At 51.3% G+C, this 89,769-nt stretch carries 78 protein-coding genes and 1 tRNA gene (1 of these 79 cut by a window edge); 45 read left to right on the top strand and 34 right to left on the bottom strand.

The window, feature by feature from the left end:
- Positions 1-257 precede the first annotated feature (257 nt).
- The gene (locus tag NDA02_RS14585; protein ID WP_190792960.1) at positions 258-995 is read left to right on the top strand and encodes a DUF3386 family protein; all 738 of its coding nucleotides are present in this window, start codon (positions 258-260) and stop codon (positions 993-995) included.
- A 92-nt stretch (positions 996-1,087) separates the two neighbouring features.
- Here the strand turns inward: NDA02_RS14585 and NDA02_RS14580 are convergent, their stop codons facing one another.
- On the bottom strand, positions 1,088-1,357 hold the full coding sequence (locus NDA02_RS14580) for a hypothetical protein (protein ID WP_190792961.1): 270 nt from the start codon (positions 1,355-1,357) through the stop codon (positions 1,088-1,090).
- Positions 1,358-1,553: 196 nt separating this feature from the next.
- On the opposite strand from NDA02_RS14580, the gene NDA02_RS14575 reads away from it, so the two are divergent.
- Positions 1,554-3,152: an Hsp70 family protein gene (locus tag NDA02_RS14575; RefSeq protein ID WP_190792962.1), complete on the top strand. Its 1,599-nt coding sequence runs from the start codon at positions 1,554-1,556 to the stop codon at positions 3,150-3,152.
- 43 nt (positions 3,153-3,195) lie between these two features.
- Here the strand turns inward: NDA02_RS14575 and NDA02_RS14570 are convergent, their stop codons facing one another.
- Positions 3,196-3,648: a L,D-transpeptidase gene (locus NDA02_RS14570; protein WP_347277897.1), complete on the bottom strand. Its 453-nt coding sequence runs from the start codon at positions 3,646-3,648 to the stop codon at positions 3,196-3,198.
- A 1,450-nt stretch (positions 3,649-5,098) separates the two neighbouring features.
- Between NDA02_RS14570 and NDA02_RS14565 the strand changes: the two genes are divergently transcribed.
- Complete coding sequence (locus tag NDA02_RS14565; RefSeq protein ID WP_190792060.1) at positions 5,099-7,828, top strand: calcium-binding protein; 2,730 nt, start codon at positions 5,099-5,101, stop codon at positions 7,826-7,828.
- Positions 7,829-8,044: 216 nt separating this feature from the next.
- On the opposite strand, the gene NDA02_RS14560 is transcribed toward NDA02_RS14565, so the two are convergent.
- The 4 genes from NDA02_RS14560 to NDA02_RS14545 form a co-directional block, all read right to left on the bottom strand.
- The gene (locus NDA02_RS14560) at positions 8,045-9,052 is read right to left on the bottom strand and encodes an RNA polymerase sigma factor, RpoD/SigA family (protein ID WP_190792059.1); all 1,008 of its coding nucleotides are present in this window, start codon (positions 9,050-9,052) and stop codon (positions 8,045-8,047) included.
- 727 nt (positions 9,053-9,779) lie between these two features.
- Complete coding sequence (locus NDA02_RS14555; protein ID WP_190792058.1) at positions 9,780-11,492, bottom strand: ATP-binding protein; 1,713 nt, start codon at positions 11,490-11,492, stop codon at positions 9,780-9,782.
- Between the two features lie 248 nt (positions 11,493-11,740).
- Positions 11,741-12,439, bottom strand: coding sequence for a sucrose-phosphate phosphatase (locus tag NDA02_RS14550; protein WP_347277875.1), 699 nt, complete (start codon positions 12,437-12,439; stop codon positions 11,741-11,743).
- Positions 12,440-12,487: 48 nt separating this feature from the next.
- The gene (locus NDA02_RS14545) at positions 12,488-13,435 is read right to left on the bottom strand and encodes an RluA family pseudouridine synthase (RefSeq protein WP_190792057.1); all 948 of its coding nucleotides are present in this window, start codon (positions 13,433-13,435) and stop codon (positions 12,488-12,490) included.
- 837 nt (positions 13,436-14,272) lie between these two features.
- Between NDA02_RS14545 and psaA the strand changes: the two genes are divergently transcribed.
- Both psaA and psaB read left to right on the top strand, forming a co-directional pair.
- Positions 14,273-16,540, top strand: coding sequence for a photosystem I core protein PsaA (gene psaA / locus NDA02_RS14540; protein ID WP_190792056.1), 2,268 nt, complete (start codon positions 14,273-14,275; stop codon positions 16,538-16,540).
- Between the two features lie 207 nt (positions 16,541-16,747).
- Positions 16,748-18,976: a photosystem I core protein PsaB gene (gene psaB, locus NDA02_RS14535; protein WP_190792055.1), complete on the top strand. Its 2,229-nt coding sequence runs from the start codon at positions 16,748-16,750 to the stop codon at positions 18,974-18,976.
- Positions 18,977-19,341: 365 nt separating this feature from the next.
- Here the strand turns inward: psaB and NDA02_RS14530 are convergent, their stop codons facing one another.
- The 4 genes from NDA02_RS14530 to NDA02_RS14515 form a co-directional block, all read right to left on the bottom strand.
- Positions 19,342-20,010: a hypothetical protein gene (locus NDA02_RS14530; protein WP_190792054.1), complete on the bottom strand. Its 669-nt coding sequence runs from the start codon at positions 20,008-20,010 to the stop codon at positions 19,342-19,344.
- A gap of 2 nt (positions 20,011-20,012) precedes the next feature.
- Positions 20,013-20,876 (bottom strand): hypothetical protein, encoded by an 864-nt coding sequence (locus tag NDA02_RS14525; protein ID WP_348255172.1) that lies wholly within the window; start codon positions 20,874-20,876, stop codon positions 20,013-20,015.
- Between the two features lie 350 nt (positions 20,877-21,226).
- Positions 21,227-21,505 carry a (2Fe-2S) ferredoxin domain-containing protein gene (locus tag NDA02_RS14520; RefSeq protein WP_190792052.1) on the bottom strand — a complete coding sequence of 93 codons (279 nt, stop codon included), beginning with the start codon at positions 21,503-21,505 and terminating at the stop codon, positions 21,227-21,229.
- A gap of 171 nt (positions 21,506-21,676) precedes the next feature.
- Positions 21,677-22,225: a YraN family protein gene (locus NDA02_RS14515; RefSeq protein ID WP_190792051.1), complete on the bottom strand. Its 549-nt coding sequence runs from the start codon at positions 22,223-22,225 to the stop codon at positions 21,677-21,679.
- Positions 22,226-22,346: 121 nt separating this feature from the next.
- Here NDA02_RS14515 and NDA02_RS14510 point away from each other — a divergent pair, with 121 nt between their 5' ends.
- A complete protein-coding gene (locus NDA02_RS14510) occupies positions 22,347-22,874 on the top strand; it encodes a pentapeptide repeat-containing protein (RefSeq protein WP_190792050.1) in 528 nt (175 codons plus the stop codon).
- Positions 22,875-23,043: 169 nt separating this feature from the next.
- Here the strand turns inward: NDA02_RS14510 and dnaG are convergent, their stop codons facing one another.
- On the bottom strand, positions 23,044-25,038 hold the full coding sequence (gene dnaG / locus NDA02_RS14505; RefSeq protein WP_348255170.1) for a DNA primase: 1,995 nt from the start codon (positions 25,036-25,038) through the stop codon (positions 23,044-23,046).
- A 236-nt stretch (positions 25,039-25,274) separates the two neighbouring features.
- On the opposite strand from dnaG, the gene NDA02_RS14500 reads away from it, so the two are divergent.
- From NDA02_RS14500 to NDA02_RS14465, 8 genes are all read left to right on the top strand, one after another.
- Complete coding sequence (locus NDA02_RS14500; protein ID WP_190792045.1) at positions 25,275-26,612, top strand: N-acetylmuramoyl-L-alanine amidase; 1,338 nt, start codon at positions 25,275-25,277, stop codon at positions 26,610-26,612.
- Between the two features lie 118 nt (positions 26,613-26,730).
- On the top strand, positions 26,731-28,314 hold the full coding sequence (locus NDA02_RS14495) for an NAD(P)H-hydrate dehydratase (RefSeq protein WP_348246663.1): 1,584 nt from the start codon (positions 26,731-26,733) through the stop codon (positions 28,312-28,314).
- 136 nt (positions 28,315-28,450) lie between these two features.
- A complete protein-coding gene (locus NDA02_RS14490) occupies positions 28,451-29,212 on the top strand; it encodes a response regulator transcription factor (RefSeq protein WP_190792047.1) in 762 nt (253 codons plus the stop codon).
- 149 nt (positions 29,213-29,361) lie between these two features.
- Positions 29,362-30,792 carry an ATP-binding protein gene (locus NDA02_RS14485; protein ID WP_190792048.1) on the top strand — a complete coding sequence of 477 codons (1,431 nt, stop codon included), beginning with the start codon at positions 29,362-29,364 and terminating at the stop codon, positions 30,790-30,792.
- Between the two features lie 303 nt (positions 30,793-31,095).
- A complete protein-coding gene (locus NDA02_RS14480) occupies positions 31,096-31,899 on the top strand; it encodes a pseudouridine synthase (RefSeq protein WP_348246664.1) in 804 nt (267 codons plus the stop codon).
- A gap of 39 nt (positions 31,900-31,938) precedes the next feature.
- Complete coding sequence (locus NDA02_RS14475; RefSeq protein ID WP_190791829.1) at positions 31,939-32,778, top strand: RodZ domain-containing protein; 840 nt, start codon at positions 31,939-31,941, stop codon at positions 32,776-32,778.
- A gap of 238 nt (positions 32,779-33,016) precedes the next feature.
- The gene (locus NDA02_RS14470; RefSeq protein WP_190791830.1) at positions 33,017-34,636 is read left to right on the top strand and encodes a 2-isopropylmalate synthase; all 1,620 of its coding nucleotides are present in this window, start codon (positions 33,017-33,019) and stop codon (positions 34,634-34,636) included.
- A 210-nt stretch (positions 34,637-34,846) separates the two neighbouring features.
- Positions 34,847-35,611: a carbohydrate ABC transporter permease gene (locus tag NDA02_RS14465; RefSeq protein WP_242067313.1), complete on the top strand. Its 765-nt coding sequence runs from the start codon at positions 34,847-34,849 to the stop codon at positions 35,609-35,611.
- A 2-nt stretch (positions 35,612-35,613) separates the two neighbouring features.
- On the opposite strand, the gene NDA02_RS14460 is transcribed toward NDA02_RS14465, so the two are convergent.
- The 6 genes from NDA02_RS14460 to NDA02_RS14435 all read right to left on the bottom strand — a co-directional run bounded on the left by NDA02_RS14460 (position 35,614) and on the right by NDA02_RS14435 (position 42,793).
- The gene (locus NDA02_RS14460; protein ID WP_190791832.1) at positions 35,614-36,516 is read right to left on the bottom strand and encodes a permease-like cell division protein FtsX; all 903 of its coding nucleotides are present in this window, start codon (positions 36,514-36,516) and stop codon (positions 35,614-35,616) included.
- A gap of 82 nt (positions 36,517-36,598) precedes the next feature.
- Entirely contained in the window at positions 36,599-37,330 is a 732-nt protein-coding gene (locus tag NDA02_RS14455) for a type II CAAX endopeptidase family protein (RefSeq protein ID WP_190791833.1), read from the bottom strand.
- A 35-nt stretch (positions 37,331-37,365) separates the two neighbouring features.
- Positions 37,366-39,600 carry a glycoside hydrolase gene (locus NDA02_RS14450; protein ID WP_190791834.1) on the bottom strand — a complete coding sequence of 745 codons (2,235 nt, stop codon included), beginning with the start codon at positions 39,598-39,600 and terminating at the stop codon, positions 37,366-37,368.
- Between the two features lie 163 nt (positions 39,601-39,763).
- Positions 39,764-39,994: a NifU family protein gene (locus NDA02_RS14445; RefSeq protein ID WP_190791839.1), complete on the bottom strand. Its 231-nt coding sequence runs from the start codon at positions 39,992-39,994 to the stop codon at positions 39,764-39,766.
- Positions 39,995-40,079: 85 nt separating this feature from the next.
- Entirely contained in the window at positions 40,080-40,736 is a 657-nt protein-coding gene (locus NDA02_RS14440) for a DUF3386 domain-containing protein (RefSeq protein ID WP_190791835.1), read from the bottom strand.
- Positions 40,737-40,843: 107 nt separating this feature from the next.
- Complete coding sequence (locus NDA02_RS14435; protein ID WP_190791836.1) at positions 40,844-42,793, bottom strand: serine/threonine-protein kinase; 1,950 nt, start codon at positions 42,791-42,793, stop codon at positions 40,844-40,846.
- Positions 42,794-43,336: 543 nt separating this feature from the next.
- Between NDA02_RS14435 and NDA02_RS14430 the strand changes: the two genes are divergently transcribed.
- Positions 43,337-45,295: a primary-amine oxidase gene (locus NDA02_RS14430; RefSeq protein WP_190791837.1), complete on the top strand. Its 1,959-nt coding sequence runs from the start codon at positions 43,337-43,339 to the stop codon at positions 45,293-45,295.
- A gap of 63 nt (positions 45,296-45,358) precedes the next feature.
- Here the strand turns inward: NDA02_RS14430 and NDA02_RS14425 are convergent, their stop codons facing one another.
- From NDA02_RS14425 to mnmG, 4 genes are all read right to left on the bottom strand, one after another.
- Entirely contained in the window at positions 45,359-46,177 is an 819-nt protein-coding gene (locus NDA02_RS14425) for a hypothetical protein (RefSeq protein ID WP_190791838.1), read from the bottom strand.
- Between the two features lie 175 nt (positions 46,178-46,352).
- The gene (locus NDA02_RS14420) at positions 46,353-48,293 is read right to left on the bottom strand and encodes a hypothetical protein (RefSeq protein ID WP_348246672.1); all 1,941 of its coding nucleotides are present in this window, start codon (positions 48,291-48,293) and stop codon (positions 46,353-46,355) included.
- Positions 48,294-48,410: 117 nt separating this feature from the next.
- Positions 48,411-49,481, bottom strand: coding sequence for a hypothetical protein (locus tag NDA02_RS14415; protein ID WP_190793097.1), 1,071 nt, complete (start codon positions 49,479-49,481; stop codon positions 48,411-48,413).
- Between the two features lie 397 nt (positions 49,482-49,878).
- On the bottom strand, positions 49,879-51,789 hold the full coding sequence (mnmG, locus tag NDA02_RS14410; protein WP_190793098.1) for a tRNA uridine-5-carboxymethylaminomethyl(34) synthesis enzyme MnmG: 1,911 nt from the start codon (positions 51,787-51,789) through the stop codon (positions 49,879-49,881).
- Between the two features lie 206 nt (positions 51,790-51,995).
- Here mnmG and NDA02_RS14405 point away from each other — a divergent pair, with 206 nt between their 5' ends.
- Positions 51,996-52,937, top strand: coding sequence for an alpha/beta fold hydrolase (locus NDA02_RS14405; RefSeq protein WP_348255167.1), 942 nt, complete (start codon positions 51,996-51,998; stop codon positions 52,935-52,937).
- An 86-nt stretch (positions 52,938-53,023) separates the two neighbouring features.
- Here NDA02_RS14405 and NDA02_RS14400 read toward each other — a convergent pair whose 3' ends face one another.
- Entirely contained in the window at positions 53,024-54,211 is a 1,188-nt protein-coding gene (locus NDA02_RS14400; protein WP_190793099.1) for an HhoA/HhoB/HtrA family serine endopeptidase, read from the bottom strand.
- Here NDA02_RS14400 and NDA02_RS14395 point away from each other — a divergent pair, their 5' ends adjacent.
- Positions 54,212-54,367 carry a hypothetical protein gene (locus NDA02_RS14395; protein ID WP_190793100.1) on the top strand — a complete coding sequence of 52 codons (156 nt, stop codon included), beginning with the start codon at positions 54,212-54,214 and terminating at the stop codon, positions 54,365-54,367.
- A gap of 411 nt (positions 54,368-54,778) precedes the next feature.
- Here NDA02_RS14395 and NDA02_RS14390 read toward each other — a convergent pair whose 3' ends face one another.
- Positions 54,779-55,249: a tetratricopeptide repeat protein gene (locus tag NDA02_RS14390; RefSeq protein ID WP_190793109.1), complete on the bottom strand. Its 471-nt coding sequence runs from the start codon at positions 55,247-55,249 to the stop codon at positions 54,779-54,781.
- Positions 55,250-55,707: 458 nt separating this feature from the next.
- On the opposite strand from NDA02_RS14390, the gene NDA02_RS14385 reads away from it, so the two are divergent.
- On the top strand, positions 55,708-56,028 hold the full coding sequence (locus NDA02_RS14385) for a hypothetical protein (protein ID WP_190793101.1): 321 nt from the start codon (positions 55,708-55,710) through the stop codon (positions 56,026-56,028).
- A gap of 56 nt (positions 56,029-56,084) precedes the next feature.
- Here NDA02_RS14385 and NDA02_RS14380 read toward each other — a convergent pair whose 3' ends face one another.
- On the bottom strand, positions 56,085-56,462 hold the full coding sequence (locus NDA02_RS14380; protein WP_190793102.1) for a hypothetical protein: 378 nt from the start codon (positions 56,460-56,462) through the stop codon (positions 56,085-56,087).
- Positions 56,463-56,635: 173 nt separating this feature from the next.
- The gene (locus tag NDA02_RS14375; RefSeq protein ID WP_190793103.1) at positions 56,636-56,953 is read right to left on the bottom strand and encodes a DUF4090 family protein; all 318 of its coding nucleotides are present in this window, start codon (positions 56,951-56,953) and stop codon (positions 56,636-56,638) included.
- A gap of 403 nt (positions 56,954-57,356) precedes the next feature.
- Between NDA02_RS14375 and gndA the strand changes: the two genes are divergently transcribed.
- On the top strand, positions 57,357-58,763 hold the full coding sequence (gene gndA / locus NDA02_RS14370; RefSeq protein WP_190793104.1) for an NADP-dependent phosphogluconate dehydrogenase: 1,407 nt from the start codon (positions 57,357-57,359) through the stop codon (positions 58,761-58,763).
- Between the two features lie 418 nt (positions 58,764-59,181).
- The gene (locus tag NDA02_RS14365; protein WP_190793105.1) at positions 59,182-60,684 is read left to right on the top strand and encodes an ATP-dependent DNA helicase RecQ; all 1,503 of its coding nucleotides are present in this window, start codon (positions 59,182-59,184) and stop codon (positions 60,682-60,684) included.
- A gap of 154 nt (positions 60,685-60,838) precedes the next feature.
- Here the strand turns inward: NDA02_RS14365 and NDA02_RS14360 are convergent, their stop codons facing one another.
- On the bottom strand, positions 60,839-62,074 hold the full coding sequence (locus tag NDA02_RS14360; protein WP_190793106.1) for a SpoIID/LytB domain-containing protein: 1,236 nt from the start codon (positions 62,072-62,074) through the stop codon (positions 60,839-60,841).
- Positions 62,075-62,489: 415 nt separating this feature from the next.
- On the opposite strand from NDA02_RS14360, the gene NDA02_RS14355 reads away from it, so the two are divergent.
- The 12 genes from NDA02_RS14355 to NDA02_RS14300 all read left to right on the top strand — a co-directional run bounded on the left by NDA02_RS14355 (position 62,490) and on the right by NDA02_RS14300 (position 70,877).
- On the top strand, positions 62,490-63,566 hold the full coding sequence (locus NDA02_RS14355) for a ribonuclease Z (RefSeq protein ID WP_348255165.1): 1,077 nt from the start codon (positions 62,490-62,492) through the stop codon (positions 63,564-63,566).
- A gap of 101 nt (positions 63,567-63,667) precedes the next feature.
- On the top strand, positions 63,668-64,255 hold the full coding sequence (locus NDA02_RS14350; RefSeq protein ID WP_190794045.1) for a biotin transporter BioY: 588 nt from the start codon (positions 63,668-63,670) through the stop codon (positions 64,253-64,255).
- Positions 64,256-64,259: 4 nt separating this feature from the next.
- Entirely contained in the window at positions 64,260-64,748 is a 489-nt protein-coding gene (lspA, locus tag NDA02_RS14345) for a signal peptidase II (protein WP_190794044.1), read from the top strand.
- A 121-nt stretch (positions 64,749-64,869) separates the two neighbouring features.
- On the top strand, positions 64,870-65,205 hold the full coding sequence (locus NDA02_RS14340) for a rubredoxin (RefSeq protein WP_190794043.1): 336 nt from the start codon (positions 64,870-64,872) through the stop codon (positions 65,203-65,205).
- Positions 65,206-65,418: 213 nt separating this feature from the next.
- Complete coding sequence (locus tag NDA02_RS14335) at positions 65,419-66,423, top strand: photosynthesis system II assembly factor Ycf48 (RefSeq protein ID WP_190794042.1); 1,005 nt, start codon at positions 65,419-65,421, stop codon at positions 66,421-66,423.
- Positions 66,424-66,684: 261 nt separating this feature from the next.
- Complete coding sequence (gene psbE / locus NDA02_RS14330; protein ID WP_190794041.1) at positions 66,685-66,936, top strand: cytochrome b559 subunit alpha; 252 nt, start codon at positions 66,685-66,687, stop codon at positions 66,934-66,936.
- Positions 66,937-66,969: 33 nt separating this feature from the next.
- The gene (psbF, locus tag NDA02_RS14325; protein WP_088893281.1) at positions 66,970-67,104 is read left to right on the top strand and encodes a cytochrome b559 subunit beta; all 135 of its coding nucleotides are present in this window, start codon (positions 66,970-66,972) and stop codon (positions 67,102-67,104) included.
- Between the two features lie 10 nt (positions 67,105-67,114).
- The gene (locus NDA02_RS14320) at positions 67,115-67,243 is read left to right on the top strand and encodes a photosystem II reaction center protein L (protein ID WP_088893282.1); all 129 of its coding nucleotides are present in this window, start codon (positions 67,115-67,117) and stop codon (positions 67,241-67,243) included.
- A 122-nt stretch (positions 67,244-67,365) separates the two neighbouring features.
- Positions 67,366-67,485 carry a photosystem II reaction center protein J gene (locus tag NDA02_RS14315; RefSeq protein WP_088893283.1) on the top strand — a complete coding sequence of 40 codons (120 nt, stop codon included), beginning with the start codon at positions 67,366-67,368 and terminating at the stop codon, positions 67,483-67,485.
- Between the two features lie 508 nt (positions 67,486-67,993).
- Positions 67,994-69,127: an ABC transporter substrate-binding protein gene (locus tag NDA02_RS14310; RefSeq protein WP_348255163.1), complete on the top strand. Its 1,134-nt coding sequence runs from the start codon at positions 67,994-67,996 to the stop codon at positions 69,125-69,127.
- Between the two features lie 112 nt (positions 69,128-69,239).
- The gene (locus tag NDA02_RS14305) at positions 69,240-70,067 is read left to right on the top strand and encodes an ABC transporter ATP-binding protein (protein WP_190794039.1); all 828 of its coding nucleotides are present in this window, start codon (positions 69,240-69,242) and stop codon (positions 70,065-70,067) included.
- A gap of 48 nt (positions 70,068-70,115) precedes the next feature.
- Positions 70,116-70,877 carry an ABC transporter permease gene (locus tag NDA02_RS14300; protein ID WP_190794038.1) on the top strand — a complete coding sequence of 254 codons (762 nt, stop codon included), beginning with the start codon at positions 70,116-70,118 and terminating at the stop codon, positions 70,875-70,877.
- A 25-nt stretch (positions 70,878-70,902) separates the two neighbouring features.
- Here NDA02_RS14300 and NDA02_RS14295 read toward each other — a convergent pair whose 3' ends face one another.
- Positions 70,903-71,343 carry a DUF1824 family protein gene (locus NDA02_RS14295; RefSeq protein ID WP_190794037.1) on the bottom strand — a complete coding sequence of 147 codons (441 nt, stop codon included), beginning with the start codon at positions 71,341-71,343 and terminating at the stop codon, positions 70,903-70,905.
- 431 nt (positions 71,344-71,774) lie between these two features.
- Between NDA02_RS14295 and NDA02_RS14290 the strand changes: the two genes are divergently transcribed.
- On the top strand, positions 71,775-72,083 hold the full coding sequence (locus tag NDA02_RS14290) for a hypothetical protein (protein WP_190794036.1): 309 nt from the start codon (positions 71,775-71,777) through the stop codon (positions 72,081-72,083).
- A 315-nt stretch (positions 72,084-72,398) separates the two neighbouring features.
- On the opposite strand, the gene NDA02_RS14285 is transcribed toward NDA02_RS14290, so the two are convergent.
- Positions 72,399-72,485, bottom strand: a tRNA-Ser gene (locus tag NDA02_RS14285).
- Between the two features lie 286 nt (positions 72,486-72,771).
- Here NDA02_RS14285 and NDA02_RS14280 point away from each other — a divergent pair.
- The 6 genes from NDA02_RS14280 (at position 72,772) to NDA02_RS14255 (ending at position 77,581) form a co-directional block, all read left to right on the top strand.
- A complete protein-coding gene (locus NDA02_RS14280; RefSeq protein WP_190794035.1) occupies positions 72,772-73,140 on the top strand; it encodes a 2Fe-2S iron-sulfur cluster-binding protein in 369 nt (122 codons plus the stop codon).
- A gap of 47 nt (positions 73,141-73,187) precedes the next feature.
- The gene (locus tag NDA02_RS14275; RefSeq protein ID WP_190794047.1) at positions 73,188-74,030 is read left to right on the top strand and encodes an inositol monophosphatase family protein; all 843 of its coding nucleotides are present in this window, start codon (positions 73,188-73,190) and stop codon (positions 74,028-74,030) included.
- Between the two features lie 118 nt (positions 74,031-74,148).
- On the top strand, positions 74,149-75,093 hold the full coding sequence (locus tag NDA02_RS14270; RefSeq protein WP_190794034.1) for a J domain-containing protein: 945 nt from the start codon (positions 74,149-74,151) through the stop codon (positions 75,091-75,093).
- Between the two features lie 5 nt (positions 75,094-75,098).
- Positions 75,099-76,322, top strand: a complete 1,224-nt coding sequence (locus tag NDA02_RS14265) for an ATP phosphoribosyltransferase regulatory subunit (RefSeq protein WP_190794033.1) — start codon at positions 75,099-75,101, stop codon at positions 76,320-76,322.
- A 205-nt stretch (positions 76,323-76,527) separates the two neighbouring features.
- A complete protein-coding gene (locus NDA02_RS14260; RefSeq protein WP_206755109.1) occupies positions 76,528-76,974 on the top strand; it encodes a hypothetical protein in 447 nt (148 codons plus the stop codon).
- Positions 76,975-77,047: 73 nt separating this feature from the next.
- Complete coding sequence (locus NDA02_RS14255; RefSeq protein ID WP_190794031.1) at positions 77,048-77,581, top strand: queuosine precursor transporter; 534 nt, start codon at positions 77,048-77,050, stop codon at positions 77,579-77,581.
- Here the strand turns inward: NDA02_RS14255 and NDA02_RS14250 are convergent.
- Positions 77,578-78,186: a CPP1-like family protein gene (locus tag NDA02_RS14250; protein ID WP_190794030.1), complete on the bottom strand. Its 609-nt coding sequence runs from the start codon at positions 78,184-78,186 to the stop codon at positions 77,578-77,580. The two genes, NDA02_RS14255 and NDA02_RS14250, sit on opposite strands and share 4 nt — an antisense overlap.
- Before the next feature lie 418 nt (positions 78,187-78,604).
- On the opposite strand from NDA02_RS14250, the gene NDA02_RS14245 reads away from it, so the two are divergent.
- Positions 78,605-79,321, top strand: a complete 717-nt coding sequence (locus NDA02_RS14245; RefSeq protein WP_190794029.1) for a response regulator transcription factor — start codon at positions 78,605-78,607, stop codon at positions 79,319-79,321.
- A gap of 206 nt (positions 79,322-79,527) precedes the next feature.
- Here the strand turns inward: NDA02_RS14245 and NDA02_RS14240 are convergent, their stop codons facing one another.
- Positions 79,528-80,541 carry a type I glyceraldehyde-3-phosphate dehydrogenase gene (locus NDA02_RS14240; protein ID WP_190794028.1) on the bottom strand — a complete coding sequence of 338 codons (1,014 nt, stop codon included), beginning with the start codon at positions 80,539-80,541 and terminating at the stop codon, positions 79,528-79,530.
- 424 nt (positions 80,542-80,965) lie between these two features.
- Positions 80,966-81,640, bottom strand: coding sequence for a nicotinate (nicotinamide) nucleotide adenylyltransferase (gene nadD / locus NDA02_RS14235; RefSeq protein ID WP_190794027.1), 675 nt, complete (start codon positions 81,638-81,640; stop codon positions 80,966-80,968).
- A gap of 375 nt (positions 81,641-82,015) precedes the next feature.
- On the opposite strand from nadD, the gene murC reads away from it, so the two are divergent.
- From murC to NDA02_RS14210, 5 genes are all read left to right on the top strand, one after another.
- Entirely contained in the window at positions 82,016-83,509 is a 1,494-nt protein-coding gene (gene murC, locus NDA02_RS14230; RefSeq protein WP_190794026.1) for a UDP-N-acetylmuramate--L-alanine ligase, read from the top strand.
- A gap of 142 nt (positions 83,510-83,651) precedes the next feature.
- On the top strand, positions 83,652-84,620 hold the full coding sequence (gene murB / locus NDA02_RS14225) for a UDP-N-acetylmuramate dehydrogenase (RefSeq protein WP_190794046.1): 969 nt from the start codon (positions 83,652-83,654) through the stop codon (positions 84,618-84,620).
- 173 nt (positions 84,621-84,793) lie between these two features.
- Positions 84,794-85,138 carry a YbaB/EbfC family nucleoid-associated protein gene (locus tag NDA02_RS14220; RefSeq protein ID WP_190794025.1) on the top strand — a complete coding sequence of 115 codons (345 nt, stop codon included), beginning with the start codon at positions 84,794-84,796 and terminating at the stop codon, positions 85,136-85,138.
- Between the two features lie 291 nt (positions 85,139-85,429).
- Complete coding sequence (locus NDA02_RS14215; protein ID WP_190794024.1) at positions 85,430-85,843, top strand: VOC family protein; 414 nt, start codon at positions 85,430-85,432, stop codon at positions 85,841-85,843.
- A gap of 28 nt (positions 85,844-85,871) precedes the next feature.
- Complete coding sequence (locus NDA02_RS14210) at positions 85,872-87,464, top strand: hypothetical protein (RefSeq protein ID WP_348255161.1); 1,593 nt, start codon at positions 85,872-85,874, stop codon at positions 87,462-87,464.
- Between the two features lie 87 nt (positions 87,465-87,551).
- On the opposite strand, the gene NDA02_RS14205 is transcribed toward NDA02_RS14210, so the two are convergent.
- The 3 genes from NDA02_RS14205 to NDA02_RS14195 form a co-directional block, all read right to left on the bottom strand.
- Positions 87,552-88,241, bottom strand: coding sequence for a glycosyltransferase family 2 protein (locus NDA02_RS14205; RefSeq protein WP_190791041.1), 690 nt, complete (start codon positions 88,239-88,241; stop codon positions 87,552-87,554).
- Between the two features lie 279 nt (positions 88,242-88,520).
- The gene (locus NDA02_RS14200; protein ID WP_190791042.1) at positions 88,521-89,270 is read right to left on the bottom strand and encodes a class I SAM-dependent methyltransferase; all 750 of its coding nucleotides are present in this window, start codon (positions 89,268-89,270) and stop codon (positions 88,521-88,523) included.
- 349 nt (positions 89,271-89,619) lie between these two features.
- Positions 89,620-89,769, bottom strand: partial view of a hypothetical protein gene (locus NDA02_RS14195; protein ID WP_190791043.1) — the 3' portion only. It continues 114 nt past the right edge of the window; 150 of the gene's 264 nt are visible here — the last part of the coding sequence; its start codon lies off the right edge, out of view; it ends in the stop codon at positions 89,620-89,622.

The raw sequence follows: 89,769 nt of genomic DNA, 5'->3' as shown, positions 1-89,769 counted from the left end.
AAAGCCAGGGTCAATTGGAGATTTTCCAGTGCAGGTGCGCGCATTCGGTTAGGGCATCTCTATCCTAAATTAAAGCATGCTAACTAGGCAAAGTTTATTTGGTGAACTACTAGTAGCACAAGGACGATCGCCCCACTCTGCTATGAACCAATCCCTAAACCAGAAACTCTATAAAAGGATAAGTGTTTGACTCAGACGATTAGGCTAAATTAGCTAGATATTTATTGCAAAAGAGATTTTCCAGGAGTCGATCGCCTATGAATCTGCAATCTTTCACTCGGCAAGTCCTGGTCTGGAGCGTTGGGTTTTTGTGGGTGCTGCTGGGCTGGAGCTTGCCCGCTTTTGCAGATGGAGCTTCTGCCGAAGCCATTTTTCGAGAAGCTTATGGACATCGCTATACCTGGAATGAGACGTTTCCCGGCTATTCGGCACAGGTGAAAATGCGGGACGGCGAGGAGCAGTTTGAGGGAGAAGCACATTTACTGCCCAACTATGCTGTAACGGTGCAGAATTCTGGCAGTGATAATCTGCGGCAAATTGTCGCCGCCCAACTTCAAATGACTGCCACGCACTTGACCCGATCGCCCTTCGAGCAGTTTCATGCACACAGCCAGTTTGAGCAAACCGGACAGGACGAAACCGGAGCCGTCAGAATCGAAGAACTGGGCGACCAGACCGACTCTTACTACAAAGTGAAGGATCAGCAGATTGTTCAGGTGAACCGTACGCTGGGCGATCTAAAGGTTGAGGTGAATACGATCGACTCGATGCAAACTACCGAAGGCTATCTTCCCACTCACTTTCAGGTAGTTTTTCGCGATGCCGAATCCGGATCAGTCATCGAGCGAGACGATATTCGCGACAGCTATCAAAAAGTGGGCGACTACTATCTGCTGAGCAAGCGAGAAATTCGATCGGGCATAGAGGAGCGATCGGTGAATAAGCTGCTGCCGGATACGGTGGTAGAGTTTAACCAGCTCAAACTCGATACCTGAAATCTAGCTGCCTGAAATCTAGCTGCCTGAAATCAAGCTGATGTTTGACCACCGATCACCGTCACTCGACTAACGATCCAATTACTGATCAATTACTGATCAGGAGTGCCGCCCTGGTCAGGCGGGTCTGGAATGTCCAGGGCTTTTTTGCTCTGCTTAAGCTGCTTGTACAGCTTCCTGATTTCTTCATACGCTTCACCCGGAGAAATTTTGCCATTGGTTTCCAGGTTGCATAGATACTCAATGCGCTGGGCAAACTCCTGAAGATTGGCGTTAAAGACAAGATGCTGCGGCGTAAATTCTCCCCGGTAGCGGCTGCGGGAGTAGAGAAACCTGTTTTTTGGATCTGCATCATCCGGCATTGCGCTTGCTCCTGTTTGTAATGCTCTTAACAATTCTTTGACGATCGCAGAGAAATTCCTCTCCTAATCTATCGAAAGAAACCCATTCAGGGTAAATAAGATCAAGTTCAATAAAACCGACAATTCCCTCGTCTGCCTCTTTTCTCGATCGCCCTTTTCCCTTAAAGAATAGAGAAGGAACTAACGCCCGGAAAGTATGGTTTACGCGATCGATTTTGGCACAAGTAATACGGTGGTCGTGCGCTGGAACCCGGTGACGCAGCAGCCTGAAACGCTGACCCTGCCGGAACGCTCCCAGCGTCTAGCAAATAATCCGCCTTTGATTCCCAGTCTGCTTTATGTCGAAGATGCCAGTCAAAGCAAGCTGATTGCAGGACAGGCAGTGCGCGATCGGGGTTTAGATTTGAGCAGCGATTCGCGGTTTTTTCGCAACTTCAAGCGCGGCATCGGCGCAGACATTCAGGGATTTCTACCAGAGCTCGACGGGCGCATTGTCACCTTTGAGCAGGTGGGGCAATGGTTTCTGAGCGATGTAATTCAGCACTTGCAGCAGGTCGATCCTAATCTGGATTCGATCGTGTTTACGGTTCCGGTGGATAGCTTTGAGACATATCGGCTATGGCTGACGCAGGTGTGTCATACCCTCAAGGTCGAGCAGGTTCGCATTCTCGATGAGCCAACAGCGGCAGCGCTGGGCTACGGTTTGCAAAATCAGGGCACGGTTCTGGTCATCGACTTTGGCGGCGGCACGCTCGATCTTTCCCTGGTGCGGCTCGAAGGCGACAAGCGCAACCCCGACAAGAAGCCGCTCGGTTTTCTGCTGAAGTGGGGACAAAAGGTGCTCGAAGAGTCGGCGCAGCGTCCGAAACTGGCGCGGGTTTTAGCGAAAGCAGGGCAGAGTCTGGGCGGGGCAGATCTGGATAACTGGATTGTTGATTATTTCACGCAGACTCAGGAAATTGCCGCTAGTCCTTTAACGCTGCGATTGGCGGAGCGACTCAAGATTCAGCTTTCTCAGCAGCCCGAGGCAACCGAGGTTTACTTCAATGATGAAACGTTCGACAGCTACGAGCTGCACCTGAGCCGCGATCGATTCGAGCAAATTTTGCAAGAGCAGGGCTTTTTCGATCGCCTCGACCAGTCGATGAACCAGGTTTTGCAGCAGGCACAGCGACAGGGTTTGATCCTCGAAGAAATTGACGCAGTTTTGCTAGTGGGCGGCACAGCCCAAATTCCCGCCGTAAAAGCCTGGGTCGAGCAGTACTTTCCGCCAGAAAAAATTCGATCGGATAAACCGTTTGAGGCGATCGCCCTGGGCGCGCTTCAGCTTCAGCAGGGCATGGAGGTGAAGGACTACCTTTATCACAGCTATGGCATCCGCTTTTGGGATCGGCGCAACAACTGCCACGGCTGGCATCCTTTAATCAAACAGGGACAACCCTACCCCATGGAGCAGCCCGTTGAACTTTTTCTGGGAGCCTCGATCGAAAATCAGCCCAGCATTGAGCTGGTGATCGGCGAACTGGGACAGGAAACAGGCGCAACCGAAGTCTTTTTTGATGGCGATCGACTTGTCACTCGCGCCGTCAGCGGCGGCAAACCAACCGTGAAACCCCTTAACGATCAAGACAGTGCCCGCACGATCGCCCAACTAGCTCCTCCCGGATATCCGGGAAGCGATCGGGTCAAGGTGCTGTTTCGCGTAGACGAGGCGCGATTTTTGCGAATTACAGTTGAGGATATTCTGACGACTCAGACTTTGGTGGATGATCGTCCGGTGGTGCAGTTGAGTTAGGGGTGAGGGAATGAGGGGATGAAAGGAAGACGAGGTGAGGGGGTTAGCGATGCACGACTACAGGGGTTCCTATCCTTGCCCAGTGAAATAGCCATTGAGCATGATTGACCGCGACGTTGACGCAGCCGTGGCTGACCGGAGTGCCAAAGCGACGATGCCAGTATGCGCCGTGAATGGCATAGCTGCCGTCGTAGTACAGGGTGTAGGGCACATCGGGAATGTCGTAGTCGTCGCCCTGCATCCGGGTTTGCCGATGTCTGGATTGAATTGCAAACACTCCCGGTAATGTGGGATGCGCTGCGGTTCCGGTGGAAACAACTACGGCATAAACGGGCGTGCGTCCTTCCCAGGCAATGAGCCGCTGACGCGATAGATTAACTTCGATCCAGCCCACATTCGATCGCTTGAGGGCAGCAATTTCCTGGGCGATCGGCGTGTGTGCCTGTGCGGGAAGAGGAGCGATACCCGGCAGTTTTTCGATCGGGGAAATCGGCATCAGGGCAATCGCACCGCTCACCATCAGAATGCTGGCTGCGATGCTAACAGTTTTTTGCCCTTGAGCTAACGATCGAACCCAGGGATGCACCTTGACCGACGAAGCAATCCAAACCTGCAACGGTCTGCCATTCTGCCAAATCATGACAAAACGCCTCCTGAGATGATGCCTATGGTTTAAGAATAAACTCTGTTTACTGAAAATTTGCAAACTTGTAAACCAGGACTGCCATGATCGGGGGAATGACCTGATAATGCAAAGAATTTGTGAAGCGAAGAAGGATTTGTCCTGTCAATCCCTGGTAGATCCGCTGAACAGATAGATGCCCTTTTGAGCGATCGTCGCACTTCAGGATCACTACAAGGGCTGTGACCTGGATTCCAGATTGGTTGCTGCAACCTACAAAAAGAGCAATGACTTCAATAAATCAACTGCGAGGTTACGGACATTAACGAGGAAATCATTGGAATTTTCAATCTGAAATCATTAGTTTGTTTGTTTTCCTAAATCCCTATCTCGACAGGTACACTTCTGCAGGGGACGATGAACAAGCTCAACAAATTTGGTTGAATTTACGGATTATCTTCATCGCAACTTCATCCTAAAGTTAGTGTGTTCCGTTGAATCCTGTCCTAATCCCAGGTAAGCCATAGATGAACTAACGCAAGACCAAAGTTAGACCATCTTTGTAAACTACAAAAACCTAAACGCAAAACCGCGGAAGTTGCCCAGTTCCGGATTTGAGGAGTGCCTGTTGTTTTGTTGAGCGAAATGAGTGCATCAGTGCGTGTCGAGTGAGTGTAAGCGAGTGCATAGTCGGTAAGTGCATTAAGCACAGTGGCAGATCTGTTGAATTTGCTCAGTTCATCTACCCTGAGCGATGCTGCCTAAAATCAGAATATTTCAGCTTTTTCTAAAGCTTATGTTTCGCAGTTGATTGCATTGCCGCAGTTCGCAATGAGCCGAGAGCTGATTCTTGTCTGTCTCATGTATTCAATTGGTGAGTTCAAAGTGTTTTTCAAACAGTTTGATCGTGTCCAGGCAACACCATTTCTCGGTTCGTTGTTTTGTTGAGAAAGCCTGCCTAAATACAACTCACTACCGCTGTTTTGAAATTTTTTCTGCACCTTTGCTGTAACAGAGTAGTTCTAAGAATGGCTACTTTTTGACGCGCTGACTTGTCTTTACGCGCTGATCTGTCTGGTTAAATTTCTGGTTAAATTTGCCGAAGTTTGCACAGAAGGCATTCCTGCTTGACTTAGCAAGGGCAGGGTGCTAATCAGCCATGTGCTTGGCTTTTCAAATCTACCGATTTGATCGCTCATTCAGGCTGAGTTTAACCTGAGGGCTTTACCCCAAATAAAAACTGAGGCTGGCACACCTGTAGCAGCAGGTTTTACCGTGTCGAACCTCAGTCGATCTTTGCTTACTACTTGGAACGAATTTTACCATGTCTACATCAATTACAGAGGCGCGCTCTCTGGGAATTGGGCTAAGTGGAATTGCTGATTTTTCAACGCAGATTCCTTTTCTAGATGCGTTTAAATCTGCTCGCGCCTGGATTCCGCAAAGCTCCACTCAATGGGACACCGGAGAAGCGGCTCAGCTAAATCTTGATCCTCAAGGCTGGGTGCAATCAGTTCCGGCAACGAATGCTCCGGCAGCTTACGATCGCGTCAGTACCCTGATGCTTTGGGATGTGCCTTATGAGTCAGGGCAGTATCGTGTGCTGTATGACGGTACTGGAACGATGCAGTACGGCTTGGATGCCAGCAAGCTAAGTTCGAGTCCAGGAATGGATCTGATTCAGGCAGATAGCCTCAAGGCAGGCGGCATTCATCTGCAAATTATGGCAACAGACCCCAATCAAACGGGCGACTATCTTCGCAATATTCGTGTTTATAGCGAGAAAGATCTGCCGCTGGTTGAGCTGGGAATGCGCTTTAATCCTGAATTTCTCGATCGCATCAAGAATTTCGGCACGCTCCGCTACATGGATTGGATGTCCACAAACAACTCGCGGCAGCAGGACTGGTCAAATCGCCCCCTGATGAGCGATGCAACTTGGTCGCGCAAGGGAGTTCCGATCGAGCTAATGGTGCAGCTTGCCAACGAAACGGGAACCAATCCCTGGTTCAATATGCCCCACAGCGCAACAGATGACTATATTCGCCGTTTTGCAGCTTATGTGCGCGATCATCTTGATCCAAAGCTCAAGGCATACGTGGAATACTCCAACGAAGTTTGGAATTGGCAGTTTTCTCAGGCGGGCTATGCTGAAGCCCAGGCAAAACAGCGATGGGGCGAAAGTCCAGCAGGCTGGGGCGGCTGGATGCAGTGGTACGGAATGCGGGCAGCGCAAACTGCAGATATCTGGAAGTCGGTTTATGGCAGCGAAAGTCCGAGTCGGCTGGTCAGGGTGATTGCTACACACACAGGCTGGAAAGGGCTAGAGGCTGCCATTCTCAATCCGCCTGCTTGGATCGCAGAGGGACAGCACCCTGTTTATCAATCATTTGATGCCTACGCAGTGACAGGCTACTTCGGTGGTTCTCTGGGGCAACCCGACCATGCAAGTACGGTGCGATCGTGGCTTAGTGATCCCGACGGTGGATTTAGCAAGGCCTTTCAGCAGTTGCGCCAGGGTAATTTACTTCCTAGCAAAGACTCGATTCAACAAACGATCGACAGCTTTCGCTATCAGGCAGATGTGGCAAAGCAACACGGGCTACAGCTTGTTGCCTACGAGGGTGGACAGCACATTGTCGGCATCAATGGGGTACAAAATGACGCGCAGCTTACCAACTTCTTTATTGAGCTGAATCGTCATCCAGAGATGCAGGCGATTTATCAAGATCTTTTAAATGGCTGGAGGGCTGCCGGGGGCACACAATTTAACCAGTACAGCGACATCGGCGCACCCAACCGATGGGGAAGCTGGGGTGCTCTGGAGAATCTGGATCAAGCCAGTTCGCCCAAGTACAAAGCGCTAGAAACCTTTATGGCAAACAACGCGCCCTGGTGGAACACAGGAGGTTCTTCAACGCGAATTGGACTTTATGAGTGTAGTACCGCAGCCGACAACTCGCTAGTAGGCACAGAGTACAATGACATCTTCCTGGGCGGCGCAGGCAATGACTCGATCAAGGGCGGCGCAGGAGCCGATCGTCTGCATGGAGAAGATGGCAATGATGCAATGGAAGGTAATGCGGGAGCCGATCGCCTTGCCGGAGGGCCAGGTAGTGACTCGATCAAGGGAGGTAATGAGAATGACCTGCTAACGGGCGGGGCGGGCAATGACCAGCTGAGTGGAGACGCTGGTAGCGATGCCTATGTGTTTGATAGCTGGACTCCCTCTGAGTCTGCCAATCTTGGCGTCGATACGCTCAACTTTCAGCCGGGAGACAAGATCGCACTTAGCCGCTATACCTTTGCTGCCGGAACTCGGTTTTCGATCGCCGCTACCGATGCTAATGCTGCGACTCGCGATGCTCAAATAACCTACAGCCGAGCCACAGGCAACCTGTTCTATAACCCCAACGGCAAAACACCCGGATTCGGCATAGGTGGACGATTCGCCGTTATTTCCGGTAAGCCTGTGCTCAGCGACAGCGACTTTATAAGAATCAACGGACGCTTTGATCCCAACGATTCGATCGATCTCAGTCGCGCTCAAACGAGAGCCTTAAAAGCGCCAGGCAAAATAGAACTGCACGCTAACTATCAGCCTAGACATCGCTCTCAGGACAATCAGAGTCTTGATATATCGGGCAGCGATCGTTTGCTTGGGTTGGAGGACAGGCTCACAGGCAGGATGGGGAGCGATCGTCTCATGGCAGGAACCGAGGCAATTCAGCTCGACGATGACCACAAGCTTGCGATCAAGCGACCCACTGCGCTATTTAATGCAGGCGTCATTAATTTGCCTTCAAAACAGGGCGTGATTGCAGCAATGCGGGCTGCGTTTCGAGACAAAAATATTGTGCAGTCTGGCAATCAAGTGCTTCAAGCGGGGGAAGCTGTTTTATTTCGATCGTCGAATCAGACCTATCTTGCCGTAAACAGCGCAAAACCCAGTTTGAATTTGGGGCAGGATTTGCTGATTGATGTGACCGGAACGCGACTGGCGATCGGAGACGCAGGTGCTGAAACGCTGGATGTTTCCCGCTATTTCGCTTAGCTCAACGGATTCAAAGTTCCCCGATTTAGGAAGAATCTAGGGGTGGGGTAATGCAGAGGCTAGATGGGTAGCCTTCATCCCGCTATCCCGCCATACTTAAGCCCTCTGCCTGGATGAAAATAGCCAAGCAAAAAGGGCGGATGAACCGCCCCAACTCACTCTACAGATAATAACGATCGATCTCCATGTTCCGGACGATCGAAAACACAGTCAACCTTAACTGGCAAGATAGCCGCGCACATTCGCCTTACGACGACGCAGGTGATCGAGAGCCTGACGCTCAAGCTGCCGGACGCGCTCCCGACTGATATTCATGCGCTGCCCAACCTTTGCCAAAGACAGTTCGTTGCCGTCCGATAAACCAAACCGCAAGGTCAGAACCTCGCGCTGCTGAGGGGTTAGCTCAGAGAGCATTCCTTCCAGGTCTTGCCGCAAGGATTCCGCAGTCGCAAAGCTCTCTGGCGAAGCACTCTCGCTCTCATCTTCGAGCAAGTCCTGCAACTCGGTGTCTTGGTTATCGCCCACGCGCAATTCAAGGGAAACAGGCTGACGCGACATCAGCAGATACTCGCGAATTTGAGAAGGCTCCAGCTCCAGGGCTTCGGCGATCTCTGCCGGATTCGGGCTGCGACCGAGGGACTGGGTCAGCTCACGCTGGACTTTCTTGATCTTGTTCAGCTTCTCGGTAATATGAATCGGCAGACGAATTGTGCGGGCTTGCTGAGCAATGGCGCGAGTGATCGCCTGACGAATCCACCAGTATGCATAGGTCGAGAATTTGTAGCCGCGAGTGGGATCAAACTTCTCGACGCCGCGCTCTAACCCCAGCGTGCCTTCCTGGATCAGGTCTAGAAACTCCAGGTTGCGCTTCTGATACTTCTTAGCGATCGCCACGACCAGACGCAGGTTGGCTTCGATCATCTTTTGCTTAGCACGCTGACCGAGGCGCAGGGTCTTCCGCAACTCGTCTTCGCTAAGCTTGGCGTAGGCAGCCCACTCAGCATCGGTCGGCTCGTGTCCCACCTTCTTGGTTTGCTTCTCTTTGGCTTCCAGGAGATTCATCATCTGCTGGACTTGCTTACCATACACAATCTCTTGCTCGTGAGTCAGCAGAGGTACTCGCCCAATTTCGTGCAGATAGGTCCGAACCATGTCTGCCGAAAACATGGACTTGTCCGCTTTCTCTTTAGGGGACTTGACTTCGTTCTCTTCTACAAATGCCATGAATCGTTGAACTCCAACAACAGTGCTGCAAACGAAATAAAAGGAATACGATCTCTGGGAAACCGAGGGTTTCCGAATACTGACGGCGAATGAACAGTAAAGGAAAGGTGAATGAAATGGGCAGCTTCGCTAGTCCCTATGGGATCGCCTCAGGCCCGGTGAAGTGCGAGTAAACGAAATAAAAACGGCTAGGGTTGCTTTGTCGCAGGTGAAGGGCAATTAGCAAGTAAACCTCAAAGCAGGATTGTCTCTAATCCTCGTGAGTCTAGAATGCTAGCTCACAGCCTGAGAAATGCTCGTACAGTGGAAAGTAAGAAACGGAGGAGTAACAATCGGGGCAGAACTTCACAAGTCCTAGCCCGAAGTCATTATGAGTTTGCCTAATTAAGATAGTAATACAAATTTAACGCTAGGTAAAGGGAGGAGGATTCATCCAACTGGATGAACTTGAAGAGGGAATAAACAAGGGGTAAAAATTGTAGCATTTGCCTTGCCTACAGCGCACTCCGAGCGATTCAAAATCCCAACTTAGCCAACCTCATAAACCATAGATAAACAAATGCCCTCAATCTTTATAATGCACCTTCTCTCCTTCCTTAGGGGTACGGCTTACCGAGGCAGAAAACCGTACCTTTTTCTGGAATACGAGTGCATGGCAGGGCTTTAAGGGCGATGCGAAGCAGTTTCCCTTTGAGGCGATCGAGTCTCAAGTATAGTTGCTTGGTTCTTAAAATCCTAGATCGGCTTTTGCGGCTTCTGCGGCTTGGAGAATTTCGGCTTCGGGCAGGTCTTCCCAAGGCGTTTCGCCAATCTGGGCATAAAAGGTTTCGTCGTAGGGGCGAGTCCGAATCACAACGGGCATCGGTACAGCATGACCTAGAATCAGTGCTTGCTGCTTCGAGTCCAGTTTCGCGAGAACCGATCGCAACGCCTGTCCACCGGATACCCCTGTGAAAATCGCTTCGATATCTTTCTCATCATTTAATAGTGCGGTAATCCGCGTTCCTACCTGAGACATCACCTCGTTATCAATCCCCGATGGCCGCTGATCCACCACCAACAACGTCACAAAGTATTTCCGCATCTCGCGGGCGATCGTGCCAAAAATGGTCTGACGGACGGTTGCTGAATCCAAAAAACGATGTGCTTCTTCGATCGTAATGACTAGAGGTTGAGGGCGATCGATCGGGTTTTTGGTTTGCAGGAATTTTTCGGCTTTGTGGACGTAGGCATGGTGAATCCGGCGGGCGATTACGTTTGTTGCCAGCATATAAGAGAGCAGGTTGGACTGAGAGCCGAACTCAATTACAACGTGCTTTCCGGCATCGAGTGATTCAAGAATTTGACCGACATAGTTTTTGGGGCAAGTTTGCCGCAGATACTTCAAATCATCCAGACGGGTCAGCTTGCGCTGAAGTGCCATGATCGAGGACTTGCTGCCCATCTTGACTTCGCAAAATTCTTGAATTTCCTCATTGCTCATCGACAGCAAACGGCTGATCCAGGCTTTGCCAAACTCATTGCGAAGAATAATCGCGTTTTCCAGGCTGGCCTCGGACAGATTTAGTTCGCCCCGCACCAGCATTAGATCTTCGACATCAATCTGGTCATAGCTAATGTAAAGCTCTTGGGCATCGCGCACACCCCGCCGTCGCGTGGACTCTACATCTAATGTATAGATCTGCACTTGGCTTGGGAAAAGCTGACGCAAGCCTTTTACGGTGCTGAACTGCTTGCCTTCTCGCGTGGCTTCCCAGCCGTACTCCGAGTGCATATCAAAGATGAGATTCACTGCGGCTCGTCTGCGAATAATTCCAGACAGCAATAGTCTCGTTAGGAAAGATTTTCCTGTCCCCGACTTACCAAACACCCCGTTACTCCGCTCCACGAATCGATCGAGATCCAGGCAGATTGGCACATTCATATCGATCGGTTCCCCGATCGCAAAATTCCGCCGATGGGGATCATCCTCCCAGCCGAACACCGCCCGAAAGTCCCGCTCCGATGCGTCGTAGACCTGACTAAAGTGAGCCGGAATGGTTTTAACGGGCAGCAGCTCCACATCATTCGTATTCGCTTCGTAGGAAGCAAGGGAGTCTGAGGCTTTCGATCGCGTCTTCGTTCTACGAGGCTCGCTTTCTGCCTTCGGTGTAAACATTAGCATCGGCGACAGGTTGATCGTGCCGTAGGTTCCGGTTCCTGCCAGCACTTCTTGCAAAAACGTATTCGCTGGATCGGGCGGGTTCGCCAAGATTCGCTGTGTCGCAGTTCCCAGGGCAACGTCCGTCAGCATGCAGAAAAAGCGCGATCGTACCCCTTGCACGACCAGGAATTTCCCGACCCGCATATCCTCAACGGAGACATCGGCATGCAAACGCACTTCTAGCCCCTGACTCAAGGAACCCTGTATCACCGAACCCAGCGGATTTTCTGCGGTCATGCCAACCCCGCTAATACGATCGTTCTATTATCGAGGAATACACATGTTTTAGGCAAGTCGGCTAGGGTTTGCAACTCCCTAAATCCTCCACCAGTGGGGGACTTTCAATGGGGGACTTTGAATTGTTGGCTCCACTCCGCCGTTTCAAACACGGTTGTGCCGTTTCAAACACACCTTCATGCGGGCATGATTCCAAAGTATTTTAGCCCTTCGATAATTCCAGCAGCATAGTGGGCTTGGGCTAAGTATCAATGACCGCTAAGGGGGAACTGCTGCGCATTGCCCTCAAAATTATCCTGATGCCACTGAAGTAATTTCCTTCTCGCATTGCCAACAATAATGCCAATCTGGTTGGCAGCAAATAGGGCAATGTGGTTGCCAGAATCACCACAGACTACTGTTTGTTCTGCTGTAAACCTAAAGGCTTGACGAATATAGGTAACAGCACTGCCCTTATTGATTTTACGCGGCACGATATCAAGGTCATGTCCATGACTGTAAATCAGTTCAGCCTCCAGTCCTTGAGCAATGAGTTGAGCTTCCAGTTCTGATAAAACAGAGGCGTCTTCTTCATCAAGCACAAAGCTTAGCTTGAAGGGACGCTGTTCGCTTCCAGGCTGAGCAACCAGTTGGGAAAGCTGTTCGACGACCACTGCAATGCTTGCTCGATCCCAATTTTGGGAAGACAGGCTAGACCAGTTTTCATCCAATTCGTTGCCTGGATAATAAATTTCAGTCCCGACAGAAGCAATTAGTACATCGGGTTCTGGCAGCGCAGTGTGAGAAATCAATCGCTCATAAGACTTCAACGATCGCCCGGTGGCATAAACCAATTTTGAGCCATAAATTTGGCGATGGTGTTTGAACCAACTGTTCAGACGCTGGAGCGCGTCATTGTCCCCAACCAGGGTGCTGTCGAGATCTGTTACCAGCAAAAACTTTGACACAGTTGCGATTGTCCTCTCATTCACCTCAAAGCAACCCTCCGACCGTTCTCACTGCCTTCTCGTTCCTGCCCGTTGTCGTAAAATGTCCAACAATTTCGTTATGTGCGGCGGCACAGGAGCCGTCACCTCGATCGCCTTACCCGTCACCGGATGCTGAAGCGTTAGCCGATAGGCATGAAGTGCCTGCCCTGGCAAATTGACCCCGATTGATCGCCCTGACCCATAAAGCGGATCGCCCACGATCGGATGACCAATGGCTGCGCTATGAACCCGAATCTGATGCGTCCGTCCTGTCTCAAGCTGAAACCGCATCAGCGTAAAGTTGCCCAACCGCTCCTCGACCGTCCAGTGCGTCATAGCTCGTCTGCCACCCTTCTCTTCAGGGACAATTGCCTGCTTTTTGCGATCGATCGGATGCCTGCCAATTGGTGCGTCGATCGTGCCCTTCACAGTTGCCGGTGCGCCATACACCACGCCCAGATATTCTCGCCGCGCCGTCTTGGTTTTGAACTGTTCCTGAAGCTGCTGATGGGCAAGGTCAGTTTTAGCGATCGCGATTGCTCCGCTCGTATCCTTATCTAATCGATGCACAATTCCCGGACGCTGCACCCCCCCAATTCCGGCAAGCTGATTGCCGCAATGAGCTAAGAGTGCATTCACTAGCGTTCCACCTTGGTGTCCAGGCGCAGGATGAACCACCAGATCCACAGGCTTATTCAAAATCAGCAGATGCTCATCCTCGTAAAGGACGTCGAGGGGAATGTCCTCGGCCTCCAGGTCAAGTGGCTCTGCATCAGGAATGCTGACCTCAATCCGATCGCCCTCCTGCACAGTGACTTTCTTAGAAGTACAAACCTTGTCATTAATCCGAACCTGTCCGTCTTCGATCAATTTCTGGATGCGCGATCGAGATAAGTCACGGAGCTGTGCGGATAGGAAGCGATCGAGGCGGGGTTCAGTCGGGTGGTCAACGTGAAGAGAGATTAGTTCAGTCAATTTTTAAAATCAGGCACGCTTTACTTTTTATTATCGCGTGACGACTTAGCAGCGTGAGCAAGTCTGAAAACCCAACGGTTTTGATGGGATACGTTAGAATCACCGCTTCGGGAAAAGACTGTGATTCACAGGGTAAGTCAGAATTCTCGGAAGTGGAGGCAATCTCTCATCGAAATAGCGGCAGTTCTTTCGCTTGCTTACCTGTCAACCTGCCTATTTCTATTCTTTCGACAGCTCGGCTTCTCTGTCCTAGGGGGAGCAATGCAAACCGTAGGATATTGCTCAAATCTTTTCTAATATTAATAATTCAATTAAGAAAAACGAAGAAATTCGATCGTCAATGGCATTAATAGAAAATCCTAGAGGTTAACTTAATATCCTGATTATTCTCTCGCTTCCAACATCTATTTCAGCCTCTACAAGATGAAGATGTAGGGTAGCACAATCACAGCAAGATTGTATAACTTTTATCAAACATTTCAATTTGTAAAGATTCCTCAATGGATCGCATATTATCTGCTGATGGTCTCCCTCGGAACGTAGGTAAATCAATGCTTCTACATCTTGAATTATTGTTAACCTCGCTTAAAGTCTGTGAGATTCCAGTTCTATAATGCTGCAAGTACCTCCCCATGGAACTGGGATCGCTCATTGGACTGATATTCAATGTGTGGTTGCAGTTCACCTCTTCTAGGCACGGGTCATTTCTGGCTTCGACGCTCCTACCCAAGTCGGTTATGTGCCTGTCTGCTGATGTTACGAAGAGAGATGCTGTCATTTGGCAGCTTGGGGGCTGGTCGCTCAACTCGTTCCTTTGTCTAGAGAGGAGAGTCTCGAATGACAACTTCCCCACGGGAGCGGGAGGCAACCAAACAGGTGCGAGTGGTCGTCGATAAAGATCCAGTGAAAACTTCCTTCGAGAAGTGGGCACAGCCGGGTCATTTCGATCGCACCCTCGCTAAGGGTCCCAAGACCACAACCTGGATTTGGAACCTTCATGCCGACGCTCACGATTTCGATAGCCATACCAGTGACCTAGAAGATATTTCTCGTAAAATCTTCAGCGCACACTTCGGTCACCTTGCTGTAGTGTTCGTCTGGCTCAGTGGAATGTTCTTCCACGGCGCAAAATTCTCTAATTACTCTGGTTGGATGGCTGACCCCCTGAACGTGAAGCCTAGTGCTCAGGTGGTTTGGCCCATCTTTGGTCAAGAGATTTTAAACGGTGACGTGGGCGGTGGATTCCACGGCATTCAAATCACATCTGGATTTTTCCAAATCTGGCGTGCTGCCGGGATTACAAATGAATTTCAGCTCTATGTAACGGCGATCGGCGGTCTGGTAGCGGCTGCTCTGATGCTGTTTGCAGGCTGGTTCCACTATCACAAGCGCGCTCCGAAACTGGAATGGTTCCAGAATGTGGAGTCGATGCTGAACCACCACCTGGCTGGTTTGCTGGGTCTGGGCTGTCTCTCCTGGGCAGGTCACCAGATTCACGTTGCCCTGCCGATTAACAAAATGCTGGATGCTGGGGTTCCTCCGAATCAGATTCCCCTGCCTCATGAGTTTATTCTCAACTCCAGCTTAATGTCGGATCTCTATCCCAGTTTCTCGAAGGGTCTGACTCCCTTCTTTACCCTGAACTGGGGTGAGTACGCTGATTTCCTTACCTTCAAGGGTGGCTTGAACCCTGTAACTGGCGGTCTATGGCTGTCGGATACGGCGCACCACCACTTGGCTCTGGCAGTCCTGTTCATCATTGCGGGTCATATGTACCGTACGAACTGGGGCATTGGTCACAGCATCAGGGAAATCTTGGAGAACCACAAAGGTCCGTTTACGGGCGAAGGTCACAAGGGTCTCTATGAGAACCTGACCACCTCTTGGCACGCGCAACTGGCTGTTAACCTGGCAATGTTGGGTTCGCTCACGATTATCGTGGCGCAGCACATGTACTCGATGCCGCCCTATCCGTACCTTGCAACGGATTACCCGACACAGCTCTCGATCTTCACCCACCATATGTGGATTGGAGCATTCTTCATTGTCGGTGCGGGTGCACACGCGGCTATCTTTATGGTGCGTGACTACGATCCGGCAAGAAACATGAATAACTTGCTCGATCGCGTCATCCGTCACCGGGATGCCATCATTTCTCACCTCAACTGGGTTTGTATTTTCCTGGGCTTCCATAGCTTCGGTCTGTACATTCACAACGACACGATGCGTGCTCTGGGTCGTCCCCAAGATATGTTCTCGGATACGGCGATTCAGCTCCAGCCCGTGTTTGCTCAGTGGATTCAAAACATCCACACGCTAGCTCCTGGTGCAACTGCACCAAACCAGCTAGAGCCTGTGAGCTATGCCTTCGGCGGCGGTATCGCTGCAGTGGGCGGCAAGGTTGCCATGATGCCGATCGCCCTGGGCACGGCAGACTTCATGGTTCACCATATCCATGCCTTCACGATTCACGTGACGGTGCTGATTCTCTTGAAGGGCGTGCTGTTTGCTCGTAGTTCGCGTCTGGTTCCAGACAAAGCGAATCTGGGCTTCCGCTTCCCTTGCGACGGTCCCGGTCGGGGCGGCACCTGCCAGGTTTCTGGTTGGGATCACGTCTTCCTCGGTCTGTTCTGGATGTACAACTCTATTTCGATCGCTATTTTCCACTTCTCCTGGAAGATGCAGTCGGATGTGTGGGGTACGGTCGCACCAGATGGAACGGTTTCCCATATCACGGGCGGCAACTTTGCTCAGAGTGCAATCACCATCAACGGATGGCTGCGTGACTTCCTGTGGGCACATGCAACTCAAGTGATTGGTTCTTACGGTTCTGCGCTGTCTGCTTACGGTCTGCTGTTCCTGGGCGCACACTTCGTCTGGGCGTTCAGCCTGATGTTCCTGTTCAGTGGTCGCGGCTACTGGCAAGAACTGATTGAGTCGATCGTTTGGGCACATAACAAGCTGAAAGTTGCGCCTTCGATCCAGCCTCGTGCTCTGAGCATTATTCAGGGTCGGGCAGTCGGTGTTGCTCATTACCTGCTGGGCGGCATCGTTACGACTTGGGCGTTTTTCTTGGCTCGCATCATTGCTGTTAGTGGTAGCTAGTGATTCTTAAGCTGTCTCTCCTCTAGACCCCTGGATGCGAACGATGGGGGGCGAACTCTAAGCGAGGCTATGAATTTAATAGGATTCTTCAATGAATCTGAAAGGCTCTAAACCTTGTATTGTTCAAACTCCATCGTCTACAGTCCAGATGGGCCAAAGCTAGATGGCGAAAAGCTAATCGCTAATTAAGAAAATCAATTCGGACTTATGGCAACAAAATTCCCAAAATTTAGCCAGGGATTGGCTCAAGACCCGACTACCCGTCGGATCTGGTATGGGATTGCCACTGCCCACGATTTTGAGAGCCACGATGGCATGACGGAAGAAAATCTTTACCAAAAGATTTTCGCTTCCCACTTCGGTCATTTGGCAATCATCTTCCTCTGGACTTCTGGTAATCTCTTCCACGTCGCCTGGCAAGGTAACTTCGAACAGTGGGTCAAAGATCCGCTCAATGTGCGCCCGATCGCCCATGCGATTTGGGACCCCCATTTCGGTCAAGCTGCGGTGGACGCCTTCACTCGTGCAGGCGCGTCTAACCCTGTCAACATCGCTTATTCCGGTGTTTATCACTGGTGGTACACGATCGGGATGCGGACCAATGGCGAACTCTATGCGGGTTCTCTGTTCCTGATGTTGCTATCGGCGATCTTCCTGTTCGCAGGCTGGCTCCACCTTCAGCCCAAGTTCCGTCCGTCGCTGTCCTGGTTTAAGAATGCTGAATCTCGCCTGAACCACCACTTGGCTGGCTTGTTCGGGGTTAGCTCTCTGGCTTGGGCAGGCCACCTAATCCACGTGGCAATTCCTGAGTCGCGCGGTCAGCACGTTGGCTGGAACAACTTCCTGACGACCCCTCCCCACCCTGCTGGTTTGGTTCCTTTCTTTACTGGCAACTGGGGTGTGTATGCCGAGAATGCAGATACTGCTAACCATGTCTTCGGTACGTCTGAAGGCGCGGGTACTGCAATCCTTACCTTCCTGGGCGGCTTCCATCCGCAAACTCAGTCCTTGTGGCTGACGGACATGGCTCACCATCACCTGGCGATCGCGGTCCTGTTCATCGTGGCAGGTCATATGTATCGCACTAACTTTGGTATCGGTCATAGCATCAAAGAAATGCTGGATTCCAAAGCAGGTCTGACGAGTAGAAAGAGCGAAGGTCAGTTCAACCTGCCCCACCAGGGCTTGTATGACACCATTAACAACTCGCTGCACTTCCAGCTTGGTCTGGCTCTGGCAGCTTTGGGTGTCATCACCTCTCTGGTCGCTCAGCACATGTATTCCCTGCCGCCCTACGCTTTCATGGCGAAGGACTACACCACGCAGGCTGCGCTCTATACCCATCACCAGTACATCGCTGGATTCCTGATGGTTGGTGCGTTTGCTCATGGTGCAATCTTCTGGGTACGGGATTACGATCCGGCTCAAAACCGGGGTAACGTGCTCGATCGTGTTCTAAACCACAAAGAAGCAATCATCTCTCACCTGAGCTGGGTGTCGCTGTTCCTAGGCTTCCACACCCTGGGTCTGTATGTTCATAACGACGTGATGCAGGCTTTCGGTACGCCTGAGAAGCAAATCCTGGTCGAGCCTGTGTTCGCACAGTTCGTTCAGGCGGCTCACGGCAAACTGCTCTATGGGTTCGATACGCTACTGTCTAACCCTGATAGCCTTGCTTCCACCGCTTGGCCCAACCATGCGAATACCTGGTTGCCCGGTTGGTTGGATGCTATTAACAGCGGTACGAACTCGCTGTTCCTGACAATCGGTCCTGGCGACTTCCTGGTTCACCATGCGATCGCTCTGGGTCTGCACACCACCACTCTGATTCTGGTCAAGGGTGCGCTGGATGCTCGCGGCTCGAAGCTGATGCCCGACAAGAAAGACTTCGGCTACAGCTTCCCCTGTGATGGTCCGGGTCGTGGCGGTACTTGCGACATCTCTGCTTGGGATGCGTTCTACCTTGCGATGTTCTGGATGCTGAACACAATCGGCTGGACGACGTTCTACTGGCACTGGAAGCACCTCGGTGTATGGCAGGGCAACGTGGCTCAGTTCAACGAGTCTTCGACTTACCTGATGGGCTGGCTGCGTGACTACCTGTGGCTGAACTCTGCTCAGCTAATCAACGGCTACAACCCGTACGGCATGAACTCGTTGGCAGTTTGGAGCTGGATGTTCCTTTTCGGACACCTGGTTTGGGCTACGGGCTTTATGTTCCTAATTAGCTGGAGAGGCTACTGGCAAGAGCTGATCGAAACAATCGTTTGGGCGCATGAGCGCACTCCGCTGGCGAACCTGCTTCGCTGGAAGGACAAGCCCGTTGCACTGTCGATCGTTCAGGGTCGTCTGGTTGGTTTAGCTCACTTCACGGTTGGCTACATCCTGACCTATGCTGCCTTCCTCATCGCATCAACTGCCGCACGTTACGGCTGATCAGGCGATCGAGCTTTTAGTTAGATAATTGAGTCCCTCACCTTCGGGTGGGGGATTTTTGTTTGGGAAGTATTTCTCCTTGATTCCATAGCTTACTGCAAGTTATGAGTGGGCATAGGATAGCCATTTAGCCTAGCATTAAGGCTAGGAATCTCGACTTGCTGGAAGTAAGAAGAAGCGTATAGATCTATGGGAACTACACATGTACCTGTTTAACTCCAACTTTTTCAATCGCTGGCATTGGTTTAGTTATCACTTCGCGCAATCCTTTCGACATCCGCTCTCAAACTCAGCACTAATTTTTTGAGAAGGACTAGCAAAGATTAATTCTCAATGTAGCTCACCTAGCTAGCTCAAAGTGAAATTTACATATCTAGTGCACTATTAAATTCAATATTTCTATCTGAAAAAACCCCTTCTGTAACTAAGGTTGGAACTATTTTTGAGGTGTAATATGTGAAAGCACTACGTTGTATAGCATAAATAAGCAGAACTCCTGCTAGCCCAATTAGAAGGTCAGTTATATTAAATTTGACACAGCCCATAAGGGATACTATTGAGCATGCAAGCACAATTTCTCCCCAGATATGTGTTTGGTATAAAGAGGCTTTCCTAAGCTTTAATTCATCTTTAAAATCCTTTGTTATGTAAAGATTAAGTGCTTGACTTTCTGTAGCTTCTAATTCAATGCTGGCGCGCAACCTATTTATGTACTGATTGAAGTCGCGAAAGGTTGTGAAAAAATTGAAGCTTGCAATTTGAATTCTTTTATAAAGTAGCCCAGTAAAGTAAGTAAGCACTACCCCAAGAAATATGTGTAGTAATAATATCTTTGATACAAAAGAGCTAGATGTAGAAAGAACAGCAGTAAGAGGAACATCCGCTACTTCAAACCATAAGCTCTGATGCCCTCTATCAGGAATAACAACTAAGGCAATTAGAAACAGTAAAAAAATCGCCACTTTGTATAGTGAAAATGACGAAGTTAAATCTTTAATATACTTTTCTCTTAAAGCCTTAATTAGTTCATCCATTTTTAGGAATATAAGTCGAGGAAGTATATGTCACCAGCATCTGGGTCAAAAGTTCCATATTCAATTATTGGAGAGCCAATAAATCGAACTTCTTCTTTCCTAGCAAGAAAAGGATGTAGCTTTAAGAGATCCTCTATATTATGAAAGTGTATATAAGCATCTTTGCGACTATCTAAATTGTACATACGACCTCTTAACACATCATTGTCAAGGGACTTTATGTTTGCCCTGTAGATGACTGGTATTCCCAAATCTTTTTGCGAAACTATCGAATGAAACCTTTGGCTATTAGTTTTGTCAAAGGTAAACTTGGTAGTGATTTCTGCATTAAAAGTCAACTCAATTATATTGTTCTCTGAGTTGTTTGTTCTAACTGGAACAAGCATTTTGTCTACTTCTTTTACTATCGCCCTATCCCCATACTGACGAACCATCTTGCTGTCTGGTTGTTGTATTATTGATTCGTAGGATTTAACTGTAGGATTTCCTTGAGATAATTGGGCTTTTCGCTCAACAACTTTATTTTTGTATTTATTGATCTCTATCTCTCCCTCATCCATTGCCTTTTCGTAGGCTGGTAGAAGAGCTGCTGTAATACGTTGAATTATCTCTTTTGCGTTCTTTTCAGAAGTGGACAAGAATTTGAGTATATACCCCCCTTCTTCTGGAGGCTGAACCAAAAAATCGGTCACTTTATAGTCTTTAAAAGACATCCTTGCATGTTTCCAAACCCTGCCATGTGCATTATCAAGGTGTGCCCTGTCAATAGCTGATTGTAAACATGTCAAGGTCCGACTTAAATTCCTTAGTGAAACTTGGTGGTTGTAAGCAAAATCGCCATCAAAGTGAACTTCAACAAAACTCATATCAGCTACAAAGCTAGAATTATGGACACAAACCTTACATTGTTCACAGTTCTAGCAAGGAAAATTATTTTCCCCGAAAGGTTTAATCTTTGTCTTTCTAAGTTGTGGAAACCGCAAATAAAGTAATAATTCTCGTTTTTTAATGGTTTCAGCAATCTGACTAAAGATAAAGAAGTTTTGTTTAATTCTCTCTGATTAAGGAATCTGGCGCAGGAGATTATGAGGGAGTTGCGGCAAGGGTCGTGATTCTAGCAATTGACAAGGGGGCTGTTTGAGGCGCGGTTGAGGTTTTGTAGCCCCCTAAATTCCTTATAAGTAAGAGACTTTGGGTTATGTAGCGAATTTAGGCTTTATGAGTCGATTGCCCAACGGTTCATAATCTCGATCGCCTCTTCAGCACGAACGCGCCGATACCAAATCTCATCCGGTAAAACCAGCACCATTGGACCGTTGCCACAGTGCCCTAAACAACCGCTACCAATCACAGGAATTTCTGGGATTTTGTGATTTTGAAATGCAGTGAGGACGGCTTTAGAACCTGATTTACGGCAGGCTTTGTTTTGACAAACCAGGATTGTGCGAGGAGGGCGATCGCCTTTCAGGGGAAACGGTTTTGCATCAGTCGGCATAAAGCAAAAGTTCTAAAAATCTTTGAAAGCGTCTAATCCAACCAATTCTCAAAGTCCCCCAGAATTGGGGGATTTAGGGGGCAATGTAGGATCTATACGATTGCTTCGTGGTTCCCCCTTCGGGGTAATCGCCACAAGCCACAAAACCTCCCTCAACATCACGGGCAGCATTCAGAATTCTGAAAAGGCATTAACGATATATTGCTGAAGCGTTAACTCATAGCCATCCAAAACAACAGGCTGACCCAATTCGATTGCAAGCGGCAGGGAAAGCTGAGAGTCGGTGCGAAGCACTTCCCCGTTAGGGGTAATCGATCCCTTCACAGAACTTCGGACAGGTTTACAGGATAACAGAGCGATATCGAAGCGACAGGGAAGATCGGCTAGGTGAGGATGTTCGGCGAGGAAGAGTTGGGCGGCTTGCCAGAGTTTTGCCTGTTTTTGGGGGGTGATGGAGAGGAGACCATTTTCGTCCCAGTTGCCTTTACTGCGGGCTTTGACTTCCACAAAGGCTAAGGTGCCAGGCTGGGTTGCAACGACATCGAGTTCCCCGTAGAGGCAGTGCCATCGCTGGTGTAAAACAGTCCAGCCTTGAGCGGTGAGCCAGTGAGCTACAAAGGATTCTGCCAGATGTCCGGTTTGTAGTGCGGCTTGTTTAGCCCGATCGGCTGGCGGCTTCGCAGTTTCCCTTGCGGACGATCGTTTTCTGGGTAACTTCATAAATGGCAATAAGAGACTTTAAGCAAGCCGATGAGACGGTTAACAGATTCAGGTAGGATCAAATCACGTTCTGTAATGCAGGACTGATCTAAAACTGATTCGTCGTTTTTTTAGTCTGCCCATGTACGCTTGGTTGTGTCGGCTGCGATTTCTCCAAAAAGAGAACTTCTTCGCATCGGTTGTGTGTGGTGTCGTTTTGAGTTTAAGCCTGCTTTGTCTGAGCGGTCTGCTGCCGTCGAGCGCCCTGGCAGAGGACTACAATCGAGAATTCCTGGTCAATCGAGACTTTTCGGGCAAGGATCTGACCGACTCTAGCTTCACGAAAGCTAATATGCGCGGCAGCAATTTGAGTAATACCAATTTACAGGGCGTCAGTTTCTTTGGCGCAAATCTGGAGGATGCCAACCTAGAAAGCGCAAACTTAAGCACCGCAACCCTGGACTCGGCTCGAATGGTGGGAGCTAATCTAAAGAATGCCATTTTAGAAGGGGCGTTTGCCTTCAACACCAAGTTCAACAACGCTGTGATTGAGGGTGCAGATTTTACCGATGTGCTGCTGCGCGAAGATATGCAAGACATCCTTTGCCAGACTGCAAGCGGTACAAACCCAACCACAGGACGCGAAACCCGCGAGACGTTGGGCTGCTAGAGGATATTTGATAACCTAAAATTCGGTTCAAATCAAACCTCCAGCTCGCTAATTTATAAGGGAAGAGAGCTATTTTCCCATCTCAAAGTCTTCCACCTGGGAGGATTTAGGTGCGATGCAGTCCCTCTGAAACTTCTCTCAAATTGCTTTGAGATAGAGTGTCAAAAAATTAAGGCAGACTCTCAGTTTGATGCAGAGCCGCTTCAGAAGAATCGGTTGCGTCGCAGTTCTCGGAAGCGGTAATCGCCCCACCCAAATCAAAATCTCCAACCCACGGCATTCCTGCCAAATCTACAAACGAAACCCGCCGCTGCTCTTGCTCCAGTTCACGGATACGCTGCTTCTCGGCGTACATTTGCTGCTGGTAATACTGCGCCAATTCAAACGACTGAATACAGTCTGTTTGCTTCCACAGATCATTAAAGTGGCGATAGCGTTTTTCGCACATCACCTGCTCCAGGCAAGCCGCCGCTGCTCGAATGACCAGAGGGGCGCGTAGAATATCTCGGTGTGATTTCTCGTCTAGCTGAAACAGCGGATAGAGTTGCGCGACCTTATCATCTGGACAGCTATCCTGTAGCAGATTGAGCAGATCGTTTGAGGCAATCGCCTGATTCTGAGCATCGAGAATTTGCTGCCACAAATAGCGATGGTGGGACAGGCTGAAGTCTAAATCCCGCTCGTCTAGCGCCTCCATGATCATCGATCGATACTCGGGTGCATGGAGATAGAGGCGCAAAAGCTGTGCTTCGGATTCTTCTAAAAGGCTTCGATCGCCCGGACGCTGCCATTTTTGCGATCGACCATGCCACCGCTGCCCCCGAACTTGAGTTCGCAAATCGGCTTCAAGCTGGACGGCAAATCGAGCATTACCCTGACTCAGGAGTTCCGCACAGCGATGGATATAGTGCGTTCTCAGACTAGCGTTGGGCAGGTTGCCCAGCAGTTTAACAATTTCCTGATTGCTTTGCTGAAACTGATCTGCCTTCTGAAGGTCTGCCTGTTGGAGAATCTGCTGAATCTGCCAGTCTAGCCACAGGGGAGCATTCTTAAGTACATCCTGATAGTCCGCAGCGGAGTTTGCCTTGAGGAATTCATCCGGGTCTTTGCCCTGCGGCAGATTGAGAATGCGAAGCTGCACTTCTCCCTGATATGCCAGGTCTGCCACTTCCCCGATCGCCCGTTCTGCGGCTTTTACACCTGCGGCATCGGCATCGAAGTTAAACACAATCTGCTTTGATTCGGTGTAGCGCAAGAGCTGGCGTACCTGATGCAGACTCAGCGCAGTTCCAAGAGAGGCAACGACATTCGTAATCCCGGCAGCATGAAGGGCAATCACATCAAAATAGCCTTCGACCACCACCGCCCGATCGCTTTTTGCAATAGCGCCTCTCGCTTTATCGAGCGCAAACAGCGTTTTCCCTTTGTCAAATAGTTCCGTCTCTGGTGAGTTCAGGTATTTCGGCTGCTCATCTCCCAGCGATCGTCCCCCAAAACCAATGACACGCCCCTGAAGATCATGAATGGGAATCATTAATCGATCGCGGAATCGATCGTAATACCCCTTCCCTTCCTGACGTGGCACAATCAGCCCTGCCTGCTCCACGAGCTGAACGGCAAACCCCTTTTGCTCTACTAGATAACCATAGAGCGTCTGCCACCCTGCCGGAGCATAGCCCAACTGAAACTGCTGAATCGTAGTTTCGCTCAACTGCCGCTTTTCCAGCAGATAGGTTAACGCTGTTTCTCCCTGGGGTTGTCGCAGTGCGTGCTCAAAAAACCTTGCCGTCAGAGCCAACACCTCATAAAGCTGCTCCCGCAAAGAAAGCTGCCGCTGAAACTCCTGCCGTTCTTCGGGTTCGAGCGTCTTAATTGAAACCTGATACCGACGCGCCAGATCCAGCACCACATCGGCAAACGATCGCTTCCCCAACTCCATCAAAAACTTGATTGCATTCCCGCCTGCGCCACAACTAAAGCAGTAATAAAACTGTTTACCCGGACTGACGCTAAAGCTGGGTGATTTGTCGTCGTGGAACGGACATAGCCCGGTGAAATCCTTGCCTCGCTTCCGCAGCACCACATACTCCGAGACGACATCCACAATGTCTACTCGCTGTTTCACCTCATCGATCGTGTCGGGATGCAGGCGGGGGATTTCCATAGTCGGCGGGTTGAGTTGGGCAAATCGAAAATGATTCTAAGTCCACCTATAGTCTCTCAGATCCACAAATTTCGATCGCTTCTAGCGATGAGACTTTAGAATCTCGGCAGCATCTCGTCGGTTGCTTCGCAGTTTCCCGCAGGGGTAATCGTCCCCAAAAGCGATATCGAAAAAGTTGTATCGATCGATGCCCGAATTCGCTACACTTCTGCTTGATCGACAGCTCAAAAACCACAATGACACGAATCTTTGTAGCAGCAGCCTACGGCGAACCCGAAGACCAGCACAGCACGTTTCCGGGTGAAATTGATCGCGTCTTGGCAGTCCAGGAGACGGTTTTGCTGCGCGATCGGGTGGTGCAGTTTTTACGATCGCGAAACTATGATGCTGTTGCCGTCCCCGATGAAATGAGTTTAACGCAGGCGATCGACTGGATTAATCGGCGTAGTCAGCAGGGAGATCTGGCTCTGTCGCTTCAGGTTGCTAGCTCGACCCATACGCTACGGGGAGCGGCTGTCTATCATGTTGCTTATAACGATGAGCGGCGGCTGCAAGCGTCTCAACTCCTGCAAGCCTATCTGCGGCGTGTCCCCCAGTTTTCGAGTCGCGGAGTCAAGTCCGACACCCAAACCCTGCTCGGTCGGCTCACCTTTTGTCGGGATACGATCGTGCCTGCCCTGCATCTGGAAGCAGGCTGTCTGAATCATGCAGACGATCGCCAGATTCTTCAGGGTCAGCGACAGGAAGTTGCGCTGGGCATCGCGGAAGGATTGGCAGTCTGGAGCCGATCGCTCAATTCAGGACAAACGGCAGGAAACTCACTCATTTCGCTTCAGGTGAATGGCGCAGAATATCCCGAAAAAGGAGTGCTGCTGGATGGCAATGCCTATATCCCGATCGATCTGATTGATCAGATGGGAATTGAACTGCCGCTCAGTCCGTCCATTCACCGCATCAACTACGGCAATGTGGTTTATGCACGAGCGATCGACCTGCGGGACTTTAATCTTGCTTTCACCTGGGACAGTAAGAATCAGACGCTCAATCTGCGATCGATTTTGTCTACTTTGCCCACGGCGATCGATCGGATTATGGGACGGGGAACCGCTTCCGAAGTGCAGATGATGATGTTCCTCAAAAGCTCTAACCCTGATAGCCTGACGAAGTTCTACGAAGTGCCCAAACTCTACATCGACGAAGGCAAAATTGAAGGCGTGAACCACGATATTGCCTTTGCCCAGATGTGCCTGGAAACCCAGTATCTTCAGTTCTCAGATTCCGTAAAGCTAGAACATCATAACTTTGCCGGATTGGGCGGCGCGACAGTGGACGAAATTGGAGCCAAATTTACGACGCCACTGCTCGGCATCCGGGCACAAATTCAGCACCTCAAAGCTTATGCCTGTGCAGAACCGCTCGTTCAATCTCCTGCCGACCCCCGATTTCACCTCGTCCGACGCGGCATTGCTCCCACCGTGGCAGATTTAAGCGGTCGCTGGTCGGCTGACCCAGATTACGGAACGAAAATTTTGGCGATCGTTAAACGACTCTACGAATTCGCCGATCATCTGTAGAACTTAACGATGTAGAACTTAATGACGTAGAACTTAATGACGTAGAACTTAATGACGTTACACTGCTCTTAACGCTCTGGTTTCAGGCATTCAGAAAAAACAGAGGGTTAGCGGCATCATGACGAAATCGATTAAACAGCGATCGGTACAAATCCAGCAGTTTGTCGTCACCGCAGCGCAGATGAGCCAGATCGAGGGGCGGATGTTTGCGGCGGGAATGCCTGTTGCAGCACTGATGGAAAAGGTGGCGGGACGAATTACGCAGCGTTTGATTGATTTGTATCCGCTCGATTGCTTTCCCCAAGTCGGAATTCTGGTCGGACCCGGACATAACGGCGGCGATGCGCTGGTCGTAGCACGGGAACTGCATCTGCGGGGCTATCGCGTGATTTGCTATCAGCCGATCGATAAACTCAAAGAACTGACCGACTGCCATGCCCGTTATGCGGCAAGTTTAGGCATTCCCACAACGGCTCAGGTAGCTGACCTGCAAGACTGCGATCTAATCGTGGACGGACTGTTTGGCTTTGGTTTAACCCGATCGATCGAGGGAGAACTTGCCGCCGCGATTCAGCAAATTAATCAAGGAAAGGGAGCGATCGTCAGTATTGATCTGCCTTCGGGACTGCACACTGATACCGGAGCCGCATTGGGAACCGCGATTTGCGCCGATTACACCTTTTGCCTGGGACTCTGGAAACGTGCATTTCTTCAGGATGCTGCTCTCGCCTATACGGGAACTGCTGAACTAATCGACTTTGGGCTGCCCCTTGCCGATATTTACGCCATTCTGGGAGACGTTCCTGCCCTTCAGCGCATTCTGCCTGCGGCTGCCCTGGCTGCCCTGCCGCTGCCTCGTCCTGCTGTCACCCACAAATACAAACAGGGACATCTACTGCTGATTGCGGGGTCACGTCGCTATTCGGGGGCGGCTTTATTAGCGGGACTGGCTGCTAGAGCCAGCGGGGTAGGAATGCTGTCGATCGCTGTTCCCGAAGCTCTGAAGCCCATTCTGGTGGCACAGCTTCCAGACGCACTAATTATCGGTTGCCCAGAAGATGAGACGGGCGCAATTGCTCATTTACCTGAGGAAATCAATCTCAGTCAATACCAGACGATCGCTTGCGGACCCGGACTCACCCCCGAAGCGCGATCGATCGTTTCCCATTTGCTAAATCAGGAAGTTCCTTTGTTGCTGGATGCAGACGGATTAAATATCCTCTCCGGTTTGGGCGCAACGGCAACATTACAAGAGCGATTGGTTCCCACGGTTCTCACGCCGCACTGGGGCGAATTTAAGCGGCTCTTTCCTGAAATTGCAGAGACGCATAGCGGAGATTCGATCGCGGCAGTTCAGGCAGCAGCCCAGGCAAGCGGGGCAATCGTTTTACTAAAGGGGGCACGAACGGCGATCGGCAATCCGGCAGGTCAGGTCTGGCTCAACCCTGACAGTACCCCAGCGTTGGCACGAGGCGGCAGTGGGGATGTGCTGACTGGCCTAATGGGCGGCTTGCTGGCGCAGGGCAGAATGGGGGAAGCGGCAATCGAGGCGATCGCAGTGAGCGCAGCGTGGTGGCATGCGCAGGCAGGCATTTGGTCAGCCCGAGACCGCACGGAATTAGGAGTTGATCCGGTGACGCTGGCACAGTCGCTGTCGCCTACATTGCAGCACTGGCAGCAGCACTGGCAAAAGAATTATTAAGCTAGTCCAATTTTCTGTAACTTTAATAACAGTAATTAGAATAAGTTCCCGTCCCGACAGCGATTAGATGGGACTCTGGTAAGATGGGCAATAAAGTAACGCAAAATAAGTAATACAAAGTAAGCAACAATATAATATGCTGCCTACCTTTTCTCCAGAAACCGCAAGATACAAGCAGGAAGTTAAGCTCGGACGGGTTTTGCTCGTTGAAGACGAAGAGCTGATTCGAGAAACGATCGCCCTCACCCTGACTGAAGAAGGTTACGAGGTTACGACCGTAGAAGATGGTCGCAAGGGTCTAGACCTGATCAGTCGTTCTGGAGAACTGGGACAGTCTGAAGCTTTACCCTTTGAACTCATCATTCTCGATCTAATGCTGCCCTATGTCAATGGGCTGGATCTTTGTCGTCTGCTGCGGCACGAAGGAAGCAGTGTCCCAATTCTGATGCTGAGTGCAAAAGGCAGTGAAACCGATCGCGTGGTAGGACTGGAAGTGGGCGCAGATGACTATTTAACCAAGCCCTTTGGAATGCGAGAACTGGTTGCCCGCTGTCGAGCCCTGCTGCGTCGCCACTACCATACTCAGCAACAGGTTCAGGAGTCGGTTTTGCGCTTCCATGAAATAGCGCTTTATCCGCAGGAATGCCGGGTGACGGTTCGCGGCGAAGAAATTAATCTATCGCCCAAGGAGTTTCGCATTCTGGAACTGTTTATGGCAAATCCTCGGCGCGTCTGGTCTCGCGAGCAGCTAATCGAGCGTATCTGGGGTCCCGATTTTATGGGCGACAGTAAGACCGTTGATGTGCATATTCGTTGGCTGCGCGAAAAGCTAGAGCTTGATCCGAGCCGTCCCGAATACTTGCTAACGGTGAGAGGCTTTGGCTACCGCTTTGGCTAATCGGGTGGAAACGGATTTATTCCGTTGAAACAGCTATTTTTCCGGGTAATTGCCTGACCACTGCCGCAATTTACAGGTACGCTGGGGTAACACGATCGTAGATCAATCGTTTTCTGGCAACCTTCAACAAACTGGCAGTGATTTGAGCCGTGGCGGTTCTGTATTTCTGGGTCGGATTACTCATCGGATTAGTGCTTCTAGTCTGGCAACAGTCGCGCTCGAATGCGAGGCTGAAGAAACTGTTGCGCGAAGTTCGATCGCCTGATCAGGATGTTGATTTTTCAGCGACAACGCAGCTTTCCCGCGCTTTGACTTATCAGCGGCAGCAGCTTGAGCAGCTTCAGCAGGAAGTGCAAACCTATCAACAGGTGCTTCAAATTGCGCCGATCGGCTATTTGCAGGTAGACGACGAAAATCGGCTGCTCTGGTGCAATGCTCAAGCAAAAGGTTTATTGGGAATCAGCGGCGATCACCCTGCGGCAAAGCCGCGCTTGCTGCTGGAACTGGTGCGCTCCTACGAGCTAGATGATTTGATTGAGCAGACTCGCACTGCCGCAAAGCCCTGCCAGAGCCACTGGACGTTTTATCCGGTGAGTGCTGATCCGTCGCGGCTCTCGGAGCAGCCTGCCTATGCCGTGCGAGGCTATGGCATTCCCTTGCTGGATAATCAGGTGGCGATCTTTCTCGAAAACCGTCAGGAAGCCATGACCCTGCTGCAACAGCGCGATCGCTGGGCATCGGATCTAGCACACGAGTTCAAAACCCCCCTAACTTCGATTCGGTTGGTGGCTGAAACGCTGCAACTCCGCCTGGAGCCGAGCCTGCGTGGCTGGATCGATCGCTTGATTAACGAAACGGTGCGCCTGAGCAATCTAGTGCAGGATTTGCTGGATCTCAATCGCATGGAGCGCGGTTCGTTTGAAACCCTTCAGCTTCAGACGGTGGATCTGGTCGGTCTGCTGCATTCGGTTTGGGAAATGCTGGAGCCGCTCACCCGCGAAAAGCATTTGCACCTGGACTATCAGGGACCCGATGACCTGCTGATGCAAATTGACCCCGCACGAATTCATCGGCTGCTGATGAACCTGCTGGATAACAGCATTAAGTACAGCCCGATCGACTCTACGATTCAGGTGCGCGTTTCGCTGGAATCTGCTTCGAGCAAACCAATGACAGAAGGGCGAATGGCTCAAGAGGCGATCGTCCGAATTGACGTAATCGATGCCGGACAGGGGTTTCCAGAAAAATCATTGCCCCACGTATTCGAGCGATTTTATCGGGCTGATCCGGCTCGTGCCCGTCATCTGGAAGCAAATTCCTCTGAATCTCAGGAGCGACACAATCCGTTTGACTGGTATGCTCAGGGCGGGAGTGGGTTAGGGCTGGCGATCGTGTGGCAAATCGTTGAGGCGCATCGTGGCTCGGTCAGTGCCCGCAATCATCCTGAGACCGGAGGCGCATGGCTTCAGGTAAGGCTGCCGCTGCTGTTTACCCATCGGGCGATTACCCCTGCGGGAAGCCGCGAAGCAACCAACACTCCGATCGCGGCTCCCAACGCTTCATCAGAATCATCGGGATAGAATTACCGGGATAGCTCAATAAAATCGATAAGATGAATCGGTAGCGATCGGGTTGAGCAACGGTTTGAGAAGTCATCGCGGTCACCCGAACTGCCTTCCTGGCAGGTCAATTCTGGGGAAACTGCCTACTTCCAGGTCTCAAAGTTCCCTAGCATTGGGGGATTTTGGGGGGCAATGTAGCACCTCGAATCCTCCTCAAACAACCTTAAGGGGCAGGGGCAAAACCTCGATTGCGAAGCGTAATATCCTTGTCTTAGCTGAACTGGCAACATCGATCGATTCAATCCGCAATCACAAAGCAGCATGGCAGAACGGATACAAAAAATCCTATCCCAGCGGGGAATTGCTTCTCGGCGACAGGCGGAGCAGATGATTTTGGCTGGGCGCGTGCGGCTCAATGGGGAAGTCGTCGGCTTGGGGCAAGTGGCTGACCCGGAGCGCGATCGAATCGAGGTAGACGGGAAATCCATTTCGCGAAAACGTCCTCCCAGGCTCTACCTGCTGTTGAACAAGCCTGCTGGAGTCGTTTCAACCCGCCATGACCCAGAAGGACGTACCACCGTCTTAGATTTGCTGCCGCCAGAATTGCGCGATGCGGGCGTGTATCCGGTCGGGCGGTTGGATGCGGCTTCCACTGGGGCACTGCTGCTGACGAATGATGGAGAGATGACCCTGGGACTCACTCATCCCCGACACACGATTGCCAAACTTTATCGCGTTTGGGTGAAAGGGCATCCATCTCCGGCAACGCTGACTCGCTGGCGGCAGGGCGTGATGCTGGAAGGGCAAAAAACGCTGCCTGCTCGGGTGCAAATTGTGCAAACCAAGCCTGGTTCCCCTCAAGAGGGGAGTGCTTCGCAACGCACCCTGCTGCAAATTGAACTGCGGGAAGGACGCAATCGTCAAATTCGCAAAGTGGCAGATCTGCTGGGGCATCCAGTGATTCGGCTGCGGCGGATCGCCATTGGCGCGATCGATCTGGGACAATTACCGGAAGGACAATATCGATCGCTCACCGATGACGAGATTAGGGCTTTGAAGGCACAAATCAAACCGCGAACCAGGCAAGAGTCTGGGAGGCAGCACGGGCAAACTGAGCATCAATAAACTGAGCAGAATGGTGATGTGGAGCGGGCGAGGTAGACGATGACAAGAGAATCCCAGCGACAGCAAGAGCAGCTTGAACGGCTAATGCAGATTGGCGGCTATTTGCGCGAAGTCCGCGAAGCTCAGGGTTGGACCCTAGAAGAAGTGGCAGGGCGAACGCTGATTCCATCTCGTCTGCTACGGGCACTGGAAGAAGGTAAGATTCAGCAGTTGCCTGAGCCTGTGTATATTCAGGGATTTATCCGCCGCTATGCGGAGGTTATGGGGCTGGATAGTCATGCGATCGCCGAAGCCTTTCCTGCCACCAGTACGATCAAGCAGGCAACGCCAACCTGGGGCATTTCTCCAGCACAGCTCCGCCCCGTGCATCTCTATATTGCTTATATCGTGCTAATCGTGGCATCGGTAACTTGGCTCTCGCATTTAATGAGCCGATCGGCTCCACCCCCCGTGCCGCAGATTAATTCTGCTCTTCCCGCGCCTGCAAATCCTGCTCGTCCTGCTGCCAGCCCCGCCGCATCCAAACCTAAGCCATCGCCCAATGCCAGCAGCAATGCAGCCGATCGCCAGCCCGTGCAGGTGGATGTGAAGCTCAAAGCGCAGTCCTGGCTGGAAGTTGAGGCAGATGGCAGGGTTACACTCGCCGAAGTTTTGCCCGAAGGCACAGAGCGAACGCTAACTGCAAATACTCAGCTTCGGATCAGAGCGGGAAATGCAGGCGGAGTTCTGCTTTCAGATAACGGCGACGAACCGAAGCCAATGGGCAAACCGGGAGCTGTTGAGGAAAAAGTTTTTTCGGCAGCGGGGGGCGATCGATCGAATTCAAATTCCCCAAACGAAAATGAGCAGGCGGCTGAGCCAGCATCCGAAGCAGAATAGACGGATGTAGCTGCTGCAATCGTCAGGAAAATTTGATAAAGCACCAGAGGAAGCGCGATCGACCTCCTAAAATAGCAGTATTGTCAGCAGAATCTGTACTTTTGAAAGTGGCTGTTAAAGTAGCTGTATAAAGTAGCTATATTACAAAATAACTACAAGTGTAGTATCATCAATACAATAGACTCTTTTAACGTCTATTTCTTCACTGTTTTCACTCGTTTCACCCTAAACCTGAACTATGAACACTCCGTCCAACCCAGAGCGCATTATTATCTTCGACACAACGCTTCGCGATGGTGAGCAATCTCCCGGCGCGACCCTGAACGTTGATGAAAAGCTAACGATCGCTCGGCAGCTGGCGCGACTGGGTGTGGACGTAATTGAGGCAGGGTTTCCTTTTGCCAGTCCGGGTGACTTTGAGGCAGTCAGCAAAATTGCTCAGCAGGTCGGCACAGAAGATGGCCCCACGATTTGCGGTTTGGCCCGAGCTACAAAGCAGGATATCGAAACCGCAGCGAGGGCTTTGAGTGCGGCAGCGAAGCCCCGCATTCATACCTTCATCGCTACGTCGGATATTCATTTGCAGTACAAGCTGAAGAAAACCCGTCAGGAAGTGCTGGAAATCGCGCCGGAAATGGTGGCTTATGCCAAGAGCTTTGTCAATGATGTCGAGTTTTCCCCGGAAGATGCCGGACGTTCTGATCCCGAATTTCTCTATCAAGTGCTGGAGCGGGCGATCGCCGCAGGTGCAACCACGATTAACATCCCCGATACGGTCGGCTACACCACTCCAGAGGAATTCGGCGCAATCATTCGCGGCATCAAGGAAAACGTTCCCAATATTGATCAGGCGATTATTTCCGTCCACGGGCACAACGACTTGGGTTTAGCAGTGGCGAACTTCCTGGAAGCTGTCAAAAATGGGGCACGTCAGTTGGAATGCACCATCAACGGTATCGGCGAACGGGCAGGCAACGCTGCGCTGGAAGAGCTTGTGATGGCACTCCATGTCCGCAGACAGTATTTCAATCCCTTCCTGGGACGATCGCCCGAATCCGAAGCTTCGCTCACCCACATCGACACCCGCCAGCTCTACAAAACCTCGCGCCTTGTCTCGAACCTCACCGGAATGCTGGTGCAGCCCAACAAGGCGATCGTTGGAGCCAATGCCTTCGCGCATGAGTCGGGCATTCACCAGGACGGCGTGCTGAAGCACAAGCTGACCTACGAGATTATGGACGCTCAATCGATCGGCTTAACCGATAACCAGATTGTGCTGGGCAAACATTCGGGACGCAACGCCTTCCGCACTCGCCTAAAAGAACTGGGCTTCGACCTCTCTGATCAGGAACTCAACCGAGCATTCCTCCGCTTTAAGGAACTGGCAGACAAAAAGAAAGACATCACCGATTGGGATCTGGAAGCGATCGTCAACGACGAAGCCCAACAGGCTCCCGAACTGTTTAAGCTGGAGCACGTTCAGGTGTCTTGTGGCGATCATGCCCGCCCTACAGCAACCGTGATTCTTCGCACGCCAGACGGTCAAGAACTGATGGATGCGGCGATCGGCACAGGTCCAGTCGATGCCATTTATAAGGCAATCAATCGTGTCGTGAATGTGCCCAACCAGCTGATTGAATACTCGGTGCAGTCCGTCACTGCTGGGATTGATGCGATCGGGGAAGTGACGATTCGCCTGAAATATGACGATCGGCTCTACTCCGGTCACGCGGCAAACACCGATATTATTGTGGCTTCGGCTCATGCCTATGTGAATGCGCTGAATCGGCTCTACGGCAGTCTGCAAGGAGTAAAGTCACTGCATCCTCAGCATGGGGAAGTACAGGCAGTGAGCTAATCCGACGATTCGATTTGTGATATAACAGCTTGACGGGTGGGTTACGGCTCACCCTTTTTCATCTATTTTTTAACGATGGGCAAGCAAATTTCCTTTTCCAGTAAACCTGCGGCTCCTGTCTCTCCCTGGCAAAGGCTGAGGCGATTGCTGCAAAGCTCGCCTGTCCGCACGATCGCCACTTATCTGCTGCTCGGGCTGATTGCCCTGGTCATGCTGCTGCCCCTGATCTGGCTGGTCAGCACTGCCTTTAAGTCGTCCACTGAAGATATCTTTCAGTTTCCGCCCCAGTTTTTGCCCGCTCAGCCGACGATCGCCAATTTCATCGAAGTCTGGCAAACCAATCCATTTGGACGCTATCTGTTTAACAGCACGCTGGTTGCCCTGCTAACGGTGGGGCTGAATCTGCTGTTTTGCTCGCTGGCAGCGTATCCTTTGGCACGGCTCGACTTTCGCGGACGCAATGCACTGTTTACGCTGATTGTTTCCACGATTCTGATTCCATTTCAGATTGTGATGATTCCGCTTTATATTCTCACCGTTCAGCTCGGCTTGCGGAATAGCTATCTGGGATTAATCTTTCCGGCGATCGCCTCTGCGTTTGGCATCTTCCTGCTGCGGCAGGCGTTTCAGGGCGTTCCCAAAGAACTCGAAGAAGCAGCCCGGATGGACGGCTGTTCTGAACTGGGCATCTGGTGGTTTGTGATGCTGCCCTCGATTCGTCCGGCATTGGTGACGCTGGCAATCTTTGTGTTTATTGGTGCCTGGAGTGACTTTCTGTGGCCCCTGATTATTTTGGATCAGCCGGAATACTACACGCTGCCTCTGGGAGTTGCGAAGCTGGCAGGCGCGTTTTCGCTGGACTGGCGACTGATTGCGGCAGGATCGGTGATTTCGATCGCCCCAATTCTGCTGTTCTTCCTGATTATGCAGCAATACATCGTTCCCACTGAGACGGGAAGCGGTGTAAAAGGTTAGCCTCACTTCATTACCAAACGGCGCACGGCAAACAAACTTCCAATCAGCCCAACCGCGCCCCCCAGTCCCAGCAGCGACAGCGGCAGCAAAAGGGTTTCGATCGCACTCAACTGCATTCCCGCAGTCAAAAACTGAATCAGGGCAGGCTGCTGCGATAGCAATTTCTGCATAAACTGCTGCACGCCCAAAATTAACGCCCAAGCAACTCCTGCGCCGATCGCCCCTAGCGTAAGACCCTGCAAAATAAAGGGCATATAGATCCAGGCTGTGGTTGCGCCCACAAGCTGCATTACTTCAATTTCGCGCCGTCTTGCCATGACGATCAGGCGAATTGTGGTGGTGGTAACTGCGATCGCCGTAAGTGTGAGAACAATCGTCATCACCAAACTAATCCAGTGCAAGCCCTGATTCAGTTGCCCAATTCGCTGCACTGCCTCATCCACATACTGCACTTCATCCACGCCCTGAATCTGCTTTAGCTTCTCCGCCAGAGCCGGAACCTGCGTCGAGTTTTGCGCTTTGACCTTCAGTTCATCCACGAGGGGATTGCCGTTGAGCTGAGCCGTTGCCCCTTCAATGTCCGCCAGTCCCATTTCCTCTAAAAGCGAAGCCCAAGCAGATTCTTTGGTAACGGCTTCGGTGGATAGCACTTCAGGAATGGCTTTTACGATCGGCTGCAAATCGGCTGCCTGTACTCCAGTATCCAGAAAAACCGATACCTCAAGCTGACTGCCAAACTGATTCAGCAGCCCGTCCACCTGCCAGGAAAGCTGCAAACTTAAGCCAAACAAGAACAGCAGCACCGTTACCGTACTCGCCGCCGCCCAGTTCATCCAACCGCCGCGCCGCAGTCCCAGCACTGTCTCCCGTAGCAGATAGTCCGATCGCGTTAACCACTGCAACACTGGCTCACCCTCCCGACAAAACAGCTTTATTTTGGCATAGGGTTTGGCCAATCGATGCTAAAAATTAAATCTGCTAGCTCAGTCAAATTGGCAATTCATGCACTAAAGCACCTGCAAATAAGGCACCTTCGAATAGAAGATCCCAGCCAATCAGGGCGATCGCCAGATCTGCCAATAAATGACTGATGTAACACGCCCACAACGAGCGGTAGCGCAGATAGCACCATGACCAAACTGCTCCCGCCGCAAACACACCAATCGAACCGAATGCAACAATCAGCCAACTTCTAGAATAGGCTGTCAGGGCGATCGTGTGATGTAGTGTAAAGCAAAGGGCGGCGAGATAGACAGCTTTGTTTCCTGATACTAAAACTTCACATTTTTGATAGACAAACCAACGCCAAATATACTCCTCAACTAACGAATTAATGAAAGTAAAGTAGATGGCTCCAAGAAGATAAGAAATTGGATTTGCTAGCCCAATTTGTTGTGCTTTTGCTCGAACAATTTCAGGATCAATCCAATACTGTCCCGCGAGACAATAAGTACCCAAAATGACGCTGAACATGAAAATTCCTAATATTGTCCCAGCCAGCACGTCTCGCAGCGAGGGAGGTGACAGGGTGGCTCTGCGGCGATCGACCCGAAGAAACCAGATCAGAGGGAATACAAGTATCCACACCCTTGTTGCCGCAAAAAGAAATTGTCCTGCGATTCCTGGCCTATATAGCCTGGCAGCAATCCCGCAACTGGCAGCAGAGATCATCAGGAACAAAGCGAGTGCTGCATTTTGGCGAGAATTATTTTTGAACATGAACCGCTGAACGTGAACCACCAACCCCGATCGTCCTACGGCACGTTCACCGGAATCAAATCATCCTCCGGCAGGTAACTTACATATCGCCCTTCTTCCGCTAGCAGCACCACGAGACGCAGCGACCAATCTGGCTCGATTTCCTGTAAATCTGCCCAGGGAATTGCGACTTCCAGGCAGCTATCAAAGGCAACTTGAGCGCGGCTGCGGTGAGCGTGCCACTGAAAATGGTCCCCGGCTTCCTGAAACCAGCTTGCTTTTGTGGTCAGGTTAATGCCCAGATGGTGATGAAATTGGTAGTTCAGCGGCGGCTCGTCGGGCAGTTCTGCTAGGGGCGCAGGGCTGTTGTGCATGGGGCGATCGGGGTAGAACCAGAGCAGATGCACTTCCGGCGGAAAGTCAATTCCCGGTTTTGCGCCTGCCTTAAAGTCCACCCGCAGATAAAGATTCAGGTGATTGACACCGTACCAAACGCGTTGAACAACGCTGCTCTGGTGCATTGTGCCTCTGGCTCCGCCAACTTCGATTCGTCCCGCTTTGTCCCAGTCTTGCTCGTCGCCCAGTCCGTCGATCGTCGGATGAATGTAGCTCGAAGGACGATGATCTCCTTTTGCCGTGTGGTCTTCGACGGCTTGCCGCAGGTAGGAAGGAACCGGGTGATTCAGGGCACGGTAGAGGGCCAACAGATGTTCGCGAAAAAGCTGGTCAAAAATGGCATCCTGGTTCGAGCTATGCCCTTCGCCAAACCACCAGAACCAGTCGGAGCCTTCGGCAGCGTCCAGAGCTTCCCAGGCTTCGGGATTGTTTTCCTCAGTCGCTTCGGGATGGCTCTCCAGGACGTGACGGGCTTCGGTGAGGTAATCCCAGGCGCGATTTTTTGCCGGATCGCCGATCCAGGTGGTGAAACTGCCGTCTACCCAGGAGCCGCTATGTAGGGCGTAGCTGGGCAAGCTTTCGGTGGGTGGGAATTTGGACAGATAATCGGAAACCGTTACCAGTTCGATGCCGGTATGATCGCTCAGCGTTTGATACAGGCTTTCCAAGAAAGGCTTGCCGTCCTGCTGATAAAACTCCCAGCAGTTTTCGCCGTCGAGGGCGATCGTCACGAGCCAGGGCTGCTCCAGCACAGTACTGCCGGAAGCCTGATGCGATTTAAGCTGCCGTGAAATGGCATCTAACTGTCCTACCAGATCTGCTGCCGCCCGACGAGGCTCCATTGCGCTGTAGGTAAAGCCGATTAAGTCCGACAACCGATGATCGCGAAAGACGATCGCCAAATCTCCCTCGGTGGTGTTTAAGCGATAGGGACGATACAACGCTTCCGGTTCTGAGACGGTGCCCAACGCATCCCGGTGAAAGAAGTGATCGATCGTCCAGCCCAGCACTGCCTCATCCGAACAAAGCCACTGAAAGCCCTGCTGCGCCACTTTTGGAAGAATTGCCGGACTCACCGATTGTTCAGAGGGCCACAGTCCCCTCGGGTCGCAGCCAAACCGCTCCTGGTACATTTGCTTTGCTTTGCGGAGATGGCGATCGATGTCCTGCGGAAATTGAAAGCGGAGCTGGGGCAGCTTCATTTGCGGCACTGCCACTCGTCCGGCGTTAGTGTCTGCCAGCAGGGGCAAGATCGGGTGAGTGTAGGGCGTCGTCGTGACTTCGAGCTGACCCGTCTCCTGCATCTGGCGATGCTGCGGAATAATCTGGCTGAGAATCTGACGCTGCTTCGAGTAAATTCGCTGGCGATCGCTCAGGGTAAAGCCACGTCCCTGCTCTAGCCATTCAGCAATTTCGGCATCGTTCCAAAACAGCGGATCAAACCATGCAAGGTTATGCCATGCCAGTAAGTCGCTGTAGTCTTCTGGGTTCCAATGCTCGACACACCAATCCCAGCCGCGATCGTGCCTTTGTCCATAAAGCTCGGCATAGCGGGGAAAGGGGTCGATCATCGTATGGTGGTTCGCATCAAAAAAATGCTCGACGATAAATCGTTTTTGCCCCTCGTTGAGATTATCCGTGGGCTTGAGTGCCAGCGTCAGGTAAGGATCAAAGGCAGTTCCCGCTGCATAGTCTTCGATCTGCATCATCAGCGACGGCACGAGGTTCACCGTTTGACGCAGCCGAGGATACTGCTCTAGCAGCAGCACCAGATCGAGATAGTCTTTTGTGCCGTGCAGCCTGACCCAGGGCAGCCGATATTCCCCGTCCAGGCGACTTTTGTAAAGCGGCTGATGCTGATGCCAGATGAATGCAACGTAGAGCGGATAAGCCATAGGACGAGGATGAGATGGGGGGCGGTGAGGCGAATAAGGTTACAGGAGATAGCTTTTCGAGCTTTCAGCAGGACAAACAAAAAACAAACAGGGAAAACGCGATCGCCTTCCCTGCTTTAAATTACCTGGTTTGAAGTGGATAAAATAACAAACTCGTCACCGCTTAGATGACTTGTTCCACTTCTGCGATTTCGGGGATGTATTCCCGCAGTCTGCGCTCGATGCCCATTCTCAGCGTCATGGTAGAGCTAGGGCAGGAACCGCAGGCTCCCTGGAGGCGCAGCTTCACTACAGGACCATCGATATCAACTAGCTCGACGTTGCCACCGTCTGATATGAGGTAGGGGCGCAGTTCGTCCAGCACCTTCTCGACGTTATCGGTCGTGAGTTCCATTGTTTGCATCGTTCACCTGCCGAATTTCGTTGACTTCATTGTAATGCAAAGGGTTGAGCGCAGTCGGGGGGGCGATCGATACGGATTACACGACCGCAGGCTGAAGCAGTTTGACGTTGGAGAAGCTGTATTCGTCAGTGTGAGTCTTGCCGTTTGCCTCGGTGGTGATGACGCGACCCACGAGGATAGAGTAGCCGTTTACGTTCTCGAAGGTGTCTTCAAACTGAGACACGCCGCCCTTTTGCTCACCTGTTTTCGGATCGTGGTAAACCGAGTCATAGCGATGAGCCAGATAGCCCTCGCTGGTCTGATTCACGCTAAAGGTGTTGATTGTCACAACAACCCCATGGATATGGCGATGGACTAGCGTGACAACGTTATCGCGCACCTTGTAGCGATCGCCCTCGCACTTGCCGCCGACTAGAATTTCTACTGCTCCGGTCTCGTCGGTTGCCCCGTAGGAAAAGGTATTTTCTTTATGGGTGTTTTCAAAGCTGTAGCGAACCCGGTGGATTGCGGTTTCCCACATTTGCGCCGCAATGGCTTTTTTAGCTTGCTCGTCTTCTACGTCCAGTACGTCCGCCTTGCTGTCGGGGTTGACGCGCACTCTGCCCGTGTAAACGGTGTCACCTTGCTTGTAGGTTACATCTGCCGTGTAGCCGGGAAAGTTGCTGTCCCAGGTGTTGCGGTTTTCGTAAGCAGCCCGAAACAGATCGCGTGCGGTTTTCTCAGTCATTAGCAATCTCTCCTGATAACCTTTTCTAGTTTAGAGTTTGGCTTGGGCAATTGGGTGAAAAAAGTCGTTTCCTGCCTGATCCGCATCCCAATCTCGAGCTAAAACCAAACCGTTTACTGCCCCATTCGATCGTATGCCTGCTGACGCAATTTCTTTGCCTCGTGGCTGTTGGGTTGAAGTTGGAGGGCTTTGTCTAGGGCAGCGATCGCGTCGTTGTATCGCTGGAGGTTCAGCAGGGCAGCCCCTTTGGTAATCCAGGCTTCTGCCGCGTTGCGCTCCAGGGCAATGCCCCGATCGAGGACGTTGAGGGCTTCTGCCGATCGTCCCAGGGTTTGCAGCGCAACCCCCCGTCGCATCCATCCCTGCGCATAATCCGGTTTCAGAGCCGTCACTTCTTCGTAGATCTTGAGGGCTTCGTAGGTGCGGTTTTGCAGCATGAGCGCGTTGCCCTTGCTCCAAAGGGCGATTGGGTCATTGGGATTGTACGCCAGCGCGTCATTGCAAGAAACGATCGCCGCTTCAGGACGCTTCAGCAGGTTTAGCACTTCGCAGCGTTTGGTGTAGGCATTGGCAAAGTCCGGTTGGGCAGCAATTGCTCGATCGTAGAGCTGAAGGGCTTCTTCGTATTTTTTGCTGCTTTGAAGCTGGGTTGCCTGATCTACCAGTACGGTCGCAAGCTGCTTTGGATCACTCGGCAGCGGAGAAGGGCTGGTCGAAGGATTCGCCGTGATCGAAGTCGGAAAAGCAAGCGGGTTGCGCTCGAACCAGTTTCTGAGCGCCAGCGGCGATCGTGCCTGAAGCGCAGCCACAGACAGCCCGACCGCTGTTACCGTACCCAGCAAAAACCAGGGCTGCCATTGCCAGCGTTGTCCGCTCCAGGCTACTGACCCGATTGTCATCATGGGATCTTGGGCGTTGAGTTTGCCCAGAAGCTGGGTTGCGCCTGTTTGAGCAGGAATGCTATTGCCAAAAGACTCAGAGGGTATCCAGAGGGCGGTTGCCAGCTCGTCTTCTTCCGGTGTCAGAAAGTCGATTTTGTCAGCCTTGGGAGCGATCGTTTGAATGTTCCCCTGAAGGGTTGCTTGGGCGACGGCTTCTCCCGCAGAATTTTTCAGCCCTGCTTTATTTCCAGAAGCCCCTGCCACAGTGAAACGCTGGCGCATTGTGGCTGGAACAGGAACCAAGGGCGGTTCTGTCATGTCTTCAGCGACGGCAGCAGGCAGGTTGCTCAGGGCAGCCAAGGCTTCGGATGCAGTGGGATAGCGTTCGCGAAAATCGTACCGCACCATGCGATCGATCGCTTCGACCAGGGCAGGATGAACGTGCGCCGCAAAGGAATGCCAGTCGATTTCGCCGACCGCATCTTCGCCCAGATATTTGGGGTGCAGTCCGGTCAGTGCCTGGATTCCTAGCACGCCAACCGCATACACATCGCTGCTAAAGCGGGGTTTTCCGGCAAGCTGTTCGCTGGGCATATAGCCCTGAGTGCCGATCGAAATCGTGAGATTGGTCTGTCCGGTGTCGGGGTCAAGATTCTGGTTGCTGACTTGCTTCACTGCGCCAAAGTCAATCAGCACGAGTTTTTGATCGCGCCTACGCCGAATCAGGTTAGAAGGCTTGAGGTCACGATGAATCACCTGCTCGCTATGCACAAATTCCAGCACCTGCAGAATTTCTTGCAGAAAGGTGAGGGTTTTTGCTTGCGACCAGGGCTTGCCTTCGACCAATTCTTGGGAAAGCGGTTCGCCTTCAATAAATTCCTGAGCCAGGTAAAATTCCTGGTGTTCCTCGAAGTGTGCCAGCAGGCGGGGAATGCGATCGTGAACGCCTAGCCGATAAAGCACCTGCGCTTCGGTGTTAAAGCAGCGTCGCGCCATGAGCAGCGTATCTTCGCTTTTGACCTGGGGCTTGAGGTGCTTGATAACGCACTGCGGATACCCCGGCAAATGCAAATCAGTCGCCAGAAAAGTGCGTCCAAAACCGCCAACTCCTAGCTGCTGAATAATTCGATAACGTCCGCCCAGCGGCTTATTGGGACTGAGCGGGGAATGGGAGCGACTCATGTTAAGAATAGCTGCGCTGATGTTCCGTCACAACCGAGCTTCGAACGATAACAGAAGGAAAGTGAAATAGGGCAAAGCAAACTCAGTCAATTCGTTAGCTAAAGTTAACGAACCAAATCAACTGAATGAACTTAGTCTAATCACGAACCTGATGTAGATGCAGACCGACGGAATACAAACCAGGAAGTACGCAGCGAAAAGGAGCGCAATGTCAGCTTCCATTTCACGCGATTCCCCACAAGCATCTGTGAATGCTGAAGGGATACTAGAAAAGGGCAAGAAGCACGAGGTTTAGATTTTTATCAATCCTAATGCTATCTCTGCCTTTCAGGCTACCTCCTTCGGAATATCTCTGTGGCAATGCTCGCTCGGCTCCAAAAAAACTTTAGCAGGACAAATGGCATTCCGCTGGGGCTGAAGTAGGTCAAATCAAGACCCTGCTAAACTCGAAGGCAGCAACCCTATTTCTTCTTTCGGGCAAAAAAAATGTCGTCCGCAAGGAGTAAGCAACCGGATCGAAAAATTTTAGCTCAGCAATTTGTTATGACCAGTACGCATGAAGTGTTAAGACTTGCCCTAACTCAACCTGTGAATCACCCGCTGGAGCCGCTCACCGTTGAAGAAGTGGCTGCGGCAGTGGCTCTGGTGCGACAGGAGTCCAATCTAGGGGTTGATGTCGGGGCATCGTTTCGGTTTCCCTGTGTCACCTTGAAGGAGCCGCCGAAGTCTACGGTGCTGAACTTTCAGGTGGGTGATCCGATCGAGCGGCAAGCCCTCTTAATCCTGCTAGATAATGAGACTGGAACCACCTATGAGGCGATCGTTTCCCTGACCCAGAAGCGGGTTGTATTCTGGCAGGCGATTCCCGATGTACAGCCCAATATTATGCCGGATGAGCTGTCAGAATGTGAGGCAGCCGTGAAAGCGCACCCGGACTTTCGGGCAGCCCTGGCAAAACGTGGCATTACGGATTTGGGTCTGGTGGTCGTTGACCCGTGGGCGATCGGTAATTTTGGCTTTGAGGACGAGAAGGGAATCCGGCTGTCGCGGGCACTGTGCTATTTACGCGAAAAACCCGACGGCAACTTCTATGCTCGCCCGATCGATGGTTTGGTTCCAGTTGTGAACCTGAACAAAATGGAAGTGCTGCGGATCGAGGATATGGACGTTGTCCCTGTGCCACCGGAAGCGAGTGAATATGCCGACCGCTTTCAGCCACCGCTCAGAACTGACATCAAACCCCTGCACATCACCCAGCCTGAAGGACCGAGCTTTGAAGTGGACGGACACCATATCCGCTGGCAAAAGTGGGATTTGCGAATCGGATTTACTCCCCGTGAAGGGCTAGTGCTGCACCAGGTGAGCTACGAAGACCAGGGGCGGCTGCGCCCGATTCTCTATCGCGCTTCTCTGTCGGAGATGGTCGTGCCTTATGGTGATCCCCGCCCGCAGCACTACCGCAAAAATGCCTTTGATGTGGGCGAGCATGGCGTGGGTGTCCTGGCAAATTCGCTGACGCTGGGCTGCGACTGTTTGGGCGAAATCCGCTATTTTGATGCCGTGTTGACCAATAGCTGGGGCGAAGTTGCAATTACGGAAAATGCAGTCTGCCTGCACGAAGAAGACTACGGCATTCTTTGGAAGCATACCGACTGGCGACTGAACGAAGCGCAGGTGAGACGATCGCGCCGCTTAGTGCTTTCCTTTATTGCCACCGTTGATAACTACGAATACGGTTTCTTCTGGTACTTCTATCAAGACGGCACGATTCAGTACGAAGTCAAGCTGACGGGAATTTTGCTTTGCGGTACGCTGGTCGATTTTCCTCAGTATGGCACCGTTGTTGCTCCCGAGCTGAATGCCCTCAACCACCAGCATTTCTTTAACCTGCGGCTTGACTTTGACCTGGATGGCACAGGCAACTCGGTTTGTGAGGTGAATTCTTACGCTGAGGCGATCGGCCCCGAAAACCCCCAGGGCAACGCCTTTTATGCTCAATCAACGCTGCTCACGACCGAACAGGAAGCCCAGCGCATTATCGACCCCTTTACCGCCCGCTACTGGAAGGTTGTCAATCCGAACGTCACTAATCGACTCGGTCAACCCGTTGGCTTCAAAATTGTCCCTGGTGAAAATGTGTTGCCCTTTGCCCACCCCGACTCGCCAATTCTGAAGCGCGCCGGATTCATGACTAAACACCTGTGGGTCACGCCCTACGAACCCGATGAGATGTTCGCCGCAGGCAGTTATCCCAACCAGCATCCGGGCGACGAAGGCTTACCCCAATGGACGCGAGCCAATCGATCGATCGAAAACACCGATCTCGTTGTCTGGTACACCTTCGGACACCACCACATTCCCCGCCCCGAAGACTTCCCCGTCATGCCCACTGCCTATTCGGGATTTATGCTCAAGCCCGTTGGCTTCTTTGATGCCAATCCTGCGCTAGATGTACCGCCGTCGGTAAAGGGGAAGGAGCAGGGGTGTTGTCATGAGGGGTAGATGGGTGGATGGGTGGATGGGTGGATGGGAAAGTGGGGATGAGGAGACTCCGCCCCCTGCCCGCTACGATCGCCTCACCACTGCTAACGCCCGCTCCGAACTAGTCGGCTGATACCCATCCACGGGATAGCGATCGAGATGACGATACATTACGGCTTCTTGTGCGCTCACCCGGCAGGAGAAAAATTCAACGGCTGCCTGTCCGTTAGGCAGGACGCTTGCTTTAGGGAACCAGTCTTTGGGCATTTCGGTGTGCCACTGCCAGGGAAGTTTGCTAGGCAAAGCCTGGATCAGGCGGTGGTGGCGCCATATCGATCGCTTGCCGATCGCCTCGGGGGGAGAACTGCTTTGCCTCGTCCCAAACTCTTGCAGTTCGCGCTTGAGTAGAGAAGCGACCATAAATGAAGCGGCTGATCGATCGCCGTCGATCGCAGCCATAAAGTGTGGCATTGCGCCTTCGGGCTTAGGGGGAGTGGCGATCGTGCTGTGGGTCAGGGCTTGTTGCAGGTGAGCTGTGGTGCTGAGTGCTTCGGGCAGGGCAAAGATTAGTCCGGCTTCTTTGGAAGCAGTGCGATACAGGTAGCCCACCAAGCAATATCCCGGTTTGAGCCATAGTCCGGGTAGCTTGAGCAGCACCGATGCCGGATTAAACGGACTAATTAACCACGGGCTTCGCTGCACAAAATCGGTTCTTTCTTCTTTCGATCGTCCGCCAAAGGTAAAAATGTCGCTCAAGTCGTCGAGGAATTCGGGTTCGGGCACTTCTGTACTGGGTTCAGGCCAGCTAGAGAGCTGAGTTTGGGTATTTGCTATCGCAAGCTCCGCTTGAATCGTGTTTCTGAGTTTTTGAATTGCTTCTAGGGGAAACTTCCGAATTGTCATAACATCTAATGTCCCAATCTTTGAAAAAGTAAATAAACTTTCTCATTAAGAAAAAAGTAAATGAGTGAGCAGCAGATATATCAGAAACAGAGAGATCTGAGCGAAAAATGCCAACGGTAATCGAAGAGCGATAAGTACTCATTCTCTCAGTTAGCCCAAATTTAATCGCAGAATCTTAACTTTTGTAGATCAGCAATTGAAAGCAATTTTCATCTTCAAATGATTGAGGACCCAAGGCACTCTGCGTCACCTGAACAATCAATTTAACGGGTCGAGTGTCAGGCGGAAAATTTCCCATGCGCTCCAGTCCCAGGGTGAAAACCATCTGGTAGGTTCCGGGCTGCTGGGGAAACACGATCGCTCCCATTGCTTTGGTGGCTTCTCCCGGACGGGGTGTCCCTTGGACAAAGAGCAAGTTTGGTGTTGAGTTAGGAATTCGCTGTTGATCGCGGTCGAAAAACTGCACCTTCACGATCGCTCTACCGCGCCTTAGTCCTGTATCGTAGCCAAACCACTGTGCCTTGCCCGTATTTTTGAGCTGCGCTTGCAGAATTATTTCCTGGGAAGGGCGAACGGTGATCCCTTCTGGAATCAGTTGACCGTTTTGGGTTTGAATTTTTTCAATTACGCCGTCGAGCTGGCGACGATAAACTCTAGGACGAGGAATCGGATCGTTAAACTTGAGCAGCAGGTTTTTAGTGTGTCTTGAAATTTGATTATCCTGCCAGTTCCACAAGCGATCGACGCTGAAATAAGGGGAAGTGTCCCAAATATGCCGATCGCTAAATGCGCCCACAACCTGCACAAAGGTTGAGTAAACTGTTAGTAATAAAAATACTGAAACCAGAAGAACAGAAACTCGTTTTCGGCTCTGCTCAAGCTGATTTAATAAATGCGCTAGAACGTAGGCGATCGGATAACACAGGACGGGCAAAAAATCGACGAGAAACCTTGATCCGTAGGTAATCGCTCCCCACCAGGGCACATAGAAACAGTACTGAATAAACAGCACCAAACAGGCAATCCCAAGCAGAATCAGCAGCCGTTCATCAGTTTGCGATCGTCTTTTGTAAACCTGATACCATCCCGGAATTGAAAATAGCAGCACCGGGGAAAAGATCAGCAAGCCACGACTCGGACTGATGAGATATCCCCAAAACGCCGTATTAAAATAGTTCAGCGTCCAATCATAGGTGCTTGAATGCTGAAATAGGCTGCTGTAGCCACCGACAATCAAAACCCGCAGACTGAATCCGAAATAATAAATATTCCAGGCACTATTGAACAAAAAAGACAGTCCGCCAATCAGAAAAAACAGCGTTTCCCTGCGATAGGTAACGACAACGTAGACCAATATTGCAGCAAGAAACAGTAAACCTGTTGGACGAATTGCAGGCAATAAACCGCTAAAAAAGCCGGCAGTGACCAACATGGTTTTGCGCCGATGCGAGAGACTTTCGCCCTCTAGTCGATTAGCTTTCCAGAGGCACAGCAGAATGCAAACCAGAGCCAAGTTTGAAAGTGTATGGGCCCAAAGTCCCTGAGAACTCACCGCCCAATTTAGTGTGGCAAAGCCGTAGATAAAGGTGATTAATAAACTGATCGATCGATCGAATTTCAGCCTTGCCAGTAGATAAAAAATAACGTTGGTCAGAGCAGCTAAGATGGCTCCGGCAAGCTTTTCATAAAACTGTCGCTGCGGCTCAAATGCCGGATTCGTAATGTCTAAACCCAGCGGTTGATGCTGAAGAATTGCGCTCAGCTTGAGGTAGAGAAAAAACAGCGCATAGAGCGGAAAACTGAGTAATGCAGTACCGATCGGATAAGCAGAAGTGAGATGTCCGGTCGGCGATTCGGTAAAGAAATAGGGAATACCGTTCTGCCCAAAAATATCATTGGGCATATAGTAATGTCCGCCGCGAAAAGCATCGAAATGCAGCGTATGATTCTCCAGCCAGTTAAAGGCAAGCAGGCTACTCGGCACACTGTCATTCGAGCTGATGATTGCTCCGTTCGCCAGATAGATAAACAGCGTACTGCCAAATAGCATTAGCCATTCAGCCCATTGTCCATAGCGAATCTGCCTCACCTTGGCCTGAGCGGGAAATGGTTTCATCTCTCCTGACCGATCGCGATCGTCCCAAGCAGACTATCACATTAGCAGAATGATTCTCCATCGCTATCGGTAACTGCCTCAGCAAGGATTTGAATTTGAAAAGTCAAAATCATTTCCCTAAAACTCCTGCCCCACGTAGATCGATCGCACTTCTCCGTTGCGCCGCACGATCGCTTCTTGATTTGAAACCGAAACCAGTATCCAGCCGCTATCGCCGATCGGTTCACCCACCTGTGCCCGGCGTGGACTGCCGTTAACTTCAAACAAGGCTGCCGATCGATCGCCCAGCTCCAGAACACCAATCAGTTTGTAGCTGGAAGCTGCCGCAATATTGGGCACGTTTGCCGCAGGTGCAGGAGTGGTCGGGGCAGTATTTGGGGCAGTATTTGGGGCAGTTGCGGAGGCACTGGGCTGCTGAATGACGACGTTAGGCTGTGCGGTGATCACCTGAGGCGGCGGATAAACCGGAACGTAGACCCGCTCTAGAACGGTTTGGGAAGGAGTCGGCGAGGCAGCGGGCTTTTCGGGCTGGTTTTGCTGAGCCAGTCGGTTTGCTTTGGCTGCTTGCCCAATGCGATCGAGCGAGCGATTTACATAGTCTAAAAACTGCTGCTGCTGTGCTGCCTGAATTTGTTCTGCGGTTGGCGGGGGAGCTTTTGCCACAGGTGCGGAAGTTTGCGCGGGCCCATTTCCCCAGCGCGGAAGCTGCTCTGTATTGCGAAGCCATAGCCAGAGAATTCCTGTGGTTAGCAAAGAAGCGCAGAGCGTCGAAAGCAGCAGCATATCAAACGATCGTCTTTTTGCCGCAGGATGGGCTGACTGACTGACTGCCAGCACCACATCCGGGTCAGGCTCCACCTCACCTGGAACAAGCTGACGCGGCGTGAGGCGAGGCATCAGGGCAGCGATTCCTCCAGGAGCGGCGATCGACCCCACAGGAAGTTCCGCAGGCGGAGCGGGCTTTTCGGCAGGCTCAGGCTCAACGGATAACAACGTTTCCCGTGCCAGAGCTTGCTCCAGTCCACCAAACAGGTCATCCATCAGGCGATCGGCACTCTGGTTAAACGGACTGCTTGCCGCAGATTCTAACGGCTCTAGCAGGGCTGTCTGCGCCATGCTTGCTTCGGCTTGTGCCTGAGCAGGCTGATCGTCGGTGGGTGAGGAAGGCTGAAAAGGAGGCTGGGACATAGGACGACAGGATGAGTGACAGTGATCAAGAGCGATGCGGAGAAGAACTTCTGGGATAATTCGCCCAAACATAAAATCCTTCTCGATCGAGACTGCCCTCTTTTATAACCTGTAAATGCAGCGTTGTAACCTATTGAAACTAGGAAACGATCGCTATTTGTAGTCAGTTCAAAGGTGCGGGCAGTTGAAAACTAGTATTTTTCTCCCAACTGTATCAGGATTGCCCCGATTTCTGAAAATGGTTTATAAAAATCAGCAAATCGGCCGGCTTCGGAGTTTGCTTCAGAGCTTGAGTGTCGTGGAGACGATCGGCGTGAACCTGACAATGAGGGACAAGTGGGGCAGTTCGGGTCACAAGGCTCTACCGAATGACTTCGTCTATCGATCTGGTGCGCGATCACCCCTTCAGGGAACTGCGAAGCATACGCACTTCCAGATACACCAGCAGCGCATTCACGTCTGCCGGATTCACGCCACCAATGCGGGCCGCCTGTCCAACAGTGAGGGGTTTTACCTTTGCCAGCTTTTCACGGGATTCTTTTGAAAGCGTCGAGATGGCGTGGTAGTCCAGATCGGGGGGGAGCGGGCGATGCTCCTGGCGGGCGATTTGCTCGATCTGGGTTTGCTGCCGCTGAATGTAGCCGGAGTATTTGATGTCGATTTCTGCGCCTTCTTGCTCTGCCAGGGCCAGGCTAGGGTTGCTGAGCTGATAGCGATCGAAATCCGCATAGTGAATTCCAGGACGACGCAGCAAATCTGCCAGCGTAATCGATCCTTTGATTGCCTGCTGAGTTTCTGCCGCAATTTGCTTGCCGATCGGCTCGTGTTCTTTGACGCGGGTTTCGTGCAGCCGTTCTTTTTCAGCGGCAATGTTTGCTTGTTTACGGGTGAAAAGTTCCCAGCGGCGATCGTCGATTAATCCAATCTCGCGTCCGAGGGGGGTCAGGCGTTGGTCGGCGTTGTCCGATCGCAGAATCAGGCGATATTCCGATCGCGAAGTCAGCATCCGGTAGGGTTCGCGTAGGTCTTTAGTACAAAGGTCATCAATTAATGTGCCAATGTAGCTCTGCTCACGCGGAAACACGATCATGTCCTGATGGCGGGCAAAGCGAGCGGCGTTGATTCCTGCCACCAAGCCCTGGGCGGCGGCTTCTTCGTATCCGGTTGTGCCGTTAATTTGCCCTGCACAAAAGAGCCCCTCAACGTTTTTAGTCATCAGCGTTGGGTAGCACTGAGTTGTGGGGATGTAGTCGTATTCCACCGCATACGCCGGACGCAGCATGACGCAGTTTTCCAGGCCGGGGAGCGATCGCAGCATTTGAAGCTGCAAGTTTTCCGGCAGTCCGGTTGAAAAGCCCTGAATATAAAGTTCAGGAATGTCGCGTCCTTCAGGTTCAATGAAAATCTGGTGTGATTCTTTGTCGGCAAAGCGGACGATTTTATCTTCAATGCTGGGACAATAGCGCGGACCTTTCGCATCCACCCAGCCACCGTACACCGGAGACAGATGCAAATTTTCTCGAATGATGCGATGGGTTTCCGGGGTGGTGCGGGTCAGGTAGCAGGGCAATTGCTCGCGTTCGACCCAGACTTCAGGATCAAAGCTAAACCAGCGCACGTTGGAGTCTCCGGGCTGGGGTTCGAGTGCGTCGTAGTGAACCGATCGCCGGTCTACTCGTGCTGGAGTCCCGGTTTTTAGCCGGCCGGTTTCAAAGCCCATGCGGTTCAGGGTTTCGGTTAAGCCCACTGCCGCAAACTCCCCGGCGCGTCCTGCCGCCATCGACTTGTTGCCGACCCAGATCGTGCCGCCTAGAAATGTGCCCGTGGTTAGGATGACGGCTTTGCAGCCAAAGGCAACGCCAAAGTAGGTTTGAACGCCAATAATTTCGTCATTTTTGCCCAACACCAGATCCGTAACCATGCTTTCGCGCACCATCAGGTTTTCCTGATTTTCAATGATGCGCTTCATTACGGCTGCGTATTCCCGCTTGTCAGTTTGCGCCCGCAACGCCCAGACCGCCGGACCCCGCGAGATATTCAGCACCCGCTTTTGCAGATAAGTGCGATCCGCGATTTTGCCGATCTCGCCGCCCAAGGCATCAACTTCATGGGTCAACTGCGATTTTGCCGGACCTCCGACCGCTGGATTGCAGGGCTGCCAGGCGATTTTATCCAGATTCAGCGTCAGCAGCAGCGTCCGACAGCCCATTCGAGCCGTTGCCAGAGCTGCCTCACAGCCTGCGTGCCCGGCTCCGACAACGACGACATCAAAATAGTCTTGAAAATCAGTGGGCGTTTGCACGGTCATAGCCTGAAAAGCTGCTCATCCGGGAGATCTTTCCCATTTTAGCGGGTTCGATCGGGCTAAAGAATGACGTTGCGATCGGGTTGTTGCCCGTGGACAGGGAGCATTCGGTTTCGTCTGATATCAATGCTTACAGTGTTATCACGCGGGTGGCGATCAGGCAGGCGGGTTTAAGCTGATGCTGAGTGAGCAGATTCAGGATAAGGTCTATGATGAATGCAGCCAGAAATTATCGCAAAAGCAGAAAGCGTCTCTTGCAGGTCTTACTGGTTGTTTTCTTCGCGCTCAATGTTTTGTCCTATGCAGGGGCTTATGCTCTGACTCACTATAATCCTCCTGGACAGTGGGGTTTGGGACGTCCTAGACCGACCAGTTCTAAACTCCCGCTCGATGTTGGACTTGAATTTGTCAAGCAGCGTATTTCCATCAATCCAACCGAGTGGCTGGAGACCTGGTTTATTCCTGCTCAAGGATCTATGTCTCGCGGGACGGTTCTACTTTTTCCTGGAAATGGAGGGAGCAAGGCTAAACAGCTTTTAGCTCCAGCCGAGGTATTTCACGAGCTAGGATATGATGCCTTGCTGGTTGATTTTAGAGGGGTTGGCAGTTCCAGTGGCAACACAACAACGATCGGTGTACGAGAAGCCAAAGATGTTGCCCTAACCCTGAGTTACGCTCAACGCTCAAACTTCAAGCGTCCATTTGTGCTGTACGGGGTGTCAATGGGAAGTGCCGCAATTCTGAGAGCAGTTGCCCGCGAGCAAGTGAACCCTGATGCAGTCATTCTTGAGCTTCCTTTTGCACGACTTTTAGATGCGGTTAGAAGTCGATTAAGAGCAGTCAGGCTGCCAACCTTTCCGATCGCCGAAATGCTTGTTTTCTGGGGGAGCATTCAACATCGATTTAATGGTTTTACGCATGATCCAGTTACTTATGCCACTCAGGTCAAATGCCCTGCTGTGCTACTGCACGGCAAACTCGATAAATGGACGACCTTAGAAGAGGTTGATCAGATTTTTCAGAATCTGAATGGCTCAAAGCAGCTCGTTATTTTTCCAAACACAGGTCATACTTTGCTCGTTACGGTCGATAAGCAACTTTGGAAGCAAGGGGTTGACCAACTCCTCACAGAAGTTCAAGGGAGATTTTAGATACAGGTTGCTTGCAACAAGGCAAAAGTAAAAAAAGAGGTAGATTGCTCTACCCCTCGCTCGGTGTTTTTCGTCTTTCAAGCAGTCTATCGTTGCCGTCTTTCTCGCAGCGGAGCCGTGCGAATTGTGAGCGACTGCGATCGTTCCCCGCGCTGCACATTTACCTGCAAGGGCTGACCGACCTGGCTGTGATCGACTAATCCCTGAAGCTGATCGGCAGAGGTGATCGCCTGCCCTTCAATCTGAGTAATTACATCGCCGCGTCGGATGCCTGCCTGGGCTGCGGGAGAATCAGGGACGACGCCTAAGACGATCGCTCCATTCACTTCGGGCAGCATTACTGTGGCATTGGGATCGCGGTTGTTTTGCCGTGCCAGATCAGGAGTGAGATCAGCAATTTGTACGCCCAGATAAGGATGGGGCACATCTTCGCCGCGTGCCAGAATCGGCATAATTTGCTTCGCCGTGTTGATCGGGATCGCAAAGCCAATGCCCGTCGCGTTTGCCCGAATCGCCGTGTTGATGCCGATCACTTCGCCGTCGGCGTTGAGCAAAGGTCCGCCAGAGTTGCCCGGATTGATAGCAGCGTCAGTCTGAATAAAGTCCAATCGCTTATCGGGAATGCCCACCAGCGCACTCGATCGATTCAGGGTACTCACGATTCCCAAGGTCACCGTATTATCCAGGCCCAGCGGGTTGCCCATCGCGATCGCCCAGTCTCCCACCTGCACATCGTCAGAGTCGCCCAATGCAGCCGTTGGCAGGCTGCTCTGCACCGGAATTTTGACGACTGCCAGATCGGTGACTTCATCCACGCCCAGCACTTCCCCATCCAGGCGGCGACCGTCTTTGAGAATCACCGTTACACGATCGGCATCGCTTACAACATGGGCATTGGTCAAAATCGTGCCGTTGCTATCCACAATAAAGCCCGAACCCTGTCCCTGAAGCCGCTCCTCACCCCCAGGCGGAAAGATGCCGTCACCAAAGAATCGCCGGAAAAAGGGGTCGTTCATGTATGGATCAGGACCACGACTAATCGTTCGCTCGGTATCGATTCGCACCACTGCCAGACCCACGCGCTCGACCGCTGTTGCGACAAAGCTGCGGGTGCGCTGCATCGCGGGAGCCTGGGCAATTGTCTGCGGCATCTGGTAAGACGATAAGGGGCTTGCCCAACTGGGAGAGGCAAATGCAAAAACAATACCCAGCGTGATTGCCAGAATGCGGGTCAGTTTCCCAACTATGAATTGTGCGAGTCTGCGGGTGATCATGTGCTATCCATCCCAAAATTTCATCGCGATCGAGCCATCAATGAGTACGTGATTCACCGGGAGAGTGACGCACCGATCGACAGCTATCTCAGAAGGCTGAAACGCTTTTCAATCCAGCAATTCAGCATCACGTTTAATTTTATGGCACTGTCTTGAAAAGCCGAGTGCGGTTTTCCCACCTCAAAAGAATCTCTGTCTCTAGAAGGAGAAGGGGCTGAAGGGAGTTTGAGCAAGAGTTGAGACCTTGCATTGCTTCCTAAAGTCTCCATAAATCGGGGACTTTGAAACAAGAACTACGATCGTCGGTTCCCCCCTGGTAGGGTCTGCTGGATACCCACAAGCGATCGCAGCAAGCCAAAGTGTTTGATGAACTGCCCCCTCACCCCGAATGCTGGAAAAACTGCTCAAAGCTCCCTACAGGTGGGAAATTTAGTTTGATGCATTTGACACTGTTCAGCCAGCTCGATCGTGTAGGCATCCTGGATTACCGCGTTGGGCACGTCCCCCAGTACCTGATGCACCCGATCTTTATAGCGTAATCAATCGCAACACGCTTTAAACCACGTCCTAAGACAACCGTGCCGTGCATTCTAAAATTAATCGCTGATTCATCAGCGCGTAGGGCTGAATCTCAAGGGCGCGACGAAATGCCTGAATCGCCGCAGCATATTCGCCTAGCGCAGCATGGCATAGACCCATTCCGTGCAGTGCGCCAAAATGCACCGGATTTAGTTCGACTACTCGCTGACAGTCAGTAAGCGATCGACGATATTGCTTTTGCAGGTAATACAGCACCGCACGCCGATTCCAGGCTTCGGCAAAGTCGGGCTGATCCTGCACAAGATCAGTCAGCAGTGCCTCGGCTGCCTCTCGCTGATCTGCTTCGATCAATGCCTGACTTTGACTCAGGATTTCCAGTCCATAAGCCCCTTTTTGATGAAACCAAATCCGCCAAAGCTCCTCGGATGCCTCCTGCCGGGTTAGCTCATCGGGATTTTTCAGGTTATTCAAGAGGCGATCGATCGCGAGGTTATCCATGAATTTGCTTTCCTGCAAAACGGCTGCCCCATTGAATCTGAGTTTAATCTTCACAGCCCTTACACTTTTATCTTAAGTGTCATGCAGAAGCTTGTATCTTGAATTACGACATCGATTGGGCGTTGATTGAGCTTGGATTAAACTCTGATTAGACTCTGATGAGGCTCTGGTCTGTTCTGGCGATCGGCTTTGATCCCCGCAAAATGGATACCCGCTCCGCCCGATTGATTGTTCTTCCTGTACTGCTCTCGTCGCAAAATCAACAGAACCTCCTCTGCAATTCGACTTAAAACAGTCTGAACTTCGGGCACAGGATCACGAAAAATCGCTTAGGCTATAGTCCAAAGTTAAATCTTCTGCGGCGATCGAGCCTTACTTCCTTAATTCCCCAAATTCCCTTGTAAAAACTCCTGCGTATCGCACACCTTTGCTTTAAAAGTGCTTTAAGAGGTCAACCCGTGAAAATTGTCTGGGAACAGAGCGTTTACATCGGCAATGCCCCTGTCTTCTGTGCGATTTGCGGTCACAGAGCCTATCCAGTTCGTACCCGCCGCAATCGGCTTATGCTGGCAGTGCTATACGACGATCGCGACGTGATGCAGGGGGAAGCCTGCCGCGACTGCGTAACCTCCGGCTCTGCCGAGATCAAGACACGCTTACAGGAACGAATTGAAAAGCTGCAACAGCAGATGAACGAACTTCAGGCAATGGCACAAAGCGAAATCGAAACGCCCAGCTTGGAAGAAGAGTTCCAGTTTCACTGTCAGGACGCTTCCTGAGAATTTTGTATTCCCGAAGCTGATGCATTATGCTGCGTTAACCCATCCTACGCAAGCTAAATCATCCCCACTCGACGCAAAAACCACGCCACTGCAAACGACTCTCGCCGATCAATCCAGGGAATTTCTGGGCGGAAGTGCGTTGCGCTAATCATCAGGCAGACCAGGTTAATTGCCAGGCAAACCCCCGCCAGTGCAGGCAGGATGTAAGTGGGCAGCATCACCACCCCGATTGCCCACCAGCTAATAACGTGGATCATCATCAGCGTGGCATAGCCCAAGGCCGCACCAGACATGATCCCCACTTGAGCGATCGGGCGACCGATCCCTGTAAAGATCATGGCTTGCAGCGTCGAGAATAGATTCGCCGGAATGAGAAAGGCGCAAATCGCAATACAGTGCGATCGTGAGAATTCAAAGAGAAGCTCCATCATCGAACGTCGGTTCAACTGGAATGTAAGGAAAAGAGGCAGCCATTTCGCTCAGAAGGTTAACCTCAAACGATCGACCTGACCGTGAAGAACCTGATACAAAGAATCCAATGTCCCTCACGGTTTGTATCTGACGCTTAATGACTTCCCCTCAGCATACTGGGAGCCGGTAAAGCTCACTTGCTTCCGTAGTAAAACGCAATCTCTTTGTCTTTGAGCGGGGCAAACCCGGCGGCTTCTAGCTTTTGATTTAGCTCGTCCTGGGGAATGTGCTTCGCGCCAATTCGCACAATTCGCGATCGCATGGTATTTGACACGCCGCTGCGCTGCCGTCCGGCTTCGAGCCCCATCACCTGGTTGTAAAGATCAAGCTTTGCCGGCGGGATCGGTGAGCCGTCAAAATCGATTCCGGCTGCAATTGCCCGATCGATCGCGTCTGCTCCAGTGGTGGACTCAGAGGAGGATTGCGGTTCGGGCGTTACGTTCGTTGTCATGGAAAGCCTACCTAGTTACGTCTCCTCACTATTATCAGGCACGGTCTGCAACCAGAGATAGAGGCAAGCATTGATGGGGACGATCGCTAATAAAAGTGGAAAAACGATTTTTAACCGCTCGTATAAAGAAAACCTTTCGGCAACCCAGCTTGGCTTGAACCATTGTCTACCCTGAAGGGGATAAAGCAATTTGCCTGATCCGTTTCACTAATTTTCAGTTCGGTTCTCAGTTTTTCCAGTGGTTCCTTGAAGCGATCGGCTCACTGAGATCTTTCTGGTTGGTTGCGATCGAATCTTCGCTAGCAATCTCTTTTGTCTTAACTGCCCTGACCTCATTGTGAGGTCTTACAAGCCAGTTCCAGAGTCAGCAAACCCAGAGTAAGCAAAGAATAACGCAAGTCCTATGGCACAAAGTTTTGGTTTGATTGGTCTCGCCGTGATGGGAGAAAACCTCGCGCTCAACGTTGAGCGAAACGGCTTCCCCGTCTCTGTTTACAACCGCACGACCTCCGTGACGGACAAGTTTATGCAAACGCGGGCACAGGGCAAGAATTTTTATGCTGCCCATACGCTCGAAGATTTTGTTCAATCGCTGGAGCGTCCACGCCGTATTTTGATTATGGTGAAAGCTGGAAGCCCGGTGGATGCGGTGATGAATCAGCTCAAGCCGCTGCTGGAAGAAGGCGACATGATTATCGACGGCGGTAATTCGCTCTACACCGACACCGAGCGGCGCGTCCAGGAAATGGAATCAACCGGGCTAAGCTTTATTGGTATGGGCGTGAGTGGTGGCGAAGAAGGTGCGCTGAATGGTCCGAGTCTGATGCCTGGCGGTACAGAATCTGCCTATCGCGAAATTGAACCGATCGTCACCAAAATTGCTGCACAGGTGGATGATGGTCCCTGCGTCACCTACATCGGTTCAGGTGGATCGGGTCACTACGTCAAAATGGTACACAACGGCATCGAGTACGGCGATATGCAGCTGATTGCCGAAGCCTACGACCTGCTGAGAAATACCCTTGGACTCGATCATCTTCAGCTTCACGAAGTCTTTGCCGAGTGGAACACCACCGACGAACTCAATTCCTTCCTGATCGAGATCACGGCAGACATCTTTAAGAAGCTTGATCCCGATACCGGGCTGCCCCTGGTCGAAGTAATTATGGACGCTGCCGGACAAAAGGGCACAGGTCGCTGGACGGTTTCCAGCGCGCTAGAACTGGGCGTGAGCATTCCCACGATTACGGCAGCAGTGAATGCCCGGATTATGTCCTCGATCAAGCAAGAGCGGATCGCTGCCTCGAAGGTGCTGGATGGTCCCACGGGCAAATACGACGGCAATGTAAAAGAATTCGTCAACAAAATCCGCGATGCCCTTTACTGCTCCAAGATCTGCTCCTACGCGCAGGGGATGGCACTGCTGGGCAAGGCTTCCCAGGACTTTAACTACAACCTGAACCTGGGCGAAACGGCGCGCATCTGGAAAGGCGGCTGCATTATTCGGGCAGGCTTTTTGAACAAAATCAAACACGCCTACGACGAAAATCCGCAGTTGGCAAACCTGCTGCTCGCACCAGAGTTCAAGCAAACGATTCTCGATCGCCAGGATGCATGGCGAGAAGTTCTCTCAACGGCTGCCAAGCTGGGCGTTCCCGTTCCGGCATTTAGCGCATCGCTCGACTACTTCGACAGCTACCGCCGCGATCGTCTGCCGCAAAACCTGACCCAGGCACAGCGCGACTACTTCGGCGCACACACCTTCGAGCGCACCGACAAGCCCGGAACCTTCCACGCCGACTGGTTCTAAACAGGTCAAAACCCCTCTGATCCCCCCTAGCCTCTTTTCAGGGAGGGGGGAATCGCTTGTTTCAGACACAATTCCCTTCAGAGGCAATCCCTGCAACCCATAAAGCCAACTGTGCTCACCCCAGGCGATCGGCTTGATTTCAATATCACCGCTCAACCGGAAAGGCAGTTCAACCAGAAAGGTAATTCAACCGAAAAGACAGTTCAACCGGAAAGGTAATTCAAACAGAAAAACAGTTCAACCCGAAGGAGAAGCAAACCGTCTGAGAATGGTTAGGTGCAATGGTGGTGAGCACGCAGGCAAAACAGCTGTGTTTGTGAATGCCTTAGGCGAGGTTTTTGTAGATTAAAATCGCCGTGAATTGACGAACTGAAACCGGGAACGCTGAATTTGATATCCCGGAATCAGGCTGCGTCCCATGACTCATTCCACCTCGTTCGACTGGCAGCAGGCGCGATCGACCCTTCAGCAAATTTGGGGCTACTCCGATTTTCGATCGTCTCAGGCAGAAATCATTCAGAGTTTGCTAACCGGACAAGATGCCCTGATCGTCCTACCGACCGGAGGTGGGAAATCAATTTGCTTTCAGTTGCCTGCCCTGATGCGTCCCGGACTGACCCTGGTTGTTTCGCCGCTGGTGGCTTTGATGGAGAACCAGGTGCAGGAATTGCGTCAGCGTCGGTTGCCTGCTGCCCTGCTGCATAGCGAGCTTTCCAGCAATGAACGCCGCCAGATTTTTTCGGCGATCGATCAGCAAAAACTTCGCCTGCTCTACCTTTCACCAGAAACTTTGCTCAGCCCCCCTGTGTGGGAGCGTTTGTCCCAACCTCATCTCGTCATTCACAGTCTCATCCTCGACGAAGCGCACTGCCTTTCTCAATGGGGAGACGGCTTTCGTCCTGCCTATCGCCGTTTAGGAACTGTGCGTCCTGCCCTGCTGCACCAAAAACCGCCCGGAACTCGCCTTTCGATCGCCGCTTTTACTGCCACTGCCGACCCACAAGTGCAAGAGACGATCGCCCAGGTACTTCAGCTGACTCAGCCACAGAAATTTCTGCAAAGTCCCTATCGATCGAATTTGTCCCTAGCGGTCAAAATCGCCTGGTCTCCTCGCGACAGACGACAGCAGATCCTGCGGTTTATTCGTCAACGAGTTCCCCTGCAAGGGAATGGTAAGCAAGCAGGCACCGGACTGATTTATGCACGAAGCCGACACGATGCAGAAGACTTGGCTCGGTGGCTCACCACACAGGGTTACCTTACCGCGGCATACCATGCGGGGCTGAGTGCTCCAGAACGTCGCTCGATCGAACAGGATTGGATTAGCGATCGAATGCCCTTTGTGGTCTGCACCTCTGCTTTTGGAATGGGGGTTAACAAGCCAAACGTCCGCTGGGTTATCCACTTTCAGTCGCCGATGTTGCTGTCTGAGTACATTCAGGAAGTCGGCAGGGCAGGACGCGACGGCAAACCCTCAGAGGCACTCACCTTTATCAGCGAACCGACCGGATGGCTCGACCCTACCGATCGCCAACGACAGCAATTTTTCCAGGCGCAGTTCCGCAAACAGCAGCAATTAGCTCAAACCCTGATCCGCCAGATCCCAGCTCAGGGCAATTTAATCGAGGTCAGCCGTCAGTTTAAGCAGAGCGAGATTGCCCTTGCCCTGCTACACCGCACTGGCCAGCTAGAATGGCAAGACCCTTTTCATTACGTGATTCGATCGCCTCACAAATCAATCCCCTTTTCGTTGCAGCAAGCTAGGCAAGCCACTGAACACTCAGCCGAACCCATGCGCCAGTACCTCACGACCAAAGCCTGCCGCTGGCAATTTCTGCTTCGAGCGTTTGGCTTTCCAACAGAGGCAGATCGGCTAAAAGAAAACAGGAAAGGATGCGGACACTGCGATCGGTGTACCTGAATAGAAATCTTCACAGGGAATGTTTGAACACCAATGCTTACGACCACCCTAACCCTGCTCTAGGTTTCAAAGTCCTCCAGCACTGGGGGATTTAGCGGGCAACGCAGGACATTGGCGACTACTCAAACACGCTCCTGGAATGACCCGATCTCCCCTACTGCACCTCGATTCGTGACAGCCTGACCCCAGTGTAGTAATGGCTTACAATCTGCTGATAGTTCCAGCCCTGCTGAGCCAGCTTGTAGGCACCGTACTGACTCATCCCGACCCCGTGCCCAAAGCCACTGCCGCTAATCTGAAACGTGAGCGGAGCCGCAGGCACACTCCCCGCACTGGCAACTTGTCCGCGCATTGGGTCGATCGAGAAAAGGGTGCTTTTTAGCTTTAGCTTGTTTCGCATCTCATCCCCATCGATCGTCACAGATCCGGCACTGCCGTCAATTTGCAGCGAGAGGACGCGCCCGTGAGGATGACGATTCACCATGACTGAATAAATCGTGCCGCTGTAGCCGATCGCCTCACTGAGTTCTTGCGCTGATACAGTGCGCGATTCCCACTGGCATCCCTGCATATCCTGGTCTGGGCTGACGACGCCTCTCAAATAAGGCAGCGGATTCGTCCAGATATCTTCCACGTTTTCGGTGTGTCCGCCCGCGCAGGAGTGGAAGACGGCGTTAATAATCTGCCCGTTATGAGTCAAAACCTGTCCTTTCGTAGCATCCACGGCGGCTCTGGTGCTGGCAGCTTCTTCCTCCAGTCCCCCGTAAACCTGCCACTGAGTTGTATCGCCCACGTCAAAGACTGCATTGGCACTGTTCTGACGCTGATACAGCACGTAAGAGCGAGCAGCAACCGCTTGAGCCTTCAGAGCCTCTAAATCCCAGTTTGTCGGCATTTCTGCACCCACAACACTGTAGAGATAGTGCTCTAGATCAACGTAGTTCACAGCCGTTAATCCGCCTGCAGTTGGCATCACCAGCGTTCTGCCGCGATACCACTTGTCCCCAATAAAGACATAGCCGTCGGAACGCTTTGGCTCTACCCAAAGCTGGCTCGTTTCGACCTCGTTAACTGCAATTTGTCCGTCTTCTGACTGCGCCATCACCGCGTTCATGCCCGGAATCTGCGCCAAGACCTGTCCTGAACCGTCTCGCAACACTGCATCGGTAGAGCTGCCAACCTTCACCTGGCTCACGTTTTGTTCGATCGCCACTCGCAGTTCCAGTCCTGCCCATGCAGGCGCGATCGCCACCAGCCAAAACAAAAGGGTCATCCAGCCCGACTTTTTACCGTAATGCCAGAGCCACTTCAGCCCTTGAACCTGAGGAACTTGGATTCGATTGACTTGAATTTCATGGTTGGCTGCTGTTACGTGGTGCGTCTTTGTCATTCGTCAGGCTCCTCTCCCCTCAACATTCATCATTGGCTTAGTATTGGCTTAATTTCGTTGAGTTTTTATACCGATCGAGCGATGCGGACTCCGCTGGAAACGAAATCACAATAATCCTGGTTCATCTTATTTCAACTTTTTAAGGTTTAGCTACAAAAATTCCGTAATTGCCGCGATCGCTCCTGTAGCTACTCAAAATTTCATCTCAACTTCATCATTCAACTCTTGCTTTCAGACTATTCCCCGCCACCTCAAGTTCCACAGCAGCTTCAACAAAAAATTCTTAAAATTAATCCACTGAATCTTTAAAGGTGACTCAGGACAAGCGAACTCTCATCTCCTCACCCTCCCACTCTCCTCGTCTTATGTCACGATAGATCTAGTCCAACACTGCGGCATTGGGTAGGTTTAAGCTTTGCAGATCACATTTCTAGGAACCAGTTCGGGTGTGCCCACTCGATCGCGTAACGTTTCCAGTGTTGCCCTGAGGCTGCCTCAGCGATCGGAGGTCTGGCTATTTGACTGCGGCGAGGGCACTCAACATCAGATTCTTCGCAGCGATCTGCGCGTAAGTCAGATCACCAAAATCTTTATTACCCACATGCACGGCGATCACATCTACGGGCTAATGGGTCTGCTAGCCAGCTGTGGACTGGCAGGGAATCCTAGCCGGATTGATATCTACGGTCCACCCAAGCTGGATGAGTATCTCAAAGCTGCAGGACGCTACTCCCAAACCCATTTTTCTTATCCGGTGAAGGTGCATACGATCGAGCCAGGTTTGGTGCTGGAAGAGGAAGAATTTACCGTCACCTCTGCGCCGCTGACTCACCGCCTACCTGCCTTTGGCTATCGCGTTGCCGAAAAAGACCGCTCGGGACGGTTTGATGTCGATCGCGCTCAGGCAATGGGAATTCCCGCTGGTCCGCTCTACGGCAGGCTGAAGCGAGGCGAAGTGATTACGCTGCCCGACAGACGCCTGATCAACGGAGCAGACCTCTGCGGCGAAACGGAAATTGGGCGCAAGTTCGTTTACTGTACCGATACGATTTATTGCGAAAACGCGGTAGAACTGTCGCAAGATGCCGATGTGCTGGTGCATGAAGCCACCTTTGCTCATCAAGATGCCGAGCTGGCTTATCAGCGGCTTCACTCTACTTCAACGATGGCGGCTCAAACGGCATTAGGCGCACAGGTGAAGCAGCTTATTATGACCCACTTTAGCCCCCGCTATGCTCCCGGAAATTCGATCGTCCTCGAGGACCTTCTGATCGAAGCCAGAGCCATTTTCCCGCAGACGATCATGGCGCACGACTTTATGACCTACGAAATTCCGCGTCGCCAGTCTGAGGCAGAGAAATCCGAAGCGCAAAAAACAGAAACTCAGGAAGCCACAAAACCAGAAAAGCCCAGGAAATCCGCCTCGAAGACCGCAGGCAAAGCGTCTGCCTCTGCTGCCAAGCCAACTCCGGCGAAGTCAAAAGCTTTATGATTGGCTGCATGGCTGCGTTTTAAGGGCAATTCTGGCGGCAGTGATGCGATCGAACAGGGGAAGAGTATAATCTCACTGACATTCCCTCACCCCGGTGTCCTGTGAAATTAACTGCACCCACCCAATTGCTCTGGGCTTTGATTGGGCTGATCCTGACGATCGGCGGAACCCTGGTTGAGGCGTTTATTACCATTCCTCCGTGGGCTTGGGGGCAGGGTGTGCAGCCTTTGTCACTGGGCGTAACCTGTCAGGTAGGGGCAGTGCTGCTGATTGGCTGTCTGGCGGGAAGTCGTCCGGCTGCCATTTCCCAAATTGCCTACCTGCTGCTGGGCCTCACCTGGTTTAATGTGTTCACGCAGGGCGGCGGCTTTGACTATGTGTTTCGCCCCACGTTTGGCTATTTGTTGGGGTTTGTGCCAGGAGCCTGGATCTGTGGTTGGTTAGCATTTCGATTGCCGGCTCGACTGGAATTTCTCGCGTTTAGCAGTTTGATGGGTTTGCTGACGATTCATCTCACAGGAACGCTTTATTTGCTACTGGCGCAATCGCTGAACTGGGCAAAATTGGGCAGTCTGACCATCGCCAACGCCCTATTCACCTATTCACTTCAGCCGCTTCCCGGCCAAATGGCAATCGTGTGTGCCGTGGCGGTGCTGGCTTTTCTCCTGCGTCACCTGCTGCTTTACTGATGGTATGAGACTAAAGAATCCGTCATTTTGGGCTGCCGCACTCGTCGGGCTGATCGTAGATCAGGTCACCAAACTTCTGGTGTTTAGCACGTTTGAGCTAGGGCAAACGATTCCACTCATCCAGGATGTGTTTCACCTTACGTTTGTAACAAATAAGGGCGCGGCATTTAGTTTGTTTAGCGAAAGCGGAGAATGGCTGCGCTGGCTGTCGCTGCTCGTCAGTTTAGGGCTGATTGCGCTGGGCTGGTTTTCGCGACTCAATCGCTGGGAGCAGTTTGGCTATGGGTTCATTTTGGCGGGAGCAGCAGGCAACGGGATCGATCGCTTCCTGCGCGGTGAGGTCGTGGATTTTTTTGATTTTCGCCTGATTCAGTTTCCGGTGTTTAACGTGGCAGATATCTGTATCAATCTTGGGATTGCCTGTCTGTTAATCGTGGCATTTCGTCCGCAGAACGGAAACGGTCAAGCCAAACGTCCGCCTACAAGAGATTAGCAGTAGTTTTTTTTGCCTTGGGATCAATCCTCGGTGCTGGCAACAGTCTATGTCATAATCTTTAACAGAGTTTCTCAGATTTCTGTTCGATCGTTCTGTAATCTTTACGGTGAGTGCCGCTATGAGTACGGAAGCACTTGATCCCAAAACCCTCGATCGCTATGAGTGCGGAGCTTGCGGCTATGTCTATGAGCCAGTCCGAGGAGACAATACCAGCAAAATTGCTGCCGGAACTGCGTTTACGGAACTGCCGGAGAACTGGCGTTGCCCGGTCTGCACTGTACGAAAGAGCCGCTTTAGCAATATTGGTCCAGTCGGTAATCCCTCTGGCTTCAAAGAGAATTTGGGCTACGGGCTGGGAGTCAACACACTGACCCCCGGTCAGAAAAACATTCTCATTTTTGGTGGTTTGGCACTGGGCGTCATTTTCTTTCTCAGTTTGTACGGGTTAAACTAGCGCGGTTCATTCTGAGTCCAAGCTTGCTTAAACCTTGTTTGCTCGTCGTGGGCACGTCACTTGGTTTGTTTTAAGTCTGTTTGCCTGGTAGTTCCCGAAAGAGGTAATCGCTTCAACAGTTGCCCGCAGAGCGGTTCCTTCGGGGTTGCGCTTCGCGCTGATCGCTGCCAAACTCATCTCTCCTGACCTGAATTATTCCTTCTAAAAAGTCCGATGTACTCATTCGTTAAGTCTTTTAAGCAAGTTGTGATTGTGCTGGTGGCAGTGCTGCTGTGTAGTAGCTGTGCCAGAGGCTTCCTGGCATCTGCGACCGAAAACCCGTGGCAGGTGCTCACCTTACCGACTGAAGCAACGATCGCCGATGTCGCCTTTACCGACGATGCAAGTCACGGCTGGATGGTCGGCACGAATGAAACCCTGCTTGAAACGACAGACGGCGGCAGAACTTGGGAGCCACGCGAACTCGATTTGGGAGACAGCACTAGCTATAGCCTTTCGTCGGTCAGTTTCTCTGGGCAGGAGGGCTGGGTTGTTGGGCAGCCAAGCTTGATGCTGCATACCAAAGACGGCGGCAAATCCTGGTCGCGGGTTCCGCTGAGCGAAAAGCTGCCCGGTGCGCCGGATACGATCGTTGCTCTTGGTTCAAAGCAAGCCGAAATGACCACCAATGTGGGTGCAATTTACCGCACTAAAGACGGAGGACGCACTTGGCAGGCAATGGTTCAAGAAGCCGTTGGGGTGCTGCGAAACATTGAGCGATCGCCGGACGGTAAGTATGTAGCAGTTTCGGCTCGCGGCAGTTTCTTTTCTACTTGGGAACCCGGTCAGGATGCCTGGACACCCCACAATCGCACCAGTTCTCGCCGCCTTCAGAACATGGGCTATGGTCAGGATGGGCAACTCTGGCTGCTAGCAAGAGGCGGTCAAGTGCAGTTTAGTGATCCCAACGATCCCGAAAGCTGGTCGAACACGGTGAATCCAGAATTTGCCACAAGCTGGGGGCTACTCGATCTGGCGTACCGCACTAAAGATGAACTCTGGGTCGCGGGGGGCAGCGGCAACCTAATGGTGAGCTATGACGGTGGGCAAACCTGGCAGAAGGATCGAGACGTTGAGAATGTACCGTCTAACTTTTACAAAATTGTGTTTCTCTCGCCGGAGCAAGGATACATTTTGGGTCAGCGCGGTACGGTTTTGAGATATGAACAGCCCGCTTAAGGATTTGCCCTGGTTTGACTGTTGTAGGCTGTGCTTCAGGTCAGCGATCGATCGAATCCTATTTTTCGGTAGACTGCTTACGATCGCGCCTAAATTCTGATAGAAATCAGTTCAGAGATGGGCTGGTTTAACTGTCTTGAATTATCCTGAAGAATAGTCTTGAAAAAAGGAAATGGAGAGGTAGTAATTGACTTGTGACCAACTACGCTCTCCCGTATGATAGAGAGTAAGATTTCAATTGTTTGACTGGGAGGAAACTGGATGGCAGGTACTACTGGAGAGCGTCCCTTTGGCGATATTGTGACCAGCATTCGCTACTGGGTAATTCACAGCATCACAATTCCGGCACTGTTTATTGCAGGCTGGCTATTTGTCAGCACGGGTCTGGCATATGATGCGTTTGGAACGCCCCGCCCCAACGAATACTATACGCAAACCCGTCAAGAAGTGCCGATCGTTTCCGATCGCTTTGAAGGGAAGCAGCAAATTCAACAGTTTTTACAGCAAAAGTAGCTTCTAGCATTAGGTAACTATCATCAGACTACTATGACGAGCAATACTCCAAATCAACCCGTTACTTATCCGATTTTTACCGTTCGCTGGCTAGCCGTTCACACGCTGGCAGTGCCCTCTGTTTTCTTCTTGGGCGCAATTGCAGCGATGCAGTTCATTCAACGATAGGAGTCAAAAGATGGCACCTTTAGACCGTTCATCCAATCCCAATAAGCAGCCAGTTGAGCTAAACCGGACCTCTCTCTATCTTGGCTTGCTGCTGGTGTTTGTGCTGGGTATTCTGTTCTCCAGCTATTTCTTCAACTAGCCCTTTTGGGTCGCGATATCTCATTTTTGCTGCGCTTTGTGCAGGAGTCGCAATCTCTTTTTGAGCTGCACGTTGTTTCTGGAACAAAAAAGTTCTTGATCTTGGGAGGATAAAGTAGGCTCATGCTGCAATCAGGTAGAATTCCGCTTTGGGTTGTTGCAACGATCGCTGGCACGGGTGTGCTGGTGGTAGTTGGTCTTTTCTTCTACGGAGCTTACGCAGGACTCGGTTCCTCTATCTAAGCTTTTCGTTTTCCTCGGAATAGATATCATAATTTGCCCTTTCCATTTGGCGAGGGCATCTTTTTTGCAGTTTTTAGGTTCTGTAATTTTTGCGGTCGAATTCAGTTTTGCAAATTTGCAGTGTTAATAAATGATAAGAAGACAAAGAAATAAGAAGACAAAAATAAGTGCTAGAGGTGGCTGTTATCGCTCACTGTTACCGGTCATTGATCTGCGGTTCTCTGCAAAGGACAAAGGACAAAGAACCAATGACAAATGACAACCCCTGAATCTCCCTGGTTTCCCTATTTCTTCCCAATAATTTTGATTGAGTATTAAAAACGACCTGGTCAGAATTCCTTAGTAGGGTCATGAAAATGGGAAGACTGTAGTCCTTAACACAGAAAGCAGGCTCTATTCCAAAATTCAATGCCCTAGTAGCTGTGTAGTTGGTTTATTGCTCCTGAATGTTTTTTAATTGACTAATCGATCGCGCAAATTATCAGCATTAATGGGAATTTTGGAGTCTATGGTGAAGCGTTCTTCTCTCAAGCAATGGTCAGGAGTTTCCCTGCTGACTGCATCCCTGGTTATGTTTGCAGGCTGTACTGCTCCGACGGCAAACAATCCAACCGAAAATTCTGCGGTTCCTGCTGCCCAAACTGCGGCTCCGGCAAATGAAGAGCTAAAAACGGTTAAGGTGCAGTTGTCTTTCCTGAAGCAAAGTCTGGATGCGCCGCTCATTATCGCAATGAACAAGGGCTACTTTGCCGAAGAAGGGCTGAATGTGGTTTATGAGCGCGGCTTTGGCAATGCCGACACGATCAGCAAATTGGGAGCAGGTTCCTTTGACCTTGCGTTTAGCGATATCTATAACGCGATGGAGTTCAACAGCAAGAACCCCAACGATCGCGTGATTGCAGTCGCTTCAGTTCATAGTAGAGCACCCTTCTCAATCATCACTCTAAAGGAAAGCGGCATTAATTCACCCAAGGATTTAGCGGGCAAGAAGCTGGGCGCACCCGCAGGCGACGGACCCCGAAAACTCTTCCCGGTCTTTGCTAGCCAGGTGGGTATTGACCCAAACTCCGTGCAGTGGACAACGATGGAGCCAAAACTGCGCGAAAGCTTCCTGTTGCAAAAGCAGGTTGATGCCATTAGCGGCTTTGCGACCTCTGCCCTGCCCGGTTTGCTCAAGGGCGGCAAGCAAATGAGCGACCTCAACGTGTTTTACTACAACGACAATGGCATGGATTTCTACGGCAACTCGATCCTGACCAGGGCAAGCTTTGCCGAACAGAATCCTGAAGCCGTGAAGGGCTTTGTTCGGGCATATCTGCGCGGAATGCAGGATGTGCTGCGCGACCCATCTGCCGGGCTGGATGCTGTGATGGCATCAGACAACAGCAAGCTGATGGATCGCAACGCTGAAAAAGTGCGGATGGAAATTGCGCTGGAGCGGATGTTTATTACGCCAGAAGTCGAAAAGCTTGGTCTGGGCGCAGTTGACCCGAAGCGGCTCGAAACGACGATCGAGCAAACGGTGGAAGGCTTTGGTCTACCCAGCAAGCCAGCTGTTTCTGATGTCTTTACCAATCAGTTTTTGCCTGCTGAAGCCGATCGCCAGTTGCCCCCCGCCAGCGAACGTAAGCCCCTGAGCTAGAGCGTGTAGTTCTCAGGCGATGGATAGGGCGAGGCAGCTTTTCCGTATTTTGTCTTTCTACCCATCGTCTGCAGTTTGTTTTTCGGTTGTCCTTCACCCCTGTCGATTCCTTATGTTTCAACAGACCACCGATTCCGCCAAGGTTCAGCCCGTTTCTGCCCCTGGAGATCCTTTGCTGGAGTTTGATCAGGTTGGGCTGGAATATCCATTTGAAGGTTCAATGCGCTGCATTATCCAGGAGGTCAGTCTTTCGATTCAGCCGGGAGAATTTGTGGCGATCGTTGGTCCATCGGGCTGCGGCAAAACCTCGATTTTGCGGATGGTATCTGGTTTAAATCCTGCGCCGATCGGAGCGGTGCGCTACCGGGGCGAAACAATTCGCCGTCCGATGAAGAATGTTGGCATGGCGTTTCAAAATCCGGTGCTGCTGCCTTGGCGATCGACGCTGGATAATGTGCTGCTGCCGCTGGAAATTGTGCAGCCTTACAAGCGGGAGTTTAAGCAGCGCAAAGCAGAATTTGTGCAGATGGCGCAGGATTTGCTCAAAACGGTGAAGCTTCAGGACTTCCAAAAGCAGTTTCCCTGGCAGTTGTCGGGCGGAATGCGGCAGCGGGCTTCCCTTTGTCGAGCATTGATTCATCAGCCGGAGATTTTGCTGCTGGATGAGCCGTTTGGCGCACTCGATGCTTTCACCCGGGAAGAAATGTGGGTGATGCTGCAAGCCCTCTGGATGCGGGTTAAGTGCGTCAGCATTCTGATTACCCACGATTTGCGTGAAGCAGTTTTTCTTGCCGATCGGGTTTATGTGATGGGTGCGCGTCCCAGCTCAATTATTTACGACGTGAAAATCGATCTACCTCGTCCCCGCACCCTCGAAATGGAACTCTCCGACGAATTCAACCACTATTTCTCCACTCTCCGGCGGCATATCCAGCACTAACTGCTAAACCCGCCCCTACAGCAGACCAAAACCTTCACCCCCCTAGATATGAATCGATTCCTCAAATCTAAAACTGCTAGTTTTGTGCTGCCCTTTGTCGCGACGGTGCTGCTGTTTGCCCTGTGGGAACTGGCAGTCATCCTGTTCAAAATTCAGCCGTTTACCCTGCCTGCGCCCTCAAGCATACTTCAGGCAATGATTCAATTTGCGCCGCAGCTGATGGCAAATACGATGAGAACGCTGTGGACAACGCTCGTCGGCTTTTCGCTTGCGGTACTGGTCGGTGTAGTGCTGGGGTTTCTCATCGGCTACTCCCGCCTTGCCTACCAGACGCTTTACCCCCTGCTGGTGGCGTTTAATACGATTCCGAAGGCGGCAATTGTCCCCCTGCTGGCAATCCGGTTTGGCGCAAATGCAATTCCAGCAACGATTACGGCTTTTCTGCTGGCGTTTTTTCCGATCGCAGTGAATGTGGCTCTAGGGCTGGATACGGTGGAGCCAGAAATGAAAGACGTGCTGCGATCGCTAGGTGCAACTCAGGTCGAAACCTTCCAGAAGGTCGGCTTTCCCCATACCCTGCCTTACCTTTTTGCGTCGCTTAAGATTGCTGCCTCGTTTGCCTTTATTGGAGCCGTAATTTCAGAATCGATCGCTTCAAACGCCGGACTGGGATATTTGATTGTGCAGGCAACATCCGACTTCAACGTGCCCCTCGCCTTTGCTGGACTGGTGGTGCTGGCACTGATGGGGGTAATTCTCTACGGCTTCTTTGTGCTGGCTGAGAAAAAGATTATTTATTGGGCACGCTAGAACCAGGAAAGCTCAGGAGAACCGGCTAATCTACAAATAAATCGATCGGCAAATGTCCATACATCTCGTTGATGCCGTCTTCGTCTGCTGACTGACAGGAGACTAGCACGCCTCGATGTTGGCCCTCGTAAGGGCTGGCGTAGCAGGACATGGTTCTGGAATTGAACTTGATATAAACAGGTCCTTCGATCGGCTGAAGCTCCAGGCTCGGCTGATAGCCTAGTGCTTTAGTATAGGCAGCTAAGGCAGTGCGTCCCGCTTCAATCGAGTCTGCACAAATCCCCAGCATTTGATAATCAGACTCCGCTGTCAGTAGCATCAGGGCTTGTTGGAGCTGAGGACGATCGCCCAAGCGTGCTTCGTCTGCTTGTCTATCAGGTGGCTGCAAACCAGACGACTGCAAACAGCTAAATTGCTTAAGCAGTTGATGGGCTTCATCCAGCGTTAGAGCAGCAGAACTAGACATAAAGGATACTAATTGCAATCGTAAAAATTAGGAAAACTGGAGAAAGCTGATCTCAATCACTGTAATGGGCAGATCGTCAAGCGTAAATAGAAGTAGCTGCTTTATCCCCGCTCATTCCGGTTTCAAAATGACCGTAGATTGACCGGATGTTTTGAGATAGGCTTACTCGCCTGGCAGTAGGTTTAGCTTGATCCCCGCTGTGTTCTCGGCAAGAAATAGAAATTAACAATGGGGAAAGCACTGAGTTTTATAACTTAAGAGTCAGGATTAATTCCACGATTCTAAAGAGAATCTGAATACCGATCTACGGTCTGAGATAGGCCAAAGTCTCACCGGATAAAGACTTCCCGATTTTTTATTCGGGAAAATGAATCGCTAGCCTAGACGAAGATTGAGATTAGCTTTTTTAACCAATTAGACATTCACATCTTATGGATACGACGGTTAGGGGGGTTTCATCCTGTCGGCACTGCCAATTTTACAAGATGGAGGGGCGGCGTGGCGGTTTTTGCTATCAGCTTGGGGTGCTGGTTCAGGGACGCTGGCGGGCTTGCACGTTTGCCACTCCTCTGTTTGCTACCTCGGTTACTCCACGGTTCTCTGAAGGAGAGATTACTGCAGATGTCCCCCAATTAGTGTCTTTGCAGGAAGCCCTAGAGGAGGCGATCGCTGCTGAACCCTTCATGCCTTTGGAAGAATACCCTAATCCGATTTCTGGACTTATTGCGTCCAATTCGTAGCCTGTGTAGATTGTCCAGCAAAATCGTTCTTCAGTAAGGGCAAAGATTTTGTATCTTCACAAGCATCAACCTGGCAGCCAGACCAGACCTAGTGGAAAGCGACGAAGTGGAAAGGTACGAATCGCTTATGACGGTGCCTTAGGAGCTATCACGGGACAGCGATGATGAAGCAGCTTTCTACACCCCACCGTCAGCTCTTGACTAGGCTGCTCTTTATTGGACTGCTCTTTTAACTGAACTTAGGATCTCAAAGAGGAGCACCGCTTGATCAGGGTGCAGGATTAGGAGAAAACCTTAAATCTCTGGAATTCAGAACGGAGAGAGAGGGATTCGAACCCTCGTTAGAGTTACCCCTAAACAGCATTTCCAGTGCTGCGCCTTCAACCACTCGGCCATCTCTCCAGGGGATATGATTTGTGAGCCATTGCTGTTCACAAGAAAACTATGGTAGCAGAAATCAGCCGCAGAAATCCGATCGCCCCAAAAATATCCCCTCGACAATCCAGTCCCGATTGCCAGTCCCGATTGTAGGTAACGAGGCATCCTAACAAATGTCTCGCTAGCGACTCAGACAGAAGGACATGGCAGCCACTATGATGAGCTATTGGGCATTAAGGATCTGAGCATCGGCTGTTAGGGCAGATGTTCCGTTGTTTAAGCTTTGCCCGAAGCAATTTGAGGCTGATTCATGACGCGCGTTTACACCGTTCGGATTCAAAATCCGCAGAAGGGGACTTGCTATACGGTTCAGGTTCCCGAAGATCGATACATTCTAATGAAGGCAGAATCGCAGGGTGCAGATTTGCCATATTCTTGCCGTAATGGAGCCTGTACTGCCTGTGCCGTTCGAATTCACTCTGGCGAGGTGTATCAGCCGGAAGCGATGGGGCTGTCTCCGAAACTGCGGGAACAGGGTTATGCGCTGTTGTGCGTCAGCTATCCGCGCTCGGATTTGGAAGTCGAAACCCAGGATGAAGATGAAGTGTATGAGCTTCAGTTTGGGCAACATTTTGGCAGAGGAACTGTGCGGCGCGGACTGCCACTAGACGAGGAATAGCATCCATGACTGAACCGATCGGCGATCGCCCCACGGTTAATCCACAAATGGTTAATGCACAAACTGCCGAACTGCAAATTTTTCTCGATGTTGCGACCGAGGCTGCATTAACAGGCGGAGCAATTCTGCAAGCATTTACAGGCAAGCTGGAGCAGATTCAGGAAAAGGGACGACCAGGTGATCTGGTAACAGAAGCAGATAAAGCAGCAGAAGCGGCAATTCTAGAAATTATTCGGCGGCATTTTCCCAGTCATGCCATTCTGGCAGAAGAATCGGGACGCTCCGGCGATGAAGGCGATTGGTTATGGGCGATCGATCCCCTCGATGGTACGACGAACTATGCCCATCAGTATCCTGCCTATTGCTGTTCGATCGGGCTATTGGTTAAGGGCATTCCTCAAGTGGGCGTGATTTTCGATCCGTTTCGGCAAGAGCTATTTCGCGCTGCAACTGGATTGGGCGCAACCTGCAATCGGCGATCGATTCGGGTTTCTCAGACCGAGCATCTGAGACAGAGCTTACTGGTGACGGGCTTTGCGTACGATCGTCATCAAACCCCCGACAATAACTATGCCGAGTTTTGTCATTTCACCCATCTAACGCAGGGTGTGAGACGGAGTGGGTCAGCCGCCCTTGATCTGGCGTATGTTGCCTGTGGGCGACTTGATGGCTTTTGGGAGCGGGGTTTGTCGCCCTGGGATATGGTGGCAGGCGTAGTGCTGGTGCGCGAATCGGGGGGAGAAGTGACGGCATACGATCGCAGTTCGTTTGTACTGGAATCAGGGCGAATTCTGGCAACGAACGGACGCATTCATCAGGAAATAAGTCAAGAATTGCTGCAAGTGAAGCCGCTTGTCGATAGCAGCCATCTTCCATCACTCAAGACCTGAGAATCTACCGCGAGGTCGCCCAAGCGGATACGGATTCAGCAGTTCTCATTGGTTAGATAATCGCAGTACACTGAAGGGAACCCTAGACTAGACCTGTTGAGGGTGTGAAATCAGCAGCATGGCTTTCAAAATTGAGCAAGGGCTATTTAGTCTTAACTTCACCGATTACCACGCAATTTTAGGCGTTGCGATCGATGCAGATCTAAAAGAAATTCGGAAACGATATCTGCAAGTGGCGCGTCGCCTTCACCCAGACAGTAACTCTGCGGCGGATGAAACCGATCGACACCGAGCAGCCAATTTCCTGTCAAAGCTGGTCAATCCAGCTTATGAGAAGCTGTCTCAGGAAAAGAACTACAGCGAATACTGTATTCTAGTGCGGCTTAAGGGACAGCAGGCACTCCAGCAGCAGGAAACCGTGGCACTGATGACAGATGCCGCGCTAAAGCTGGCAGCGACTAGCGATGTAGACAACACTTACCGGGCAGCTATGCGCGAACTTGCATCCCGGCAATATGAGCAGCTTGACCAGGCGATCGACATGATTGGGCAGATTAGTGAACTGAATCTGGTCTACCTGATGCGAAAGGAAAAAAGAAAGGAGTCCCCGCTACCTTCGCCTCAGAGCAACTCCTCGAATCCAGCTGTCAAAGCCGCAAATGCTCAATCCCCAACTCCTGCTCAGCCTGCGCCTGCCGCCCCACCGACCCGCGACGCGCTAATTGAATCCTACCTGTGGCGAGCACAAGAGCTTGAAAATCGCAAAGACTATTCCAAAGCAATTTTGGAACTTCGCGAAGCATTAAAACTGGAGCCAACCAATAGCACCTGCCATAGCCGCTTGGGAGTTGTCTTTCTCAAGACCAACCAGCTTACAATGGCAAAAATTCACTTCAACAAGGCATTAGAATTGAATCCCCAAGATGCGGTAGCCTTGGAAGGTAAACGCAAACTAGAGGGTCCAGGCAGCAAGGCAGCCACCGCGAAACCAGATGCAAAAGGCAAAAAGCCGAATGCAGGAGGCGGAGGTTTGTTTGGGTTGTTTGGCGGCAAGAAGAAGTAATTGTAATGGTTTATCAACCGCCTGTCGGAGCGCGAGATCTGTTTCCCCTGGATGTCGCTCAAAAACGCTGGATCGAAGATCATATTCAAACCGTCTTTCATCGCTGGGGCTATCACCGGATTATTACCTCTACCCTGGAGCGGCTGGAGACCCTTATGGCAGGCGGGGCGATCGACCCAGCAACCGTAATCCAGCTTCAAGACTTAGAAGGGCAACCCTTGGGGTTACGTCCTGAATTGACTGCCTCGATCGCCAGAGCTGCTGTTACTCGCATGGCAGGTGTTCCCTATCCACAGCGGCTTTATTACAACGCCAATGTGTTTCGGCGGGCAGAGCAGGGCAACCACAATCGGCAGCAGGAGTTTTACCAGGCAGGCGTTGAGCTACTGGGCGCGGGCAGCGTTGCGGCGGATGCAGAAATTGTGCTGCTGCTGGCAAACTGTTTGCAGGCGTTGGGATTGCCCCACTGTCATCTGATTCTGGGCGATGCCGGGCTGACGCGATCGCTGCTGTCAATCTTTCCGGGAAATGTGCGCGATCAGGTGCGAGAAGCGATTGCCACTCTGGATCGAATGCGGCTAGAAACCATGAACCTGTCGCCAGAACTGCGAGAACGGGCACTGCTGCTGCTCGATTTGCGTGGAAATCCGGCGGATGTACTGCAAAAAATCTCCGGCTTTGACTTGGAGCCTGCTCAGCGAGAAACGGTCAACAACCTGAAACTGCTGCTGGAACTGCTCCAAGCCAGTCAGCTTCAGGAATCGCTTGCGATCGTGCTGGACTTAAGCCTGATTCAAACCTTTGACTACTACACGGGCATTGTGTTTGAGGTCGTCAGCGGTACGGCTTCCGGTCAGCGAGTTTTGGGTCAGGGGGGACGCTATGACCAGCTTCTAGAGCTATATCATCCTCAAGGAATTCCCTGTCCTGGAATCGGCTTTGTGCTGAATATTGAGGAACTGCATCAAGTTCTGCTTAGTCGAGAAAAACTGCCGCTCCACACCCCTGCCTGCGATTGGCTGGTCGTAGCCAAAACGCCTATATCAATGGCAAATGCCTTCGCTTATGCTGCAACGCTGCGAGAGTCTGTCCCGCTGGTGCGAGTTGAAGTGGAGCTGGGCGATCGATCGAACCCGGATGACATTCGCAGCTATGCTCGTCAAAGACGAATTCGCCAGATTGCCTGGGTTAGTGCAGAAGGGCGATCGGAGCTAGAAACGCTGAACTAATCCTTGCCTAAATCGTCTAGACTAATAGCCGAACCTGGGTTCAATCAAAGACTTGGAACCAAAATGAGATTTGCCTCGTCCAAGATGGGCAGTCTAAGATTCAGATAATTTGAATTAAACTTTGCCTTTCGCTGTCTTTTCGATCGCGCTAAGCGTTGATTCAAACCTTCTGACTAAACCAAACTGTGCTAATCAGTTGATTAAAGTGATTAAAGCTGCATTGGGGCTGATTGTTGTGGACACCTCGAAACCCTCTTATCCCGCTTTGGATTTTGAAACATCTGCCGATCGCCCCAATGAAGAACCTACTAGAGAGCCAATGACGATTTCTACTCGCAATCAGTTACCGCTTGCTTCGTGTGCTGTTCCAGTAGCGCACGCTTCGAGGCATTCTCCAAAGGCAATCACCGCTGCTTTGCCGTGGTTGCACTCAACCCGCAATCTTGATTTTTGTCTGCTTGCCCTTTGCTCGTGCTTGCTGGCAGTGCTCTGTCATCAAGTGGTCGTGATGCCAGGGAGCGGGACTGCCGCTAGCTCGATCGTTTCTTCTACCGCGACAACGCGATCTGCCCAGCTTGATTTTCTATTTAAAGCAGGGCTGTTTACAGGGAAAGAGCAGCCAGAAATCGGGGACGAGGAAGATCCGGTTTAATCACTTTTAATGACCAATGCGAAGGCACAAGCGATAGACTGCATGAAGTCAAAACGATTGCCTTCTTAGTCCCATGATTTTGCATAGCCTGATTTATATTCTGGCGGTTTTGGGTGCAAACTACACCACCACGCCAGAATGGTTTATTCCCTTGCCCCTGTTTGGGCAGGTTGCCTTTGGAACCTTTTTGTTTGGCGCAACATTTACACAGCGCGATCGACTCCATTACGCAGGGCGTCGCTGGGTTTATAGCACGATCGCCGTCGCTGCGTTCGCCAATGTGTTAATGAGTTCAGTGCTTGGTGTGCCGATGCGAATTATCATCGCGTCATTTGCTGCAATTCTGCTTTCCGAGACTGCTGATACAGAAATTTATCAAAAGCTGCTTCAGCGATCGTGGTTTGTACGCGTTGCCGGAAGCAATGCCGTCTCGATTCCGTTAGACACCTTCCTGTTTACCCTGATCGCGTTCTGGGGTGTGCTGCCGCTCGATCAGATTCTTGCCCTGCTGGTGGGTGAAACCCTGGTCAAGTACCTGATTGGGGCATTGACTGCCCTTTATCGCGGTCGTCAGCCCGACCCCATCCAGAACGGACACCAGGGCTAGCGCAAAAAGCTGGATACCAGCCAGAGAATCACAAAGGTGACGATCGCTGCAAAACTGTCTGCCGTGAGCGAGAGTGCGCTGAGCTGTGGCTGGAGCAGAGCTGCAAGCTGCGTCCCTACTACAACCCCTACAATCAACCCCAGCAGAGTCAGCAGGGTTGCCCGCAGGAATTTATTTTCTTTGCGATTCAAGTAGTAAATGCTGAGACAGATTCCTAGCGCAAGCGGCAGGGCGGGCTGCATCACTAAACTGAGTAAACTAGCCGCAAGAAACAGACCCCCAGGCAGCACAATTTCACTACGCCTCGGCGTATCAAGGAACTGCTGAAGCCAGTTAGAAGTCTGCTGCGCGACAACAGGGGTGGATTGAGGCACTGGCTCTGCTAGCTTTTCCGGGAAGCGAATTCGATCGGGCACTTTGATCTTGCCTTCCTGACGCAGGCGGAGTCGATCCATCAATATGGCATCATAGGCGGCTTCGAGCGCCTCAACCTGCTTGCGCTCACTGCCGCAAGCCTCAACGAGCTGATTTTTAGCGGTTTGGATTTCGTCGAACGAGGCATCTTCATCTACCCCTAGCTGTTCGTAGGGATTTATATCGCTCATTGCTGACCTCCGGAGGACTCCCTTGACATAATTCGATTATGATTGGCATTAAGAAGTTTGAGGATGAGAGCAATCGCGACGCTCGCCGCCTCATTCCAAGTTTCCATTAATACTGCTAGCCTATAGTTTAGCGATCTACCCTGAGTTTGCGAATAGAGTTGATCAAAATCATTACAGCATCCGCTGCCTGACCGAGTGCTCTACTGCAAAACGGAAGCTTGTTATCTGTAAGATGTCTAATTCTTTAGGCAATAAGTTAATAATAGTTCTGATGGCAGCCTATCATGCAGAGTATAGATCTATTGTGAACCTCATCGAAGTGGAATCGCTCGGTCGCTTGAAAAATTTACCTCAGCTTTAGACTCACTGCTGAGGTGTTGCCCATCTACGCTCATTCACGATTGCTAAGGTTATGGCTATGGCACCAGCCAAGATTCTCGTAGTTGATGACGACCCCGCAATTCGGACGCTCATCCACCGATTTCTCTCTAAGCAGAATTATCAGCTCGAATCCGCAGAAGACGGCAAAACGGCTCTGGCAGTGTTTGAGCAATTTAATCCTGATCTTGTGATCCTTGACGTTAATCTGCCCGATGCGATCGGTTACAACCTCTGTCAAGAAATGCAAAGCCGAACAGGGGTGTTCGTGCTGATGCTGACCAGCCGCAGCGACGAGGCAGATAAAATTCGCGGATTCTCCCAGGGAGCGGATGACTATCTCACCAAGCCCTTTAGTCTGGGTGAACTGGAAGTGCGAGTTGGTGCAATTCTGAAGCGGCAGCGACCCGTGACCGCTGCTGAGCAGCAGTGCCTCACCTTCAGCAGTCTGGCGATCGATCCAGTACGGCGAGAAGTGACGCTAAACGGCGACATGGTTCCCCTGACTGCCCTGGAATTTGATCTGCTGCACTTCCTGGCTAGCCATCCAGGCCGAGTCTGGCGGCGAGCAGAGCTAATCCAGAAGGTTTGGGACTATGAATATGTGGGCGACCAGCGCGTGGTGGACGTTCACATCGGGCAGATTCGTAAAAAGATCGAGATTGATACCTCTCAGCCTGCGCTGATTCAAACCGTTCGCGGTGTGGGCTACAAATTTGAGGCTCCTCAATTTGAAAAAGGTGAGTCTGCAACCTGAGTCTGCAACTTAACTTAATCAATAATTGATTTGCACAATTGATTTGCCCTTCACGGAAGTTGATATCCAGCAAGGTTGATTGTTTTCGGATGCTCGTATCCCTGAGCTACAGCAAAGGCTGGTAGCTTGGGATCTTGAGTCCGTCACTACCAGCCATTTAGTTATTTTGGGTTAATACAATTGGGTCAATCGCTTCCCGATCGTGATTAGGCAGCCCAACGCTGAGCCACAACTTCTGCCAGGTCAACCACACGCTGGCTATAGCCCCACTCGTTGTCATACCAAGCAACAACTTTGACCATATCGCCACCCATCACCATCGTCAAGCTCGCATCCACGATCGACGACGCATCGGTTCCCCGGTAGTCGCAGGAGACCAGCTCCAGATCGCTGTATGCTAAGACGCCTTTAAGCGAACCTTCAGCAGCGTTCTTCAGCACTTCGTTGACCTGTTCTACGATCGTCGGCTTCTCGACCTGCACGACCAGATCCACGATCGAAACGTTGGGAGTGGGAACGCGGAGCGCAATCCCGTTCAGCTTGCCCTTCAGGTCAGGAAGAACTAGTGCTACTGCTTTTGCCGCCCCGGTCGTTGTAGGAACGATATTGAGCGCAGCAGCTCTTGCCCGACGCAGATCGCGGTGGCTAGCATCCAGGAGTCGCTGATCGCCTGTGTAGCTGTGGGTAGTGGTCATGGTGCCTTTAATGATGCCGAAGCTCTCGTGCAAGACTTTGGCGATCGGCGCAAGGCAGTTAGTGGTGCAGCTTGCGTTGCTGATAACGTTGTGCTTGCTGTGGTCATAGTCATGATGGTTGACGCCCACCACAAAAGTTCCATCATCGCCCTTGCCCGGAGCCGTAATCAAAACCTTTTTAGCCCCTGCTTCTAAGTGCTTTGATGCGCCTTCCTTTGAGACGAACACGCCCGTAGACTCGATGATTAAATCAACATCCCAGGCTCCCCAGGGCAAGTTTAGGGGATTGCGATCGGATGTGCATTTGATCACCTTGCCGTTGACCGTGATGGTGTTATCGTCCGCACTTACATCAGCATTGAACTTCCCTAGCATGGAGTCGTAGGTAAGCAGGTGAGCGTTCGTTTTGGGGTCGGAGGTATCATTAATGGCGACCACCTCAAGATTACTGCTCTCGCGCAAGGCCCAGCATCGTAAGAAGTTTCGTCCAATTCGCCCGAACCCGTTGATTGCTACTCTAATCACTGCGTCTTGCCCTCTGTGAACGAATAAAGATCGATAGTAGTGAACCAGATCATACACTCTTAGGAGTTTGCCTCTCAAGAGTTGGGGATCAGAGATTGGGGGCAAAAAACGGGCGTTTCTCAGCCTGGAGACAGCCTAAAACCTTTGAAGGACAAGGATCCTAGCGTATCAAGAAGCAATAGGTCTTTATGCCTACTATCTTTTGATAAGACTAGTTAGTCCAATGTTGGAAGTGTTTTCTAGTAATTCATTTTCGGTTTGGGGCGATCGATCCGGTTTGGTGGCGGCAGGAGTAGGGGCAGGGTTTGCCAAAGGACATGGACGTGAATGGGTCTGAAGGAGTCAATTTCTAGCAAGCCTGTTCGATAAAATTTTTGTGGCTGCTAGAAATTTGGAATAACGCGGCTGATTAATCTCCTGGAATTTACACTTCATAGAGATGATGCGTTGCGATATAGTCCCGCACGGCTTCCGGCACCAGATAGCGAATCGATCGCTGCTGCTGGCAATGCTGGCGCACCAGGCTTGAGGAAACCTGCGCCATCGGCATTTGCAGAAGCTGCCATCTGACTTCGATTGCCTCAGTCCGCAGCTGGTCCGCCACCCTATCACAGCAGGATTCTAGCTGCTCAAGCGCATTTGCTGACACTGTACCCGTGGGGGCACAACTGTGCTGAACTGAGCGGGTATTCGCTCGAGGGGCAACCAGCCAGAGGCATTGTGGAATTAGCTCACGGCGACCGACCCAGCGCGGCAGGGAATGAAAAGCATCTAATCCTAAAATCCAGTGCCACTCGCAGGCTTCATAATGGTGCTGCAATGCCTTGAGCATATCGATTGCGTAGGCGGAGGCGGCAGGAGCGGCAATTTGCTCGAACGGGGGCAGGCAAAATCGGGGATGGGAATCGATCGCCCGTTGCACCATTTGATAACGGTGGTGAAAAGAAACGGGTTGAACGGTGGTTTTATAGGGGGCATGAGAGGTGGGAACCCACAAAATGCGATCGAGCCGTACCTGCTCCAGGGCAGTTTCAGCAGCGAGCAGATGTCCCCAGTGAATCGGGTTGAATGTGCCGCCAAAAATGCCTACCTTGCTCATAACCCAATTTCTTCTTTTTTTCTGGAATCACTCAAACGAATGGTGAAGTGATCCTAGATTTATTTGTTAGACTTACCCGTTACCAGCGATACCAGAGTGTAACAATTGTTGCTTTTTTCAAAACGACTGTTTCCTCTTTTCAATGGGAACGCTACGATAAATCCTCAAAATTGCTTCTGCCGTCAGAAAATTAGGAGTTCTGCTGAATCGATCGAACCGATCGCTTCGTTGAATCTTCGTGCTTCTGAGTGATTAATTGCGATATTTCGACGCAAATCAGGTTGAAAAAACTGGTGTTGGAGAGATGTCGCACAAAAAGCAATTCTTGCTATGATATCGCGTGTTATTTGGTGTGGTGTGGTGTAAGGAGCTATGATGCTGAACTCTGTGGACTTCAGCGGGAGACCATTTCATTTCATCGGCATTGGTGGAATTGGAATGTCTGCTCTCGCGTATGTACTCACCAAGCGCAAACTGCCTGTTTCTGGGTCAGACCTTTCTCTCAACCATATTACGCAACGGCTTCAGGAGCAGGGCGCGCACATTTTCTGGAGTCAGGTTGCCGATAATCTCAAAGCATTCTGTTCGGCAAGCGTTTCTTCGGGAACAGAGATGCCATCCGGTTCAATTCAGCCAGTGCCGACCGATTGTTTCCTGCCCCAGGTCATTTGCTCGACGGCAATTCACCCTGCTAATCCAGAATATCGCGCTGCGCTGGAGATGGGGTGTCCGATTTTTCATCGATCGGAGTTGCTTGCCGCATTGATGCAGCAGCAGCGTGGCATTGCCGTTGCTGGAACCCATGGGAAAACGACTACTAGCAGCATGATTGGCTATTTGCTGCTTAAAGCAGGGCTAGACCCCACGATTATTGTCGGCGGCGAAGTGAATGCCTGGGAAGGCAATGCAGTTGTCGGTCAGGGAGAATATCTGGTTGCAGAAGCGGATGAGTCGGATGGGTCGCTGGTGCGGCTTGCGGCTGAAATTGGTGTTGTTACAAATATCGAGCTGGATCATCCCGATCACTATGCCACCCTCGATGAGGTGATTGATACCTTTCAAACCTTTGCGCGGCAGTGCAAGACGCTGATTGGCTGTGTAGATTGCCCAACGGTGCAGGAAGCCCTTCAGCCTACGATTACCTACAGTCTAGAGCCCTCGGCTGATGCAGATTACACGGTCGATCGCGTGGTTTACAACGCAATGGGAATTTCGGCTCGCGTCTGGGAAAGGGGAGTGCTGCTGGGACAGCTCGAACTACGTCTGTTAGGACGGCATAATCTCAGCAACTCGCTGGCGGCGATCGCGGTAGGACGAAAGCTGGGCTTGGGGTTTGAGCAGATTGCTGAAATTCTGGCAACGTTTGAAGGCGCACGTCGGCGATTTGAGCATCGCGGAGAGCATAACCAGATTCTTTTTATTGATGACTATGCTCATCACCCCAGCGAAATTCAGGTGACGCTGGCAGCCGCTCGTTTACGTGCCCAGATGACGACACCGCCCAGACGAGTGGTAGCCGTGTTCCAGCCCCATCGCTACAGCCGAACTCAGACTTTTCTTGCAGAGTTTGGCCAGGCATTTAGCGACGCTGATTTAGTGGTAATTACCGATATCTACAGTGCAGGCGAGCCCAATGTGGATAATATGACGGGACAGCAGGTGGCAGACACGATCGCCACTCATCATGCCCAAGTCATTTATCAGCCCACGCTTCAGAGCACGGCTGCCTTTTTGATAGAAACCTTGCTGGCAGGAGACTTGGCGATCTTTTTAGGTGCAGGAAACCTCAATCGAATTATTCCTGAGCTGACTGCTTATTACCAAAAAGTTGATGAAAGCCGAGTAGAGGCTTGCGTTAGCCCTGCTTAGGGGTATATATCCCGCTCCGGGTGCGCTCTACCGCTTTGATCCTTTATTGTTTCTGCAAGCATTCTCATCCTGCATCTTTATGACCCTTTCCCATGATCCCACGACTGCTGCTCCCGTTCAACCCAAACTGGGCTATCGAGCAATGCCTGAATCATCCTTCCTCCCGCTGGGGCAGCCACCGCAGCCGATTCGTCTGCCAGGAACAGACTGTCTCATCAAGCCCAAAGTCCCCCTATCGACGCTGACCTCGTATCGGGTCGGGGGTCCAGCGGAGCTTTATGCCGCCCCTCGCACACTCGAAGATTTGCAGCTCAGCCTTGCCTGGGCAAACGATCGCGGTTTACCAGTTACGTTTCTGGGGGCAGGCAGCAATCTGCTCGTCAGCGATCGAGGTTTGCCAGGGCTAGTGATTTGCACCCGACGGCTTCGCTACACCCACTTCGATGAAGAAACGGGGCAGGTGACGGCAGGGGCAGGCGTTTCGCTAGTTCGGCTTGCATGGCAAGCGGCAGAGCGAGGATGGCAGGGGTTGGAATGGGCAGTGGGAATTCCCGGAACGGTAGGCGGCGCGGTGGTGATGAATGCGGGGGCACACCACTCCTGTACTGCAGAGATTTTGGTCAATACAAACGTGTTAAATCGATCGGGTGAGCCGTCGCTGCTGCTGCCTGCGGATTTGCGCTATAGCTATCGATCGTCCAGTTTGCAAACCGCTGCGGCAAATAAAGATCAGCCCCTCCGGCTCGTGACCGAAGCAACCCTGCAACTGCAACCCGGCGCACGCCCAGACACGGTACTGGCGGCTACAACCGAACATCTCGATCAGCGGCGAAATACCCAGCCTTATCACCTGCCAAGCTGCGGCAGTGTGTTTCGCAATCCTGCATCGCACAAAGCGGGGTGGCTGATTGAGCAGACGGGCTTAAAAGGGTATCAAATTGGCGGAGCACAAATTGCCCAGCGTCATGCAAACTTTATTTTGAATTGTGGTGGAGCGACTGCAAGTGACATTCTGAATTTGATTCGCCATGCTCAGGAGCAGGTCGATCGGCGCTGGTCACTGTGGTTAGAACCGGAAGTGAAGATGCTGGGCGAGTTTCAGGCAGCTTAATTTCTTTCGGTTGCTTTCGATCGATAGCTTTCGGCGATGCAAAGGCATTGTCACCTATACTGGAGAGGTTAAAAACATTGCGCCCACTCTTGGGAGCCATTGCATCCTCGCAATCCAGTTGTGCCAGGTGGGAATAATGGTTAAGTAAACGTTCAACCCTGTAGCGAGAGAGTATGTCAAAAGGACAAGGTTTCGGCTTCGGTCTGGGCAAGATGAAAGAGCTGACTGAGGCATTTAAAAAAGCTCAGCAGGTTCAAGAAGGCGCGAAAAAGCTGCAAGAAGAACTGGAGCAGATGGAAATTTCGGGCGAAGCTGGCGGCGGACTGGTCAAGGTCGTGATGAGTGGCAACCAGGAGCCTCGTCGAGTCGAAATCGCGCCCGATGTGCTGGGCGAAGGCGCAGAAGTGCTGTCTGACCTGGTGACTGCGGCAATGAAGGATGCCTACAACAAGTCCACGGCAACAATGCGGGAACGGATGGAAGAATTAACTTCTGGTTTAAATATTCCTGGAATGTAGTCTGGAATCTGATCTGGAATGTAGTTCTGATACTGCTCAACAAAAATACCTTTGGCAGTTCCCCGGCTTTGCAAGCAAGTTAAGCTGGGAATTGTTTTGTTAATTTGATCAGACTGTACAAATAAACCGTACAAAGCGGCAGAAATGTGATTCTGCGATAGCAACTTTAATTGAGAAGCACGAGGGGCAGCAGCCCCTTTATTTTTTATTTTAATTTTTACCTTTTAATGCTTTTATTTTTCTAGTGCTTTTATTCTGATTGCCTGTGAATGCGTCCAGTAATGATGCAGAATGATTCAGATCGATCGTCTTGACCACCTGGTTTTAACGGTACGGGATATTGAGAGAACTTGCGCTTTTTATACTGCCGTTTTGGGTATGGAACTAATCACCTTTGGTGAGGGACGAAAAGCTTTGCGGTTTGGTCAACAAAAAATTAATTTGCACGAGGCAGGCAAAGAATTTGGACCGAGAGCAAGTCATCCAGTTTGTGGCTCTGCGGACTTATGTTTGATTACCTCAACGCCTTTGGCCAATGTTTTGCAGCATTTTCAGCAGCATCAAATCGAAATTGAAGCGGGCATCGTCGATCGGACAGGGGCGATCGGTTTAATTCGATCGATTTACATTCGTGATCCAGATGGCAATCTATTGGAGATTTCGAGCGACATCGATGCTGAGACGCTGACGAGCCAACCTGATTAAACGTCCTCTCCAAGGAGCATCCTTTCCAATGTACATTCTGCTGATAACGCTCATCTTTATTTTGTCGGTTCGATCGTTTGCTGCCTTTTTGAACCCCGCTCTGAACTCTGACAATGCCATTCACATCCTCATGGCGTATGATTTGCGTCTACCACAGGACTTTTATTATTGGGGACAAGATCGTCTAGGAAGTTTAGTGCCTATCATCGGGCATTTCTTGCTGAAAATTACTTCCGTATCGCCTGTTATTGCAGTTTCACTCGCTCAATATCTACTACTTCTGATTGGATTTCTTGCGTTTGCTAGCTTGCTTAAAAGCAACCTTCTCAAAGTTATTCTTGCGCTCGCCTGGTTTTTGCCGCTGGTTCCCTTTACTGAGTTAGTGATGAACTCTCAGCCCTATGGTCCTCAGATGGCTTTTATTGGCATTGCGATTGTGCTCGCAAGCCGCTTTGAGAATTCTCCGTCGATACAAGGTTTCAAACGACAGCTTTTTATTGCACTGATAACGATCAGCCTTTTTATTAGTATCTGGCTATCAGACTTTTCTCTTGTAACGGCTTTGTTATTTGGTGGCATTGTCGTTGGTTCTATCTATCAGCGGGGTAAGAAAAATGTAGCGTTGCAGGGATTAAAGCGATTTGGTCTAACTGCTGGGGATGCCATTAATGTTGCTCTGACCTCGGCAATTGGCATCGCCTTTATTGCTTATGCTAAGGAAAATGCAGCTAATACGCCGTCCAGGTACAGTACCTTTAACAGCTTCAGCGAAGTTCAAGAAATTGTGGCTAAGTTGCTGTCCTCTGTGCTACGAACAATCACCTTCAAAAATACTTTTTTTCTAACTGCCCCAAGACGGGTTCTTTTTTTGGGCATTCACGCCATCCTTGTCGTTGTTTTGATAGCCACGATTGCTTATTTAATTCACCGTCTGCGAAAGCACAAATCGCTTACCGTTTCTAAATGGTGCTATCTGTTTCTGCTGAATGCGATCGCGAGTTTAATTTTGCTGCCGCTTTCCAAGTGGGTTTACATTAATGGAGCAAATCTGAGGTATTTTACAGTCAGCTACATTTCCCTTTGGCTAGCCGTTCTTTTCTTTGCAGATGGACTCAAAGGAGCTAACTCTAAACTGATGAGTTTGCTGCTCGTCCTGGTTGCTCTTGCCTCTAGTCTGAGTCTCCCACCTCGAACGTATGCACTCAATGCACCTCAACCTAAAATTCAAGAATTACAGGAATTTCAGGCTCTAGGCAAAGCTGGATTTATCGGTGGATATTGGAGTTCTTATATCCTTTGTACTGTGAATCCGGCTCAGCTCAACTGTACTCCTTTTGATGAAGCAACAAATCAAAGTCCCTGCTTGCCTAACCCTGAGCAGCAGAAAAAAGTGGGTAGAGTACGCTGTCGTCGCTGTACAAAGCGGGTATTCGAGTCTGAAACGATTTACCTGGTTAAAGAGAAATGGCTAGATGAGTTTCCTGAAGAAATTCAGCAGTTTAGGCACTGTTTAGTTAAGGCTGGAGACGCTAAAAAAGTGGGCGATTATACGATCGCTCCTTACCGAGATCGAACCAAAGGCTTAGCAACAGAGCCAGCAATATCCGGCACGCGTAATTAATGTGATGAAGTTTGACGCGCACTGGGGTTTGGTAGATTTCCACAGAGATTTCCACAGGGATTTCCACAGGAATCTTTGCAGGCGCAATTAACGCAGCAAATTATATTTCAAAATGCAATAAATTGCGCGGAAGCCATCTTTCCAGCCAATTTTTTTGCCTTCTTTGTAGGTGCGACCGTAATAGGAAATCCCTACTTCATAGATGCGGCAACCCATTTTGGCGACCTTGGCAGTTACTTCTGGTTCAAAGCCAAAGCGGTTTTCCTCAAGCCGAACTGACTGAATCACCTCGCGCCGAAACGCTTTATAGCAGGTTTCCATATCCGTCAGGTTGATATTGGTCAACATATTGGACAGCAGCGTTAGAAACTTGTTGCCAACCATGTGCCAGAAATAAACCACCCGATGGGGACGACTACCTGCAAAGCGCGAACCAAAAACCACATCGGCTTTATCTGCCAGAATCGGTGCCATCAAATCGGGAAATTCCTGCGGGTCGTATTCTAGATCGGCATCTTGAACCACGACAATATCGCCTGTTGCTGCGGCAAACCCGGTGCGTAGCGCTGCTCCTTTGCCGCGATTGCGCGGGTGATAAATCACCTGAGCGACCTGAGGCTCGATCGTAGATTGCAGCAGTTCTCTGGTTCCGTCGGTTGAGTAATCATCAACAATAATAATTTCTAGCGATTCGATCGGGGCTGCTTTGACGGCTTGCACCACTTTACCGATCGTTCCCAACTCGTTGTAGCACGGAATTACAACTGAAAGCTTCATCACACCCGGCTTTATTGCAATAGGTTTTCAACAGGAATCTCGTGAACTTGAACCAAGTCCTAATCGCTACCCTGCTCTACCAGCAGAATACTCCTGAATGGGCAACTTGACGACTTGATTCTTAAATTATTCCTTTAATTGAACGCGATGAGAGGCTGTTTGAGAAGTTGTGAATCCCCTAAATTGCCCCTGAAATTCTGAATGCTGAGAAACTTTGAAAGTCAGAATGATTGGCTTATTTCCCTCTAGAATGCGTTGGCTTGGAGGGCGGTTCGGCAGTCATCGCTGATCAAGCCCCCTTTGATAACCTTCAGGGTCGATGTAAATTAACAGATTTGAGACAAATCCGAGCAGCTTAAACGGGATGAGCCGAACATGAGCTTCGGTAGGCACAAGCGTCAGCAAATCACGCTGGGTCAGCAAATTCAGATTTTCCTCCTTTGCCCAGAATGTCATGCCGATCGATCGCAAAATCTGGCGAAACACCTGCGGTGGCAGCCAGTGAACCAGCGGCAAAATTGTGTGAAATTCGATCGGATGCCAGCGATTTGGCGTGGTAATACAGCAGACCCGACCCACTCGCAGCAGTTCCTGAATAAAGGCAGCCTGACGCGATCGATCGCCGATATGCTCGATCACCGCAAAGCTCACCACCAGATCAAAACTCTGATCCAGGAAGGGCAGGTCTAGCCCATCTGCCTGAACAAATTTCAACCCCGGATAGTCTTCCTCCAAAAAAGCAGCGTCTTCCACTCCCACGGCAGTAATTTGACCCGAAAACGGATACCACTGCTCAAAAAAATTGCAGTCCTCTCGCCGATCGCAGGTTACTCCCACATCTAGAACCTTCAGACCGGGCGACGGAGGATAAAGCTGGATTAATGCCTCAAACATTTTGCGCCGCATTCGTTGCGAAGTCCGACTCACCAATCCACCCGGATTTGGCTGCACGTAGGGACTGCCCGGAACAGACCTACCTCTAAACCAGCGCGATCGCCACTTGACGTACCTTGCTGTATCTTTTGTCATCGGGCGAATGTTATCGGGCGAAACTGGCGAGATGGGCAAAATTCAGACAGCATCATAACACGAGCGATTCTGGCGATCGTTTGATTGCCCCGCCGGGTCTATTTTGCATTCAACACCTTGCGGAGCACGACCTTATCATTCCCCGTTGGTCAAAGTCTCGAACGCGTACCTCTTCCTGATAGCCGCACTTTACTTAGAATGCCCAAGTACGCTAAAAGTTCGGCAACCCTGACGATCGGTACTATCAGTACTAAGGTATAACCCAAAACCCCGCTCCAAACACCCACTACGACTAATCCCCCAATCACTCAGATTCCGCTAACCGCAGCGATCGCATCCTCAGCCCTCCTCAGGAATCGAATGTGTTGTGCTGGTGCATTTGCTGATTTAGCTCGTCCAACTTGATTTGGAAATCGATAGAGTATTGTTCAATGCGAATCTCATCACCTTGCGTTAAACTTTCCTGCAACTGCCTCATCAAGGTTTCAATTTCCTGACG

This window comes from Leptolyngbya sp. ST-U4, from assembly GCF_039962215.1.
Classification (GTDB): domain Bacteria; phylum Cyanobacteriota; class Cyanobacteriia; order Elainellales; family Elainellaceae; genus Leptolyngbya_A.
Note: the sequence above shows the minus strand (reverse complement) of the source record. Positions and strands in the feature narration are given on the sequence as shown.

Bases quoted from the DNA above. Each gene is read 5' to 3' on its own strand.
- NDA02_RS14365 (WP_190793105.1), top strand. From the start codon at position 59,182: ATGACTCATTCCACCTCGTTCGACTGGCAGCAGGCGCGATCGACCCTT.
- NDA02_RS14310 (WP_348255163.1), top strand. From the start codon at position 67,994: ATGGTGAAGCGTTCTTCTCTCAAGCAATGGTCAGGAGTTTCCCTGCTG.
- NDA02_RS14420 (WP_348246672.1), bottom strand. From the start codon at position 48,293: ATGAAACCATTTCCCGCTCAGGCCAAGGTGAGGCAGATTCGCTATGGA.
- dnaG (WP_348255170.1), bottom strand. From the start codon at position 25,038: ATGGAAATCCCCCGCCTGCATCCCGACACGATCGATGAGGTGAAACAG.
- NDA02_RS14435 (WP_190791836.1), bottom strand. From the start codon at position 42,793: ATGAGTCGCTCCCATTCCCCGCTCAGTCCCAATAAGCCGCTGGGCGGA.
- NDA02_RS14510 (WP_190792050.1), top strand. From the start codon at position 22,347: ATGTACGCTTGGTTGTGTCGGCTGCGATTTCTCCAAAAAGAGAACTTC.
- NDA02_RS14495 (WP_348246663.1), top strand. From the start codon at position 26,731: ATGACGAAATCGATTAAACAGCGATCGGTACAAATCCAGCAGTTTGTC.
- NDA02_RS14575 (WP_190792962.1), top strand. From the start codon at position 1,554: ATGGTTTACGCGATCGATTTTGGCACAAGTAATACGGTGGTCGTGCGC.
- NDA02_RS14265 (WP_190794033.1), top strand. From the start codon at position 75,099: ATGGTTTATCAACCGCCTGTCGGAGCGCGAGATCTGTTTCCCCTGGAT.
- NDA02_RS14315 (WP_088893283.1), top strand. From the start codon at position 67,366: ATGCTGCAATCAGGTAGAATTCCGCTTTGGGTTGTTGCAACGATCGCT.
- gndA (WP_190793104.1), top strand. From the start codon at position 57,357: ATGGCACAAAGTTTTGGTTTGATTGGTCTCGCCGTGATGGGAGAAAAC.
- NDA02_RS14255 (WP_190794031.1), top strand. From the start codon at position 77,048: ATGATTTTGCATAGCCTGATTTATATTCTGGCGGTTTTGGGTGCAAAC.
- NDA02_RS14425 (WP_190791838.1), bottom strand. From the start codon at position 46,177: ATGACAATTCGGAAGTTTCCCCTAGAAGCAATTCAAAAACTCAGAAAC.
- NDA02_RS14215 (WP_190794024.1), top strand. From the start codon at position 85,430: ATGATTCAGATCGATCGTCTTGACCACCTGGTTTTAACGGTACGGGAT.
- NDA02_RS14270 (WP_190794034.1), top strand. From the start codon at position 74,149: ATGGCTTTCAAAATTGAGCAAGGGCTATTTAGTCTTAACTTCACCGAT.
- NDA02_RS14580 (WP_190792961.1), bottom strand. From the start codon at position 1,357: ATGCCGGATGATGCAGATCCAAAAAACAGGTTTCTCTACTCCCGCAGC.
- NDA02_RS14475 (WP_190791829.1), top strand. From the start codon at position 31,939: ATGACAAGAGAATCCCAGCGACAGCAAGAGCAGCTTGAACGGCTAATG.
- NDA02_RS14300 (WP_190794038.1), top strand. From the start codon at position 70,116: ATGAATCGATTCCTCAAATCTAAAACTGCTAGTTTTGTGCTGCCCTTT.
- NDA02_RS14530 (WP_190792054.1), bottom strand. From the start codon at position 20,010: ATGGATGAACTAATTAAGGCTTTAAGAGAAAAGTATATTAAAGATTTA.
- lspA (WP_190794044.1), top strand. From the start codon at position 64,260: ATGAGACTAAAGAATCCGTCATTTTGGGCTGCCGCACTCGTCGGGCTG.
- NDA02_RS14450 (WP_190791834.1), bottom strand. From the start codon at position 39,600: ATGGCTTATCCGCTCTACGTTGCATTCATCTGGCATCAGCATCAGCCG.
- NDA02_RS14205 (WP_190791041.1), bottom strand. From the start codon at position 88,241: ATGAAGCTTTCAGTTGTAATTCCGTGCTACAACGAGTTGGGAACGATC.
- NDA02_RS14305 (WP_190794039.1), top strand. From the start codon at position 69,240: ATGTTTCAACAGACCACCGATTCCGCCAAGGTTCAGCCCGTTTCTGCC.
- mnmG (WP_190793098.1), bottom strand. From the start codon at position 51,789: ATGACCGTGCAAACGCCCACTGATTTTCAAGACTATTTTGATGTCGTC.
- NDA02_RS14400 (WP_190793099.1), bottom strand. From the start codon at position 54,211: ATGATCACCCGCAGACTCGCACAATTCATAGTTGGGAAACTGACCCGC.
- NDA02_RS14210 (WP_348255161.1), top strand. From the start codon at position 85,872: ATGTACATTCTGCTGATAACGCTCATCTTTATTTTGTCGGTTCGATCG.
- NDA02_RS14200 (WP_190791042.1), bottom strand. From the start codon at position 89,270: ATGACAAAAGATACAGCAAGGTACGTCAAGTGGCGATCGCGCTGGTTT.
- NDA02_RS14335 (WP_190794042.1), top strand. From the start codon at position 65,419: ATGTACTCATTCGTTAAGTCTTTTAAGCAAGTTGTGATTGTGCTGGTG.
- psbE (WP_190794041.1), top strand. From the start codon at position 66,685: ATGGCAGGTACTACTGGAGAGCGTCCCTTTGGCGATATTGTGACCAGC.
- NDA02_RS14465 (WP_242067313.1), top strand. From the start codon at position 34,847: ATGCTGCTGCCCCTGATCTGGCTGGTCAGCACTGCCTTTAAGTCGTCC.
- psbF (WP_088893281.1), top strand. From the start codon at position 66,970: ATGACGAGCAATACTCCAAATCAACCCGTTACTTATCCGATTTTTACC.
- psaA (WP_190792056.1), top strand. From the start codon at position 14,273: ATGACAACTTCCCCACGGGAGCGGGAGGCAACCAAACAGGTGCGAGTG.
- nadD (WP_190794027.1), bottom strand. From the start codon at position 81,640: ATGAGCAAGGTAGGCATTTTTGGCGGCACATTCAACCCGATTCACTGG.
- NDA02_RS14470 (WP_190791830.1), top strand. From the start codon at position 33,017: ATGAACACTCCGTCCAACCCAGAGCGCATTATTATCTTCGACACAACG.
- NDA02_RS14525 (WP_348255172.1), bottom strand. From the start codon at position 20,876: ATGAGTTTTGTTGAAGTTCACTTTGATGGCGATTTTGCTTACAACCAC.
- NDA02_RS14585 (WP_190792960.1), top strand. From the start codon at position 258: ATGAATCTGCAATCTTTCACTCGGCAAGTCCTGGTCTGGAGCGTTGGG.
- NDA02_RS14280 (WP_190794035.1), top strand. From the start codon at position 72,772: ATGACGCGCGTTTACACCGTTCGGATTCAAAATCCGCAGAAGGGGACT.
- NDA02_RS14565 (WP_190792060.1), top strand. From the start codon at position 5,099: ATGTCTACATCAATTACAGAGGCGCGCTCTCTGGGAATTGGGCTAAGT.
- murC (WP_190794026.1), top strand. From the start codon at position 82,016: ATGCTGAACTCTGTGGACTTCAGCGGGAGACCATTTCATTTCATCGGC.
- psaB (WP_190792055.1), top strand. From the start codon at position 16,748: ATGGCAACAAAATTCCCAAAATTTAGCCAGGGATTGGCTCAAGACCCG.
- NDA02_RS14520 (WP_190792052.1), bottom strand. From the start codon at position 21,505: ATGCCGACTGATGCAAAACCGTTTCCCCTGAAAGGCGATCGCCCTCCT.
- NDA02_RS14275 (WP_190794047.1), top strand. From the start codon at position 73,188: ATGGTTAATGCACAAACTGCCGAACTGCAAATTTTTCTCGATGTTGCG.
- NDA02_RS14220 (WP_190794025.1), top strand. From the start codon at position 84,794: ATGTCAAAAGGACAAGGTTTCGGCTTCGGTCTGGGCAAGATGAAAGAG.
- NDA02_RS14250 (WP_190794030.1), bottom strand. From the start codon at position 78,186: ATGAGCGATATAAATCCCTACGAACAGCTAGGGGTAGATGAAGATGCC.
- NDA02_RS14390 (WP_190793109.1), bottom strand. From the start codon at position 55,249: ATGGATAACCTCGCGATCGATCGCCTCTTGAATAACCTGAAAAATCCC.
- NDA02_RS14480 (WP_348246664.1), top strand. From the start codon at position 31,096: ATGGCAGAACGGATACAAAAAATCCTATCCCAGCGGGGAATTGCTTCT.
- NDA02_RS14490 (WP_190792047.1), top strand. From the start codon at position 28,451: ATGCTGCCTACCTTTTCTCCAGAAACCGCAAGATACAAGCAGGAAGTT.
- NDA02_RS14500 (WP_190792045.1), top strand. From the start codon at position 25,275: ATGACACGAATCTTTGTAGCAGCAGCCTACGGCGAACCCGAAGACCAG.
- NDA02_RS14340 (WP_190794043.1), top strand. From the start codon at position 64,870: ATGAGTACGGAAGCACTTGATCCCAAAACCCTCGATCGCTATGAGTGC.
- NDA02_RS14560 (WP_190792059.1), bottom strand. From the start codon at position 9,052: ATGGCATTTGTAGAAGAGAACGAAGTCAAGTCCCCTAAAGAGAAAGCG.
- NDA02_RS14405 (WP_348255167.1), top strand. From the start codon at position 51,996: ATGATGAATGCAGCCAGAAATTATCGCAAAAGCAGAAAGCGTCTCTTG.
- NDA02_RS14455 (WP_190791833.1), bottom strand. From the start codon at position 37,330: ATGTTCAAAAATAATTCTCGCCAAAATGCAGCACTCGCTTTGTTCCTG.
- NDA02_RS14555 (WP_190792058.1), bottom strand. From the start codon at position 11,492: ATGACCGCAGAAAATCCGCTGGGTTCGGTGATACAGGGTTCCTTGAGT.
- NDA02_RS14445 (WP_190791839.1), bottom strand. From the start codon at position 39,994: ATGGAACTCACGACCGATAACGTCGAGAAGGTGCTGGACGAACTGCGC.
- NDA02_RS14415 (WP_190793097.1), bottom strand. From the start codon at position 49,481: ATGTCCCAGCCTCCTTTTCAGCCTTCCTCACCCACCGACGATCAGCCT.
- NDA02_RS14320 (WP_088893282.1), top strand. From the start codon at position 67,115: ATGGCACCTTTAGACCGTTCATCCAATCCCAATAAGCAGCCAGTTGAG.
- NDA02_RS14570 (WP_347277897.1), bottom strand. From the start codon at position 3,648: ATGCCGATTTCCCCGATCGAAAAACTGCCGGGTATCGCTCCTCTTCCC.
- NDA02_RS14295 (WP_190794037.1), bottom strand. From the start codon at position 71,343: ATGTCTAGTTCTGCTGCTCTAACGCTGGATGAAGCCCATCAACTGCTT.
- NDA02_RS14430 (WP_190791837.1), top strand. From the start codon at position 43,337: ATGACCAGTACGCATGAAGTGTTAAGACTTGCCCTAACTCAACCTGTG.
- NDA02_RS14290 (WP_190794036.1), top strand. From the start codon at position 71,775: ATGGATACGACGGTTAGGGGGGTTTCATCCTGTCGGCACTGCCAATTT.
- murB (WP_190794046.1), top strand. From the start codon at position 83,652: ATGCCTGAATCATCCTTCCTCCCGCTGGGGCAGCCACCGCAGCCGATT.
- NDA02_RS14360 (WP_190793106.1), bottom strand. From the start codon at position 62,074: ATGACAAAGACGCACCACGTAACAGCAGCCAACCATGAAATTCAAGTC.
- NDA02_RS14245 (WP_190794029.1), top strand. From the start codon at position 78,605: ATGGCACCAGCCAAGATTCTCGTAGTTGATGACGACCCCGCAATTCGG.
- NDA02_RS14380 (WP_190793102.1), bottom strand. From the start codon at position 56,462: ATGATGGAGCTTCTCTTTGAATTCTCACGATCGCACTGTATTGCGATT.
- NDA02_RS14515 (WP_190792051.1), bottom strand. From the start codon at position 22,225: ATGAAGTTACCCAGAAAACGATCGTCCGCAAGGGAAACTGCGAAGCCG.
- NDA02_RS14375 (WP_190793103.1), bottom strand. From the start codon at position 56,953: ATGACAACGAACGTAACGCCCGAACCGCAATCCTCCTCTGAGTCCACC.